The sequence below is a fragment of the Butyrivibrio fibrisolvens genome (genome assembly GCF_023206215.1).
In the GTDB taxonomy this organism is placed as follows: domain Bacteria; phylum Bacillota; class Clostridia; order Lachnospirales; family Lachnospiraceae; genus Butyrivibrio; species Butyrivibrio fibrisolvens_C.
Genome location: NZ_CP065800.1, coordinates 1,729,088 through 1,844,430, shown reverse-complemented (window position 1 = coordinate 1,844,430; position 115,343 = coordinate 1,729,088). Strand labels below are relative to the sequence as shown.

Below are 115,343 nucleotides of genomic sequence, written 5' to 3'. Positions count from 1 at the left end.
GCAGAAATTCCTCTTGTTACAAAAAGTGCTGTGAACATGGAAATAACTATACCAAGTGCAAGAGTTATAGCGAAACCTCTTACTGTACCTGTTCCACGAAGTCCAAGAACTCCGGCAGCAATAAGTGTTGTAATATTTCCATCAAGGATAGCTGAAAGAGCCTTGGAATATCCGGCTTTCATTGCCTTATCTACAGCGCTGCCGTTAGCAATTTCTTCTCTGATACGAGCAAATACAAGAACGTTAGCATCAACCGCCATACCGATTGAAAGAATGATACCTGCAATACCAGGAAGAGTAAGTGTTATATCAAATGCTGAAAGAAGTATTACCATGAAGCAGCAGTAAAAACCAAGAGCCATTGATGCTGCTACACCAAGGATCCTGAAGATGATGATCATAAACAGAACGATGAGAGCAAGACCAATGATAGCTGCAATCTTACTTGTATGAATAGCACTGGCACCAAGCTGAGCTCCTACGACATTAGCACGAAGTTCTGTAAGAGATACATCAAGTCCACCAATACGAATTGTAGATGCGAGGTTTTCTGCAGCTTCATATGAACTCATACCTGTGATTGAAGCCTTACCGTCTGATATAACAGCCTGCACTCTTGGAACACTAATAAATGCGCCATCATAGTAGATACCAATAGTCCATCCGTTAGCATAAGCTGCTTCTGTAGCTGTAGCGAACTTCTTAGCACCTTCAGATGTAAGTGTAAGCTCTACGATATACTCAGAACCTGTTCCAGAATTGTCAACACCGGCCTGTGCATCAGCAATATCTTCTCCTGAAAGAACGATATCTCCACTAGCTTGAAGAGACTCAACTGTTACACCATCAGAAAGCATATAGAATGCTGAGTATCCCATACCATAGGGATCATAATAGTTAGGAGTTCCCTGATCATTGTACTCACGAATGAAATACAGATTACCTGGTGTTGAAAGTGTTTCGAAAATCTCATCTGTAGCACCTGGAATCTCTACTGTGATACGATCAGAACCTTCTTTGTAAACAGAAGCTTCTGTAGTATTAAGTTCAGAAGCTACACGCTTTGAAAGCTTTGATACAGTATCATCCATCTCCTGAGTTGTAGGTGTTCCACCATTTTCACCGGCTACCTGGTAAGTAATGCTGACACCACCAGCTAGATCGAGACCGAAATTGATGTCGTGCATAGAGCCATCACGTGTTTCCCCAACTCCATGCCAGGCAACGTAGAACAATCCGACCAGTACAGCCAGTACAACAACTAATGGCAGTACTTGCTTTAACTTTTTCATTTTAATAACCTCCGTTAACCCACGTTTTTGGCATCTGCTTCTTCAGCAAGTGCCGCTTTTATCATAATCGCACATTCTATGCGCTTACGTTGAAGTTCACAACCTTCTTTATATACTGTGTTGATTTCTCCATTGAAATTATAGGCGTTAGCACTACATCCACCACTGCAATAGTATCTTGCAAAGCACTTCTGACACTCAGGTCTTGAGTATACGTTACTCTCTTTAAACTTCTGCTGAATATCAGTACGTTTGATTCCTTCAAAGACATTACCCATAATAAAATCTTCGTTACCTACGAACTGATGACAAGGATAGATGTCACCCCAAGGTGTAACGCCTACATATTCACAACCACTTCCACATCCTGAAAGACGCTTAGCTACGCAAGGTCCACCTGAAAGATCAATATTGAAGTGGAAGAAATTGAATCCTTTACCTTCTTTGCGATACTGAAGGTAAATCTTTGCAAGCTTATCATACTCTTCCTTAAGCTTTGGAAGATCTTCTTCTTTAATAGCATACCAATCTTCCGGCTTTGCAACTACAGGCTCCATTGAAATCTGCTTAAAGCCAAGATCTGCAAGATGCTTAACATCTTCAGAGAAATCAAGGTTGTTATGAGTAAATGTACCTCTAACGAAATATCTAAGCTGATGTCTGGACTCTGCAACTTTAAGATATTTAGGAACGATCACATCATACATTCCATGACCGGCAGCATTAGGTCTCATCTTGTCATTGACTTCCTTACGTCCATCAATCGAGAGAACTATATTACCCATCTCTTTGTTGCAATAATCAAGTATCTCCTGAGTAAGAAGAGTACCATTAGTCGTAATTGTGAATCTGAAATTCTTACCAGCTTCTTTTTCAATGCTACGGCCATACTCTACGATCTGTTTTACAACTTCCCAGTTCATAAGAGGCTCACCGCCAAAGAAATCAACCTCAAGGTTATGACGATTACCTGAATTCTTAACAAGGAAATCAAGTGCAGCCTTACCGACTTCAAATGTCATCATAGCCTTACGACCATGATATTCTCCCTCATCTGCAAAACAATATTTGCAACGAAGATTGCAATCATGCGCTATATTAAGGCATAAAGCTTTAATTACTGTATCGCGAGTCTTAAACTCTTCTACATAATTCTCATATATATCATCTGTATAAAGCTGTCCAGCCTGTCTTAATGAAAGGATCTCTTCTACAGCCTCTGCCACTTCGCTCTCAGGATATGTTGTACCCTTTATAATAATACTCTTGGATACTTCTTCAAGGAGCTCTTTACTAACTTCACCATTCTCTTCTTCATCAGGAATCTGAGCTGTACCAAACATTCCTTTGAGAATCTCTTCTACTGAAGGAATAAGATCATATACAATCTCATCAACTACATGAACACTGCCGCTGTTCACATCAAGAACGATGTTATAACCATTATTTTTAAATAAATGTACCATTAAATCTATAACTCTCTATCTACCAGTAAATAATATTAAAATTTAAAAACACAGAAAACAAGTATAGCAATATGCCTGTAATAAATTACTAGGAATATCGCTATACATGCTTACATAATCCCTTGAGATAATTGACGGATTACTGGGGTCCGATCATCCCCAAAAGGGAAACATCAGAATCTGAACCAATTGAATAGAAAAAAGGTTAGTTCTTAGCAAGCTGCTCACAGCTCTGATTACCAACTGTGCAAGATGTCTTACAAGCTGACTGACAAGATGTCTGGCATTCGCCGCATCCGCCCTTCTTCATAGACTCTTTAAGATTTCTTGTAGCAAGTGTCTTAACGTGCTTCATGGTATTTCCTCCCGATAAAATAAAATGAGATAATCTCATACGTTTAATAAGTATACCATAGTTTAGGTAGTGTGTAAAAAGGTTTTTGCCTATATTTATGCGCATTTGAGCAAAAAACATAGAATAGTAACAGACAAAAAAAAGCTCCATGCAATGCACAGAGCCTTGATCATTCCTTCAAAACCGAACACTGAATCTCCAAACTTTTCTTGACTTTTTTGGTTAAGTCCTCGACCTATTAGTACACATCAGCTGAGAATGTTACCACTCTTACACCTTGTGCCTATCAACCTCGTACTCTCCAAGGGGTCTTACCACTTGCGTGGGGATATCTCATCTTGAGGGGGCTTCACGCTTAGATGCCTTCAGCGTTTATCCCTGCCAGACTTGGCTACCCTGCCTTATGCGATTGCCTTCGCAGCAGATACACCAGCGGTCCGTCCATCCCGGTCCTCTCGTACTAAGGACAGCTCCTCTCAGATATCCTACGCCCGCGCCGGATAGGGACCGAACTGTCTCACGACGTTCTGAACCCAGCTCGCGTACCACTTTAATGGGCGAACAGCCCAACCCTTGGGACCTGCTACAGCCCCAGGATGTGATGAGCCGACATCGAGGTGCCAAACCACTCCGTCGATGTGAACTCTTGGGAGTGATAAGCCTGTTATCCCCAGGGTAGCTTTTATCCGTTGAGCGATGGCAATCCCACGTTCTGCCACCGGATCACTAAGTCCTACTTTCGTACCTGTTCCACCCGTCGGTGTCACAGTCAGGCTCCCTTATGCCTTTGCACTCTTCGGATGGTTTCCGTCCATCCTGAAGGAACCTTTGAGCGCCTCCGATACTCTTTCGGAGGCGACCGCCCCAGTCAAACTCCCCGCCAGACATTGTCCCCGGACCGGTTTCACGGTCCATGGTTAGAAATCCAGTACGGTAAGGGTGGTATCCCAACAGCGGCTCCTTTGCAACTGACGCCACAATCTCTTAGCCTCCCACCTATCCTGTACATACAATACCGGATCCCAGTATCAAGCTGGAGTAAAGCTCCATGGGGTCTTTCCGTCCTGGCGCGGGTAGCCAGCATCTTCACTGGCACTTCAATTTCACCGGATGCATTGCCGAGACAGTACTCAAATCATTACGCCTTTCGTGCGGGTCGGAACTTACCCGACAAGGAATTTCGCTACCTTAGGACCGTTATAGTTACGGCCGCCGTTTACTGGGGCTTAAATTCAAAGCTTCGATTGCTCTAACCTCTCCTCTTAACCTTCCAGCACCGGGCAGGCGTCAGCCCATATACTTCACCTTTCGGTTTCGCATAGACCTGTGTTTTTGCTAAACAGTTGCTTGAGCCTCTTCTCTGCGGCCCTCATATACTCATACATGAGGGCTACCCTTATCCCGAAGTTACGGGTACATTTTGCCGAGTTCCTTAGCAATGCTTCTTCCGTCGGCCTTAGGATTCTCTCCTCATCCACCTGTGTCGGTTTACGGTACGGGCAGATATCACACTATAGCGGCTTTTCTCGACAGGTCCTCCGGACACTTCACTACTTTATTTCGCTCCACGTCACACAGCTCGATCCTGAAAGGGGTTTTCTCCCTTTCCTCTTGCCATGCTTGCCCCGGGCTGCTCTCCCGGGCTGTCCTTATCACCTGTGTCCCCACAGTTCTGATGATATCTGGTGCAGGAATATCAACCTGCTGTCCATCGGCTACGCCTTTCGGCCTCGTCTTAGGTCCCGACTTCCCCAGGGCAGATCAGCTTTACCCTGGAATCCTTGGATATTCGGCCTGAGGGATTCTCACCCTCATCTCGCTACTCATTCCGGCATTCTCTCTTCATAACGCTCCGCTGCTCCTTATCGGTACAGTTTCTACGCTCTTATGAATGCTCCCCTACCGATCACTTATACCCGTAGATACAAGCAATCCCTAGGCTTCGGTGTCGTGTTTTAGCCCCGGTAATTTTCGGCGCAGGACCTCTCGGCTAGTGAGCTATTACGCACTCTTTGAATGGGTGGCTGCTTCTGAGCCAACATCCTAGCTGTCTATGAAATCCCACATCCTTTTCCACTTAACACGTACTTTGGGACCTTAGCCGTAGATCTGGGCTGTTTCCCTTTTGACTGCCCAACTTATCTCGTGCAGTCTGACTCCTGTGCTAAACCTGACTGGCATTCGCAGTTTGATAATCTTTGGTAAGCGGTGAAGCCCCCGCGGATATTCAGTGCTCTACCTCCAACAGGCACGCTACAAGGCTAGCCCTAAAGCTATTTCGGGGAGAACCAGCTATCTCCGAGTTCGATTGGAATTTCTCCCCTATCCACAGCTCATCGCCACCCTTTTCAACGGATGTGCGTTCGGACCTCCACAGCCTTTTACGGCCGCTTCATCCTGTCCATGGATAGATCACCCGGTTTCGGGTCTATGTATACTGACTATTCGCACTATTCACACTTGGTTTCCCTTCGGCTTACGTGTCTTAAACACTTAACCTTGCCGGTATACATAACTCGCCGGACCGTTCTACAAAAAGTACGCGATCACTCGTATATAGAGCTTTCGCAGCTTGCAGGCACAGGGTTTCAGGTTCTCTTTCACTCCCCTCCCGGGGTCCTTTTCACCTTTCCCTCACGGTACTATGCGCTATCGGTCACTAAGTAGTATTTAGCCTTACGGGGTGGTCCCCGCTCTTTCAGACAAGGTTTCACGTGTCTCGTCCTACTCTGGATTCTGCCTCGTCTCTTCCACTTTCACATACACGGCTTTCACGTTCTCTGGCAGGTCTTTCCAGGACCTTTCTGTTAGCAGATTTGAATCGATCATGCAGTCCGAACCCCGGAAAGCAAGCTCTCCGGTTTGGGCTCTTCCGCGTTCGCTCGCCGCTACTTACGGAATCACTTTTGTTTTCTCTTCCTCCGGCTACTTAGATGTTTCAGTTCACCGGGTTCCCGGCCTTAACCTATGGATTCAGTTAAGGTCAACCAGGGTCTCCCTGGTTAGGTTGCCCCATTCAGATATCTGCGGATCTTGAAGTATTTGCCTCTCCCCGCAGCTTTTCGCAGCTTATCACGTCTTTCATCGGCTCTTAGTGCCAAGGCATCCGCCCTGCGCCCTACATAACTTAACCTGTTATGCAGGAATCAGTCCTGATCTTTCGATCATCTGGATTCTCTTCTTATCTTTCTCACAGCGATATGAGTAAGATAAGGCCCATTTCTTTTGAAATGGTCTTGATGAATTTCTTCATCATTTTTGATGTCTTGATTTTTGGTTTGGACATAGAACATATCTTTGATCTTTTGGATCTTGATATAATCTATATTTCAGTATTCGGTTTTCAAGGAACGAAATGAGATAATAATTATCTCAAGTGGGATTAAGTGGACTCGAACCACCGACCTCACGCTTATCAGGCGTGCGCTCTAACCAGCTGAGCTATAATCCCATAAATCTGGCAACCACCTATCCTCCCATACCGTCACCAGTATAGTACTTTCGGCCGCTTTAGTCTTAACCGTCGTGTTCGAGATGGGAACGGGTGTTTCCCCAAAGCGCATCATCACCAGAAATATTTTGTTTTAAAGGTTCATGCCTTTAACAACTAAACAGTAATGCAACTCCTTACTTCTTCCTTCTTTATTTTCCTTAGAAAGGAGGTGATCCAGCCGCAGGTTCTCCTACGGCTACCTTGTTACGACTTCACCCCAGTTATCCGACCTGCCTTAGGCAGCTCCCTCCTTACGGTTAGGCCACTGACTTTGGGCATTTCCGACTCCCATGGTGTGACGGGCGGTGTGTACAAGACCCGGGAACGTATTCACCGCAGCATTCTGATCTGCGATTACTAGCGATTCCAGCTTCGTGCAGGCGGGTTGCAGCCTACAGTCCGAACTGGGTCGTTATTTTTGGGATTTGCTCACCTTCGCAGGGTTGCATCCCTTTGTTACGACATTGTAGCACGTGTGTGGCCCAGATCATAAGGGGCATGATGATTTGACGTCATCCCCACCTTCCTCCAGGTTATCCCTGGCAGTCTCCATAGAGTGCCCATCTTACTGCTGGCTACTATGGACAAGGGTTGCGCTCGTTGCGGGACTTGACCCAACATCTCACGACACGAGCTGACGACAACCATGCACCACCTGTCTCAGATGTCCCGAAGGTCTTATGGCATTACCCATAATTCATCTGGATCTCAAGATCTGGTAAGGTTCTTCGCGTTGCTTCGAATTAAACCACATGCTCCACCGCTTGTGCGGGTCCCCGTCAATTCCTTTGAGTTTCATTCTTGCGAACGTACTCCCCAGGTGGAATACTTATTGCGTTAGCGCCGGCACTGAAAGACTATGTCTCCCAACACCTAGTATTCATCGTTTACTGCGTGGACTACCAGGGTATCTAATCCTGTTTGCTCCCCACGCCTTCGAGCCTCAACGTCAGTTGCTGTCCAGTAAGCCGCCTTCGCCACTGATGTTCTTCCTGATATCTACGCATTTCACTACTACACCAGGAATTCCGCTTACCTCTCCAGTACTCTAGTCTACCAGTTTCCAAAGCAAGCCCACGGTTGAGCCGTGGGGTTTCACTTCAGACTTGATACACCGTCTACGCTCCCTTTACACCCAGTAAATCCGGATAACGCTTGCCCCCTACGTATTACCGCGGCTGCTGGCACGTAGTTAGCCGGGGCTTCTTACTCAGGTACCGTCATCCCCTCTTACGAGGTCTTTCTTCCCTGCTGATAGAGCTTTACATACCGAAATACTTCTTCACTCACGCGGCGTCGCTGCATCAGGCTTTCGCCCATTGTGCAATATCCCCCACTGCTGCCTCCCGTAGGAGTTTGGGCCGTGTCTCAGTCCCAATGTGGCCGTCCGCCCTCTCAGGCCGGCTACTGATCGTCGCCTTGGTGGGCCGTTACCTCACCAACTAGCTAATCAGACGCGGGTCCATCTCATACCTATAAATATTTTCACACTAGATCATGCGATCCTGTGCGCTTATGCGGTGTTATCAGTCGTTTCCAACTGCTATCCCCCTGTATGAGGCAGGTTACCCACGCGTTACTCACCCGTCCGCCACTAAGTTTAACAAGAATCTGCCGAAGCTTCATCAGCGCTAAACTCCGTTCGACTTGCATGTGTTAGGCACGCCGCCAGCGTTCATCCTGAGCCAGGATCGAACTCTCACTTTAAAATGCGACAAAGATCATAAATGATCTTCTTACGCTTGGAATCACTTCGTGATTCCGAGTTCGCCGGTTCAGACTTATGCTGACTTAATCAGAATAATTCTGCTCCACTGTTATTTCTAACAGCTTGATGGTGGCTAAACCATCAAAAATTTACTTTTGGTTTTTGTTCTTCTAAACATTCTGTCCTTCTTTAAAAAGAAGAACTGGAATTTTCAGGGTTGCATTACTGTTAAGTTGTCAAAGTGCTTTCAAAAGCTCTTGCCTTCTGGCTTTCAAGCTTTTGTGTCTTAGCTTTTGCTCGCCGCAACGTGTTATATTTTAACTCGCTGCTTTAATCTTGTCAAGAACTTTTTTTCTTAGAGAAGCTTTTTATCTACTGACTTTAAAGCTCTTTTGTCTTGGCTTTCGTTCGCCGCAACGTGTTATATCTTAACTCGCTGCTATTAGATTGTCAAGAAGTTTTTGAATATTTTTTGCTATCAGTTCAGCTTTATAAGTGGTCTCCCGACCCTCAGAAAAAACTGTTTTCTTGCGACAGCGAATTTGATTATAGGATGTTATTGCCACAATGTCAAACACTTTTTGGATAAATCGTAATTATATTTATATTTACGGCTTATCCCGATAACTTTTCAATAAAACTGCATCCTTAAGGCGTAATCTATAATAACAGACACAAAAAAAGCTCCGTGCTATGCACAGAGCCTTGATCATTCCTTCAAAACCGAACACTGAATCTCCAAACTTTTCTTGACTTTTTTGGTTAAGTCCTCGACCTATTAGTACACATCAGCTGAGAATGTTACCACTCTTACACCTTGTGCCTATCAACCTCGTACTCTCCAAGGGGTCTTACCACTTGCGTGGGGATATCTCATCTTGAGGGGGGCTTCACGCTTAGATGCCTTCAGCGTTTATCCCTGCCAGACTTGGCTACCCTGCCTTATGCGATTGCCTTCGCAGCAGATACACCAGCGGTCCGTCCATCCCGGTCCTCTCGTACTAAGGACAGCTCCTCTCAGATATCCTACGCCCGCGCCGGATAGGGACCGAACTGTCTCACGACGTTCTGAACCCAGCTCGCGTACCACTTTAATGGGCGAACAGCCCAACCCTTGGGACCTGCTACAGCCCCAGGATGTGATGAGCCGACATCGAGGTGCCAAACCACTCCGTCGATGTGAACTCTTGGGAGTGATAAGCCTGTTATCCCCAGGGTAGCTTTTATCCGTTGAGCGATGGCAATCCCACGTTCTGCCACCGGATCACTAAGTCCTACTTTCGTACCTGTTCCACCCGTCGGTGTCACAGTCAGGCTCCCTTATGCCTTTGCACTCTTCGGATGGTTTCCGTCCATCCTGAAGGAACCTTTGAGCGCCTCCGATACTCTTTCGGAGGCGACCGCCCCAGTCAAACTCCCCGCCAGACATTGTCCCCGGACCGGTTTCACGGTCCATGGTTAGAAATCCAGTACGGTAAGGGTGGTATCCCAACAGCGGCTCCTTTGCAGCTGACGCCACAATCTCTTAGCCTCCCACCTATCCTGTACATACAATACCGGATCCCAGTATCAAGCTGGAGTAAAGCTCCATGGGGTCTTTCCGTCCTGGCGCGGGTAGCCAGCATCTTCACTGGCACTTCAATTTCACCGGATGCATTGCCGAGACAGTACTCAAATCATTACGCCTTTCGTGCGGGTCGGAACTTACCCGACAAGGAATTTCGCTACCTTAGGACCGTTATAGTTACGGCCGCCGTTTACTGGGGCTTAAATTCAAAGCTTCGATTGCTCTAACCTCTCCTCTTAACCTTCCAGCACCGGGCAGGCGTCAGCCCATATACTTCACCTTTCGGTTTCGCATAGACCTGTGTTTTTGCTAAACAGTTGCTTGAGCCTCTTCTCTGCGGCCCTCATATACTCATACATGAGGGCTACCCTTATCCCGAAGTTACGGGTACATTTTGCCGAGTTCCTTAGCAATGCTTCTTCCGTCGGCCTTAGGATTCTCTCCTCATCCACCTGTGTCGGTTTACGGTACGGGCAGATATCACACTATAGCGGCTTTTCTCGACAGGTCCTCCGGACACTTCACTACTTTATTTCGCTCCACGTCACACAGCTCGATCCTGAAAGGGGTTTTCTCCCTTTCCTCTTGCCATGCTTGCCCCGGGCTGCTCTCCCGGGCTGTCCTTATCACCTGTGTCCCCACAGTTCTGATGATATCTGGTGCAGGAATATCAACCTGCTGTCCATCGGCTACGCCTTTCGGCCTCGTCTTAGGTCCCGACTTCCCCAGGGCAGATCAGCTTTACCCTGGAATCCTTGGATATTCGGCCTGAGGGATTCTCACCCTCATCTCGCTACTCATTCCGGCATTCTCTCTTCATAACGCTCCGCTGCTCCTTATCGGTACAGTTTCTACGCTCTTATGAATGCTCCCCTACCGATCACTTATACCCGTAGATACAAGCAATCCCTAGGCTTCGGTGTCGTGTTTTAGCCCCGGTAATTTTCGGCGCAGGACCTCTCGGCTAGTGAGCTATTACGCACTCTTTGAATGGGTGGCTGCTTCTGAGCCAACATCCTAGCTGTCTATGAAATCCCACATCCTTTTCCACTTAACACGTACTTTGGGACCTTAGCCGTAGATCTGGGCTGTTTCCCTTTTGACTGCCCAACTTATCTCGTGCAGTCTGACTCCTGTGCTAAACCTGACTGGCATTCGCAGTTTGATAATCTTTGGTAAGCGGTGAAGCCCCGCGGATATTCAGTGCTCTACCTCCAACAGGCACGCTACAAGGCTAGCCCTAAAGCTATTTCGGGGAGAACCAGCTATCTCCGAGTTCGATTGGAATTTCTCCCCTATCCACAGCTCATCGCCACCCTTTTCAACGGATGTGCGTTCGGACCTCCACAGCCTTTTACGGCCGCTTCATCCTGTCCATGGATAGATCACCCGGTTTCGGGTCTATGTATACTGACTATTCGCACTATTCACACTTGGTTTCCCTTCGGCTTACGTGTCTTAAACACTTAACCTTGCCGGTATACATAACTCGCCGGACCGTTCTACAAAAAGTACGCGATCACTCGTATATAGAGCTTTCGCAGCTTGCAGGCACAGGGTTTCAGGTTCTCTTTCACTCCCCTCCCGGGGTCCTTTTCACCTTTCCCTCACGGTACTATGCGCTATCGGTCACTAAGTAGTATTTAGCCTTACGGGGTGGTCCCCGCTCTTTCAGACAAGGTTTCACGTGTCTCGTCCTACTCTGGATTCTGCCTCGTCTCTTCCACTTTCACATACACGGCTTTCACGTTCTCTGGCAGGTCTTTCCAGGACCTTTCTGTTAGCAGATTTGAATCGATCATGCAGTCCGAACCCCGGAAAGCAAGCTCTCCGGTTTGGGCTCTTCCGCGTTCGCTCGCCGCTACTTACGGAATCACTTTTGTTTTCTCTTCCTCCGGCTACTTAGATGTTTCAGTTCACCGGGTTCCCGGCCTTAACCTATGGATTCAGTTAAGGTCAACCAGGGTCTCCCTGGTTAGGTTGCCCCATTCAGATATCTGCGGATCTTGAAGTATTTGCCTCTCCCCGCAGCTTTTCGCAGCTTATCACGTCTTTCATCGGCTCTTAGTGCCAAGGCATCCGCCCTGCGCCCTACATAACTTAACCTGTTATGCAGGAATCAGTCCTGATCTTTCGATCATCTGGATTCTCTTCTTATCTTTCTCACAGCGATATGAGTAAGATAAGGCCCATTTCTTTTGAAATGGTCTTGATGAATTTCTTCATCATTTTTTGATGTCTTGATTTTGGTTTGGACATAGAACATATCTTTGATCTTTTGGATCTTGATATAATCTATATTTCAGTATTCGGTTTTCAAGGAACAATTACCTTATTCATGATCTTCGATCACGATCTAAGTCTGACTGTTTGAACAGTCATCAGAAATCGGAAGACTTTTGTTTTCTGATCTCTCATCATCATTCAAACTTTTTTTATAAATCTGGCAGCCACCTATCCTCCCATACCGTCACCAGTATAGTACTTTCGGCCGCTTAGGTCTTAACCGTCGTGTTCGAGATGGGAACGGGTGTTTCCCCCAAGCGCATCGCCACCAGAAATGTTTTGTTGTTAATGTTCAGTGCTTTGATATCTTACTCTGCAGTCTTTTGTCTGTCAAGCTCGATTTCTCAAAGACTTTTCTTTGTTTTTTAGTTAAAAATAACCTTAACAACTAAACAGTAATGCAACTCCCTACTTCTTCCTTCTTTATTTTCCTTAGAAAGGAGGTGATCCAGCCGCAGGTTCTCCTACGGCTACCTTGTTACGACTTCACCCCAGTTATCCGACCTGCCTTAGGCAGCTCCTCCTCCTACGGTTAGGCCACTGACTTTGGGCATTTCCGACTCCCATGGTGTGACGGGCGGTGTGTACAAGACCCGGGAACGTATTCACCGCAGCATTCTGATCTGCGATTACTAGCGATTCCAGCTTCGTGCAGGCGGGTTGCAGCCTACAGTCCGAACTGGGTCGTTATTTTTGGGATTTGCTCACCTTCGCAGGGTCGCTTCCCTTTGTTACGACATTGTAGCACGTGTGTGGCCCAGATCATAAGGGGCATGATGATTTGACGTCATCCCCACCTTCCTCCAGGTTATCCCTGGCAGTCTCCATAGAGTGCCCATCTTACTGCTGGCTACTATGGACAAGGGTTGCGCTCGTTGCGGGACTTGACCCAACATCTCACGACACGAGCTGACGACAACCATGCACCACCTGTCTCAGATGTCCCGAAGGTCTTATGGCATTACCCATAATTCATCTGGATCTCAAGATCTGGTAAGGTTCTTCGCGTTGCTTCGAATTAAACCACATGCTCCACCGCTTGTGCGGGTCCCCGTCAATTCCTTTGAGTTTCATTCTTGCGAACGTACTCCCCAGGTGGAATACTTATTGCGTTAGCGCCGGCACTGAAAGACTATGTCTCCCAACACCTAGTATTCATCGTTTACTGCGTGGACTACCAGGGTATCTAATCCTGTTTGCTCCCCACGCCTTCGAGCCTCAACGTCAGTTGCTGTCCAGTAAGCCGCCTTCGCCACTGATGTTCTTCCTGATATCTACGCATTTCACTACTACACCAGGAATTCCGCTTACCTCTCCAGTACTCTAGTCTACCAGTTTCCAAAGCAAGCCCACGGTTGAGCCGTGGGGTTTCACTTCAGACTTGATACACCGTCTACGCTCCCTTTACACCCAGTAAATCCGGATAACGCTTGCCCCCTACGTATTACCGCGGCTGCTGGCACGTAGTTAGCCGGGGCTTCTTACTCAGGTACCGTCATCCCTCTCTTACGAGGTCTTTCTTCCCTGCTGATAGAGCTTTACATACCGAAATACTTCTTCACTCACGCGGCGTCGCTGCATCAGGCTTTCGCCCATTGTGCAATATCCCCCACTGCTGCCTCCCGTAGGAGTTTGGGCCGTGTCTCAGTCCCAATGTGGCCGTCCGCCCTCTCAGGCCGGCTACTGATCGTCGCCTTGGTGGGCCGTTACCTCACCAACTAGCTAATCAGACGCGGGTCCATCTCATACCTATAAATATTTTCACACTAGATCATGCGATCCTGTGCGCTTATGCGGTGTTATCAGTCGTTTCCAACTGCTATCCCCCTGTATGAGGCAGGTTACCCACGCGTTACTCACCCGTCCGCCACTAAGTTTAACAAGAATCTGCCGAAGCTTCATCAGCGCTAAACTCCGTTCGACTTGCATGTGTTAGGCACGCCGCCAGCGTTCATCCTGAGCCAGGATCGAACTCTCACTTTTAAAATGCGACAAAGATCATAAATGATCTTCTTACGCTTGGAATCACTTTGTGATTCCGAGTTCGCCGGTTCAGACTTATGCTGACTTAATCAGAATAATTCTGCTCCACTGTTATTTCTAACAGCTTGATGGTGGCTAAACCATCAAAAATTTACTTTTGGTTTTTGTTCTTCTGAACATTCTGTCCTTCTTTAAAAGAAGAACTGGAATTTTCAGGGTTGCATTACTGTTAAGTTGTCAAAGTGCTTTCAAAAGCTCTTGCCTTAAGGCTTTTAAGCTTTTGTGTCTTGGCTTTCGTTCGCCGCAACGTGTTATATCTTAACTCGCTGCTTTGTAATTGTCAAGAACTTTTTTATAATCTTTTTTACTATCCTTGCAGCTATATAAGCGGTCTCCCGACCCTCAGGGAAAGCTGCTGTTTGCGACAGCGAAATTGATTATATGTCTTTACAGCCCCGATGTCAAACATTTTTTGAATAAATCGTTATTTATTTTTTTGACTACGTTTGATTAGATATTTCTGCACCTTTTTGCTTTTAGCTATTTAAAATCCCATCTTATCCCCCTACACTTCTTTGAGCTACGTTTTACAAACAGGAAATTCGAGTAATTTGTTATTTGTTCTATATTTTATGTTAAAATAAAAATGCATTTCCAACAATATCAAGTTCTCTAAAATGCCAAAAGATCACTATAGGGGATGAGTACTTTATAATTACTCACACTTCCCACTTGGACGAACCAACATCCTCAAAGCCTTTACGGAGGGTGGCAGTATATATATCATTGTCACACTTTTTAATCATTTTATAGAATTCATGAGCGTGATAGATGGAGATTTTTATTATGGGGTCCACGAGACTGTCTCGAAGCGAGTTTGGATGCCAGAATAAAAAAATACAGGTATCATGCTTTGTTACTTTAACAGGGTATTTACAATCTAATGCAACAGTCTATTTTTTCATAAGGAGGATCAATTAATGAATAAAGCTGAAATTGTAGAAATAAAGAAGCAGTTTGCGCCTGACAGATGTACTATCGATCGCATCTGCGGATGTTATGTAGATCATGAGAAAAACAAGCTCATGGTTGATAAGAGAGCTTTTGGCTCCATTCCGGAAGAAGAGATGTATAAATATCTCGATATCTTCAAACACACTCTTACCGGTACTATAGGTAAGAATCTTATCCCGCTTGAGTTTCCTATGGATCAGGAAGAGGAAGGTGGTACTCAGAATTTCCTTCTTGCTCTTCGCGATACTCATCTTGAGGACGATTCTCTTGTAGACGAATTCTATGACAGGGTTATAGCTAATTATGTAAATGCTGAAAACTATTACATAATCCTTGTTCATGCCATGTATGATATTCCCGGCGTAACAAGTGACCATATAGAAAATGATGACGCTTCTACTGATGTATACGATTATATACTGTGCAGTATCTGTCCAGTTAAGCTCTCTAAGGCTGGTCTTGGATATAATGAGACAGATAATCGCATAGAAGATAGATTCAGAGACTGGGTTGTAGATGCGCCTTCTAAAGGCATGCTGTTCCCGGCTTTTATAGACAGGAACACAGACATTCACAACATGCTTTACTTTACCAAGAAGCCTGAAGATTTGCAGCCCGAATTCATTACCGCACTTTTTGGCGGAAGGCCGCCTATGTCAGCACCTGATCAGAAGGATACATTTACTGCCATTATAACTGATACTATTGGCGAAGAAGGAAGTTATGACACTATAAAGACTCTTCATGAGAATCTTGAACAGATGATAGAGGATCATGCAGAAGACCAGACTCCTCTTACTATTGGTAAAGAAGATCTTAGAAGCCTTCTTCAGGATGCTGGTGTTCCTGAACAGAATATGGAAAGATTCAACAAAAATTACGAAAACTGCGTCGGTGAAAATGAAGACTATCCTCTTCTTGCAAGTAACATTGCTAATGACAAGAAATTCAGAATTGAAACTCCTGATGTAGAAATAAAGGTCAATCCGGAAAGAACAGATCTTGTAGAAACCAGGATCATTGATGGAAGACAGTGCATTGTAATTAAGGTTGATGACCACGTCGAAGTTAATGGAATAAATGTCAGAACAATATTCAATGATTGACTTTAAATACAAGACTATATTTTGACTTGTAAAAAATACACCTCATCTTGTAGCTGCACATTTTTAGCCAGCATAAAGATGAGGTGTATTTTGTCATGAGAAAAGTTCAAATCACAAATTTGTTCAAATTGCATTGTTTTAGATAATTATGTTTGGAGTCATGAAAAAATCCGAATCACAAATTCTCATTATCCTTGCTGTCGGATTCTTTGGAATTGTCTTCATCAGATTCATTATCCTTGTCAGCCTGAATCTGTCTAAGTTCAGGAGGCAGGGTCATAAGTACTTTCATGATCCTGTGTTGACGGATTCCTCTTACTGCCAGCGTGATGCCATTATCAAGCTTTACTACTTCGCGGTTATATGGAAGTCTGTCCAGCTGTCCTATCATAAGTCCGCCTATAGAATCATAATCTTCGCTCTCAAATTCTGTATTAAGGGCATTGTTGATATCATCAAGTTTCATAGCACCTTCGATTAGGTACTTGCCATCTCCAAGGTCTCTTATCTGAAGCGCCTCGTCCTGATCATATTCGTCTCTTATTTCACCTACTATCTCTTCAAGAAGGTCTTCAAGCGTGATCATTCCTACTGTTGTTCCGTATTCGGATAGCACAAAGGCCACATTATATGCCTTGGCGCGCATTTCTTCCATAAGATCTGCTGTCTTCTTGAATTCATAGGTATAATATGCTTTTCTTAGATAGTTTTTAACATGAAAATTCTCTTTATCTTTGACAAAGAAAATATCCTTGATATTGATAAGCCCTATAACATTGTCCTGATTATCTTCATATACCGGGATCCTCGTGTACATATCTTTATGAAAGACCGCCCTGACCTCATCGTAGTCTGCGTCTGCTGAAACGCAGGACATATCTATTCTTGGAATCATGACATCCTTGGCTACTGTATCGCCAAAATCAAACACGTTAATTATCATCTCTTTTTCTTCAGATTCTATGACTCCGTCTTCATGACTGGCATCAACGTAGGTTCTCAGTTCCTTCTCGGTAATGGACTTACGTGCATCTCTGTCTATATGCAGAGCATTAAGCACAATTCCGGAGAGTGCATCAACTATGACTACAAGTGGAGTGAATATGACCATCAGAAAATTGATGATATATGCATACCTAAGACAGGTTTTCTGAGACTGGGCAGTTGCTGCTGATTTAGGGGTGATTTCTCCAAATATAAGAATAAGCACTGTAAGGATTCCTGTGCCTACTCCTACCATAGCACTTCCAAAGAGTTTTGTTATTATCACGGTCATAAGTGCTGATGCAGAGAGGTTAACGATATTATTGCCAAGAAGGATCGTTGAGAGGAATTTCTGATAATGATCCAGTATATAAAGAACCACTCCTGCTCTTTTGGCTCTTGCATCCTTATCATCCGTAAGTGATTTGATCGCTATTTTGTTAACTGTAGAAAAAGCAGATTCTGCTCCTGAGAAAAAAGAAGACAATACTAGTAATATCAAAAGTATAATAAGCTGTATTACAGATCCCTTGGTTAACTGCATATAAAATATGCCTCCTAAAATAATCATATATGGGTTTTCAGCTTCAGTATATTTTTATACAATAAAAAATATGAAAGCTTACTATTCAAATATTAACAACTTTAAAGAAAGCACGCAAGGTATGAAGGATCTTGGTTTTGAAGAACGTTATGCCTCTTACCTTGAACGCATAAGTCCGGAAAGAAAAGAACATCTTTTATCTTTTAAGAATGAAGATGACAGATTAAGAAGCCTTGCCGGTTCTATTCTTCTAACTGATATCGTAAAAGAATTAAGGGATACTTTATCCGCTTCAGATCATTTATCTATAACAAACACTGCATCTAGGTCGGATGCTTCAAGCATATCAGGACTATCAGAAAAAAACATTTTCGATGATTGTACTAAGAAATATCCAGGCTTATTTAATATCACTTTTCCAATCAGTATAAAATGTGAAGACATCGGAAAGCCATATATTGCAGAAGCTCCGGATCTTAAGTTCTCTATATCCCATTCCGGTTCATATGCAGCCGTTGTAACTGCTACATCAGCGGAATGTAAGAGTATAGGAATAGATATTCAGACTAAAGACAGGAAAAGTGTTCTGGATATTGCAGATCGCTTCTATACCAGATTTGAAAACAATATCATTCAAAGTGCTGTTAGCAATTTGGAAAAAGAAAAACTTTTTTATGAGATCTGGTCTGCCAAAGAGGCTTTCATAAAATGCGACGGCAGGGGATTGTCATATGGTATCTCGAACTTCAATGCCGATATTACTAAAAATGTGATCACAGATCTTAATGGTAATGTTATAGCAACTTTAAAAAAACAGGCGTGCCCTGACGGATACGCCTGTTATGTGTGCTATTTTTAAAATTACGATTTCCATGGTGAAGACATTATGTATCATATGGAGTTCTTCAGAGGCGGTTTTAACCGCATAGTGAAGATATGGCTTGATCATGGATGCGACAAGTCTCCGGAAGAAATAGCGCAGATTATCAGTTCAGAGTATCAGGGCAGAAACTAAAGGATTTTTATGAAAAAAATATTACAGAGGCTTTTTATTCCTAAGCCATCCACCGCTATACTTATTTCTATCCCACTGTATGTATTAGTCGGAGCTGTGCTCGCAAAAGAAATCACAGGTCCGGTGGCATATTTTGCATACTTTCTTTCCAGCTACGCTCTTGTAATAACATGTATTGCTATCGCAAGACTTATCCCCTCATGGAAAAAAACTTTCCTTCACAGCAGATTTTATTTATGGCTGACATCACTTCCGATTATAGGAACCTGGATTACTAACGATGCTATTCGAATAAGGACAGTTCTTTACATTGGGACCTTTATCAACCTTTTGTATGTAATCCTTAAGATCACAACCGGAGCAATATATCACTCTGCATGGCTTATCCTTTTTGGCTTATACTACTTGTTCCTTGCCATCTTAAGATTGTTCATCATAAGAGCAGACAGAATATATACTGAAAGTAACGACCTTCGCGGAGAGTATAAAACTTATAGATTCTGTGGAATCCAGCTTCTTGTTCTAAACATATTTCTCTGCTTCATAACAGTGATGGCATCAAGACTTGAAGGCACAATTGATTATCCAGGTCTTCTGATATTTGGGATGGCCTTTTATTCTTTTTATGCAACAATCGCAACAGCTGTAAATGCTGTAAAATATCGAGGTCATACTCATCCAATGTTTACCGCAGCCAGGATTTCCAGCTTCACGGCAGCTCTTGTCTCCATGCTTTCTCTTGAGATTGCAATGACAGCCCGTTTTGGTGCAGAAGATATCAGTTTCAGAAAGCAGATGACCGCACTTACAGGCTTAGGAGTATGCTCTATTGTATTGATAATGGCAGTCTCTATGATCATAAAGTCAAGCACCTGGTTTAAACAAAACCACAACTGAACTCAACTAACCATACGCTCTACTATTTCTTTAGTCTCATCACTGAATCCATCAAGGTCCTTCATTGAGATAACCTCATAACCCACCAATGACGCCAGATGCACATAGAAATTTGATCTTCTGACATCCTGCAAAAGAACTCCTGGATTCTTCCTGTCTGCCTTAATCTTTTTTTCAAGCCCCCAGAACTTGTCAGATGCAAGCCCATCACCTTTGAGGAACTCAATGTAGTCTTTGATCAGCTTTTCCATGTAGTTCTCCTGCCAATCAGGAAGGTACTTTCTGAAAAGCTTCCAGTCTTTTTCATTTACGTCCATACTACTCAAACCTCTCAAACAAAATGTCTTCTATCCTGAATATCCACATTCAGGGTCATCCCACTCAACGCCGTACATAATCCAGGTTCCGTTTTCATTTCCCATTGCTCACCTCAAAGCTTACGCCATCCTCTTCTTAATCTCATCTATCAAAGTAATATCCGCCGGAAGCCATTTGACTGAATCAATGGTCTCTACATCAAGCCACTTAGCATCCTCAGCCTCTTTCAGCACAAGATCTCCTGATATCAAACTGCACCAATAACACCGCATGGATAGATGAAACTCCGGATAATCATGTTCAATTGTACTAATATACTCATCAACGCTGATCTCTGAATCAAGCTCTTCTCTAATTTCTCTTACTAAAGCATCTTCAGGGCTTTCTCCAGGTTCAACTTTTCCGCCCGGAAATTCCCACCAACCTTTATAATTCCCATAGCCTCTGGCTGTGGCAAAAACTCTTTTACCGTCTCTGATCAACGCAGCTACTACGTTTATTGTCTTTCTGGAAGTGTCCATAAATGCCTCTTTTTCCCAAATAATCACTCCTTCAATTTTATTTCAGTGCCGCACTAAGACTATTCGGAATCCCCCTAGGTCCTCGCACAGCATATATTCCATACTCCGATTTCAGCCTGTCAAAAGTGAACTTGTCAGGCTTATATCTCTTTTGCAGCTTTATCTTCATAAGTGCTGTGATCTTGAGATTCTTATCCTCATAGTCATAAGGGATATCTACCTCTGTGACTTTGCACTTATACAAAATTGCGGATACCGGTGAACCAACATACATAAAGACAGTATCGCCCTTTATAATTCCGGCACCCTGCTTCCAATCTATTTCATCAGTATTATCAAATGCATGCTCAATATCATAATACTTGGGATTAGCCGGAATAATCCATTCCTTAGGCTGTCTGAACTTCTGCTTTTTCTTTGCTGACGCAGTGATTTCATAACTTGCGTCAATCATTCGGCAAACTTCATCAAATGCCACTGTGCCATCAAGAACTATAGTAATCCAGTTGCCCTTGTTCATGTGGTAGCCAGGGTAATATCCTTCCTGCTGAAGCAAAACATCCCTGAGCATAAGATCATCTATTTTTACATCGATGATATCTATCTCATCGCATCCCATCGCACCTATCTTATCTGGGGTTACATTCATAATCGCTGCGTACCATTTACGATTATCATCATGACGGAACACAGCAAATCTTGGGTATCTCTTCCAAAGATATTCTGGCTCAGTACCATATTCTTTCTTTAAATACTTTGCTATTTTATCCCTCATTTTCCGCCTCATTTTTAAACTACGTAATGCTGCCTGCTGCCAAAGTCTTCTTTCTTAAGTTCAGAATCCAACAGATCAAATACCTCCGGAACAACCTTTATAAGCGCTATTGGCTGCGGAAGATTTCTCATAGCTGCTTCCGGAATCTTTTTATATTCCATGACCTTTTAGTACTCTTCACTGAAAGGCTCCACAAGGCCTGCCATTCCTTCAATCTGTAGGCTCTTTAGATTGCCGAATCCGTTGTATGGTTCATAGATTGCCATTCCCACATGCTTGTTTTTCTTAAGTCCACGGAACTTTAATCCACCTTCGGAGAAAAAATAGAAACAGTTATCCACGAAGTTGTATTCTATCGGTGTGCATCTTGTATGTCCTTCAGAAGCTGTTGCCAAAGTACATGTGTTATGTCCCTCAATAAAGGCTGTAATTTTCGCAAGTACCTGCTGCCTCGGCATCTTCGGAGAATGCTTGTCCTTATTGATCCAATAGCTAGCAGCCGCATTATAATCAAACTTGAAGCTGTCATGTAAGACTGTAGCTTCCATACGTTTTTTAAACTTAATCTTCTTACTGCGATACTGTGCCCTGATTTCCTTCTCGGGAATCCATATCTGAGCTTCATCTATCTTTGCAAAAACAGGTTCCAAAGCCTCATCATCTGTAATGTTCTCTGCAACCTGCTTCTTATATGCGTTATATAGCCACTGAGATATATGTGACTTCTGTCTTTGTTTTAAATCGCTGTAACGCTTGTTAGCTTGTACAAGCTTGCCGTTTACTTCTATGTGTTTACTCATCTTTTATCTCTTTTCAATTTCTAAGGTTACATCCTCATTTCCAAGAAGGTCTGTTAATTCTTTTTCTGAAAGATTTATTTTTCCAAGCCTTGTATATGACCAAGAATTAGATCCATAGAAAACAACAATCTGATTTCCTGAATCTAAAACTATATCGCCAGCAGCCAGGTTAACGCTGCAATATATGATAAACCGACCGATCGTTGTATGCTCCCTTCCGTGAAAAAACAGGTATGACAAGGCCAGAGCGATCAGGACAACAGACAGGGTAAACAGGAAAGAGTACATATCTTGCTTATAATAGATCCCCCCGCGCCCCGTATGTATTTCGGATACCATAGTCTATCAGCGGTAAAATGTATGTGATAGCAAATGCCTTGCCACATCCGCTTCAATGAGGCGTGTATTATTATGTGTGTTCAACTCTGTGTTCATACATTATCCTCTTCCAATTCCATTAAAATTATCCCGTTCCATCTCCAACACCCTTGTTGCATTTAACCGGTTTTTACTCTTCCATACTCTGATCATCAATTCTCCTGTATATCCCGGCAAGAACCGCGCCGGAGATGTTATGCCAAACCGAGAAGATTGCACCCGGAACTGTCGCCATGGGCATTTGCGGAAAAGCACTTGATGCCAGCGAAGTGGCAAGGCCTGAATTCTGCATTCCTATCTCTATAGAAACTGCTTTCTTTCTGGGCATGTCCATCCTAAACAGGATTCCGATAAGAAATCCGCACAGATATCCCAACAGATTATGCAGGATCACGATCATAAAGATCGTCAATCCAGTGGACAGGATCTTTTCACTATTATGTGATACAACCGCTGCAACGATCAGACATATTGCCGTTACTGATACCGTGGGCAGTGCGAAAACAATCTTCTGAGTATATTTCCCAAAGAGTTTATTGATCAGCAGCCCCAATCCGACAGGTATCAGAACAACCTGGATTATCGAAATGAACATCGACTTTACATCCACATTAACAGATGTTTTCAAGTACAGATATGTCAACAGAGGCGTCAATACAGGGGCCAACAGAGTGTTTATGCTCGTCATTCCCACAGAAAGAGCAGTATCCCCTTTTGACAGGTATGTTATGACATTGCTTGATGTTCCTCCCGGACAGGTCCCGACAAGAACCACACCTACAAGCAGCTCATCACTTAGCCCAAAGGCTTTACCAAGCGCAAAAGCAAGAAGCGGCATGACGACAAACTGTGCAAGGCATCCGATAATAACATCCCTTGGTCTTGAAAAAACAACGGCAAAATCAGATGTTTTCATCGTCAATCCCATTCCGAACATAACGATCATCAGAAGATAATTGATCCATTTTGTCTGTATCCACAAACAGGTACCGGGCATAAATAATGCCAGTGCCGCGATGATCAAAACTATCCACGCCATATATTTTCCGACAAAATCACTTATTCTCTTCATATTTTACCCCGCCACCAAAAAGATATAACTACGCTATCATAACAATATCACAAGTCAATATTGTAATGCATAATAACATGATTTTTTTCATTACTATTCTTAGACATTTCTAGCTTTATTTCCTTGTTTAGGAGACCTTATGGGTAGCAGTCATCCGTGGGATGCCATGCTTGCGACTCCGAGCTCTGCGAGGGAACCCACGACCTTCAGATTAGTTATAATCTCTCAAAGCATCAAGTCCAAGCAACAATGCTTTCTCATGGGACCCTGTACCAAATGACCTGGCATCATACTCATGCACATTAGCCAATGAATCAGCAGTGAACAGGAACTGTCCAAACTTCGCTCCACGTTTCCTACAGCATGCTACAAGGGCTGCACATTCCATTTCCACCACAGAACAGCCTTTCTTCTGCTGTCTGCTTTATGTAGTCCAGCATGGTAACAGCATCTTTTTCCTCCGCTGATCTTAGGACAAGTGTTCTTCCATCATTAAAATTCATACTTGATTCAATGAAAGGCCATCTACCATGAGCGTGAACAACACTGAAAACAGCAAAATAATAAGAGCAGCATTACTGCTAGAGCAGCTACACTGATATCAGTACTTGCTGTACCAGTTACACTGCTTGCAGGGCTACTCTTATCTAATCGTAAGAAGAAATAGATCTAATTCCTCTTATAACCTCTATCTTGACATAAAGCCAAACAAGTTATTATCTTACCATTTTTTTAGGAACAAACTCTATTTTTAAAGTACTGTCCATAGCTTCAGCAAGGCGTTTAAGAAGCGCAATACTAGGATTTCTTGTACCCTTCTCCAATCTGCTTATGTCCGCTTGACTTATACCGCTCTTCTCTGACAATTCCAACTGAGTCATACCCGCATGGATTCTTGCATCAAGTATCGCTCTTGCAATATCCATTTCTGGCTGAAGTGCCTCATATTCTTTTTTAAACTCAGGATCCTGCATAAGTTCATTTGTTAATTCCTGAAGATCACTCATATGTTCCTGCCTCCTTCCTACTATGGTAGTCGATTCTTCTCTGCTTAGCTAAATCAATTTCACCTCTAGGTGTTTTCTGTTGTTTTTTAACAAAACCATTAGTTGCAATTATGATTTGCCCCTTATCAAAGAAATACAATATCCTGACTATGTTATTACCTTCTCCACTTCGTAATTCAAATATTCCATCCTCTAGCTCTTTAGAAAGAGGTTCCCTAGCAAGATTGCCATACTCCTCAAGCAAGTGAAGATTAGCCACAACCTTGGCCTTCATCTTTACATCCAAAGTCCTAATAAATAATCCAACAGGCTTACTGCCGTCTATGTCTCTATAAAAATTTATTTGAAAATTTGACACATTGCCTCCCTCACTTTATGCTATATATAACATATTTTATTCTTTTCGTCAAGAACGTTAGCATAGTACATGTGGAACCGCAAAGCCACAAAATAACTAATTTTCCGCTGCGTTCACCATGTAAGAATCGTGCCCCATTATCCCCGCCATCCTCTATATTCTTTTAATGTACCTTTTACCATCATCAACATCTTTTCTGCCAATTTGCCGTTCTCTTTAACCTGAGGTATTAGCGGCTTGTCCAATTTATAATGAAGATATAGGATCTCAGTGATCCCCATCAATAATTCATCACCGCTTCTGCCAGGCATTTGAGGGAGCACTTTTCTTATTTGCTCTGATATTTCCATTACAATGTCCTGCCATACAGAAAACCACTGCTCACTCTCGAGAAGATTAAACTCCCCCATCCACTCTCTGGGAGTATGAATTTCATCCATTCCTCCACAAGTTGTAGGCTGCAGGATATAAAAAATCTTAGCTTTCTTTGCTTCGCGTGAAGCACCTCTCCCGAGAGGATACAAAGCACAAACTGTTGGTTTATTGCTATGGATCTTACATCGATTATCATCCATTAAAAAAGGACATTTACCATTATCTTCCCGCATTTTTAACGAAACCAATGGCATTTTGCTTGTATTTCCCAAATAGAGATTTCCATACTCCTGAAGCACTTCCGGCAACGGTTTATTCAACGCCTTTGCCATGCGGCAAAGGTCAAACGGTGAGAGCAAAATATCAACACGATTCTTACAACATTCTCCACATTGATCACAATGGAAATGAAATTCCTGATCTTTGCCAATAGGATGCTTCATTAGCTCTTCAATCATTTTCTGTCTATCATTCATGAATAATTCCTCTTTCTTTATTGTTACCATCAATGATAGGTAATAATTGAATTGCTGTCATTCGACTCGTGGTTGATAATCGTTACCTACTCCTCATTTTCCTTGCCACAAGTTTTTCTCTTGTTTTTGTCAAAAATGATAGTCAAAAGCAGCAACTATATAATAAACATCTCCATCCTTACAACGACGCATTAACTGCTCAGGGCTCTCAAAATCCCCATAATCACTGTAGAATTGCAAAGCACATGTATCATCCATTACACACTGCAGCTTATATAGCAAATAATGGATATCTCTGTCTTCACTATCCAAAAGTTTTTCCAATGTAAGAGTATTGCTGAATTCTTTTAAAGCCTTGCGATATCTTTTATAAACGCCTTTCATGAATTTTTCACGATTTTTAATGGTCATCTTGTACTGCACAAAGTTGTCTTCAGGATAATCCTCATACTCCGTTTTCATGATCTCTGTCTGAAAAAATTCGGAGTAATATCCAGAAAAATAGTCCCTTGCTTCATACTCAAGATTCGTTACACCACAATAATCATATCCCCGGCGCTCTATCTGACTCACTGAAAAATAGTCATCGTCAATGACATCGTTTTCCGAAATTGGATTATCATTCAAAACAAAAATTGTAGAATGCATTATTTGTTCCCCTTATCTCTGATTCGCAATTCTAGCCAGTTCTCGCTTAAATGCATCGTAATTCCGACTGTCCTTAGGACTGCAATAAACAGCAAATTCTATATTTTTTAACATATACAGATAGTCATTAATCACATTTGCTGCAGCTCTGGCAACAATCTCCGGTTTATTCTGAAATGCTCCACATCCAAATGCCCCCAATATAACTACTTCATCAGCATTAGCCACGGCAACATCCAGTATTCTCTTGAGCCTCTTTTCATGAAGTTCAAACAGCTCTCTATCTGATATTTTTGCCTTTCTATTTCCATCGTTCTTGTTATATGGATTACTTGGATTGTCCCGTAGATTAGGAGCAGCACAGGTAATAACGTCAACTTCATACCACTGCGTTTCTGGCATAACAACAGGAGCCGCTGTGTCTGTTTTAAACACTACAACTCCCGGAGTATATATAATGTCATCATTGTGAATTGGATCAGCTACATTCCTGTGAGGAGCATAAAATCCATTCCACATCTCCTTGACATTAAGCATGCTGTACAAAGTCGAGCATCTGCACAGACATTCTTCCTGGGCTGTAGATCCCTTAACCACTCCACCGCCCGGATTTGTTGCTGACGCAAAATTATGAACAGCAACTTTCATACCTTTGTATGCACTTGCAGCCTCAAATGTCTTTTTCTTTGAGACTACTATCTTAGCTGATTCATCATACTTATCTTTCTCAGTTGCAAATAATGAATCTCCCTCCAGAATAAGCTTCTGATTCTCAGATGCCTGTTTTATAGACTCCCTTAGCCGAACGTTCTCTCTGCACATCTTTTCTGTATCTTGGAATATTGCTACATTATCATTTCGTCCCATTTAAACCTTCCTCTCATCTTCTTATTTACTTATCTCAGGATACTCCACAATCAGTTTTTCAACATTTGCCGGTGCAAGCACTGCCATGATATCAGTGATATCCTTATCGTTACCGATTGCCCTGAACCCAGCCCAGGCATATGGTGAATCCTTTATGGTCATTGCTACTGCTTTCCTGTCATGGTCGTATTCTTCATAAAGGCGCCTGGAATAGAGCATCATGTCTTCTGTTTTATGCTTTATCTCAGCAAACTGCCAGTCATAATACTTTATGATATGCGCATTAGCCGGGAAGTCTTTTGCCAATTTTGAAAGATCCTCTCCATTGCAGAAAAGCTCTGACATTCTCTTTGCTGTGAACACTTTGTTCGTGGATATTCTATGAATAGCGACGTATGACGGGGATTTTATCTTGACCCTGTTATGCTTCCCATCAACCACAACAAAGCCCTCATCCTCTATCTCGTCGCCCTTATTTAGCGCAAGAGCAGCATCAAGACACTCATTCATAGATTTTAGTACAAAGCTCCTGGGTCTCCTAAATTGCAGAAGCTCTGTATCCAACTCTTCACCGGTCTTGTTATTCCTTGCTGCAAGAAAGAATAAAAAAGTCACATCATATCTGATGACAACCTGAGTAAATGGAGATACCAATTCAAAAACGTATGTGTAATCCTTATTCAGCTTATCAAATGGTATCTCCGCTATATTCTCTGCCTTGTTAATGATATCTGCATAACTCAGATCCTTATATCCCGGAACAGGAGCATTTCCTGCATCGCAAGTGGAGCTTGTTGCAAATCTCCATGCACCTTTGTACCAGAAAAGCTTTATCATAGAGCCATCTATTTTTTCCAGCACTCTGGCGCTATTCCAGTCGATATCTGCAGCATACTGTTCCTGTACATTAAAAAACTTATCAAACGGCCAGCAGACCACAGAAAGTTGAACCACATCGATCATGATTCCTCTTGCTTCACATACCAGTGGATCTGAGAAATCAGCTTCTGCCATATACTTAAAGCATGCCAGATCACCATTACGGCTTATCCTAATGAGCCTTGCATTCAGCTTTTCTTCCCAGCTATCTGTATTATTTTCTATAAACTCTAATATCTTCGATTTCATTGCTGTGTCTCTTTACTAATCCACTTCTTTTCTTTCTTCTCCACTGCATGGTTAATCGTGATCCTGTGTATACTGTCGATATCATGCTGCCTCCCGTCTATAATCACTCATCATTTTTCATTAGATACTTGTTGTTTATCACTTTCATTGATAAAGGCCCGCTAAGTGTATAAGAGTGAACAGGCGTAACAGGCCTTATTACTATTCCCTCTCTTATTGTCCCATTGTATCCAACACCTTCTGCCCTTGCTAATAGAGCCGCCTCATCAGGATACTTTGCTAAGAGATCATCGCCTTCCTCTTCCACCGGAACCATCTGACATCCGACATATCTGCAGATTTCCTTAAGTGTTGCCAGGTCAGTTCTCTTATCATCAGCTCTTGCCGTAAATACAAACCACTCTGGCTTCTTAAGTCTAAGTCTGTTCTTCTGTATTCCTTCCCCGCACCATTCTCCCTGGAGAACCAGAGAGCTCAGTCCATGTTCCTCTGCATATGCCTTCATCTTTTCTGGAATACCTGCTGTTTTTACATGCTCAACAAACGCTGACTTTCCGTCATCCTTATAAGTGAAGTTATGGCCGGTAAAAGAAATTTCTCCGTCCCTTACACCTATGGAATGACTTGAACCATCCATCTTGGTTGTTATGTAATAAGGTAGCCCCTTAAACTCATTAAGCAGCTCCGGCGCTGACTGTATCCTTGTCTCATCAGTCTTAGGTATATATCCGGGCCGATCACCTATCATGGTTCCTCCTGATCCCGCCCTTTCTGGCATTTCCCACTCGCGAACTCCAAGGATTTCCGTCACATCCATTCCTTCTTCAAGACTCATCCCCTGAAGCTTTGAGAGCTTATCAATCCCAAGGCATAATCCCTGGGATATCTCTCCCCTGAACTTCATAGTCTTTAATCTGAATCCTTCACCCATAAAATCATTACTTCTGTAGGAACTCTTTCTCAGGAATTCAAACTCATCACATACAGGGAGAAAGGAATCTATCTCGAAATAGACCACCAGATCTCCCACATGAAATTCTCCCTTTCCTCCGACACACTTCCATCCAAGAACCTGAACAAGTTCAAGTCTGTCTGCATCGGGTATTGGAAAGACTTCCTTTATCTTCTGTATTGATGCTAATTTTCTCATTTTTCTTCTCATCCTCCTCAAGTAAATTTCCGAATAAAGCTGCCATATTCATCACCTAACGGCAGCTCGTAATCTACATGTATTCTTTTACGTGTTGTCATCTTTGTTTCACCAGTAAGCGGATTAAAACCTTCTTTTCCATACTCTTCTATCCACATGCCTACGCCTCGTTTCTGCCATGAGGGCAAATTATCATAGTTGATTCCTCTGCTGAATAGCAGTTCATTTTTATAAGCAACGCCTTTTCCTTTCAGCTCTGACGTAGCTTTATGAACTGATACTCCCTCCTTTCGGAGCATCCAGTAACAATGTGAATTAAGAGCGTTTCTGTTAGCATCTTCCTGACGCCATCTGAAGTAATCCTCAACTCTCTCCGCATTTGGAAGAGGCACCATTCTACAGTCAAATGTTGCCGCCATCCCAAGTTCAAGCGAAAAGACTGCGCTTGCTTCAGCAGCAAGTGTTGAATTATACTTGCGCACTTTTCTGCCGAATGCATCTTCATCTGCCGCAAACAATAATGAAATCTCATCGCTTTCTGTATAGGCGTATACCACTCTGAATCCGCAATCCATGAGAGTTTTTGTTGTTTTCACCATCATATCTCTAAACTTTTCATCAAATGGTGCTTCAAAATGACAGACTTCCTTAGTAAGTCTTGTAAAGCCTCTGCCATCAAGCCTTGCCACCATATAAATATCTGGAAGCAATACCTGATCTAAGGACTGCTCGTAAACACGCATCTTTTTGTCCATCTCATCAAAACGCATTTCTCTCATCTCTCCCTGCTATACTTATTTTCCCAAATCTTGTAAATCCGACTGTTACGGCGACGCCCGATAGGTGGACACCATCTGATTTTCACACCACCTCCGGATTAATGTGACGGCGCACAATCCATTTAATTAAATGATATCCCAATACATACTGACTGTCAGTTAACTCGTGGTTGATAAAACATGAAGCTGAAACCTGCAAGTTTTCTATAGCTTAGTCGCGGGAGCAGGGTCGCAGGCATCCATTCGCTTGCCAGTCTTGTGCATCAAAAAAGGACCTACCCACTTTCACGGATAGATCCTAAAACCCTGATTATTATTCCAATGTGCCTGGTATCAGTCTAACATAGGACTTTATAATCTATCCTTCTATTTCTTTCTATACCTGTTTTGCTGCGTGATGTCGCCAAATCGAGCGCACGAGTACTAAGCATATCGATCGTGCAATCATATGCTCTGGTTTCTATGGCTGTTAAATTTGTAAACATCATATTTCTCATTGAAAGCTTAAAACCTTGCCTTTCGTAGTATTTCTGTTTTAATCCAATTAACAAAAAAGGAAGTGACCGCATATTTATGTTGATGATTGCATCAAAATAAATAGGACAGGCACTTCCTATTTATTTTGATTAGCACCTGTATAATGACTTGTAAAGCACTTTTTTCTAAATCAGCAAAAATAATTATGCTTCTTCAAACTTCCGGGTTGCAGTATCCACAATATACAGCTTCTGGTTACCATACGGATCCCCATTTGAGTATGTTGAAAAAAGATCCAGCGTCAGTACTCCTCCTAGATCAAGTGGTTCCTCTACAGGTGTATGTCCCACAACCTGATAAAAGAGATCATCCCTGAACATTCGGTAGAAATCAGCCTGAGGTCTTGCCCAGATTGGTGAATTATCCCTCCACAGTTCCTGCTTACCCATACGGTTAATCCTTGCAAGGATATCCTCTATCTCTTTTATATGATATCCACACGTCTGAAAGACAAAACTTTCCGTAAGACCGGCATGACTGAATAGCACATCATCAATTTTATGGACAAATCTATAACGTTCATCAAGAACACGTTCCAGTCTGGTAATGCCTTCAATAGCAGTTATCCTTGCCTGGACAGAATATCCCGATTCCATGGCATCCCAAAGATAAGATACATCGTGATTACCATAGCACCACAATGACTGATCATGCTCTTTGCCAAATTCAGCAGCCCTGTCCAAAGTCTCGTTATATGCGTCTAAATCATTTTCCTTTCCCCAATCATCTACCAGATCTCCAAGAATCACGATGTCATCGTAGCTGTTCTCATCAACTCTATCAGCCATATCAAAAATCCATGGCTTTAAATGTACATCAGGAATCACAAGTACTCTGCTCATTTCAAAAAATCTCCAATTATTCCATCTGTTTCAGTGCTTCACTAATATCAAGACTCTCATCTTTTCTCAATCAGTACTTCCCATTTCTTTACGGCTACAGGAACTAAAAGTTTATCAACACTTACACCCAAGAGACCGCTGAGAACATAAAGGTTTTCAATCACGAAAAATGATCCTTTATGGCGCCATTTATTAACCGCCTGTGGAGTAATACCCAATTTATCAGCGATAGTCTTATCTTTTAACCCCTTTGCTTTAATAAGATCACACACCCTTTTCTTTGTAGCTTCAAGATCAAGACCCTTTACCCTGTCAGGTTCTTCCCAACATGCTGTGTAATCCAATAGTCCCAGTCTCTGCCGAAATCTATTCATTTCAATGATTTCCATTATTTTTTCATATTCTTCATCCATAAATATTTTCCCTCTATGTCTACTCTGAATGTAATCTTTTCATCAATCCCAAAGTTCCCAAAACCATTCTTTAAACATATCAATAGCTCTGTCCTTGCACTCGTCTCTATATTGGTCAAGTTTCCTACTTTCTTCAAAATATCGGTCTTCTATCTCTTTATATTCCGGCACATACCATGTAATCAATAAACCTATTCCTTTTCTCATATATATTGTATTGTAGATTAATTCCATTGTATATAAACCCGTGGTTGATAAATTAGAAAATCGCTCTATCAAAATGATTAAATAATAGTCCCAGAAACGGGTAACAGGCATCTGGGGGATGCCATGCTTGCGACTCCGAGCTCTGCGAGGGATCCCATAACCTTCCGCGTATGAAGCGGATGCTCTACCTCCCACGCTATCCTGGAATAGCGGACACAGAGGGTTGCTAGATGTCCGGGGGACATCTGCTTAGCAACGACCGGAGCGGAGCGTAGATCGAACCCACAACCTCCCGGTTAACAGCTGGGCGCTCTGCCGATTGAGCTATGTGTCCAAAACTACGGTAGCAGGACTCGAACCTGCAACACCCTGAGTCAGAGTCAGGTGCTCTACCAATTGAGCTATACCGCAATAATGCTGTTAGTGGGGCTCGAACCCACGACCTTCAGATTAAGAGTCTGCTGCTCTTCCAACTGAGCTACAACAGCTTAGTGCTCCCCACGGGGGTTGAACCCGCATCTCTCGGCTTAAAAGGCCGGTGCATATCCGCTCTGCCAAGGAAGCATAATTGGCCCGGGTGGGGGCGAACCACCTCGCAGGGATTTTCAGTCCCCAGCTCTACCAGTTGAGCTACAAGCCCTAAGAGACATAGGTGGGATTCGAACCCAGATATCCGTGAGGAATGTCGGTTTTCAAGACCGATGCTGTACCAACCACGCCAACTCTGCATATTTTTAGGCAAAAGAAAAACCGCTTGCCTTGTCATCTAAGGTAAGCGGTACGCAAACATGTTTATCTATAAGCTTCCAATCCGATCTCTATACAATCCGGCTCTTTGCCAAAACAACATTTTCTCGCATTTGCCTATCCTTAAATGAGCGCATGAAATTAAACATCCACTCTGATTTGCTCTGGAGTGATGATTCATAACTTTCGCTATAGAGGCAATAATTGCGATTCATTGTTGTCATGTCTCTGTCTTTTCCTTTCCGGGAGCTTTATCTGCTCCGCTTATCTCTTTCTACATCGTATAATAACACCGGCAACTTTAGTTGTCATTATATTTGTAGTATAAAATAATCAACCCCCAAAGCGATATTCCTTTTCTTCCTTCTCATTTGGAGTTAGTCCAAAAGCCTCTATTATCTTATCAGCAACCTGCTCAGGTGAAAGATTTGTATTGTCAACCTTAAGATGGTTTGTAAACCACACCTCACCCTCATACGAATTTAGCCTGTGATTCTTATTGTCATCTAGAAGATTAGTTCTGCTCCATTCCACATTCTTCTTCGAAGCTTTTTTCTCCATTCTATATGGAGTCTCGTTGCGAGCAAGCCTGGTCTCAAGATCCGCACTGAGCTCCACAAAGTAGAAGTCCCCACCGCTCTTTGTAAATAAGTCATGAAGACTTGTAAGATAATCTCTTTCCTCCTGCAATTCAAATGCTGTAACGTATGTAAAGATAAGGTCAACATCATACTTTACAGCCAATTCGAATACCTTTTCACGAAAGAAAGCGTTGAATTCCTTCTGCGCAGGCGTCGCAAACCCGAATATCTTGTCAGAAATCTCGATACTGTCATGATTGATCATCAGATTGTATTTCAATTTATCCCTAAGGCTCTCTGCCACCACCATCTTGCCAACAGCCTGAGGGCCGCACACTACTATAAGATTTGCCATTCATACCACCACCCTTAGTTATAATCTCTCAAAACATCAAGTCCAAGCAACAATGCTTTCTCATGGGACCCTGTACCAAATGACCTGGCATCATACTCATGCACATTAGCCAATGAATCAGCAGTGAACAGGAACTGTCCAAACTTCGCTCCACGTTTCCTGCAGCATGCTGCAAGGGCTGCACATTCCATTTCCACCACAGAACAGCCTTCCTCAAGGCGGTATCTCACCATATCCTTGGTCTCTCTGAAAAAGCCATCTGTTGTCCAGGTTGTACAGGTTACAAACGGAAGATCATGTTTATTAAATGAGCTTTCGATAGCTGCTATCGGTTCCTGATCAAGTTCAATATATCTGGATGCTGGAAGATAGTGATATGAAGTACCTTCAGCTCTCAACGCCTTTACCGGAACAATAAAAGCATCCTCCGGAAGATCCGCAAGAACTCCGCAAGAACCAACTGCAATTTTCATAGTGTTCTCCTCCTGAATGTAAAAAAATAGACCTTATCAAAACTATTTTAGCTTGATAAGGTCTAAATATTCTTGTTCAATGAATCAAACAGTTTACAGATTCATCATATAGAACGCCTCATCTCGCATGGTAATCTAAGCCCCTGAATATTTTCCACGAACACATAATTGACCACCATTCTATTGACGAGACGTGTATTTGTCATATAACTGGCATTCCTCCAAGATTATTAGTTGTAAGTATAGACATAGCCCTGTTAGCTGTCAATAACTTTTTGCCCCTCTTTAAATCTCTTTATCACTTCAGCTTTGCGCCATCCTTAAAAGCATTGCCCACCTTTTCTCCAACTCCGTAATATCCATTACCAAATGGATCAAAGCTTATAGGCTTAAGTTTGGTGATATCAACCGCTCCATCTGTCACTACACTTTCATCTGCAGAGACATTTACGATTTCTCCAATCAGAATGCCATCCTCAAAGCTCTTTACCTTACACTCAAGAGCAACAGGAAGTTCATCAATCAAAGGTGCATCAACAAACTCACTCTTTGTTGCGTGGAATCCGGCCTTTTCAAACTTATCAGGTACTTTTCTTCCTGATTCTATCCCAACATAATCGCAGGGAATCACCTGGTCTTCAGTAGCAAGACTTACTGTGAAAGCACCTCTCTTTGCGAGATTGTCAGTAGTCTTGTGTTCAGACAGGCTGATTGAAATCTCTTTAAAGTCAGTGGTTATACCCCAGGCTGCGTTCATAGCATTCGGTACTCCATTCTCATCATATGTTGCAATGATAAGAACTGGCTGCGGGTACATAAGTGGTTTTGCTCCAAAATTAACTCTGCTCATCTGTTTCCTCCTTTAGCACAAACACTGTTACTCGTCTTCTTCCCATCCCTTGCACACATCGCACCAGCCCTCGGCTCCTGTAACAGCTTCAAGCTCTGAAGGTGTAACTTTAACAGAAGTAAACTCATTACCTCCTGCAGGGTGGACATATTCAAATCTCTTCATGGATACATCCAGCCAGATAGGGATGTCATCAGCCACAGCAAAAGGACATACTCCACCTGGCTGGAATCCCGTGATACTCTCTACCTGATCTCTGGGTATCATGTGTGGCTTAGTGTGAAATAGTGATTTGAACTTAGAACTGTTAACCTTACCATCGCCTGCCATTACCACAATTACAGGCTTTTCATCTACCACAAAAGACAATGTCTTTGCAATCTCCGGTTTGGTGCAACCTATCTGCTGTGCAGCATGTTCAACTGTATCAATCGTCTCTGCATGCTCAGTAAGCCTATCACCAAGATTATTGGAGACAAGAAACTCTTTTACCCTTTCATTAATCATGTCTGCTTACTCCCCGATCATTTAAGAAGCTTGGAAAATTCCAAAGCCTTCCCTACATCACCGTCAACCTTAAGTTTGCCGATAGTAAAAGCTGCTATAGGATCTAACTTTCCACTGATTAGCTTATTAAAATCATCGGACTTGATTGATATAGCGCAGTTCCTGTCATGGTAATCGTAAGGCTCTATATTGATCTTGTGGTCCTTAACTTCAACGTAGAACACTCCGGGATCCTGATCTGTCAGATTCACCTGAACGGCAAGAAAATCCACATTTGAAACATCGGCATTTTCTGCTAGCTTTCTAAGTTTAGTAACTACTGTATCACGCTTCATATTCGTCCTCCTCACAAGATGTATCGGTCTCTGTTACCATTATATAGTTAGTAGCGCTTACTCTGCGTATGTATTTACCTATGGCTGATGATAGCCTGGGGTTATATCAGAATTATCACCTAATACACTTCCATATCCTTGCGTTTATTCACAGTTTGGTTTGCCGCATTTATCGAATTCTTCAAGGAAGAGTACATACCCTCAGCGATTTCCATTTCTGCAAACTCTTTGCAGACTAATCCCGCCATGTCAGAAAGAATTTCGGCATCTGAAAAAACAATGAAGTGGGTAGTCTGATTATTTCCACCGCTAGGCGCATATCTGCCTGCCTCAATCACTTTTTCTACAAGCGCTCTTTCCGGCATTTCTCCGGAATATCTTCTGGTACTTCTACTTCATGCCCTTCACAGAAAGCCCTGACCTTCTCGCTGTAGTTATTTCCACCATTGTATTTGCAGTTCTCACCTAAAAGGCATGCGCTAACAGCTATGACCATTACACTTTTCCATCCTTCTATGCTTTTCTTCGATTCTTTCTATATGTCTCAATTTCTTCCGCTATTGTGTTATAGTCTCTCTCAAACAATTTCTCATATGCCTGCTTCCACAGGATTTCACCGGGAACTTTTTCAATGAGCTTTTCCTGAACGAACAGCTTGCTCTTTTCTCTATATTTGGGAAGATCATTTCTCTCTAAAAGATGATTTAACTCAGTCCTCCACAGGATGGAGATTTTTCTCTTATCCTTGACCCTGGGATTTACCTCTGCTTGTCTCATCACATAAAAGTCAGGCGCACCGCTCTCGTCAGCTTCAACAGTGATAATTCCCCACCAGTCAGGTACATGCTCCTTTACATGAGCTGCGTGTGATGAACCAACAACAATAATGTTACGATCATAATACCAGTTATAGTTCTTGACTTGTTTCTCAAGCCTGGCATATGTATCAGCATCACTTTTGATCTCTATGCCGTACAGAAAATCCGGTGTAATCATGACGACGTCTGCCCTGGCACTGCCGGTTCTTTTCTCCTCAAGAATCCTCACTTTTCCAAATGAGTCTTCCAGAAAATCAAACAATGGTTCCCGAATATCCTTATCATAAAAAATATCCTTACTCATCTATAGTCCTTGAAGCAAAGTATCAAGAAGATCATCTACAACCTGCTTGTCTGCCTTGGTTGCAGGCTCCGACTTCTGTTGTAAAAAGAACTGATCTCTAACTATCTGCTTTACCATGTTTAAACCTCAATCTTATCCTTTGTTTTTGACCTTGTTTTTATCTTTGGCCCTAACCACTTCAACGGTGGAAAAGAGCTTTATCAGCGTCATCCTTCGCCACTTTTTGTATCTATTTTAATCAATGCAGAATAATTCAAGCAACATCTTTCTCATTCCTTTTATGTCTAAGGGCTTTTCTTCAGTCTCATATGTAAAAATCAGGTTTTCTCCCGGATAGATTCCACTAGCTCTGTACAAATCCATCTTTTCCATGGCATCCATTCTGTACCCCGCATCTCCCATCCTCCCAAAATGCTCAAAATAGATTTCTTGTTTGGTCTTTAAATTCAGTAGCATGAAATCTGGGTATCTTATTTCTCCGTTTGCCATTTGGACAGGATATTCATATCGATATGGTATTCCAAACTCGTATAGAGTATCTGCGATAATAGCTTCAGATTTAGATCTGACCTTCTCTCCTCTTCGAGTATCAAATATTTTCTTTTCTGGCTTGTATGGATTTGGTTTGAATGTCTTAGACTGCCATCCTTTGGCAATTAGATCACTAGTAGAGATGTATGGTATTACAAACTTTTTTCTCTCAGTAGATAATAAGCGGTTTATAAATGATTTCAATAGATGTTACATTCAAGAATACGGGTGCCGCAAATCGGCGCCCGAAAAATTACATATAAATATCAGGACAATTTGAAACTATCCCGTCTCAAATCTGTATAAATACTGGTCCTATTACTCATTAACACCCTTAAGAGACGGGAATAGAAGTACATCCATGTACTTCTGGGCATTCCCCTATTACGTCCTGTAACGTCGGGAATAGAAGTACATCTTTGTACTTCTGGACATTCCCTTTTTACGTCCTGTAATGTCGGGAATAGAAGTACATCTTTGTACTTTTATTTTTTAGTTAAGAGGATTCTTATAGAATTCCTTAAAGTTATTGTAACCTTGCTCTTCAAGGGCCTGCTTCTGGAATTTCTTATTCTTGTTCATGCGAACCACAAGTATCTGCTCACCATTCTTACGAGCTTCCTGAGCCTGTCCAAGAATATCTGAAAGCATCTGTCCGCTAATACCCTTCTCGATAAGGTATGCTGTCTTATCTGCAACGCCCGGAACCTTGAATCCCTCATCCATCATGATCATTATGATTCTCTCAAATCCAATTGAGAATCCGCATGCAGGAGTCTCCTGACCCAGGAACTTGCCTACCATCTTGTCGTAACGACCACCGCCACCGCAGCTTCCTCCATACTGAGGCATTGCGATCTCAAAAATAGTTCCTGTATAATAGCTCATTCCTCTTACAAGAGTAGGATCAAATACTATTTCAAACTCTGCTGCCTTATTGGCATCTACGCTTGAGATTATCTCTTCAAGATTAAGCTTTGCATCTGCTTCAAGGAAATCTCCTAGTGTTTCAGCAAGGAATTTAAGTCCTTCGATACCCTTGTTAACTTCAAGTCCCTTGAAAAGACCAAGATACTTATCTACAGATTCTTTAGAATATCCGTTTTCGATAAGTTCAGCTTCTACGCCTTCAAGGCCAATCTTGTCCATCTTATCAACTGTAATAAATACAGAATCATATGACTCTTCTGAGAATCCGGCATATGCTGCCATATCCTTAAGAATCCTTCTATCATTGATACGGATCTGGAATCCTTTAAAGCCAAGCTTGCCAAGAGTAGATGTTGTAGCAAGGATAAGCTCTATCTCTGCGAGGTTAGAAGGCTCACCAAGGATATCTATATCACACTGCATGAACTGACGATATCTTCCCTTCTGAGGACGGTCAGCTCTCCATACATATCCCATCTGCAGTGCCTTAAAAGGAGATGGAAGTTCATTGGCATGATTAGCATAAAAACGTACAAGCGGTACAGTAAGGTCATATCTAAGTCCTGAATCTGTGAGATCATTCTCCTCTTTAGCTTCAGCAAGGCGAAGCTTCTCGCCTCTTTTCATGATCTTGAATATAAGCTTTTCGTTATCTCCGCCCTGTTTGGAATTAAGATTTGCAAGTGACTCAACGCAAGGTGTATCTATACTTGTAAAACCATATCTTGCATATGTCTCCTTGATCACTCCAATTACATAGTCGCGCAGCTGCATCTCTGCAGGAAGCACGTCCTTCATTCCTGTTACGGGCTTTTTAATAAGAGCCATGAATATTTCCTCTTCTTTCTATCTGTTGATTATTATAGACTTTAATTTTCTATCAGTCGCAAATTATAACATATTCCTTTAGTCTAGTAAAGCAGGCAAGCATTTTGCGTCTCGACTTGATCTGCAAGTAAATCTGTTATATCTCTTAATCCAGTACGTTTATTGTCCTGTCTGGATCTGGGAGTAAATCTCTTCTACATCTGAAAGCAGTACACTTACTGTCTCGCCTTGATCTGTTGCTCCTGTGAGCATACCAATATAGTGACCATATGCATCAAAGGTTGGACCTCCGCTCATGCCTGCGTCTGCACTACATCTGCAGTAGAGCATATCCTGAAGGAGCGCAGAAACATAGACTGATGGTTCCATAATGTATCCAGCATAAGATGTATCAGCAATCATACCAGTCGTATTGCCTGATACAAGGTCCTGGCGCATTATCTCTTTGGAATGGATTACAAACATGGGTTCTTCTGCAGATAATACAGTTGTCTGACTATCATAGGGAACTACACATCGAAGCTGTTTTAGCTCATCTTCATCCATACAGGATGAATCAACAGACAAAAAGGCACAGTCTGCATCATCATCAAATGCTTCCACTGTAAATTCCGATATCACGCCGTTATAAAAAACTACATATCCAAGAGCATTTTTAGTAACTACCTGAGATATAACATGATAATTGGTAGCTACTAAAATAGTATTTTCATCATATTCCCATATGCATCCGCTTCCAAAACTTCCGTATATCGAAGGATCTGTTATGGAAGGATCAACTACCTGAGAATTAGAATCCAAAGTATAATAATCTGCATTACCAGTATGCGAGGTATTAAAATCTGTATCACTAGTATAAGAGGCATCAGAATATACACTGCCTGAAAGATCTGTATATATATGGATCTGAACCATTGTTTGCTTAGCATTTTCAAAAGAGGCGCCAAGATCAGGTTCATCGAGAATAGTCATAGGAGTTCCTTTATTTTTGGAAAAGCCTATGAATTCTTTGAAATCATCAAATTGTAGTGTGATTATTGCCACAAATACAAATATCCCCAGCAGAAATACTGACAGGGATATCTTTTTGGCTTGTTGTGATATATTTTTGCTCATATTTTTTTAGAAGAGCAGACCTGTAAGCCGGGTTATGTCTAGGATGATCATCTATCTAGAACGCCTGTTGCCAGACGCTTCAAGCGACCCACCTGAAAGCGGACCGGGCCGGCCCATAGCTTTCTATTCGGTCTTGCTTCGGATAGGGTTTACATGGCTACGGATGTTACCACCCGCACGGTAGTCTCTTACACTGCCTTTCCACCCTTACCAACAAAAGTTGGCGGTATATCTCTGTTGCACTATCCCGGGAGTCACCTCCGCCGGACGTTATCCGGTATCCTGCCCTTTGAAGCCCGGACTTTCCTCACCTGCACCCTTTCGGGTATTGCAGCCGCGATCATCTAGTCTGCTCAGATATTTAATTTACGCCTTTAGTTGTAAAGTTGTCAAGATAATATATAGCATTCAGATTCAAAATCTTGAATCTAACCAGCAATCTTTTTATATTAACTTTTTATATCATCTTTTATATTAACTTTTATATCATCTTGTTTGAATCAAACATTAAATATGCTTCCGCCTACAAATTCCCTGACAATTGAATTGTGAGGAAGTTCTGTAGAGTCAATACCTATAAAGTAGTCAAGGAACTTAAGAAGTCTTTTGGCTTCATAATATTCCGGATCATCTTTGGTGATAGAGAAAAGAAGCGGTTCAGCCTGATTCTTAAGAACTGCAAGCTCATATATCTGGGCTGAATTGAACATCTCATCAGCACTTTCCTGGAACGGGAAGATATTCCTCTCCTCACCTCTTCTTACAGACGGCCACATAGATATTGTCTTCTTGCCTGATGCACCTCTGGTTCTGGCATCGCGAACCATACGTCTTATGAGTCTTGCATCTGTGGTAGAGATACGATTATGTGCATCAACATTAAGAGTTGTAAGCGAACTTACATAAATCTTGTATTTACTGTCTTTGGGAAGTGAATAGCTCATTTCTTCATTAAGTCCATGTATTCCCTCAATTACAAAGATATCGTCTTCGCCAAGTTTCATTGGATTGCCGGTATATTCACGCTTACCTGTAAGGAAGTTAAATACAGGAAGGTCCACTTCTTCACCGTTAAGAAGCTTGGTCATATCTTCGTTGAACTGCTCTATATCCATAGCTCCAAGGCATTCAAAATCGTAATTGCCATCTTCATCTCGCGGCGTATCCTCACGATTTTTAAAATAATTATCAAGTGATATCTGATGAGGCACAAGGCCGTGTGTACGAAGCTGTATAGCAAGTCTGTGCGAGAAGCTTGTCTTACCGGAAGAACTGGGTCCTGCGATCATGACAAACTTAACATGAGGAGATGAATAGATATTCTCTGCTATCTTACCAATACGGTGCTCCTGAAGAGCTTCCTGAACGAGAATAAGATCACTGAGTCTTCCGGAACATATGGCGTTATTGAGATCACCTACATTCTCTATTCCCATCATATGGCCCCAGTTACTAGACAGAATCATCTGCTCAAAAACTTTCTCTCTGGGATCAAAAGTTCTGATCTCATTGGGGCTTGATGCCGGAGGAAGAACAAGCAATACTCCTGCATGGTATTTCTGAACTTTGAAATATTCTACATAGGATGTATTAGGAAGCATATATCCATAGAAATAATCGCAGAATCCGTCCATTCGATAAACATTGATCTCGCTGGCTCTGCGATATTTAAAAAGATTGACCTTGTCAATCATTCCTTGTTTACTAAATATCTCCATAGCGTCGTCAATAGGATATGTCTTCTTGGTGATAGGAAGAGCCTGATCACGCATTTCTTCCATGCGGGCCTGCAACTTTTTGACAAAATCACCACTGACATTTTCAATTTCCTTGTCCTTGTTCTTAAATGTGCAGTAATATCCGTATCCTATTGTAAACTCGACTTTTGTACGTACATTTGGATTAACATCATGTGCTGCCTTGATGAGCATCATAATAGCTGTTCTTCCATATGTCTTGTGTCCTATACTGTCATCCATCGTAACAAAAGAAAGGACTCCATCATTTTCAACTTTCTTAAAGAGTTCACGGATCTTGCCATTAAATATCACTAGTCCTATACGATTAGTAAAGCGAACCTGATACTCCTTAGCTATTTCTTCGAAAGTAGTTCCTTTCGCGTATTCTTTTCTCTCACCCTGAATCACTAATGTAGGCATAATCAATACCTCCTTAATAATTAATGCATAAGATCAAATATCCTGATATGGCGGCTTGTACTCAGCACACATTACTTCAAGTCCGGGAAGTTCTCTGTGCAAAAAGTCCCTCATGTAAGGTATAAATATTTTCTCAAGTCCGTAATGACTTGCATCTATAACAGGCAGTCCGCATGCCACTGCATCGATTCCGTCGTGGTGACCTATATCTCCTGTTATGAGCACATCAACTTTCTTGTCTATAGCATTCTGGATTACGTCAGATCCTGAACCCGGACATATGGCAACTCTTTTTATTTTCTTGGCCGGATCGCCGTACATACGAACATTCCCTATATGGAAACACTCCTTAACATAACGGGCACATTCTATAAGCGACATCTTTGAAGGAAGATCGCCAATCCGACCTATTCCCTCTCTCGACAGATCATCTTCATAAGTGACGTCAAGCACTTCTCTATGTTCAAGCTTCATCTCATCTGCTGCCGCATCTGCCATCCCCATAACATCAAAATTAGTATGCATGGCATAATAACTGATATCATAGCGTATAAGTCTTAATATCCTACGACCTATAAAATCACTGTCGCTGACATTTTTGATTCCTTTAAAAATAAGCGGATGATGTGTAAGGAGCATATCTGCATCTACCCGTACTGCTTCATCAACGATCTCATCTGTTGCATCCAGCGCTATAAAAATTCTCTGGACTTCTTTTTCTCTGCGACCTGCAAGAAGTCCTACATTATCCCAGTCTGATGCAAAGGAAACCGGAGACAACTGTTCTAAATGTTCTATAATGTCGCGACACTGCATTTTCTTTCCCCCTGTCAAAAAAGATGGAGCGCCATTTTGATATCCGCTTGTTCTAAAGATACCTGGTCAAAGCGTCCCTGGTGAGACTTCCCAGCATCTTTTATCTTACTTAAAATTGTATCACAGACTTCATTGCCATGCACAAGAAAGCTCTTAAAATCCGCCTTCCCAGATAATAATATGCATGGTCCAAAACGGTCACATAATCTTACGAGTTGAGAATCTGTAACTATAATATTCTTATCTTTTAAGCGCTTTCTGGTTTCAAAAATAGCATCTTTGTAAGAATCAGGAAGCATTGATATCTTGATATCTGTATCTACACCTGTGTCTGTATCTATACTTGTGTCTGTCATATTATCACGATAAGTTTTATTACAATACTTATCCTTATTATCCTGTTCCTCAAGGTATATAACATGGGCTTTGATCACAGGATAATACTTGCCATCTTCTAAGAGAAAATCTTCTTTTTGTATCTCGTATCCATTTTCTCTTAAAAAGATACGGAAGTTCATTATCTCAGACTGAGGCTCAAGTATAAGAGTTTTAAGGCCGAATCTGCGCGGCGGATTACTTTCAAGGATCTTTCTCATAAGAGGACCTCCCATACCTGCACAGATCATTGTATCAGCTTCACCTTCCTTAAGCTTCTCAAGACCATCTGAAAGCCTTGTTTCTATCATGTCATTAAGACCATACTCTTCTACATGAAGAGTTGCTCTTTCAAGCGGTCCCTTTCGTACATCCATGGCAATGGCATGTTCTATACGATGACTTAGTGCAAGATAAATAGGGACAAATCCATGATCTGTCCCTACATCCGCTATTTTACTTCCTTCCGGCACCATATCTGCTACTGTTTTGAGCCTGTTTGAAACAGGCGGAAGACTATTTTTATCTAATTCTTTTTTATTCATATATCTTTTTACTCAATCCTAAATGTACGTTCATCCTCGTCTACAGGTATATCTCTTTGCTCTATGCGATCAATACTGATATACCTTCCGCGTCCAATCTGATCTAGAAAAAGATCGATCTGCTCTTTGTCACCTTGAAGCTGGGCTTTGACTGAACCGTCCCATTCATTGTGAACAAAGCCTGTAATCCCTAAGCTATTGGCTATATGATAAGCAGTATAACGAAAACCAACGCCTTGAACGCCGCCATAAAATACCATTTCTTTTCTGATCATGTAATCAAATCCCCTTATCAATAGGGTAATAATATACTGTTGTAAAAGCAAATAATTGTATCAATATATCATAGGTATACTTATGCTACCTATAAGATCTTTATTTGATCAAATCTTTGGAATCAAGAACAATAGTAAATGGGCCATCATTGGTAAGGCTTACTTTCATATCTGCTCCAAATACACCTTTTTCGACAACAGGTACTTTCTCTTTACATTTACTAATTATATATTCATATAGATCGTTAGCAAGCTCGGGTCCGGCAGCATCGGTAAATCCCGGGCGATTACCATGTCTGCAATCTGCATAGAGAGTAAACTGCGATATTAGAAGGAGCTGTCCATCTACTTTGTCTAGAGACAGATTGGTCTTACCGTTTTCATCTGCAAAAATTCTAAGACCTAGCATCTTCTTAACCATTACATCAGCAATTTCTTTAGTATCTTCATGTCCTATTCCTATGAGGACCATAAAGCCTTTGCCTATTTTCCCTTTAACTTCACCATCAACTGTAACCTGTGAATCAGTAACTACCTGTATTACAAAACGCATTTTTAACCTCATGTCGCGAGCAAAACAAGTGATTAATAGTTCAAATTGGTGGAGCTCGCGGCACCAATTTGGGTTTGAAAACAAATCATTTTCAAGCCTTACTTCGCTATTGTATTATGGATTATTGCCCCCTTCAGCTTCTATCTCTTTAATGATACATTCGTTTCCTTTTAAAAGCCAGGTTTCGCCGCTATGGCAGTAGGGACATTCTCTTCCGTATTTTACTGTTTCATATTCTTTTTTACAAGAGTTGCACCAGGTGACTGCCGGTATCTGTTCCAGTTTAAGAGTAGAGTCTTTGAGTACCGGATGTCGACCTTTGAAATAATCCCAGCATTCAACAAAATAATCTGTCATTATTCCTGACACTTCGCCTATCTGCAATGTTACTGAGCCTATCTTGGTGAGGTTATTCTCTATTGCTGTTTCATCAAGCGTTTTGGCAAGATGAGTAACAATTCCCATTTCATGCATATACTAATTCCTCGTGAAATGTATTTTTCTTTTTATAATTCAAATGTCTCTACGAATCCGTAGAGACATTTGGATTTTAGGTCATATTATAATCCGGATGTCAAAATTCTCTTCTGACACCATATGACGTAGTCTTTATTTTCTTGAAGTCTTTATTATTTGTATTCTTTTATTATTTTGTATTCTTATCGCCAGAGAAAAGAATCTTGAAGTTACGCTTTAACGCATACTTTGCAACAGGTCCTATCTTATCTTCACACCTTATCATATTGGTGCACCCCGGAAGATCTCTAGTAAGGTGGATAGCATCAAATTCACATCTTGTAGTGCAAAGTCCGCATCCGATACAGCGGTTTAGATCTACTGTTGTAGCACCACATCCAAGGCATCTCTTACTCTCTGCAATGATCTGCTGCTGTGTCAGAGGTTCTCTAAGATCATGATAGGTTCCTTTTGCATCACCTGCTTTTACTCCGGCAACCTGGCGAGGGGTATTATCATAACTTGCAACACTGATATCATCCTTATCAAGTTCGATAAACTCTCTCTTATCACGTGCGATAGTAAGTGACTGTCCCTTATGAACGAACCTATGCATGGACTCACAGGCTTTTTTGCCATCAGCAATTGCATCTATAGCAAAGCGAGCGCCGTGTCCTATGTCTCCTCCAACGAAGATATCCGGTTCGCCTGTCTGGAATGTAAGGCTGTCATGAACAGCTGTGCCGCCGCGGCCAAGTTCAACTTTGGTTCCTTCTAAAAGTGAGCCCCACTCAGCAGACTGTCCGATTGCCTGAAGTACATTGCTGCAAGATATTGTGATTGTATCATTTTCATCATATGAAGGATTGAATCTTCCATCTGAATCTTTGACACTGGTGCAGCGTTTGAACACGATTCCTGTTACAACAGTCTGTCCATCAACTTCCTTGGTGAGAATCTCTTTTGGTCCCCATCCATTCTTGACTTCAATTCCTTCTGCCTTCGCTTCTTCTACTTCATCAGCTGCTGCCGGCATCTCTTTTTCTGATTCGAGGCAGAGCATTGTAACTTTACCATCTGTACTTCTTGCAGCAGTTCTTGCTACGTCTACAGCAACGTTACCACCGCCAACTACTACAACATCTCCGTTTAGCTTTACAGTATCTGAATTTCCATCCTTAGAAAGTCCAAGTGCAACTCTCTTAAGGAATGATACGCCGGATTCTACGCCTTCTGCGTCTTCTCCGGCAACTCCAGCCTTTCGGCCACCCTGGAGACCTATAGCAATATAGAATGCCTTATAGCCTTCTTCTCTAAGCTGACTTATAGTCTTATCTTTACCGACTTCTACGCCGAATCTGAACTCTACGCCCATCTTCTCGAGAACTTCTATCTCTGCTTTTAACACACTTTTTTCCAGACGGAAATTAGGGATTCCATTCATGAGCATACCGCCTGCTCTGTCTTCTTTTTCGAAAACAGTAACATCATATCCTCTGGTACGCAGATAATATGCACATGTCATGCCGGCAGGGCCAGCTCCAATAACTGCCATCTTGTAATCAGCGCCCCACATACCGCCATCATCTTTTTCACAGATAGGGATGTATCTTTCTGATTCGTTAAGCTCTTTTGCTGCGATGAACTTCTTGATCTCATCTATTGCTACAGGCTTATCTATAGTGCCTCTCGTACATGCATCTTCACATCTTCTGTTGCAGATAGCTCCGCATACTGCAGGGAATGGATTGTCCTGCTTGATGAGTTTAAGGGCATCCATATATCTGCCTTCGCCTGCCATCTTGACGTATCCCTGAACAGCAAGATGAGCAGGGCAGTTAGCCTTACATGGAGCTGTACCTGTATCGTAACAGTTGATCTTAGCATCCTCTCTATAGTTTACGTTCCAGTTATCAGCTGTCCATTTTGTATTATCAGGTAAAAGAGTAAGTGGATACTCTACCTTAGATCCGTCCTTCTTGCAAAGCTTCTGTCCCAGCTTAGCTGCGCCTACCGGGCAGACTTCTACGCACTTACCGCAGGCAACACACTTATCTGTCTCTACATGCGCACGATATGCGCTTCTAGACATATTAGGTGTATTATAAAGCTGAGATGTACGGAGGGCATTGCAGACACCGGGAGCGCAGTTGCAGATGCCTACTATCTTATCTTCTCCGTCAATATTGGTTGTCTGATGTACGAAACCGTGACGTTCTCCTCTTTCTAATACTTCAAGAGCTTCTTCGTATGTTATATAGCGAGCTGTACCTCTATCTACGAGGAATTCTGCCATATCACCTACTCCGATACAGAATTCACCGTTGACTTCACCGCTTCCTTCGCCTCGCATCTCCTGCTGCTTACGACATGTACACTGGCTGACTGAATACTTGTCATATTTCTTGAGCCAATGTGACAGGTGTTCTACAGAAACTGACTGTGACTGGGTCTGGATAGCTTTCTCTACAGGGATGACATGCATTCCGACTCCGGCTCCGCCCATAGGGATATTGGGAGTCATGCCTTCAAGAGGCATCTGTGTCATAAGGTTGAAAAATGATGCAATCCTTGGATGCTCATCTGTGAGTTTATCCTGCATCATCATAAATTCTGCAGATCCCGGTACGAATATCGGAACATCATACTGCTTGGTATGCTCGGGGTTCTCTCTGTTCATTTCAAGAACACCGATCCATGTAAGATGATCTATCATCTTCTGAGTATCTTCAAGTGACATGTTATTCATCTTGGCAAGCTGTTCAGGCTTGTAATTAACACGTGTCTTCTTGAAACTAAGAAGAAATTTAGCTTCTTCTTTAGTGAGCACATCATCAAGTGCCCAATACTCAGGATCATCAACACCAAGCGAATGAGTAAGCTTAACAGCATAACGATCTGTTATCATCTCACCAAGTTTTTTGATAACCTTCTCCTTCTCAGGATCCTTAGCCTTGTAAGAAGGATCCTGCACGAAATCCCTCTCATTAGTCATACGATTCTTCTGTTCTTTCATCTCTTACCTAACCTTTACCCTTTTTTATAAAAACATTATCAGGACCTTGCCATCCTGAATTTTTTTATTCTTTCCAAAGTGCCATCTGACTTAAAAGAAAGTCTTCAAAGTCATCCATTCCTTCACCTGTCTTTGCCGAAACAGGGAATATGGCAATATCCGAGTTAAGACGCTTTACCCTTTCAATACACTTTTCAAGATCAAAGTCAAAATAATCTTTGGTATCCATCTTGGTTATAACAAGCGCATCGCTTTTTTCGAACATGAGTGGATATTTAAGAGGCTTATCATCACCTTCCGGAATGCTGAGTATCATGATATTCCTGCCAGCTCCTGTATCAAATTCTGCAGGGCATATAAGATTGCCTACATTCTCAAGGAAAATAAGATCAAGATCATCACATCCCATAGCATCCATGGCACGTCTTGTCATTCCTGCATCCATATGACACATTCCATCTGTGTGAGCCTGAATACTTCTTGCTCCAAGGTTTTCTATCTTTAATGCATCTACATCAGAAGCTATGTCTGCCTCCATAACTCCTATCTTCTTTTCTTTACCAAGATCTTTGATGATTCTTGACAAAAGAGTTGTCTTGCCTGATCCGGGTGATGACATCAGATTTATAAGAAGGGTTCCTTTTGCCTTAAGTTCCATTCTCATAGCATCTGCATCTGCATCATTAGATGCTGTGACCGAAGCATTGAGTTCAATTGTCTTCATATTATTCCTCCATTACGAGTCTTTGTGTAAGTCCGGTAATCCGAATATCAGATTCGAATTTGCCATCAGGGCTATTTGGGCTCGTATCAAATAGTCGTGTAAAAAATTGTCATATCGATACAATTTTTCACACTATCTGCTCCTCTCAATCTGCTGTGTAAGCCAGTTTATCCATTCATCAAATCCGTCGCCTTTAAGAGATGAGACTTCTATTATCTCAATATCGGGGTTAAGAGCTTTAACCCTTTTCTTACAAGCATCAAAATCAAAATCAAACACAGGAGCTACATCTATCTTACCAATGAGCATACAGTCGCTTACGCTGAACATAAGAGGGTACTTAAGCGGCTTATCATCACCTTCCGGAACGCTCAGTATCATAACGCGCTTATTGGCTCCAACATCAAATTCTGCCGGGCAGACCAGATTGCCGACATTTTCAAGAAATACTACATCGACATCATCAAGTCCAAGTCCCTCAAGGCCTCTTCTTGTCATATCTGCATCCATATGGCAGCTTCCGCCTGTATGGAGCTGTATAACCTTGGCTCCTGCCAACGATACAGTTTTAGCATCTACATCGCTGTCAACATCAGCCTCCATGACACCTATCCTGTATTTATCTTTAAGTGCATTTATAGTACGTACAAGTGTTGTAGTTTTCCCAGCGCCTGGAGATGCCATAAGATTTACAAGAAATATCTTATGTTCATCCAGGAGTTTTCTGACTTTGGCTGCTTCTGCATCATTGTCAGCAATAACCCGTTCTTTAGTTTCCAAAATCTCAAATGTTCTGTCGCTCATTGCTGTATCCTTTCCTGACAAAGTTATAACACACTCGAAAACTTATTTTACATAGTTAGTTTCCTTTTTTCAATTAGCATTTCATTCAAAAATAACCTCGAAGACTTGTGCAGTTATCCCTTTTTTATCGATCAGCGTTTGAAGTACAGATACATGGTCATTTTTGCATCAAACTAGTCCTTAGAAAATTGGATTATTAAATATATTATTTTATAATGATAATGTGCACACGAAGTTTATTATGATGATTCTAACTTTTGAAAGTTGCATATTCATTAAAATAACAATATGTCCGAAAAAAATCTATATGGGCATTTAGTATTTCTTTAAATATTTAACCTCACATATATTTTTGAATTAAGGAGGAATTAACGTGTTAATTGCATCCTATAGTTTCGGTTCTAAAGAAAATATGATAGGTGATACATCTTTTTATGACAAATCAAAGGGATATGGTTTTGTTGATCTAAGTTCTCCTATAGGCAATACCGCATCTGAAAGGTCTTTGTATGCAGGTGGTTGGAATCTCAGAAAATCCTATAAGACGCCCTGGGATGATATTGTTACTGCTACAGATAATGGAGTTTATATTAATCATTCAAGAGATGTGATAATCTTTAAGTCATTAGTTCCTGATTTCGGGACCTACAAAATAACTCTTAATGTAAACGCTGATAAAGGCGATATCAAAGATATGCGAATATTCGCCGGACGTAGAAATCTCATTGCTTCCGAAATAGATGTGCCACTTGGCGGATCGTATTCAAGATCTTTCTATGTTAATGTCACTCCTTATATACCTGCACTAACGAGTGTGCCTTGTATGGAGAAAGCTGTCTATATAAGCATTACTGGTAAAAATGCGGGAATTTCCAAGTTAGATATAGTTCAAGATCAGGTACCCGTACTGTATGTTGCAGGGGACTCGACCCTTACAGATCAGAACGCTCCTGCGCCTTACTATCCATACGGAAGCGGAGGCGGATGGGCTCAGAATATAGCTCAGTATTTCGAAAATATAAGTGTATGTAATTATGCTCACTCAGGCCTTACTACTAACTGTTTCAGAGATGACGGACATTGGGATATCCTTACGAAGTCAATTCGTGAAGGGGATATATTCATGCTCCAATTCGGACATAATGATCAAAAGCGCCGCAATCTCACTGCATTTGGTGGGTATATCAATAATCTAAGATGGTATGTCAAAAAAATACGTGAGTTTGGAGCTTATCCAATCATATGCTCTCCAATAAGCCGTATTCCTTTCACTGATGAAGAAACAGGCAAAAAATGTTCTCTTTTAAAAACTTATGCTCTTGCTGCAAGGCAGGCCAGTGAAGAACTCAATGTTCCATTCATAGATCTTCATACACTGACTTTCAATAAATGGATCGAACTTGATGACAGGGCTAATGATTATTTTATGGATCAAACTCATACCAACGATTATGGCGCATCTCTTATAGCTGAGATCGTTGCTGACGAGATCAGAAATAATAACATAGAGCCTTTGTGTAATTTCATATCTCCTGCAGATCCGACTCCATTTACACCCGATCTTGATATCAAGGAGCTTCCAAAAGAACCTGAAGAAAGCAGCATCTTTGATATAAATATCCCTTACGTTGATATAGAGGGTATCCCACAGTACGGGCGCATAGCTACAGCTTTCAAAGGCGGTCTTCTTGATCCTTGCATCATGTATCTTCATCCTATGCAGACTATGCCAAGAGCTCAGGTTCTGATGGTCCTTTTTAAGGCTCTTCGAATTGAAGGAAGACGTCCATATCATGGAAGATATATAGATATAGGAAGATACGAGTGGGATTCATCTTTTGTTGAAACCTGTGTTCAGGAGAATCTTATCGATGAGAATACTACTCCTAACGATATGTTCAGGCCTGATGATCCACTTACTTATGCAGAATTTGCCAGTCTGTGCGAGCGCGGCATGGAAAAGGAAGTCTTGAAAAGGCCTGACCTCGGACTTTCTGAGTGCCTTCACAGGGCTGTTGCTGATGGTATAGTTCCTCCTGAAGCTGTATATATCGATCCTTCAAGTTTTGATTCAAGTGATATTACAGACGGAGGATGTCCCATAACAAGAGCAGATGTATATGCTGGTCTTTGCAGGGTAATGGAAATAATGAATACTATAGGAACTAAACTTCCTTCAGATACTGAGATGCACCCTGTCGGATAGAGCATTCTTTGAAGCAGTCCTGCCATTAACATTTCTATAAATAACAAAAAGCCTTCGAATATCTTAAACATGTATTCGAAGGCTTTTTATAACTATTTTAAATAACTATTTTTAAACAACTTCAATTCAGATAAGGAGCGAGCTTTTTGCCTACATACGAAATAGCAGGACCTAATAATAATGCCATTATAACTATTCCTATGTTTGGAACTGCGCCAAGAAGATATCCGATAATGATTGCCAGAAAATCATAGCCCATTCGTACATACTTGAACGGAATATTCTTCAAAAGTCTATCATGAACTATTATAGGAAAAGCATCATATGGTGCTACTCCCATGTCGGTATTCATGTAAATCGCTACGCTTATAACAAAGCTTACGATCGCTACTGCAAATATGACTCCTCTATATGGAAATGTTGTAAAAAACTCTTTTGGTAAGATTTTTGACCAAAGCCATCTGCAAATATCAGCAACATAACCTATCAATACCATATTCGCAATCGTGCCAGGTCCAATCTGTCTTATGTCATATTTAATTACGATCAAAAGTAAAACTGCATTTAATAAAAGCTGCCAGGTGCCAAAAAGTATCCCAAATTTTCTGGATATTGCAACATTCATAAATGTACAAGGATCTGTACCAAGATTAACCTCGATAAGAAAAGATAGGAAAAAGCCCATACACAGAACACCAATCAGCATAAGCGCCAATTTCTTGACAAATGCCTGTTGGTGTGTGTATGCATAAATCTTTTGTCTCATCAGTCGAGATAATCCTTAAGCTTACGGCTTCTGCTGGGATGACGCAGTTTACGAAGTGCTTTTGCTTCAATCTGACGGATACGTTCACGAGTAACGTTGAACTCTTTACCTACTTCTTCAAGAGTTCTGGCTCTTCCGTCATCAAGACCGAATCTGAGTCTTAATACTTTCTGCTCACGCTCTGTAAGTGTTCCAAGGACTTCAACAAGCTGCTCTTTAAGAAGAGTAAATGCTGCTGCATCAGCAGGAACCGGAACATTATCATCCTGAATGAAATCTCCAAGATGCGAATCTTCCTCTTCACCTATAGGAGTTTCAAGAGATACAGGCTCCTGAGAGATCTTAAGGATCTCACGAACTCTTTCTACAGGCATATTCATCTCTTTTGCAATCTCTTCCGGAAGAGGCTCACGGCCAAGTTCCTGAAGAAGCTGTCTGCTGATACGAATAAGCTTATTGATAGTCTCAACCATATGAACAGGAATACGAATAGTTCTGGCCTGATCTGCTATGGCTCTTGTTATAGCCTGACGAATCCACCATGTAGCATATGTTGAGAACTTGAATCCCTTACGGAAATCAAACTTCTCTACAGCCTTGATAAGACCAAGGTTACCTTCCTGAATAAGATCCAGGAAGAGCATTCCACGGCCAACATATCTTTTTGCTATAGATACAACAAGACGAAGGTTGGCTTCTGCAAGCTTATTCTTGGCATCATTACCAAGTTCAATAAGCTCTTTGAGTTCTTCATCTGTCTTGCCTTCTATAAGTTCTTTTTCGTCATCTTTAAGATCCAGAGAACTACGGTCCTGAGCTTTGAGAACTCTCTCTGCCAGCATACCATTCTCCATATCCTGAGCAAGAACTATCTCCTGATCAGCATTAAGGAGCGGTACTTTACCGATTTCCTTAAGATACATACGTACAGGATCTTCTATACTTACGCCATCAGGAACTGAGAGATCGATATTCTCCATATCGACTTCTTCTTCATCATCAAGATCGATATCTTCATCATCAACAGGGATATCATCTACATCCTCTGACATACGAAGAACATCTATTCCTGATTTTTCAAGTACTTCAAGTACACTATCAAGCTGATCTTCGTTAAGATTAAGCTCTGAGAGCTGATCGCTGATCTCATCATATTCAAGTACGTTCTTTTTCTTCTTGGCAAGAGCAAGAAGTTCTTTAAGCTTAACCTTGAATCTTTCCTGAGCATCTTCATCCATTTCGCCTGATGACTGATTATCTTTTTCTAATGTATCGGCTTTTGCTTTAGGAGTCTTGTCAGTTTTTGGTGCTTTGGGCGCTTTTGCAGCCTTGACAGGTTTAACTTCCTTTTCCTGTGCCTTTGCAGTCTTTACTTCTTTATCTTCTACTTTATCAGCAGTCTTATCTGCCGCTTTCTTTGTTGTAGCTTTAAGCTTTGTTGTCTTGCTGGTTGTTTTTGTTTCCTTGATTTCTTTTTCTTCCTTTGTTGCTTTTGTCTGACTCACTTTGCTTTTTACTTCCTTCTTCCCTGTTTTTGTTGTTTCTGCCTTTTCGCTCACTTTCTTTACAGACTTATCCTTAGCCTTGGGTGAAGCTTCTTTGGCACTTTGTGTCTTACCTTTGTCTGTCTTTGATACTGCCTTTGATTTTTCTGTCTTCTTGTCATCACTTAGCGTCTTCTTACTGGTACTCATTTTTTCCTCCCTTGGGGCAAATATGCACCTTCTAAAAAAACCGTATCGTGTGATCTTCAGTCAAGTCCAATGCGACTATGCGCCAGCTCTTCCAGCTTCTTTTTGCTGTCCACTATTGTTTTAAGCGCGTTTGCATCTCCCAGCTGTATCTCACTTTTTTTCTTTTCATAAGACATTCTGCGGATATCATAAATGATATCGTGCAAAGCTTTTTCTTTTTCCTCTCTGGTCTCAATTCGGACCAGATTGGTATTGAAGATTTCCGATACCCTCGACTGCTGCTCTTCATCATCAGGAAAAAGAGAGAGAATGGATGCAGCCAAAAATCTTCCTGCGTCAAGGCCTTCGTACATCTTCTCCGCGACTTTACGATAAAGTTCATCGGTAAAGTCATCCGGACTTATATATTTTTTGACTATTTTATAAATATCAGGTTCATCAGCAATCCATGTAAGCAGTAAGCGTTGAGGTCTAAGGATATTATCCTTGGGATCCCTCCTTCTTTGATTCTGATAAGCCTTAATATCCTTTCCTGACTGCTTCGAAGTTATGCCTTCAGAAGCTATCGAAACAACGAGATTTTTTAGATCTCCAATCGGAATTGCAAGTTTGGCTGCCGTCGCCTGAATATAGTTTTCTCTTTCGAGGCTTTCACTAAATTCGCACAAACGCCTTGCGACAGCTCTGTAATACGCAGTTTTGCCGGCAGGATCTGTCATATCATAGTCCCTTTGCATTATCCGTATCTCAAAGAAAAATGTGTTTTCCGCATTTCGAAGTCTTTTTTCAAAGGCTTCCTGTCCTTCGTTTTTGATAAATTCATCTGGATCTTTATAAGGCTCAAGGTTAAGAGCTTTTCCACGAAGTCCTGCTTCTTTGAGTATCTGTATTGCTCTAAGCTCGGCTTTAACTCCCGGGCCGTCACTATCATACGACAAGATAACTTCCTGTGTATACCTTTTTATAAGCTGGGCCTGTTCTGCTGTAAATGCAGTTCCAAGCGAAGCTACCGCCTGAGTAAATCCCGCCTGATGCATAGCTATTACATCCATATACCCTTCACATAATATGAAGTTACCGGCTTTTGAATTCTTGGCAAAAGACAAACCGTATAGATTTCTTCTTTTGTTAAAAATAGGCGTGTCATTGGTATTAACATATTTGGGTTTGGCATCTCCTAATACTCGTCCGCCAAATCCTATAACTCTGTTATTTATATCAAAAATAGGAAACATGACTCTGTTCCAGAACACATCATGCGTTCCTCTTTTTTCATCATGTGAGGCAAGCCCTGCAAGGATCATTATCTCATCAGAATAGCCTTTTTTCCTAAGATAATTAACAAGATTACCTGCTCCCACAGGAGAATAGCCAAGTCCAAACTTCTGCATGGTCTCGTTTGATAATTTCCTTTTCTGGAAATAATCAAGTCCTGTCTTACCGCCGGTTCCACGAAGCTCATAAAAATAATACTTGGCAGCCTCTTTATTGATATCATATAATAGCTGCCTTTGGGATCTTTCTTTTCTGGCTTCTTCAGTATCATCTGCTGCCGAAAGCGCAACTCCGGACCTGTCTGCCAGTTCCTTGACTGCTTCCGGAAATGTCAGACTGTTATAGCGCTGCAGGAAGCTAAAAACATCTCCTCCGACGCCACATCCAAAACAATGATACATCTGTTTGCTCTGGGAAACCGAAAAAGAAGGTGATTTCTCGTTATGAAAGGGGCATAGCCCCATATAATTCGATCCTTTTTTTTCAAGATGGACGTATTGTCCTATTACATCTACTATATCGTTACGTGAGCGGATTTCTTCAATCAACTCGGGTGTGAACTGCATTATTAACCTCATGCCGCGAGTGACTAATGGTTCGATATTGGTGGAGCTCGCGACACCAATTCGCGGATCCTATAGCAATTAGATTATTATATTACTATCGTCTCCCTATGTCCTCTAATAAACTGACCACGATTTAGGAATGAATAATTCTTCATAGCGCGCTATAGCAAAACGATCTGTCATAGAGCTGACATAATCGCAGGTGACTTTCTCAATAGGTTCACCTTTGTCCAAAAGATTCTTCAAATATCCCGGGAATCTGTCTTCGTGGTGTAAGTAATAATCATATAATGTTTTGACAAGATCAACCGCCTTGCCCTCTTCCCCTTTGGCAACAGGGTTGGTATATACTCTTGCAAACATGAACTTTCGCAGCTCCAGCATTGCATTGTAGACTTCGTCCGACATTCTGATGTCGTCCTTGTCAGTACTGTTCTCAACAATATCATGGATAAAGGTATCAAGCCATTCTCCGTTGGTCTTGCCTACAATCTTGCTGATCTGTTCCGGAACATCATCAGGGCTTAATATACCGCCTCTTATCGCATCATCCATATCATGATGAATATAAGCTATTTTGTCAGAAAGCCTTACAACTCTGCCTTCCAAAGTTGCAGGTGTAAGTTCCATCTCATGATTTATAATACCGTCTCTTACTTCCCAGGTAAGATTAAGTCCTTTACCTTCTTTTTCAAGCATTGTAACAAGCCTAAGGCTCTGTTCATTGTGCCTGAAACCGTATGGGCTAACAGCATTAAGAGCTCTTTCACCGGCATGACCAAAGGGCGTATGTCCAAGATCATGTCCCAGAGCTATTGCTTCACACAGATCTTCATTCAGTCTAAGTGCTCTTGCAAGTGTTCTGGCATTCTGAGCAACTTCAAGAGTATGTGTCATCCTGGTCCTGTAATGATCTCCATCAGGTGTCAGGAAGACCTGTGTTTTATCTTTTAATCTTCTGAAGGATTTGGAATAGAGGATCCTGTCTCTGTCCCTTTGAAAACATGGCCTTATGTCACAAAGTTCCTCATCCCTCTCGCGGCCTTTGGAATCTCTGCTAAGAACCGCATATTTACTCAGTGTCTCAGCTTCCCGCTTTTCAAGATTTTCACGTATTTTCAAATAAACTCCATTCCGTGGGGTCAGTCAAGAATACTATGATCTAAGCTCCACTCATCAATACGCTGCATATATTGATCATTAAACCATGAAACCGCCTGATCAAATCCATCTTCACTGAATTCAAACTCACATGTTGTCATTTTGGATGGATCTGTCTGACCATATGCAAATGGTTCAGGCCATACAGTTGCAACTAGCTTTGCTTCACCTCTTTGATCAACCGGGATAAAGATAACATTGACAAGAGGATCTCTTGCTAGTCTGTACCTCATTCCCTTGTAACTTCCAAAAAAGGCTTCACCATAATTGTAATGGTTGAAATTGAAGAAAGTGTGTTTTTGTATAGGTCTTACATCCTGAATATTGTCATCCATTATCCATTCATCCTTAGATGTCTTTTTAGTTTATAGTTCGAATCTTCCGGTATCCTTATGGTTGACAACATAATAAGCTTTATTGTCCTCAGGCTTGATATATACCTGTACTTCTTGTATATCGGTAAGCTTATGTCCATTGGCAACATAATTCTCTCTTGCTTTTTCAAGAATATCGGTTGTACGAACTTCCGTATTTTTATACTGGATATAAACTTCGTCCTTCTCATTTTTCTTCATGACCTGACGAGTTATATCATCGCTGACAAATTTTGCAGCTCTCCTGGCCTTTTCAGAACCTTCTTTTATGCTTTTGGCTGCTGGCTCTGCTGCCTTTCTGGCTTTCTTGATGTAGGGATCAGCCTTCTTTTTTGTATCATCAATAAAAGGCTGTGCTTTGGATTTTATGTTCTCTACATATGGCTCGGCATTCTTGCGGGCATTCTCAATGACCGGTATTGTTGCGTCTTTGATGTCATCAAGTACCGGTTTAGCCTGCTGTGAAAGGTCCTGAGCCACTTCCGTCAAGGAGTCTTTAATCTTTTTGATCTTGTCGCCTGTCTTATTCTCTGCCATAATCTCGCTCCTTTAAAACAAAATTCCGCCCTTATAAAACATACTGCAACAGATTAAGTATACCACATAATGTCAAACTCTTTGACTAGTATTTTATTATGATCATTATATTTTTTTAATTAAAAAGGTTTTGATCGGATACAACTACTTTACCTGTAAATTCACATCTGACAGTGACACGGCTAGAACCGCCTATAGTGCAGGTAAATACTGTAAGATCCCAGTCTCCCTGGTCCATAATATCAACTCCGTACGAATCTATTATCTCTGTATATGTAACTGTATAATAAAAGCTAAGTCCATTAACATCTGTTATTATGACTGTATCGCCGCTCACAAGGTTTTTAAGTCTTCCAAAGTGCCTGTCATAGTTGTGTCCGGCTACTATAAGGTTGTTCTCATAAACAGAACCTTTATAACGGCACGGAGATATTTTGGCATTTTGGGATGACCAGTCGCGCTGTATTGGAAGACTTATATCCAATGCAGGTATAGAAACTATTCCGATAAAACTATTTCCATCTACATCTATAGCAGGCATCTCACCTTCTTTGGGAATAGCAATTCCATCATCATGATCAGGAATCTGCTGCTCAACAAGAGTCATATAAGAATCTGCAAGGTCACCTGCATTTCTGCTTTCTATATAATTTCTAACAACAAAAGCCATTGCACCTATTATGCATATAAATCCAACAGCCATCATTACTTTTCCTTTAGTCATTTTCATAAACAACTCCGTTTCCTTGCCTTTATAAAGCTCTGAAAATTCCTAAAAAACAGCGAGAAGAAAGCATCCCCGCTCCTTCCCGCTTTTAATTGTAATTCTTTTGTGCATAAAAACAATTGTTCTTATACGCTCTTTTTGTCACTAATAAATCCTACTGTAAAAAATCCTATCCCAATAAGCGCTAAAGCAAATACCGGCCACCAGATCTGACCTGTCTGAGGAAGTCTTGTTGCTCCAAGCACTTCAGGTGTGTCATCTTCTGTAATTGCAAGTCTGACTGCTCCCAGAACCTCTTCAACAGGATTGTCAGGTGTCTTGGGATTCTCCGGCTCAGAGGGGGTTGTTGGCGGCGTATCATTACCGGTATTGGTCATCGTAAAGACATTGCCGTTCTGAGAATATGATACTGTATAACCTGCAGGCACAGTCTCTGATATAGTAAAGCTATGTCCTTCCTTGTATGTCCAGAAATAGTGCCAGTTATTAGATGCTGAAAGTGTAACTGTCTGATATAAGTCTCCATCAAGATAGATCCCTACTTCAATTGACTCTGGGCGCTCCGTGCCATTATCAACCCAGTTTTTGTAAATATTATATTGGACTTCCTTAGGATTTAAATAATATTCACACTTGGCAGATACATCTACAATATACTCATCTCCATTATCATATACCCATGTATCTGTTTCCGGATCGATCGTAGGAATAGTGGCGAAAAATGGTGTAAAAGTGTATGTGCAGTTTTGAGACTTATCTTCAAGCGTATCTCCAACCACCAGATATACACCAAGATCAAGTCCACTTATTACAGCTGTCCCATCAGAGTCAGATATGCCATTTGCATCCGCACTTATACTATTGGTATAAATATATGTCTTAATTGGTCCAAGAAGTATATTCCATTCATCTGCAGATGAAATCTTATTGACAGAAATAGCGCTAACTTCTGCAATATCTGCATATGGCGATTCCCATGCAAACGCACCGGCTTCATTCACAGAAGCTATGCGATATAGATGAACGTTAACGCCACTTATTGGCATAGGGTTACTCACATTATCTTCTGTTATATCGCACTTATAGGATAACCTAATGGTCCCTTTCTTGGAGGTATCTATCCTGTTCCTTGCCTGTGATGTACTTCCCAGACATGCAAATATGGAGCTCATAATGAGAATTGTCATTATAATCCCGATTATTCTTTTGATAGCTTTGAACTTCTTCTCCATATTACTCCTTAAATCACTTACCTTTATTAAAATGTTTAGATGTCCTTATCATAAATACAATAAATATTACCAAAAGAATTGGCACTGCTATAAAGATAGCAACAGTAAGCGTACTGTACATAGTAGCATCAGCTGTGATAATAAGCCTTTCTTCCTGATTATAATCTACTCTTTTGCCTCTTACCAAAAGTCGATGTGTGTTGACACCATAAGGTGTACATGTAACCAAGGTAACATAATCTTCACCGTCATATATATACAGACTTTCTGTCTCATTTGGAAGGACTATATTGATCGAGTCCACCTCATAAGCAAAAACCTGATCCATAATATGTAAAAGAAACGTATCTCCTTCTATCATCTGATCAAGATTGGTAAGCAGCTCTGCAGACGGAAGTCCTCTGTGACCGGATAGTACTGTATGAGTTGACGCTGTCCCTGTTGGGAAAGACGTCCCCGGAAGATGTCCAATTCCTACTGAAAGTACAGACTCTTCTACTCCATGATAGATCGGAAGGTTAACACCTATGTTCTCTATCTCAAGATAACCTATAATACCCGTTCCTGTAGGATCAAGGATCGTATTATATTCTTCCATCTCTTCATCTGTAAGATTAAAATCCATCACACCATTTGCAAGCTTTTCGTTATAAAGAATAGCTGCCTGCCAAAATGATGAATAGTCTTCGGGTGTCATAGAGTCCAAAGCAGTATTATAGTCTGCTATAGCCTTGGACTGTTTTAGCCCGTTCAAATAATTACTGACAGATGGATACAAAAAAATGCATAAGCCGACAATAAGAACTGCAGCGAAAAATACTGTAGATAAATTCTTTTTTATATAACTTTTCATTCGCTACCTCTTTTGCCAAAACTCTCCACCATCCTTTGACAGATGGCGGAGAAAGCGGTCATATACCGCTACAAATCATATCTTAGTATATCTTCGCTATAGGCGAATCAATAATACAATGCATACAATAAGTTTTAGGATTAAACTGCTGCTTTTCTCTTAACGATGAATGCAGCTACTGCCATAAGGATAAGTGCGCCGCCTACAAGATAGAACATTGTTGTACCAACGCCACCTGTAGAAGGAAGGTAAGCACCTGTTGTATTTACTACGAAAAGAGTATTCTTATCAACAGAAACATTACCAATCTTAGCTGCATTATCTTCGCCATATGTAGCTGAAATAGTTCCAACTGCTGTGTTATTAGTAGAATCTACAGTTCCTGAAATAGAAATCTTAATATCATCTGTAAGCATGTTGTAGCCAGCCTTGGCCTGTGTCTCACGAAGATAATAAACTCCTGTATCAAGACCATTTATCTTAATCTTACCTTTTGAAGATGTAACAATATCGTCAGTTACATTATCGGCATTCTGGTCAGCTGCTAAAGTGTAAACACCATCTTTATAAAACACTTTTAATACAGTCTTTCCATCTGCTGCAAGAAGATTGAAGTGTGTATCATCAAGTGCTGTACCGTTCTCATCCTGCTTTATGATATTGATGTCATAAGTATATGTGTATGTACGATCATGCGCTGTTGTACCGTCATTACCATATGATACATATGTATCATTGAGCTGGCCTTTGTTGACCTGCGCACCCTGAGTGATCTGAGCTGAATAAACTACAGTTACGAAAACAGTATTTGTAAGATTTTCTGTATAAGATGTATCAAAAGATACTGTGAATCCGTTTCCATCTGTATTTACAGATGCTTTAGCTTTTACTGCGTCTGTTACATCGCTTCCAGTAGCATCTTCTGCATAGTAAACTACTGCAGATTTTTCTTTATAGCTAAGAGTAGCATCCATAGTATCATGAAGTACTACATTGGTTGTCTTGGGAAGAAGTGTTACCTTTGTTTTGAATGTAACTGTATCGCCAATCTGACCGTCATTCCATTCTCCCCAGCCATTGGACTCGTCAATGCTGAAAGTTTCTGCTGCTTTGGAGTTCTCCTGAACTTCTTTCTCAGGAGCAGGTGTTGTCACGTTCTTTTCTTCAACTGATACAGAAGGTGATGTAAGACCTGTACTATTAACTGCACCAAGTGAAGAATCGATTACATAATAACCATATGGAAGGTTTGAGATAGTAACTGTCTTCTCCTGTGCTACTGCCTGTCTTGCAGTAAGGTTAGTATGAGAAGCAATATACTTGATACTTCCTGTCTGAATAGCAGAAGCGAACGCTACATCATTAGCTTTTGTAACTCCTGTTACATAGTACTCACCATCATAATTAGTAATATATGAACTAAGTCCGTACTCATTACTTGTAAAAAAATCTACCCACTCCGCTGTAACTTTATATGTACCATGAGTATCTGTGAACTGTGCTGTACCATTAGTATCTGTGGACTCTGCTGCATTATTAAGTGTTTCGTCTACAGCTGTATACTCAAGTACTTCATAGGCTGTATAAGTCTCACCTTTTGTTGCTCCTGTTACTGTAATGCTTCCGGCATTTTCCTGAGCATTAGCTGTGATAGATCCTGCTGCAGTTACGCCAAGAAGCGCTGCTGTGAGGATTCCTGTTAATAGTGCCTTGAATCTCTTCATTTCTTTCTCCTTTTCCCTGTTCCCCTGGCCTTCTCCAAAAAAGTAAGACTTAACCCGGTGTCAGATAAATGTGATTAAATTTTGTTTTGTAACCAGCTTATATTTCATAAATCGTGCCTTTTGGCACGATATTATGCCATAGTGTAGCATTTTGACCATCTTACAAATACTCATATTTATGATAATATTTGTATTTTCGCGTAAATGCTATGATTCTATTGCATCGCATTGTATTTCAAAATTCTTTATTATGATCTGCTCTTTTTAGTTCTTTTCAAAATAAAGAATACAATTGCTGCAAGTACTAAAAGTCCACCTATGATCCTGAATATAATCGTTCCGATACCTCCTGTAGAAGGAAGTGTGTTATTAACAAGCGACTTATTGGTAATAGTCAGCTGACCATAATCATAGGTGCTGCCGTTAATATTCATTGCATATTCAGGGCTTCCCTCTACAGTTGTCGTATTGCCATTACCATCAACATAAGAATATGTAATGCTGTAGAGTGAATTGTATGCATCATCTTCAGCCACTCTGTAAAGATAAGCATTGCCGCTTGCATCAAAAGCAGGCAGATCCTCAAATGTATAACTCCATTCATTTGCACTGGTCAGCTGCAGCGTTTGTACAAAAGTCCATTCATTTTCATCCTGAGTCTTTCTGTACAAACTAAGATCAAGATAAGTATGGCTCTTTGAATCATCTTCGCCAGATGATGACAGCCAGGTCTTTTTGACTGTAAGCTGAGCAAGCTTATCATTAACAATATTCACAGTAGAAAGGCCGCTTGTAAAAGCTACTGTATTGCCTTCTACAGGTGTCATGTTTTCCGGTGTCATAACAAAATAGCTTACTTTATAACCTAAAGGCGCTCCATCTATCTTGTCGCCTTCATTCGAGGTTAACTCGACGATAGTATATAAGCTTCCAGGGACAAGATTAGAAATGATCTCGTCTCCATTAGCATCTTCACCGGATTTATATCCTGTGATAACTACATAACCGCCAACCTGAACGATGTTACGATCCTTGGTTTTTTCATACTTTGTTACATTGCCGTTTGCATCTACGCTGTAACCGTAAACCTTTAAAGCTTTGCCCTCAGAATCATATACGCGGAAAGAGAATTCTGTTCCATTTGCTATGGTTCCTTCTACTGCAGCGCTCTTAACAACCTTGATGGCTGCATAGCTGTTTACAAATACCACTCCATTTTGGTTATATGAAGAGTCATAAGTGGTAATGTAAGGGTTGCTGACAGGATTAGCTGTGTTAAGTCCCGAATTAAGTCTTACAGAGCTTGCCGCAACTTTTTGTCCTGATTCATCTGTATAAACAACATCAGCTCCTAGATAGAAGAAGTCCTCCGTTTTGGTTAAAGATACATTATCTTTATCACCGCTACTAAAAGCGCCTGCTTCTCTACCATCCGGATAGTTGACCCAGGTAGAATACGTCTTTTGGAAAGTTGTATACTGCTTGGATACTACTACTGTTGCATAATACACACTGGTATCATATATAACTCCGTTAGCACCAGTCATCTCTTCAGTGATCTTATATGTATATGTTCCTTCATATACATAGCTGATACTTCCAAAAGATGCCTTGGCAGTATATGAACCATCTTCGTTCGTATGTTTTGCACTACTGTTTATAGACAAAGTATATGTATTGTCATCATTTAATACTGCTGATATACCATCACCTGTAACAGTATCTGCCTTGGGCATAGGAACCGCTACGCCGGATACCAAGGTTCCATCAGAAAGAACAGTATCAGTAGCGCTTATACCTTCAAGCTTAAATGAGAAGGTCATGTCATCTTCCCATATACCGCCGTTAAAGTTCTTAGTAACCTCCAAAGGTGCAACAGGTGTTGAATAATAGTTACATACCTGAACGGTCTGAGTTTTTGAATAGCAACTACTTACACTAACAGTCTGTCCTACATTTGACAGATTGTTCTGATTGCCGCTGCTGACATCTACTGAGAATACTTTTCTCAGGTTCTCTCCACCTGTTCCGTAGTTATTATTGCCTTCATTAGCATCAGTGGTTACAGCATATTTTGTAACTCTGCTAAGGCCGGAATCAGTAATCGCATAATAATAATTGCCTACAGCGTTGTAACCAAGTGTAAGTCCGTCAGCTACTTCATCTACAACATAAGTTCCTACAGGAAGTTTAGAAACAGTCCACTGGGCGCTGTTATTATAAGTTACATCATAGCTTCTGCCTGTAAGATTGCCGTATTTGTCATATTCAACCGCTCTACCTGCTATAGTTCTACCATCAGATTTGTATGTTAATTCCGTCTGACCTGTTACAAATCCGGTAAATACTATATATGAACTATCTGCTGTATTGGTTATTCTGAATGTGACTTGTTTTAACAGAGCAGTTTTGGTCTTATCTCTTACAAAATCAGAACCAAAATCATTAACTACCATCTTATGGATACGAAGGTATCCGAAATCTTCAACAGACGGAAGATCATGATTGTGATAATGCCACTCATTGCAGGAAGTGATACAGTTCGAAACTACAACTCCGGCGTTAACACCACCTGTCACAACAGCTGAATCAGGAGCTATAAATGTACCGCAGGTATTGGTTATAGTAACATTGCTGGCATTCACAACGTTAAATATAACTGCAGTTGTAAGCCAGTCATATGATTTGTCTGTGTTTCCAACATATGAAGAGCTTACTGTTCCGTTAAGTTCATACGTTCCTATGGACAGATCAGAAGATGTACAGTTAAGAATCAGGTGTTGACCTTCGTTAAGGTATATATATAACTTCTCGTGATCTATATGAATATTATTGCCTGTATAAGTAAGAACATATGTTCCATTTGGGACGCCTCGGAGATCGATTGTTGTTCCGCCCTTATCTCTGTGACTTGCTTCAAATGCACCACCTATGCCTTCATACTTAGCATAATAATCATCAATACTGTTTATGACAGTAGGAACACTGATTCCGGAGTTCTTAACAATATTTGTTCCACTAGTATTAGTAAATTTGATCCGTCCATTACTATATTTGGATGTAGCTCCGCTTCCAAGATAGATGTTAGCAGGAGCTGTATGGAAGTTAACTGTAGTAATATTGTCTTCAAAATCACCAAAGTAGTTATTGCCACCTGCATTACTATAATTAACTGATGCTCCGACATCATTGCCTGTTGTCTTAACATATCCTGCCATTACGTTGGTTTCTGTATCGCCTGACCAGGAATATGTATTGGCTACAACACCATAATCATATGCAGCATTGAGCGATTTCTGATAGTCAAAGTCATCCACATACTGGTAGTTGTAATAATAAAGAATGCTGTTATTAAAAGATAAAGCATATACAGAAAAGCTTTCTGCCAAAAACTCAATCTTTTCATTGGACAAGGCATCACTACCTGCTTCTACCGCACTGGCTGTTATCTCTTCTATAGTAATGTCAGATGAAGTAGCTGATTGAGAAGCTTCTAATGTAGTAGCTGCAGTATCCTTAACCTCTTCAGAAAGGATCATATGTGATATTTCTACATCTTCCTGAGAAGAAACGCCTATATCTGAAAGCTGCTTATTTTTAAACTCTATTGTGATCTTTACAGATCCTTCTGTAGGCTCATATTCAACTTCAGTTTCATTACCTTCATCATCCTTCTCAGATACTATGAAAGCAATATCATAAAGAAGAGTATTGTCTTGTGTATGCTTTACTGATTCTTCTGATTCATCAGTTCCTTCTGATAAGCCAGATCCTTCCTCAGGCTGATCAGAATCTTTTGAACTCTCATTATCAGCAGCATTAAGAGCTTCTATATATGCATCAAAGGCTTCTCCCTCTGTGATCCTGGTAGCACGAAGCTCAGCATTTTCAGGAATAGCATTAGCATTTTGTAAAACGGCTGTAACTACTACATCATCATCGTCATATGTAAACTTGTATGTATCAGAATCATCTGAAGCATATTCAAACTTTACAACTGTATCTTTGGTTATATCTATATACGATTCACCATCTATAGTATATGAATATGTATATACTCCGTCATTTTCATCCAAAAGAGTTCTTTTAATACTTGTGACGATGTTTCCATCAATTGTTGCACGTACATATGTATATTCAGAACTATACTTTTTGTATGTGCTATATGTTTTTAACACCTTACGAACCTTAGCTACAGGTGCATTATCTACATCATCAAGGACAAGTACATCGTCTGTAAAAGCCGGAAGATCCATATCTGTAAATGAAGAATCTATCTCTTCTCCAAACTCATCTACAACAGATGCTCTTACATCTACAGCTACTCCTTTGGTCTTATATGTAATAATAAGTTCTGCATCAGATGTTATCTTGATCCAGTCAGTATTATCTTTAGAATAGTAGTAGTTATATCTGCTACCTTCAGAAGAATCTGATTCTAAGTGATCAGAGCTAGGATCCGTATCCGCATCATCAGCTTTATATTCCTGCCTTCTAATGGACTGAATCTGTTCTCCATCAAAAGAATTAGCTACATATTCATAATAGGTGGTATTGCCATCTTCATTAGTAATAGAAACATTACCAAACAAAGAAGAATCAATACTCACTTCTGAATCTGAGTCAAAAGAAATATCATCTATATCAATATCTAAGTAGTCACCACCAAGGGCATTACCATCTTCATCAACTACCAAAACAGCGATATTAACCGGAACATAATCATCTTCATCATCTTCATCATTTTGAATATCTGATGATGTATAAGCTGATGCTGCACTTGCTGATTCATCATCGTTAAGATCAGTAAGTTCAGAAGCTTCTATAGCTGACTCATCTGATTCATGCTCATCAGACTCTTCATCAGAAGTATTCTGTTCATCTGTATTATCAGCAGCCCTTGTATCATCTGATGATCCGTCATCTTCCTGCTCATCAGAAACAGATTCGGTGTCAGAACCTTCGCCGCTATTATTAACAATAGTCTCAGTCTGATGGTCACTATTATCAGACCCATTGCCATCTGATCCTTCAAGTATCATTCCAACTTCATCAGCGCCATCCTGTGTTGTAGCTGAAGCATCCTGATTTAATGAGTATATTGTTGTAAGACCTACAAGCATCGCAAGTACTATAACAATAGAAATCCATCTCTTATAGCGATTTCTTTTGCTCAAATACTCTCTTATGCGATTTTCACCTTTTTTCTGCATCCCTGTTTCCTCTTAACTTAACTTCCCTATAAAGCCTGTATTTTGGCGCACAAAAAAACACACCTACTAATAAAATCCTGTCAATAGTCAGTTATTAGTAATAATTCCAAATTCGCCAAATGGATAAATTCTGAATAGAACGTGACCGATTAGCTGTTCTTTTGAGATGCATCCCACTACATCTGAACGGCTATCTATAGACACACTTCTGTTATCCCCCAATACAAAGTATCTACTTTCCGGCACCTGGTATGGAAATTCAATATCTGTTGGTTCAAGGCTCTTTTCTGTAAGATATGGCTCATCCAAAACCACACCATTTACAGTGACATTGCCTTCACTATCTATATTGATCCAGTCACCTGGTGACCCTATTACCCTTTTGATCAACACTTTGTTGTTATAATAAAAAGCAACTAACTGTCCCGGCTCAAACGTATCTGTTTTAAAAGCTATTACAATCTGCCCTGTAGATAACGTCGGATACATTGATTCTCCGGATATCTTTTGAACTTTTACAAAAAAGCTGGCAATAAGAACAGAAAACGCAGCAACAGCCACAAGTATTCCTATTGTTTTAGCAAATGTAGTCTTATACTCCTGCTTACGCATTTCGTGATCAAGGGCATCTTTAAGCTGCTGTGTCGTCGGCTTGATGTTTTTAAGTTCATTATCTTTAGTATTAGTATTTTTGCTACTCACCGATATAATCCATCCCTGTATATATCAAAACATGTATGTTACATAAGATTAGCTTTTTATGTCTTATTGCATTTACCCGATTTACAATATTCAAAATAGTTAGGCAAAAGCTCAAGCCTTATTACTATTTTGTACTAAACCTGCCACAAGCTCAGGATGTTTGTAGACATACTCAGCTTTTTTTAAAAGCTCTAAGCACTTTCGTCTTGTATCCTCTTCCATGACCTTGCATTTGTCACTCGACTTCTTCTCCTGAAGTTCGATTCGACTTCTGGCCGCTTTCATGTCATTTTGAAGATCCTCATATTCAGCTTCTATCTGTTTTTTGATAAGTTCTACATACATATCAGCGGATTCTTGAGCAGATTCCATTACATTGCCAAGTCTCACTGCTGCATCTGCAAGCGTACCCGAGTTATTTATCTTATGAAGCGCCATATCAACTTCATCTTTCATAGCAGCCTTCTCACGCTCAAGTCTTGCTTTAAGCCCTTCAATATCCTTATCGAATTTAGCCTGCTGCTGTGCTTTCTGCTCTGCAAACTTCTGACGCATTTCATTTCTTTCTTCATCAAATTTATGCATCATTTCTTCTCTTTCATCTGCTGCCTGTTGAAGGATAACTTCTTTTTCCTTATTAAACTGTTCCTGAAGTTCTTTTTCATGGGCAATTGCAGCCTCAGCTTCTTCAGAGAACTTAAGCATCATTTCGAGAAGCTGAGCTCTACTTAGCTTCTTAAGATCCAGTTCTGCCATAATCAACCTCATGTTTCAAACGCTATAAAGCGTATAAGACAGACAAATTCATCACATTTTTGATGTTTTTTGTAAATACATATAAACTCACTGATAGATTATCATAATATCGTTTCTATATATTGGCAATATTGATATTAAACAAATCAAATACGTAATTTCGTTATTTTATTGATAAAAACATTATGCTGTAGAAACCATTGATGTCGGCGGCGTTTCCGATCTTGATGTTAAAAAAGACTTTCTCGCAAAAACTAATCCTACGCCATGTAAAAAGTACTAATATAAAGCTTCCTAAATTATACCACACGCTCCGAAAGTTTTTATAATAATTACCATCATAAAAACATGATTTTTTGAAATGAAAGTCGGTCATTTTGTTTTAGATAGGCTTAAAAAGAAGCTTTTAGCGCCTGGCCTTTAGAAAAAGTTCATTGTAGATATTAACGAAAATTCATTAAGTAAAGCTTTTAATGCACCTTACAATAATGAACAAAAAAGAGCATCGATTTATAATCAATACTCTTTAGTGCGGGAAAAGGGACTTGAACCCTCACGACCTAAGCGGTCACAAGATCCTTAGTCTTGCTCGTCTGCCAATTCCGACATTCCCGCAAACCCTTATTTAACTATATCGCTTGCCTTATAAGTAAGGCAGTGCAGGAAAAGGGACTTGAACCCTCATGATATTGCTATCACATGGACCTGAACCATGCGCGTCTGCCATTCCGCCATTCCTGCATATAGCATGTGCACTACGCTGTAGTCCCTCGCGCTCTGCACGCGACATGTATTATATTATCCTCTAGAGAGATTTATGTCAACACTTATTTTTTATTTTTTCAAAAAACTTACTCAAACTTATTCTAAACACAATTCAGATCCAAGCCTTCAGAAAATATACATTTTTGAATCAAAGATTCAAAAATGTATATGATTGTGCTTTTATGTAGTCACTATATTTTATGGATAACGCAAAAGAGCACCAGTCATCCGACTGATGCTCTTCGTGCGGGAAAAGGGACTTGAACCCTCACGACCTAAGCGGTCACAAGATCCTTAGTCTTGCTCGTCTGCCAATTCCGACATTCCCGCAAACCTTATAATTTGTCGCCATACTCGCTGCACGCGACTGTTATATGATATCCTTTTGATCATTTAATGTCAACACCTATTTGCATTTTTTCCAAAAAATCGTTTTATCGATCGCGCATTAACATTATTATATAGAAGATACAGTCTTCATGATAACTCTGTTAAAATCCTCTTGTTAAAACTGTTGTTCTTCTGAATCTCCAGGTCATAGTCACAATCTGTATCTATACTTACTTCGCCGCATATATCTATGCCCAATACTTTTTTTGACCCTACGAGTCGTTTTATAATCTCTAAAAGAGTATCTGCCAGCATAGTTCCCTGGTCCCAATTGGTCTTTAACTGATCCGGAGACAATACATCTTTGTCAACAGAAATATATACAGGAAGGTCATGCGATAACCCGTCCATAATTCTGTTCATAGTGTTATCAAAGTTTTTAGTACCATCTCCAACGTTAATATTGTCATAGTCAAGACTTTTGTAAACATCATTTTCTATTCCGCATACGCTATCGCAGATTGACACCAATGTCACTTTTTTTCTTACGGCATCATCTATTTCATCAAATAGCTCTTTATTAATTCCGACAGCTATGACGTTTCTGACATTTACGTTAGTTTCAATTACTTTTTTGACCCAGCTACCGCAAGAAAGGATATCGCCAAACATGGAAGGCTTCATATCAGGATGATTATCAAAATATATAAGATCAAAGGGTTCTTCAATCATTGAAGTAAAGATATGTGACATATAATGATAATTGCCATTATCTATAAAATGAATACCTCGAAGAGGAACTTTCTCACCTTCTATGATATTTCTGATCGTTCTCTCTCCATCATCGTCGCAAAAGCAATCTGTTCCGCTTATGTCCTTGCATTCAATAAAGCGAGGATTATCTATATTTCTATAGAAATCCTCGCTTTCATATACACCTGTAAAATTAAAAATCGCTACATCATCAAATTTATTCATAATCAGATCCTTGATGCTTGGTTATATATACTGCGATACTACATCTTAACAAAAAGCTTCATTATAGTCAGCTCTCGGCTTCCAGTTCAGCCAGATGAGAAATAGCATCTTTTGCTATAATGCGCTCTGCAGTCTCAGCAAGATGCAGTTCTTCCGGTGAATTAACGCTAAGAGCACTTGCGTACTCGATACCGGCTTTTCGAAGTTCATATACAACAGCCTCGCTGTCAGTCTGAAGTCCCATCATAAGATAGTATCTGTCATCCGCCTTATAGAGCGCAGAATCCACTATCGGCATAGCCGATGCGATCTTTGAAAATCTTATCACCTTATCAAGATTATCGAATTCGCCCATATAGCGCTGATATTCAAGCGCAGGCTTAGATATGACATTAACTTCCTGTATCTTCTCAAGAGCACTGATAAGTTCCTGACCTTCTTTGCTCTCTTCAAGATACATACGACCTACCATATTATTCATTCCTTCGACAAGTTTATTTAGTGCATCACTTTTATCCTTGCCTTTTTCAGCTTTGACTGCATCTATCTTGTCCTGTGTGAGATAATCCAGAATTCCCTGAGCAATACTGCGAAGGCGGTCTGCAGAACTTTGTATATCATCATTGTCCATCTTAACCGCATATATACGTACACTTCCATCAGCCATCAGATTCCTGCTCATCATCATAACTTCATTCTCAGGATCATATGACAGCTGCTGCCCAACTTCCTGATTGAGCTGCGTCATAAATGGAATACTCTTTTCTTCTCCATGTAAAAGAGCTTCAGGTGTAAGTCCGATCTCATGAAGTTCCTGAGCAGCAATACTGCACTGCACAGTCTTTTCACTTATTTTTATAATTACCATCCTGCCTCACTCCTCTCAATTAAGTATATTATATATCAAAAATTAGCACTGTCCAGCTGAGAGTGCTAAAACTTTTATAAAATAAATTTGTAATTTTTAAAAATTAGGTGTTGCCTTTTCAAAAACCCTGTTATATAATAGCACTTGTGCCGGGGTGTAGCGCAGTTGGCTAGCGCGCTACTTTAGGGAAGTAGAGGTCGCAAGTTCAAGTCTTGTCACTCCGACTATGATAAGAAATCGCACTGATGATTTGATCATCAGTGCGATTTCTTTTTTTGAACAAAAGCAGAATTCACATCTAATCCTTACTTATATCTCTTATTGTATGACCTTTGTAATATTTTAGAATCTTTTTATGTTCCATCCATGTTATTGCAATGCATATGATCATCACATATGCTATGATTTAAATTACGATATTCACTACAAATACGCATATTCTTGGAGGATATATGTCCACCTCACTTAATATAGGAATACTGGCACATGTTGATGCCGGTAAGACAACTTTATCAGAAGCATTATTATATGAAGCAGGTGCTGTTAGATCTATCGGACGAGTTGATCATGGTGACGCCTTTTTAGACACCTTTGATCTGGAAAAAGAACGAGGAATCACCATTTTCTCAAAGCAGGCAAGACTGGAAGCTTTTGATCGTAAGATCACTTTAATGGACACTCCCGGGCATATTGACTTCTCTCCCGAGACAGAGAGAACTCTTCAGGTCCTAGATGCAGCAATTCTGGTTATAAGCGCAGCTGATGGTGTAGGAGCTCATGTAAGGACACTTTGGTCATTGCTTGAGCATTATAATGTTCCAACTTTTATTTTTGTAAACAAGATGGATCAGCCGGGAAGTGATATGGATGAAATCTCCGCCTTGCTAAGCCAAAGTCTTGGAAGAAGCATTGTAAACATGACTCTCGGAGTCAACGATCCTATGGTATGTGAAAGTATAGCAGTCTGCGATGATAACCTTCTAGGCAGCTACCTTAACGGTACCCCTATTAAGGAAAGTGACATAATAAACCTGATATCCAAAAGGCTTCTATTTCCTTGTTACTATGGAAGTGCTTTAAAAGGTGAAGGCGTCAGGGCTTTCCTTGAAAATCTGTGTAGATATGCCCCTACCCCCTCATATCCTGATGATTTTGGAGCAAGAGTCTATAAGATTTCCAGAGACAGTGACGGAACCAGATTATCTTTTCTCAAAATAACAGGAGGAAGTATATCAATACGAGATACTTTTGGAGAAGAAAAGATATCACAGATAAGGCTGTACTCCGGAAGTAAATACGAACAGGTGCAAAGTGCCGAGGCAGGGACAATCTGTGCAATAGCAGGGTTATCCGGCACAAGAGCAGGCGACGGTCTTGGCTTTGAAGCATCAAACCACGAAGAGCTGCTAGAACCTATATTAAATTGTAGGATCCTGCTGCCTGATGATGAAGATCCCTACAAAGTCTGGCAGAACCTCCTCATCCTTCAGGAAGAAGAACCTATGCTCAGCGTATCAAGGACTGAAGAAAACGGCGATATATACGTACGAGTTATGGGACAGGTTCAGATGGAGATCATAAAAAGACTCATGATGGACCGCTTTAAAATGAGCATAGATTTCGGCCAGGGACGTATCATATACAAAGAGACTATTGCTAATACAGTCGAAGGCGTAGGGCACTTCGAGCCTCTAAGACACTATGCAGAGGTTCATCTAATGCTAGAGCCCTCTGCCCCTGGATCCGGTCTTAGTTTCGAAGCAAACTGCCCTACTGATATCCTGGCTCGCAACTGGCAAAGACTCGTCCTGACCCATCTTGAGGAGAAAAAACACAAAGGTGTTCTCACAGGTTCCGAGATCACAGATATGAAGATAACTCTCATATCAGGCAAGGCTCATCTAAAACACACTGAGGGCGGAGACTTTAGAAAAGCGACTTACAGAGCTGTACGACAAGGACTTATGATGGCGAACTCTGTACTACTTGAGCCTGTGTACAGATATGAACTTATAGTTCCTTCTGAAAATGTAGGACGAGCCATGACTGATCTGTCACAAAGAAATGCCACAGTAAATTCACCTGAGATAGAGAATGGCAAAACTGTCCTTAGAGGTACAATCCCCGCTGCATGCCTTGGAAACTATGCAGAAGATGTAAGAAGCTACACAAGCGGCGAAGGGTCTATATCCTGCGTACTAAAAGGCTATGCCCCGTGCCATAACGCAGAAGAAGTCATAGCCAAAAGCAACTACGATCCGGAGCTTGATACCCACAATCCTTGCAGCTCCGTCTTCTGTTCTCACGGAGTAGGCACTGTCATCCCATGGAATGATGTCAGAAAATATATGCATGTAGATACAGGGTGGAGGCCTGAAGGAGACAATACTCCTATTCCCAGCAACATCGCTATGGAGTATGACATTGAAAACATTACTGCATTCAAAGCTCGCACTTCCAATGAGGCAGTTGTTGATAACAGGTCCTTTTCTGAGAAAGAGCGTGATTACAGGGCAGGTCAGGATGAACTCATGGCTATCTTCGAAAAGACCTACGGCCCAATTAAAGACCGCCGTACCAATAACGATGATGACAGGCCACGCACCTACGGAGTTCCTGATGACAAACCCAAAGGGATATCTGATCCCAAGTATGATGAAAAAAGAGATGCCAAAGCCCAGAAAAAAGCAAATGGTCAGAAAGAATACCTTCTTATAGACGGTTACAACGTACTATTTGCTTCAAGCGATCTAAAATCTCTCGCAGAAAGAGATATAAATGCTGCAAGAGACAAGCTTATGGATATAGTATCTAATTTCCAAGGGTACAGACGAGAGAACATAATCCTAGTATTCGATGCCTACAAGGTTCATGGAGGATCAGAAAAAGTCCTTAAATACCATAACCTTGATGTAATATATACCAAAGAAGCAGAAACCGCAGACCAATATATAGAAAGAACCTCACATGAGCTTTCGAAAAACTATAAAGTTACAGTTGCAACATCTGACGGAATCGAACAGGTTATCATATTAGGAGCTGGCGGTATCCGTATGCCTGCAAAAGAGTTCTGGGACGAGGTAAAAAATACAGAAGATCAGATAAGACAGCAACATATAGAGACACTAGACAATAAGCTACATAACTATGTTCTTAAAGATATAGACCTTAATAGTACAGATTCATAAGTTCATACATTTTTGAATCAAAGATTCAAAAATGTATATACTTTCTATCTGAATACAAATCAAATAATCCCCCCATACATGACATACAGATGAGTATTACGATATCGAAACTCATCAAATATCATGTATAGGGGGATTTTATCACTTAATATGCTTTCTTTAACATATATATCAGTCTTTATACTCTTCAAGTTTCTCATTAAGAGCTGCGCAGATCTCATCACCATCGATTCCGTGTACTGCACATGCCTCTCCAAGAGATTCCATCTGAGATGCTGGACAGAAAATACATTCCATGCCGCAGTCCATAAGGAACTGTGCTGTAGAAGGATGCTTAGCTATGATCTCGCCTACAAGCATATCTGTTGTAATAAGATCAGCACCTTCCTTTTTATCTTCAGAAGATTCATCGCTCATAGCTTTGGCAGCTGCCTCTGCTCCGGCCTTCTCTGCTTCTTCATTAACAGGAGCATTAGCAAGCTCCTCGTCACTACCAAATAAAATATCTCTTAAACTCATATTAATAAAGCCTCCGTATAATCAATAACTACATCAAGTTGAATTCTACATTATGAAATATAATAAAGCAAGCATATAAAAGGCTTATATCATATTAATTTTCTATAAACATCTGCAATTATATTGCGTACTATTATTGTATCCATCCTTAACTATCATTCTATTTTCTAAAAATCCATTATGAATGAACCAGTATACCAATCGCATGGATACTAAAACTAAATCTTATTACAAAATCATCATACAGATTCAATGATATACAGCCTGCTGTCACCCGTCCTAAGGATTCCTGTCTTATCGCCGTCCTGATCAAAACCGGTACTTCCAAACTTGGGGCGAAGCCTTACGCCTACTCTGTTAAGCAGTGCACCAGGAGCTGTCATATCTTCTCTTTCATTCTGAACTTTGACAACAGAGTTAGCTATATTATGTATAATACCATCCTGTTTAATATGTATCGGAGTAAACATATTGATAAGACTACCCATAGTCTTAAGGTCGATATCTACATATCTGTTAGTGATATGGTATGTCTTGCTATCATCAAGTCCGCAAGTTCTAAGAGTCACAACATCTCTGTTAGGTCTGCTTTCTCTCTGAAGCATAAATGCTATGGCCTTTTTGCCATCATCCGATACTGTAATACACCTTCCATCATCTAATCTGTAATAATGCCCGAATTGAAGGGTATGTCTGTATTTTTTGTAAAAGTCTATCTGATCTTTGATTTCTTTTTTGTCAGAAGCAGTAATATCACACAGATTAAGCTCGTATCCAAAGCATCCAAATGAGGCTACGTCAAATCTGGTCTCAAGAGGTACTGTGTTAAGAGTCTGGTGATTTGGAGTTGCAGATACATGCGCGCCTACTGTCGATTGAGGATATCCATAGCTATAACCTCTCTGGATATCTGCTCTGCATATAGCATCCGTATCATCAGATCCCCATATCTGAGGAAAATAACACAGAATTCCCAGATCAAACCTGTTACCACCTGCAGAACATCCTTCAAACAATATATCAGGGAAAGAATCTGTCAATTCCTTCATAATGCGATATAAGCCAATGTAATAGCGGTGCATAAATTCATCCTGCCTGTCTGCAGGAAGTTCTTTAGAATAGCAGTCAGAGAATATACGATTCATATCCCATTTTACATAAGAGATATCACCCGACCCAAAGACCTTCTTCATAGACTCGATAACATAATCCTGAACATCAGTTCTTGTAAGATCCAGATTCATCTGATTACGACCCTTGGAATGAGCATGTCCCGGAACCTGAACAGCCCAGTCAGGATGCGCTCTGTAAAGGTCACTGTCTTCATTGACCATCTCAGGCTCTACCCATATACCAAACATAAGCCCAAGATCATTTATTTTCTTGGAAAGACCACTTATGCCGCCCGGCAATTTGTCTTTATTTTCATACCAGTCGCCAAGTGAACTTTTATCATCATCACGCTTGCCAAACCATCCATCATCCATTACAAAAAGCTCTATTCCAAGTCCTGCAGCTTCCTTAGCCAGTTTTAAAAGACTTGACTCTGTAAATCTGAAATAAGATGCTTCCCAGCTATTGATAAGGATCGGTCTGTTCTTATCTCTCCATTTTCCTCTTACTATATGCTTTCTGACAAAATCATGCATGTGGCGGCTCATTCCATTGGCACCATTCATATCAAAAGTCATAATACTTTCAGGAGTTTCAAATCTCTCACCTTTATCAAGCGTCCATCCAAAAGTCGCCGGAGATATACCACTTATAAAACGGCTCTTATCATATCCATTGGATGAAAGAGCCTCATAATGATTACCACTGTAAATAAGGTTAAAGCCATAGCAATAACCGCTATCTTCGGTAGTATCTTTATGGGAGATCATGACAAATGGATTGGACCTGCTTCCGGATTCGCCTGCAGCCATCTCCTCTGATACACATCTTCCGCCATCGCAGACACTGTCTGTTCTATGCATTTCATCAGCCCATCTTCCATGGAAAGATGTAAACACAAGCCCATTTTCATGAAAATCAATCTGGTTACTCATGATACGGTCTATGTGAATCTTCTCATTTGCAGATACTATGACTGCTCGTCTTGTGATAACATCACATTCAGGATATACACTGTATATAACTTCAAGGCAAGTTCCATACTCTTTGTCTTTATATGTAACAACAAGCTGCTGAGCATAGTCTTCTGATGAGCCGACGCTAGTCTTAACACTATCATCATATGATCCCGGAAGAGAGGAAGGAGCTTGTATATCATTAGTAATAGAAGCCTTCTCAAATGTAAAATCTGAAGTTTTAGAACCATTCTCATGTGTTACAAGAATAAATGGATCTCTTATATCTCCTTTACCAAAAGAGCTTATCTCGAGAGGAAGATCTTCAAGCGCGATCCCCGGAAAATCATCACTATATGAGATCATATTCCCGCCTACAGCAGGATGCTTTTCGCTAAGGCTATAACAGATATTGTTAAGACATATAGACGCAGCTTCACTTTCTGAGCCATCTCCAAAGGAGGAAGCTTTTAGAAATTCCTCATATTGCGTTTCCGATATCACTGAAGCACCGTAATGAAGATGCTCCGGATGTCCGGATTTTAAAATATTAAAAAGATACGATGTATGCAAAGTCTGAAGCAAAAAACATCCATTTCTCTCAATGATCATAGCAAGTCACCACTCCCAATATATAATGTTCTGTTCCCCTGATTAAGCTCTAATGCCATCCATAAGAATATCTATCATGTTATTAAGTGCATTCTGGTATTCCATATTAAATTTGATAAGAACATCAGAACTAAGGAACTTCTCTACAGTTGCTTCGAATATCACTTTAAGAGTAGGAATAGAAATAGGTCTGATACTGCCCTCTTCGATACCTTGTTCTATTAGAGCTATAGTCTCTTCCCAGTCGCTTTCAAGTCTATCGTTAATCTTGGAATAAACTTTTGGATACTTGTCTTTAAGCTGGAACATCAGACGGAAATCCACATTCTGATAACTATCAGGAAGAGCAATAAGTATCTTGCTAACCTTTTGAGCAGTAGTAAGACTATTATCATTCAAGATAGCATGCTCACTCTCTTTAATAGAATTAAATACATAGTCAACCATGCTATCGAGCATCTCTTCCTTATCATGATAGATCTTATATATGGTCTTCTTGCTCATATGCAATTCTTTGGCAATGTCATCCATAGTAAACTTAAGGCCTTTAGCCTTGTATTCAACTATTACAGTCTCCAGTATCTTCTTCTGTGTCTCATCCATAACTCATCTCCGATAAAAAATATTCTTTATACGTTTCCATATGCTTGCACCAAATAAACATTTTTAACATTTGGAAACTTAATCATTTTCCTTGGTTTCCATTTTATCATTCATTATCGTAAAATGGAATATAAAAAAGTAGCCAAAATTTTCAAAAAATTTTGGCTACTAATATAACATCGCAAAAGTTAAAACTATTTCTATCACTTTTATAGTATACTGTCTCTTTCAAGATCTTTTTCAAATCAAAAGCCAGTACATCCAAACTATGATAAAAACACTTATAATAAACACTATGATCAGATCAATTACTTAAGGACTTCGCACAGATATTCAAATGTTCTGGCTGCAGAAGCTACAGAAAGTTTCTCTGATGTAGTATGAACACCTTCCATATCAGGTCCTATAGAGATACAGTCAAGTCCCTCAAGCTTCTGACCAAAAAGTCCACATTCTACACCTGCGTGAAGAGCTTCTATCCTAGGCTCACGGCCGTAAATCTTCTTAAACACATCTATCATATGCTCGCGAAGCTTAGAATCTGACTTAAATGGCCATCCCGGATAGGATGATGTGATCTTGGCCTTGGCTCCAAATGCCTCTGTAATGTATACAAGTCTGTCAAGAAGAGCATCCTTGCTGCTATCTACGCTACTTCTAACAGCATACTCAAGTGTCACTTCGTTATCAGAACTTACAATAACTCCAAGATTAAGAGATGTCTCTACAAGTCCCGGAACAGATGCGCTCATAGCCTGGATACCATTTGGTAAGGATAATATGAGCTTGTATACATTCTTCATTGAAGCGTTATCAAGACAGTCAAAAGTACATTTTTCTCTTGCTGTTACCGTAAACTTAACATCAGGATCCTTGATTTCAAGTTCACTCTTAACGATAGCTTCAAGGTCCTTTACTGCCTTTAAAGCAGCTTCTTTACTTGTATCTTCAGGCACTACTATAGTTGCCTTTGCATTAACCGGAATTGCATTATCAGCTACTCCGCCATTTATCGAAACAAGTGAAATATCGTTTTTGTCAGAAACTGCAGCAAGAATTCTTCCAAGGAGAATATTAGCATTACCATGTTCTTTGATTATCTCTGTACCTGAATGTCCACCAAGAAGGCCTGACACTTCGATATCATATAGCATACCGCTTCTGCTAACCTTAGATACAGGAAGAGTTGCATAAAATCTTGCTCCGCCTGCACAAGATGTAAGAAGTACACCCTCTGTCTCAGAATCGATATTGATAAGCTTTCTGCCCTTTAATGGAGACAGATCTATCGCAAATGCGCCGTCCATTCCAGTCTCTTCATTGGTTGTTATAACAACTTCAAGCCTAGGATGAGGAATTGTCTTAGAATCAAGAAGTGCAAGACAATAAGCAACAGCAATACCGTCATCACCACCAAGAGATGTACCCTCAGCCCAGATCTTATCACCATCTGTAACAGGCTTTAAAGGCTGAGTAGCCATATCAATATCATAATCAGCATCATGAACAGCTACCATGTCCATATGCCCCTGAAGGATGATCGGCTCCCTGTCTTCATATCCTTCACTAGCTTCACCGAATATGATAACATTTCTGGTCTCATCCTGTATGTACTCAAGATTCCTATCCTTGGCAAACTTCACAAGATAGTCACTGATCATCTGAACATTATTTGATCCATGAGGGATCTGTGTTATCTCCTCAAAAAAATGAAATACTGACTTTGGCTCTAAATTATCTAAAACGCCCATTATCAAGTCCTCCTGTTAATACAGATTTATTTAGTATCAGTAAAAGATCTACGCCTCTAGTGTACTGACTCGTTCATATTTAATCAAATATGAGCCAGTCAGCATACTAGATGTAAATACTAATACTTAAATCAGATGTATATTCTATCACATATCAAAGCAATCAAAAAGACCCACGTCACACCTAAAGTGATCAGTGGATCTTTATAAATTCATGTTAAACTCACGAATTCTGTATATTAAGCGATCTGCTTCTTAGCAACTTCTGTAAGAGTCTTGAAGCCTTCTGCATCATTAACTGCCATCTCAGCAAGCATCTTGCGGTTGATTTCAACACCAGCAAGCTTGAGGCCATGCATAAGAGTGCTGTAGCTCATTCCGTTAAGTCTAGCAGCAGCGTTGATACGAACGATCCAAAGTGATCTCATATCTCTCTTCTTCTGCTTACGACCTGCGAATGCGCTTGTAAGAGCTCTCATTACAGACTGCTTTGCGATTCTATACTGCTTGGAACGAGCTCCTCTGTAGCCCTTTGCAAGCTTTAATACTCTATTGTGTTTCTTCTTGGCATTTAATGCGCCTTTTACTCTTGCCATTGTAATTTCCTCCTAAATAATCTAAAAAACTACGAACTGTCTTACTAAAAATTAAAGGTAAGGCAGGATCTTCTTCATTGTCTTAACAGATGTAGCATCTACAAGAGCTGGCTGACGAAGATTTCTCTTTCTCTTTGTAGACTTCTTAGTCAGAATGTGACGCTTGTATGCCTTGTTTCTCATAAGCTTGCCTGTGCCTGTTACTTTGAAGCGCTTGGCAGCTGCTCTGCTTGTTTTCATTTTGTGCTGCATAATAAAAATCCTCCTATTTCTTACGGTATCTGCATGTACTTTTTTATTTCTTCTCAGCTAAGAACATAACCATGCTTCTGCCTTCTGCTTTAGGCTGCTTCTCAACTACTGCGCAGTCTTCGAGCTCCTTGGCAAAATCAATCAGAACATGAACGCTCGCTCCCATATGAGCCATTTCACGACCTCTAAAACGCATAGTTACCTTGACCCTATTGCCTTTTTCAAGGAATTTCCTTGCAGCATTGATCTTAGTATTAAGATCGTTTGTATCGATATTGGGAGAAATACGAATCTCTTTAATCTCAACAGTCTTCTGTTTCTTACGCGCTTCTTTAGCTTTGCGAAGCTGTTCATACTTGTACTTGCCGTAGTCAACTACTCGGCAAACAGGGGGTTTTGCATTTGGTGCGATCTTGACAAGATCAACTCCTGCTTCCTCTGCGACTTTGCGTGCATCCTGGATTGACATAACTCCAAGCTGCTCACCACTTAGTCCTATCACACGAACTTCCTTGTCTCTGATCTGTTCGTTAATAAATAAGTCGTTAATGGTTATTACCTCCGATTAAAATAAAAAAGTGGACACGCGAGACGCATCCACTTATAATCAAACCGTACAGACAAAAGAGTCTGTCTGAAGTTATAAACACCTGAAGCATATGCCGCAGGGTGAGAGTGGATACTCTGCTTTGTTTTCAAACATTAGTAGATTATCACGATAGTAACCCTTTGTCAATAGTTTCAGTTCAAAAAGGCAAAATAAAAAATGATCAAAAACAACAATTTAAAAAATAATATCAGCAATACAAACTTTGATGTCAATCTTGAATACTATAAGATATTCTATCATGTGGCCAAAAACGGCGGGATAACCGCTGCCGCCAAAGAGCTTAGCATGTCACAACCTGCTGTAAGTCAGCAGATATCAGGTCTTGAAAAGCAGCTGGGCGTATCTTTATTTAAAAGAAGCGGACGAGGCATCGCTCTTACATCAGAAGGAAGCCTCCTATATAAATATGTAGAAAAAGGCTACAAAGAAATACTTCAGGGTGAAAAACGCCTATCTCAGCTTCTGCATTTGGAAGCAGGAGAAGTCAGAGTCGGAGCAAGCGATATGACTCTTCGCTTTTTCCTTCTGCCATACCTTGAGAAATTCCATCAGCTATATCCCGGTATCAAAGTCACCGTAACCAATGGACCTACTCCCGAAACCCTCAAATACCTCGAAGATGACCGAATAGATTTTGGCGTTGTATCATCTCCGTTTCCTGAATATATAAATAAAGAAAACATCACTTATATAGATGTTCGCGAAATTCAGGACTGTTTCGTAGCAGGAAGATCTTTTATCCAATATAAAAATCATATGATAGATCTTCAAGAGCTTGAAAATCTGCCGCTTATAACTCTTGAAGGCCAGACGTCAAGCGGCAGATATGTAACTGAATTCTTAAAAAAGAACAATATAACCATACATCCTGAGTTCGAACTAGCCACCAGTGATATGATCGTTCAATTTGCAGAGAGATCTCTTGGCGTTGGCATGGTTGTCAGGGATTTTGCAAAAGAAGATCTGGACAACGGAAAACTCTTCGAACTAAGATTCAAGCAGCGAATCCCTCCAAGACACCTGCGACTTGTGACTGACACCAAACGTCCTCAGTCCCTTGCATCTGCAAAGCTGCTGGAACTGATCAAAGCCAAGGATTAAATGCGCTTTATTCCAAGCTTTTTAAGCTCATCCATCATCTGCTCGATACTTTGGAAATGGATACCCTTTATCCCTGATCTGATGGCTCCGATGACATTTTTCTCTGTATCATCTATAAATACGCACTTATCAGGGGTGAGGTCGTAGCGTTTTATGATCAGTTCGTAGATATCGCTATCAGGCTTGATCACATGGTCCTTATAACTTAAGATACCGCCGTCAACATAGTCCAAAAAAGCCATCTCTACCTTGTTGGTATCTACTGCATTCTTGGAAAAATTAGACAGAACAAGCACTCTGTAATGTGCTTTCTTGAGCCCTTCGATAAGAGGAATTGATGTACTTCTAAGCTTAACTATGCCCTTGAAATCATCAAAGCCCATATGTATATACTCGGAAAGTTCAGGACTCTGTTCACAGAGCTTATCAATAATCTCTTCATGGCTCATGATGCCACGGTCAAACTCGTTCCAGATATCAGTTCTTACGGTTGCATCGCCAACCTTCTCAATAAGATCTTCAGGAATTCCCTTATCTGCAAGCATCTGCCTCCAGGAGAAGTCTACAAGAACATTGCCTATATCGAAGATGATCGTATCAATATAGCTTGAAGGCTTTCTCGGAACTGCATTGCCATACTTGTCATGATCCTGATCGGAAGTCATAGCATCAAGAGAAGCTATTGTATGTCTTCCTGTAAAAAGACCTATCACCCATATCATAAGCCATATAAGTATCGTAATACCTACTGTTCCGCCTACAGCTGTTATAAACAGTTCAAAAGAATTGGCAGGAAAGATAAATGCCAATATAAACAGGGCTATATACATCCCCACAAGAAGTACAATACCAATTATTGCGGCTATTCTCTTAGCCGTCCACTTATTTGCTGAATTATTATCGCTCAAAGTAAATCCTCCTAACTAAATTCATAAGATCGTCTATACCACAATATGACATATGCCTTTTAAAGTCAAAGAAGCTTTATAAAAATATCGCAGCCACGATCTTTGATCAATAGCTGCGATATACTCAGTCAACATTTTTCTGAAAAATCTTTTTTCTAAAATAACTTTTTTAAAATATCTTTATTTCTAAAATAGATTTATTTCTAATAATTCTTTTTCTAAAATATCATTTCTTAAGAGGGCTCTCTCTGTAGATAATATCCTCACGAGCAGGACCATTAGAAACCATTGTGATCGGGAATCCAATCTGCTGTTCGATGAAGTTAACGTAATTCTTGGCATTCTCTGGAAGCTCGTCAAAGTTCCTTATTCCGCGGATATCGCACTTCCATCCCGGAAGAGTTACATATACAGGCTTAGCCTTCTTAAGCTCTCTTGTTACAGGGAACTCTGTAGTCTCCTTGCCATCAATCTCGTATGCTACACATACCTTGATCTCATCAAGATATCCAAGATCATCAAGTACTGTAAAGGCTACATCTGTAGCGCCCTGAAGTCTGCATCCGTACTTACTTGCAACACAGTCATACCAGCCCATACGTCTGGGTCTTCCTGTTGTAGCACCGTACTCTCCGCCGTCTCCACCGTGATTACGCATAAGGTCAGCTTCTTCTCCGAAGATCTCTGATACGAACTCACCAGCTCCTACTGCAGAGCTGTATGCCTTGGTTACAGCTACAATCTCTTTGATCTCGTAAGGAGCGATTCCTGCTCCAAGTGCGCCATAAGCTGCAAGTGTGTGTGAAGAAGTAACCATAGGATAGATGCCGTGATCAGGATCCTTCATAGTACCAAGCTGTCCCTCAAGAAGGACTGTCTTGTTCTCTTTAAGAGCCTTATCGAGATACTCAGAAACATTGCCAATATAAGGACGAACCTGCTCTCTCCAGTCTACGATCGTATTAAAAAGCTCTTCCTGGTTAATAGGATCTGTATGATACAGGTGTACTAAAAGTGTATCTTTAATAGAAGCGATATTAGCTATCTTCTCCTTGATAGTCTCATCATCCTGGAAGAACTCATTGATCTGCCAGCCAATCTTAGCAAACTTATCTGAATAGAAAGGTGCAATACCGGACTTGGTAGAACCAAAGCTCTTACCTGCAAGACGAGCCTCTTCAAGTGTATCGAACAGAATGTGATATGGCATCATAACCTGAACTCTGTCAGAGATCATGATCTGTGGCATCGGAACACCCTTTTCAGTAACTTCCTTAAGTTCTCTCATAAACTTAGGAATATCGAAAGCCATACCATTACCAATAATATTCATAATATTCGGATGGAATACTCCGGACGGCATTGTATGAAGAGCAAATTTACCATACTCATTTACAATAGTGTGACCTGCATTGGCACCACCCTGAAAACGGATAACAACATCTGCGTTATCTGCCATCATATCTGTAATCTTTCCCTTGCCTTCGTCGCCCCAATTGGCTCCTACAACTGCCTTAACCATAATTATTATCCTCCTGAAATTGTTATCTCCAAATAACAAATAGATTTTAGTGACATAAGACATGAACCTGTCACCGTGATTACTATAAAACATTTTTGTTCATAAGTAAAATCAATATTTTTTTATGTTACGCATAAGCCACGCTTATATATTTTGAAAATTGTCAATATCGAGCAAAATTTAGCCAAAATTAGCATTATATTAGATTGCAAGCGCCATATTTTTATATTAAAATATAGTTGTTTGAAATATTTTAGTAATTTGTAAATCATTATGGTAAAGATGACAGATCTCATCATCTTATTCTTAAGGTCAAATGTGTTTTCTTCAAACACAAACGTCATCATATGTATTGATCATAAGCAGATAAATTGAATTACTGTATAGGGGGTATCATGTTACATATCAAATCTCTTTCAGAAGGACTGGACCTGTTCAAAGCACTCGGATCAGATATCAGAGTGGAGATCGTTAAGATTCTTTTGGACAATAACGGAATGAATATGAACGAGCTTGCATCTCGTCTCAATATCACCAACGGTGCTCTTACAAGCCATATCAAAAAGCTTGAAGAATGCGGAGTTGTCACAGTATCATCTGAAACCTCAGGACACGGCAATCAAAAAATATGCTCAGTACATCTTGATAAAATACTAATCGACCTTCAAGATGAAGCCAAGGATGAAAACGTATATACTACTTCGATAAAAGTTGGTCTTTTTTCAGACTATGAAGTATATCCTACCTGTGGTATAGCATCCGGATCACAGCTCATAGGCCAGGTTGATGATACAAGATACTTCTCTCATCCAGACAGGTATCATGCTGATATTCTATGGTTTACTAAAGGTCATGTAGACTATGTGATTCCTAATTTCATTCCTTTTTCACAAAAAATTGATGAGATCTGCATCTCAGCAGAGCTTTCATCAGAAGCACCTGGTGTCAACAACGTATGGCCATCTGATATTTACTTTTATCTAAACGATGTAAGCCTTGGCTACTGGACATCACCGGGAGACTTCGGAGATGTCAAAGGAATCTTCACCCCTGACTGGTGGTTCCCTAACTGGAATCAGTATGGTCTTCTAAAGATGCTGGTAATAAACCATAAGGGCACCTTCATTGATGGTCTTCAGATATCTGACGTTACCATCGACCGATTCAATCTTACAAGTAAGAGCAACATCAAATTCCGCATGGAAGTTCCTGATACAGCTGAGCATGTTGGCGGTCTAACTATCTTTGGTAAGTCATTTGGCAATTACAATCAGGATATCGAAGTCAGAATGAGCTACAGTCCTATAGACTCTGAATAAATAAAAAACCTTCCCCAAAACTAAAAGGGAAGGTTTTTTATTTATATACTGATCAAACTAAAGTTTACGTCTTCCAATACTCTTTCTGACCTTACCAAAAATATAAACCACACCACATATTGCAGCAAATCCTGCAGATACGTAGAGCATGACGTCAATATTAAAATGAAGGTATGAAAGGCTTACAAAGCTTATAATAAGGAGCATGAGCATCATCCAGCCAAAGGCTATTGCTACCACAAAGACGAATCCCAGTATACCTTTTAAAAGGTTCAGAGGATTAAACTCATCTTCCTTGGCACGCCTATAAGCGGCTTCTTCAGAGTCTGTTTTAAGGATGTTTATCGCTTTTTGTTCGCTTAAAGCGTTTTTACTATTTCTATATTTCTTTTTCATTAATCTACCATCCTAGATCCCCATACCGTAATCTGTGAATCCTTGCCAAGAGCAGTAAATGTCATAGTCTCTACGCTGCTGCCTTCTATATTCATAGAAACAGTAACTCCGCTATATGTATCGCCGTTAAATGAAAGCTCAATATAAGGAGTGCCATCTTCAAGACTCCAGGTGCCTTCAAAAGCGCCTGTGATACTGCCGTCTTCATTAAGAGTGATAGTCTTTGGCGCATTGTAGTCAAGATTCTTGTAGTCTACATCAAGATCATGAACTATAACTTCGTAGTCGCCGGCTACTTCAGATATCTCATAGCCATCTTCCTTCAATGTCTCTCCATCAGTAGCATAAGGAGCTGCCACAAGCCATCCTTCCTTATTGACAAAAAGCTGATGGATCTTGACATAATGGCCTTCTGATCCGTTTGTAGTCCTTGTGTGGAATACAATATAAGCCTTGCCGTCATCATCTACAAAAGCTGAGTTATGTCCCTGAGCGACCTGACCTATAGACATGGTCTTCCACTTATATCCTCCGAAGAGTCTGACACCTATACCTGTATTATAGTTAAAAGAATATGTATCATAGTAAGGCGTATTTCCAAGTTCGTCAACATAGTCTCCATCAGGCTTAGTAGATCTAAACACCCTTATATTATAGCCGCCTGCAGCTTCAAGATTACCATATGAAATAAAAAGATAGTAATAGTCACCTATATGCTGTATATAGGATCCCTCTCCCGAAACATAGGCTCCGCCTGCTACTAAAGTTCCAAAATATGCATCGCTGTGAGCCTTGGTCTCATAACTTACATTGTAGTCTCTAAGGCCTGTCTCTTCATCAAGTTCCAGCATAAAGATACCGCCTGACCAGGAACCATAACTCATCCAAAGCTTGCCATCCTGATCATAGAATACACATGGGTCTATACAATTAGGATACATATCCCCCCATTTCTTGTTGTCAACGCCGTATGTAACATAGCGCTCAGGAATAGTATCCGTACCAAGAACAGTTCCTGCATCTGTCTGACTGAACGTATCTTCGTTAAATCCGCCATATACAACAGATCCTGCATATTCATAAGGGCCGTAAACACTATCTCCTGTAAGAAGGACTATATTGGACTTCCAGTTGTCTCCATTAGCAGACAGATAGATACAGTACTTGCCCATTGTTTCATTATAGATGATATCAGGAGCCCAGAGATATCCGAACCAGTCACCGTTTTCATCATCATTCCACTCTCTTATCTTTTCTATAGTTTCATCAGAAAGAGATGCTCTAAAATCTGCAGTCCTATTCTCCCAGTCAAAAAGATCATCTGATGATGCACTGGTAATATGAGTTCCTACAATATAGTACTTACCATCTTCATCCTTGAATATAGACGGATCATGCACTGATACAGTACTTGCTGTTTTCTTATCTTGGTTATCAAACTCTCTTACAACTTCTGTCATCTTCAAATTCAGAACGCAGCGAACCGTTGCTTCCTCTCCTTTATAAGTGATCATTACATAAGGCCTTAGAGATACATCAGTAGATGCCGATGCCAGATTAGGTGACACACTCTGACCCTCTCCTCCAATCAAAGTCCCTTCTATGGTATAACTCTCTCCGGCTCTTAACATTGGAATTTCATCAGGCATAGAATCTTCTGACGCAGCCACAAGATTATCAGAATTGGTATACTGGAATTTCTTACCTGATATCGTATAGTCCTTAGTATCATTACTAACTACTAGCGTATAATGAACCTCTTCTCCATCTTCATACGAAAGCTTATCTGTAGAAAGAGTTACACTTACACCGTCTTTAGACTCATAGTAAGTATTACCATTAAGCCCCTGCACCTTGTCACCAGCAACATCTCCCTGCCCCGAAGATGCCTCTCCAGCGCCGTTAACATCCAAAGACGATTCTCCCCCGCCGCTGCACCCATTAACTGCCATCATCACAAGAAGCGAAAGCGCAGCAAACGTCCTGCGAATCTTTCGAAATCCACCCGCCTTTGCACCCTTGGTCGCACAATGATCATTATCCGAAACATTACTAATATCATTAAAACTTTTACCATCGCTATACATAATCCAACTCCATTAGTCTTATATTTGCATCATTTCTACATCTCGCCTAATATCTTAAATCCACACTTTCTAATAAATACAAATCCATTCCTTATATACTCATTAGAAACCAACATCTTTCAGCCACTTCATTCTAATAGTACATTACTAAAACCACTTGGGGATACTGGTCTGTCCAAGTGGTTTTAGTAATGTACTATTCCGGGTGCAAATAGCACCCGGAATAAAATAACAGAAGGAGGAACTATTTATTTAGTTTCTACAGACATAATGTCTATGTAGCACTCTTCACATGTAAGGAGCATGTACATAGGATCGCCTGCAGCACATGTTGTAGTCCAGCTAGTCTTATTAGTGAACTTGTTGCCATTTCTGTCAACGATGACAGCATCTACTACCATAGAAGTACCATCTCTTGTGATAGTAAGAGTTACATCAGCATCTTTCATAGCATCAAGCCATGTAGCCCAGTCATCACCCCAGCTTGTCTCATAGGTTACATCTCCACCGTCAATATCTACGTCCCAGCCATAAGCATCAGCACGAATAGCTGCATACTCAACATGATCAGCAGAGCCAACGCCTTCATCAGGATTAGGATTCTGATGAGCCTCTGTCTCTTCGTTAGTAAATACCATTACGTAGTTGTCCCAGTTGTTGACACCATCAGAATAGTTCTTGAAGTTAACAGTAGTTGTAGTACCATCAGCAATCTCGATAGGTGTTGACCAGTCTGTCCACCATGCATTTGTAAGATCTGTAGAACCTACAGAGTCTATAGCATCAGGATCTGCCACAACACTTATAGCATCCTCGATTGAGAGGATATCGATATAGCAAGCCTCGCCTGTAATTGCGAAGAAGCAGTCATCATCAGCTGTAATATCAGCAGGGAATGTAACCTGGCAGGTATTAGCTGATCCAAGATAGTCAGTCTGAACAGCATTAACAGTAAGTTCAGAACCGCTTCTTGAGATTGTAAGCTCAACATCAGCTTCCGTCATAACCTGCTGAAGCCATGTGCCCCAGTTGCCCCAGCTGTAGTTAAAGAGCGCAGAATCAATATCTCCGTCAGGAGTCCATCCAAATGCATCGGCTCTTACACATGCATATTCCTTGTGATCAGCTGATCCGGACTCATTAGGATCCTCGTGAGCAGGTGTCTTTTCGTTAGTAAAAAGAACTGTATAGTTATCATAGTTATTAACGCCATCTGACCAGTTCTTAAGCTTTACAACTTTGGTCTCACCATCCTTAAGCTCTGTAAACTCTGACCAGTCACTCCACCATGCATTAGAAAAATCTGTAGCACCAACGCTATCAATAGCACTTTCATCTACTTTAAGAGTCACTTCATGAGTTGGAGCATCATATGTGGAAGTAGCATCTCCGGCCTCATACAAAGCTTTGATCTGACCTGCGTCAAGTACATAGTCATATACATAGATCTCATCGAATGCACCCTTCATGATAGCATCCCAGTAGTTGATACCAAGAAGGAAATCAAAGTTATCAGACTCAGCCATAGTACCGCTTACAACATATGTAGGTCTTACATTGCCATCTGAATCATAGCCAACAAGCTCTTCTCCGTTAAAATAAAGATGTGCAACAATAAGTGTTCCATCCTCAGAAAGCTCAGAAGGATCAACTGTAAGAGTTATGTTGTTCCACTCGCCTACATGAGTATTGGCTTCATCCGGATACCAGTTAGGCCACTTGGCATCATCAAGCTGATCATAAGCCCATACGCAAGGGAATGCGCTTCCGTCAGGATTCCAGTCTGCCCATGTGAAGTTAACATAGTGCTGACCACCTGTAGCATCTCCGTGAATATCAGGACCATACTGAAGAGTTGGCATATAGTTAGCTGATCTTTCTGAATATACCCAGAAGGAAACAGAATACGTATCACCTACGCCGTTAACATCAAGCTTTGCTCCCTTACTTCCATCAACATAAAGGGCATTGCCACTTACACCGTTAACATAATTAACTGCATCATCTGTAGTCTGAACGATAGGTGTTGCCGCAGTATCCTGAATAGCTGCATGTACTCTCTCATCTTCTTCATCGAAAGAAAAATAGTACTTGTAGTCATCAGGAATCTCAGTAGCCGCTGCGCTCTCTGTAGCCTGTTCTTCCTTGTTTTCTTCCTTTGCAGTTTCCTGACTAGATGCTTCCTGTGCTGATGAATCAGCCTGACTTGCTGTATCACTTCCAGAAGTTCCGCAGCCTGCAAGAAGAGATGATGTCATGAATACACCCATCATGACACTTAAAACTTTCTTCTTCATAAAACCCTCCTTATAATATGAAAAATATAATTAAAGCCTTATTACCTGACATGTGGCACAGATTCTATCCATGAATCATCTCCATGGATCATATCCATGCCTCATGTCTTAAACTACCCCGTTTTTACTGAGCAAAAGAATCGACAACCGCCTGATATGCAGCAAGATCTTCTTCAGACAGGACATCATATCCGCTTGGTCCAAAGTAAGAGATCATAGCTTCTGCATGATAATAGTTGGCCTGACGTGTAGCTTCATCAGCGTAGTCAGCAGCCTTAGCTGTGCCTGCATCAACAAGATCATGTATACCGATTGAATTAAAATACTGATCGCAGAAGTTCCAGTATCCTGCAATGCTGTACCAGCCATAAGCAACAGGCCTTGTGATTGATGCAAAATAGTCATCCCAGTAATCAACACTTCCGTCTTCACTTGTAACTGTCGGGAACAGTGCTCTGTATCTGGTCCATACGCCCTCATCAAGTGTCATAGGAACAGGCATATTGGCATGCTTAAGTGCAACACCTGATTCATTAGTGATAGACTCATCTTCATAGATATCAAGACGAGCGTTCCAGCCATCAACGCCAAATGTCATGAATTTAAGAAGAAGGTATGCTTCATAAGGATGTTCGCAGGATGTTGATACGCCGCCCATGTACATATTGGCGATAACATTGTGTTCCTTCTCATCAACAACATTAGGAGTTACATAAGGAACGATATCAAGTCCGTAATAGTCCTGATATGACTGACCATCAATCTCTGTATTCCAAAGATTCTGATATGACCAGAAACCTTCTGAGAATACTGCTACATGTCCTGTTGCACCAAACCATGTGGACCAGTCACCGGACCAGTCTTCCATAGCCTGAGTATTCTGCTGAGGAGCTACATATCCTCCAAGTTTAAGATCTGAAAACTGCTGCTCACCTGTAGCCCAGTATGAGAGATCAAAGTCTGTTCCATCAAAACCAAATTCTCCCTTAAGTGCTCTTTCTTCAGGGGAGCAGGCTGCGATACCATAAAGTGAATCAAGTCTGTTGTAGTAGCCAAGGCCGTAATACTTCATACCTGTTCTGTCATCTACTGTTGCATCCTTGATAAGCTGGATCATCTCATCCCATGTCCAGTCTGTACGAGGCATCTCAAGATTCAGTTTGTTGATAACATTCCTATCAATGAAAATAGCACTTGGCTGATACCATGCAGGTACCGCATACCTTACATCTGTATCGAACATACCTATACCATATTCATTAATAGTTGGCATAAGGTTGGCTGTCTCAGGATCATTGTTGTAATAATCTGTAATATCAGCCCAGTACATATTGGCAAGAGCTGTATCAGAGTCTGTACCTACAAATACATCCGGGAACTGACCTGCTGCAGCTGCTGCAGATAGGTCTGTTGACATATCACTGATGACCTTGGTCTCTACAGTGATATTAGGATATTTCTCCATAAACTTCTCAGCCAGAATGTTAATAGTAGTCTCATCTTCATAGTGCCAGTAAGTAAGAGTTATATTATCAGTAGTAACTCCATCCTCCCCGGAACCCTGCGCTGTCTGACCGGAACCTGTATCTGCATTTGTTGAAGATCCACAGGCAGCTGTGCCAACCACCATTGCTGCGGCCAGTATGCTCGCAGCAGCTTTACTTAAATTCTTTTTCATATATTCCCTCCTTTATTATCGTATCTGATGCCATACCCAATATTAGATCATTCCTAAGACCGGGAAGGCTAATACACATTTTGTGCTGACTAATTCCATAAAAATTATCACTACTAACCAATTGATCTATCACCTGGTAAGGAGTCATTAAAGTCTTGATCAAAGATCATTCACCCGTAATACCCGCTCTATCGATACTCTCTACAAACTGCTTCTGTAATATCAGATACATGATAAGAAGCGGGATGATAGAAAGTGATGTTGCTGCCATACGAACCGACTCATTAAGGCTCGTTGCTGTTGATCCTACTGTAGCTTTAGAAGCAAAGGATGAATCGAAATTCTTGAGCTGAACTACAAGATTGGTCCATATGCTGTTACCTGAAAGTCCCTGAACATACAGCTCAGTAAGATATGATTCATTCCAGTACCATACAAAAGAAAATAAGACTACTGTAACGATAGCAGGAACAGCTGACGGAACCGCTATTCTGAAAAACCTCTTAAAATGACCCGCGCCGTCTATAGCCGCTGCCTCCATTAAAACCTTGGGAACCTGCCTGAAAAACTGATAAAATATCAGGATAAAAATAGGAGCATTAAGTCCGTTACCAAATAGCGCCGGAAGTGCAAAAGTCCATATAGTTCCAAGTATTCCCATATCGTTGTACAGAACATAGGTAGGGATCATGGTAACCTGCTTGGGAAGGATATAAGAGAATATAAGTATCGCCATCATGATCTTCTTGCCCTTAAATTCATATCTTGCAAACCCATATCCAACCATCATATCAATAAGGATATTGCAGACAGTGGGAATCCCAGCTATAAGTATTCCCTTAAAAAAGGAAGCCACAAAATCAAGCGATGCTCCTGCGTCTACATAATTTCTAAGATATAAATGACTAGGAATCCATTTGACCGATGTATCCAAAAGATCATTTTGATCCATAAAGCTGGTACTTATCATATAGAAGATAGGATACAGATATACAAAACCTATGCAGATAAGAAGTCCATATATGGCGATCATCTTGCCGGCTCCCTGCTTTTCTCTTGTTCCAAACATGAATCTGTGAAGCTTTTCTTTGGTAAAATAGCTCCTTAGATCTTTTTTAGTAATCGCCTGAGCCGTCATATGTTGTGAATTTTCCTTTTCTTTGGATTTTTTCCATCCTTGCTGCATTTCTTCTGCCCCTCCTTTCTATACGTTTTGCTTCTCTTTCTTCTTTCTTGAGCTGCTTTTGGTGTTTCTTCACAAGTCTGTCATAGTGATCTTTCTTAGATCCTAATAGCAGGAAGAAAAGAAGTGTTATAAGAGTAATAACCACTGCATACATCCAGGCCATTGCTGATGCATATCCATAACCCTTTTCCTTGGTTCCTGAGAACATAGCATCTTTGATCATGGTAATAAGTTCGTTTTGTTCATTGCCCGAAAGGAATATTACGGAGTATACCGAACATAACAAAATCATAGGTTTGATAGTAGGAAGAGTTATCTTCCAAAAACACTCCCATTCAGAGCCTCCGTCAATCTTGGCAGCTTCATACATGGAAGGATCGACCTTCTGAAGTGCTGACAGGAAAATAAGAATCTGAACGCCTGAATACCACAAAGTCATGATCATATTGGAGAAGATCTCTCCTATTCCCTCTGCTGCCGATGCTGGAAGGACAGTCTCCATAGCCGATACGATAGCCTGTGTATCCATAGCAGGGATACTGGATGCTCCCTCGCTTACCAGAAGGTTCATAACAGGTCCCGATACTATAATGACCGGAAGGAAGAATATAAGTCTGAAGAACCCTCTTGCAACTATCTTGCCATTTAACATGATCGCAATCATAAGTGCGAATACTACTATGATCGGAACTTCTATGAGAGTCTGCCATATGTATGTCACAAGCTGCTGCGGAAATTCAGGATTCTCAAGCCATATCTGAGTAAAGTTACCTGTTCCCAAAAATGTGAACTTCATTCCGTTTGGCGTGATCCTAATGTTGTACCACATATAGTAAAAAGACTGTGCCAGCGGAATAAGAAGAAATGCCAGAACTCCCACAAGCCATGGTGCCACGAACAGATATCCCATTCTGGCTTCTCTTGATTCAAGCTTTCCAAGTTTTATCCTGGGCTTTTTTTCTTTTTTCCCAAAAATCTTCATTTACTCTGCTACCTCGTAAGACATAGTGTCAATCGTAATACCATCTACAGTCTGCGCTGTGTCGCCGTAGTTAATATAGATCACTACACCGTTAGAATATGTAACCTTAGTTATGTTGTTATCAAGAAGCTCGTGCCTTACTATAACAGCATCCTGCGTCTTGTCATGAAGCGCTTTGAACTCTGTATTGTAGCTTACGATAGTATCCTTATATGAACTGTATTCAGAAGAATAAATATCGCTGGAGTTAGTATTTATAAGCTCTGATGAACTCTCCTTAGTGATATAGAAGGAAGGGAATGAACCCGACTCAACCATCTTTAGGAAAAATTCCTTCTTGTTAGCTTCAAAGTTCATGTACTGCGCATATACAGGTATGATTCCTGTTAGTACTATAGAAAGGAAAGGAACTTCCACATCTTCAAGAATGTAGCTTGAAGAGTAAAGCGGCATATCAAGAAAAGCTCTTGTATCTGACCAGTAAGAAGCAATAGGTGTTTCAAGTACAAGCTCCGCTGAATCATACATAGTATCAAGAGTAGACTTATAAGATGCTGCCGTATCAAATCTTGTATACTTATTGCCGCTATAGGTGTAGGTATACATCGTGTTGGTAATACCTGCTATTGCAAGATTATCAACACCGTTTTTGGTATACCCTGATAAGACATCATTCAGAACATCGCCTGTCCTTGAAGGAGTTACATATAGGAAGGTATCGTATACATCTTTGTAAGTCTCGTACTCATAACGCCTTTTATTGACCTTCTTGACTACGTTAAATGTTGCATTCTGCTCATCAGGATTGATCAAAAGAGCATCATCGTAAAGGTATATCTTAATGCCTTTTTCCTCTGACTCTTTGATAAGAGCTGTAAGATCCTTGGTTCCTCCTATCTTGCTGTCAGCCTTGTACTTAGTGATAGGAAGATCATACAAGCCTCCTGCCTGCCAACCCTTGTAAACTGACATAAGCGTTGTAACACCGCTACTTTCAAGATCTTCATAGATATCCCTGATATCATCTGTAGTTGTCATAACTACAGCACTGGTGCCAATAAGCCATGACTCTCTCTCTGTTCCAAGGAAATCAATCCTTGTGTTATAGGACACATCCTGCTTGCTGATAAGTCCGTTATCAAGGAGATATTGTCTGTAGCTTGTAGCCATACCACTATAGTTTGCATCCTCTCCTGAGAGGAACTTGAACCTTATCTGAAGATCAGAATGGCTTCTGTCTGCTTCATATACATGAAGTGAACCTGAAGTAGAATTGTTGCTGGTAGGCTGCGTGTAGAGCTTTCTTAAGATAAATCTTGCATAGGACCTGTTATAATCAATACTCACACCATTGGGCATAACATTGATATCAGCTCTCTGCGCGCCATCTTCGACTATTCCAAGAAAAGCTATCTGATCATCTGTATGAGCTATTCCAAATACCGGAGCCAGGATCTGCTGAGGATCTGTTATAGTGTTATATCTGTCAAGAAGGAGGGTATTAACTTCCGATTCATCAAATCCAACATCCTCTCCATATATAAGAGCCGAATATCCGCTTGAAAATCTTCCCTCTTTGTCATCAAGATAAACAAGTGCACCGTTACCATCAGGGATGAACATATATCCTTCTTTGTCATCAAGGTAGGAACTTCCCATGTACTGGTACATAGATACAGTTCCTATATAATAGGAATCTCCATCTTCTTTGATGGAATCTTCTGCAATCCTTGCTGTAAGTCCCTCATCTGTAAGAGATACTGTAAGTGTCAAGCCAAGCTTATAAGTATTCCAGTAAAGAGTTGCCGTAAAGCCTGTATCTGTATATGTGATCTTCTTGTCCACATCATCATTGACAAGATCTGCCTGCTTGGTATCATCATTGGCACTTATCAAAGTCATGACAACTGCAGATCGCATAGCTCCGATCCATGTGGCATTGCACTTTTGATCATCATAAGTTGGATAGCTTTCAAGCCTTGCCCCTGTTGTCTTATCTTCTATGATGATAGAAAGATCCTCTTCACTTACGTACAGATTATATCCTGAGCTTGATGCTACATATTTATGGCCGTCAAGTTCATCTTGCGCATATACAACGCTGATATTCTCTCCTCCCAGCATATACTCATATCGCTGAGCATAGGAGGCTGCGCCAAGCGCCAGTGCAATTGATAAGGCTGCGCACGTACCTTTTTTTATAAATCCCAAAATCTTATTATCAGCCGCCAATGCGATACACCACCTCTCCTACAAGTGACTGCAGGAAGTCGAATACCTGCGACCACAGTACATAGATAATAAATGCAAGAAGACATACTATAAGTATTGTAAAAACAGTAAGTCCTATGATCTTAAAGGTCTCGCCAACTGTATAGTTGTTGATCTCTCTGATCGCTATGAATATAAGAACCAGGATCCAACAGACCATACAGAACCTGCCAAAGCTTACAAAAAACTCTTCGTTGTATGTAACAACGTGGCTTAAAGCGAAGATAAAAGGCATGAAGACCAAAAACGGTGATGCTGAATAAATAAAGGAACAGTATATAGCCTTGAACTTACCTTCACCGTCATTGATGGTACACATAAGATAATTGCATCCTACTATAAGAAACAGTCCCACGAGGATTATGATGATATCCGATGCAACATCGAACTGTCCCTCTCTTACTGTCTTGAACATGAATCCGCAGAAATACTTGTTAATGATATAGAACACGATCATAAGAGCAAGAAGTATATTAGAAGCAAGTACCGACACCTTGTTCTGACGCTTGATACCATAATTGCCATCAATTGGATGCCTCATGTAAAAGAAAATATATCGAAGCTGTGCTACAAGCTTTTGATTCTTTATCTTCTGTACAAAAGCTTTTGGTTTACTTAAAATATTCTTTTTATTGTCAAGGTATTTAACGATCTTATTAAGAACTATCAGTACAAGGATTATGACGATAACTGTTGACAGATTCTTCTTAAGCCATATATTTCTTATCTCCCAGAAAGAATCTGAGTACAGGTCATTATCTATAGAGAGCTTGGCGTATTTGAGTGCTCCCTCATAATCTCCTTCTTTGTAAAGAGCCTTGCCCATTGCCATATTGGCATAGTCGAAGAGATTGTTCATCATAAGAACCTGTGACAGAGGCTCTTTACTCTCTTCATACCTTCCTTTTGAAAAAAGATATAAAGCTTCATGAAGATAATCAGTAAACTCTGTAGGTTCATAGACCTGAATCTGCGCCTTGTCAGAATCAAGGACATAGATCTTGTCATCGCTTCCTATCTGGATAGCTTCGGCTTTGGTAGAAAGGCCTATCCTCTGCTGACCATCATCCTTACCTCCAAACATGAAAAGCAGCTGACCTTCATTGTTGTACTCATATATAAAGCCCTGCTGCGACACTACAAAGAAGTTATCGTGATTACCAACGGCTATAGCTGCAGGAACCGTATCGCTCTTGCCAGGATCTGTTATCATGTTTACGCCTGCTATATTAAGGCGTTTTAAGGTATCATCACCTTCACCTCTTGTGACAGTATAGATAATACCCTTTTCATCGATTGCCATGTTATCGGGAGTTGCAGGTATATTACCAACCATCTTGGCACGCTGAGCATCCGTAAGAAGCGCTCTCCATACGATAGTCCAGACAGATGCGCTTGTTGCATTGGTTCCGAAATATCCAAGGAAAGTTCCGTTATCAACAGGACTGATCTCAACTATACCATTAGTATTAGATTCGCAGACGATATACATAGTACCTGATGAATTAACCACTATCTTAAGTGGAAGAAAGTCAAGAGCATCGCCGTACATGGCAACTTGCGGTCTTGTATAGGTATGGATCAGTTCTCCGTTTTCATCAAATACGAATATGGACTTGGCATCTCTGTCTGCAACATAGGTAATATGCTTGTCAGTAACATATATGCCCTTAGGTCCTACCAGAACCCCTTCTCCGAAAGTAGTCACAAGATTGCCATCAGCATCACCAACTACTACTCTCTTATTACCGCTATCAAGAACATACATAGTTCCGTCATCAAGAAGAGTAAAATCTGTAGGAGTCATAAGAGATTCATCACCTATCTTGGTGATAGTCTTATACGGAAGATATGCTGTCTGCGTCTCTGTTACAGAATTGTATCCATCTACCGTATAAGTCTTATAGGGAGCGTCAGCATGGGCCGTTAATACATCTGCATTCCAGATAAGGCTGATCCCTATAAGCGCTATCCCTATCGATCTTTTCAGGATATTTTTAAAACTGCTTTTATTTTGCCTTTTTTCAGATATCTTTTTCACTTTCACGTCCTCTTTATGTTTTACTTAATACCGGATGTTGCCATTGTGTTCATGACGCTGTTCTGAAGGATACAGAAGAGGATCAGATTAGGCAAAAACATTATAAGAGATGCTGCAGCTGCAATACCCTGACCAGCTACAGTGTTGGTAGTAGTTGCGCTTGTAAGTGTATTCATATAAAATGCCAGCGACTTAAGTGAATCATCATTGATATAGTAGTTGGCATATTCGATATTGGTCCAAACCTGCTGGAATACAAGGATTGCTGCTGTTGCTATAGCCGGTTTTATAAGCGGGATGATGATGCTTGTATATATCCTCCACTCAGAAGCTCCGTCAAGATATGCAGCTTCTATAAGAGAATCCGGCACCTGATCCACGAACCCTTTTACCAGGAACAGAGCTACGGGAACAGCTATAAGCGGAAGTATCTCTGCCAGATATGTATCTATGAGTCCAAGTTTATTAACGATAAGGTATCTTGGGATCATAACAGCTACAGCCACAAACATAAGAGCTATCTGGTTGATCTGCATCATCATTGTTCTTCCCTTAAACTTAAGCTTGGACAGGGCATATGCAGCCATTGTAGAAAAAAGAAGTGAGGCAAGAACTGATACGATTGTTATAAACACGCTGTTAAAGACATATTTGCTAAGCGGAATACTTGCACTTCTGGAAGCTTTGGCAAGCTTGGCAAAATTATCAAGCGTTGGATTAGTTGTAATAAACTTTGGCGGGAATGCGAACAACTCTTCCATAGGCTTAAAAGCATGGAATATGATGAATATGATCGGAAGTCCCGTCAAAAGGATCATTGGAAGGATCATTATATAGATCTTGATCTGACCTTTTTCGAATTTGTCCGGATTGGTCCGGTGTCCTCTATAAGCAGCCATTTTATAACCTCATGTCGCGAGTGACTAATGGTTCGATATTGGCGGAGCTCGCAGCGCCAATAGTATTTTCTTAGTATATTTTTAATCTAAATAGTATTTACTCATCTGCGCTTCCGAATAATCTGTTAAAGAATACCGAGAAGGCCTGAACTATCAAAAGAAGTACTACAGATACTGCCGCAGCATAACCCATCTCGTATCTGATAAATCCATAGTCTTCTATGTGGTTTACGATAAGCTGAGCTCCATATCCGGGAGTAGGATTACCTGCAAGCATGGTGGATATCGTACCGTTCTGGAAGGCTCCAACTATCTGCATAACTGCTGCAAAGAGCATCTGAGGCTTCATAGAAGGGATTGTCACATATATCATCTCCTGGAATCTATTCTTGACACCATCTATGGCTGCTGCCTCATAGAGACTTTCATCAACATTCAAAAGACCTGCAAGAATTGACAGAAAGCCTATACCCATGCTGGACCAAAGGCCTATTATTATAACTATAGGAAGAAGGTACTGCGCGCTTGAAAGCCAGATGATAGGCTCATCTATAGCACCTATATCCATAAGCCATGAATTGATATAACCTGTCTGATCACCTGTGAACATGATCTTCCACAAAACAGCCATTGCTACACCTGTAGTCATACTGGGTGAATACAGTATCAGTGCAAATACTGTCCTTGGCCCTTTAGTCAGATTTGAAAGCGCCCATGCCAGAAGAAATGCAAGAGCATATCCTCCAAGGCCTACTATCAGAGCATATTTAACAGTGTTTGGAAGGACGTATTTCATAAATACATCATCAGCTGTTATCAGATTGATATAATTCAGAAAACCAACAACTTTGGGAGTCTGGATCGTATTAAAGTTTGTAAACGAAAGACCTATCGCTGTGACAACAGGTGCAAGTATGAAAATTATAAAAAGGATTGCATAAGGACCTGTAAACAGATAACCTGCTCTGTTTGAATGTGATCTGGCCCCTACCTTGGCTTTTGGCAAAAACATTTCTTTGTTTCCCCTTTTTCTGATAGAAATAACTACTTATCGCTCCATAATCTCTCTTACTTTGGAAATAGAAGGAGTTATGTACTCTTCAAGTACGTTGCCATCCGCATCTATATATCCGAATTCTTCGAGCTTCCTTCTAGTCTCTCTGTCAACAGATTTGACTGTTTCATCTATTTCAGATCTTACAGACTCACCGTTAACTACTACATCATTAAAAGCATTGGACAACTCTCGTTCCATCATGTAGCTTCCAAGAAGCCTTGGAGCTTCAAGGATATACTGAGCCTGCTCTAAGATCACATCCTTGTCATCTGTCGGATATGGAAGAAGCGTAAAAGCTTCAAGATTGGCTGTCGGCCAGATATACTCATCTCCGTATAGGATCTGGAGCCTTTGACCAAACTCTGCCTGAACCTGCGCGCTGGACCACCAATCCATAAACTCCCAGGCCTTTTGTTCTCTTTCCTCATCAGATGCAAACATAACTGTGCTCTCTGCTCCGCCCGACATATATCTGACAACTTCACCTGTGCTATCGTCAGTGATGCCCGGCACAAGAGCTATCTCCCATGAATTAGCTATCTCAGGAGCAGCATTCAATATAAGGTTGTAAGAGTTAAAGTCAGCTATACCAATTGGAAGGTCACCGTTTCTAAAATGCTGATAGAAATTAGGAACATCCACAGGAAGATCATATAAAGTGAAAAGCTCTGTAAGCTGTGTGAAGCCCTCAACCGATGTCTCAGAATCAAGCTCTATATCAAGAGCTGTATCTCCATATAGTGATCCGTCATTTTGGAATATAAGAGGTGTAGTTCCATGAAAGTTCCTCATAGCCAGCATCGCTGCTGTAGGATAATATACGTTAAGTCCTCTCATCTGAAGATCCGGCAGCATAGCTATAAGATCATCTATAGTATCAGGTGCCGAAAGTCCCAGTTTTTCCAAAACATCTGTTCTATAGAACATTACATAGAAATTCATAGTCTCCGGAAGTGAATAAAGTCCGTCTCCTACTACCGAGGGAACCAATAGACCGTCAGAATACCTTCCAAATACTTCCTTGTAATTATCAAACTGAGTCAAGTCTACCAAAGCTCCTCTTATAGCAAGATCAAAAGGTATCGAATAGTTGATACCTGTAGCTATATCCGGAGTATCACCTGATGCGTTGGACAAAATAAGCTTCTGCGCATCAGTCATGATGGAGAGATCGACTTCTATCCCTGTTGAAGCAGTGAACTCTTCATCTATCATCTTCTGCATGATCTCTACATACTGTCTGGGGCGGTTGACCCATACCTGTATATGAGACTCATCTGTATTACTTGCAGAGTAGCTCTGTCCAAAGAATGAATAGAAAAACCTCTCTGCACTCATCAAAAGTCCTTCAAAAAAGTTAAGGCCAGAAGGAAGCTTTGCATCATTTTGATATAGATATATCCTGTCTATCGCTATATCATTGTCATTCATGATGTCAACGAAGTTAGCTATCTGTGTATTTATAGAGTTAACACTTGTAGATAGTTCATCTACCCTGTACACAAGCTCGTCAGGTTCATCTGCAAGACTCTGGAGCTGATCAGCTGCGATCAGAAGATATGAAAAAGCTGCAACATCTTCAGGATCATCTGTCCCTACATAAACTGTAGCTTCAGAAGCGATAGCATTAAGGTCATCAACCCAGCCTTGAAGCCTTTCCTGAAGATCAGGAATATATCTTGTAAGTTTGAGGTCACGATATTTATCCTTATTGGTACCTGCAACCTTGGTAACTTCAAGCGACAGATCACTTATCTGTGACATGATCCTGTCAACTTCTTCAAGGGCGTATCTTATATTGTCTGCACTTATGGTAAGTGATATGGTATGATCTCCCTCTTCAAGATATACGCTAAGCGCATTACCATCAGAATCTGTGAATGCTTTGGTGGTAAATTTTGTTGACTTAGTAAGCCAGTAAGACTGAAATGCTGTATTGGGAATCTCATCATCAATCCTGATATCAAGAAATACAGGAAAGTCATTTTTTTCAGACTGTCTGTAATTCATAGCAAGATTGTAATAACCGGCCTTATCTACGTTGAAACTGTATGTGATAGTCTGACCGGCTGTATTGAATGAATCCTCATCTACCAGATTGAGTACTTTCTGCTTAGCAGAAATAGGACTGATAGATGTATCAAATTCATAAGAAGAATGTATAGAAGAATCATTACGATAAGTAAAGTCTTCACCTTCTATAGTGATAAGGCCCTCGCCCTCTGCTGCCTTTGATCCTGTATATTCAGGAATCCTGACAGGTGCTTTTAAAGTGATATCTCCAAGGAGCATAGTGCCTTCCTTAACAGATATACCAAAAGTATGTTCACCTTTTGTAAGCTCTACAAGAAGCGGGCTTGAATATCTGTAACTGGAATCACCCAGCTCTTTGTGTTCCCATCTGACAAGCTTTTGAGGAAGTGCTACGATCTCATTGCCATAACGGTCGATGCTGGTAGTATCTTCTGATACCCAGATAGTCTCAAGAGTTATGCTCCTAGCCTCATAGAAAGGATAACTTCCATCAGCAGTAAACGCGATCTCAAGAGGCAGGATCGATTCATCATAAGACAGATAATCAAAACCTATCTCATAAAGTGCATCCTCAGGAACATCTACAGTTACTTCAATGTAATCAGAATGTGATACATCAGCGACGCTTCCATCTGTATAATCATGACTGTCAGTAGTAAGATATGAAGAATACTCTGTGCCAAGGATATCTTCCATCCTATAAGCGATGTCTTCACCTTCATACTCAGATGACGTATAACCTTTACTTATAGTCGTATAATTAGTGGATAGACGCTCTATATCTTCATCTGTATCAGAAGATGCTTCACCGCCTTCCGATTCGCTACCCAGTTCTGCATCCTCGGCATCTGATACCACGGACGCAGCATCAGAAGCATCCACTTCAGTAGCGTTTACAGATAAGGCATATGTCTGCCCCATAAAAGATATCAATACTACAAAAGCAGTTAAAAGACCAGATGTCTTTTTGATGTTACTTTTAGAACTTCCCCTTAATAATGCCATTTTTTAACCTCATGTCGCGAGCAAATAAAGAACAGTTTTTACAATTTTCTAAAGTTTAGATTTTTATTAAATAATTCAGTTTTATAACTATATCAAGCTTACATCTCAGTTTTAGATTTTTCAATACAATTTCACTTTTATCTATATAGAAAACAAAGCCTTATTTTTGTGCAATTTTAGTGCTTGAAATCTATGTTTTTTTGTAAAAAAAATCTAAGTTCATGCAAACAGGTCGATTTAGGAAGTATCCTCCCTTAGACCTGCTTACATGTGTTTTTTACTTTTTTAGCCTGATAATGTTTAATGACCAGGGTTTTAGAGATATATCAAGACAATCCCCATTAACGCTAAGATCATATGTCCTTGGAAGTATTGTCTCAGGTACATTCACATTAGGAACATCCTCCTGGCCTTTATCAGCTTCCAGTACTATCACCTGTGCCTTGAGATACTTACAGATACTGCCATCTTCACAGGGACCGCTTCCTCCATGATCGAATGCTATATGCACGTCCCTAACTGTATCCGCAGGATTGACAAGCTTTAGATAGATATTCTCTGCATCTTTAGTTGCTGATGCAAATATATCCTTGTTATAACTTTCCAGCTTGTAGGCAATATCTCCAAGGACAGTGCCCACACCTTTACTGCCTGCTATCTCATATGAAGCCGTGATAGTTCTTCCATCATCGCCGCCATAATTAACTCTTACGACCACTTCGCATCCGGCTCCTACTATCTCCATATGACAAGCTCTAAGATTGCCTGCATATACACTTGATGAATAATCCCCAAGAGTATATCCCTCTATGCCATCCTTGTAGACTTTGAGGCCTGTACCATTGCCTGCATCTCCTACGCAGTACTTCATAAGACTCATTCTCGTAGGATCAAAGTCTCCGGGAGCTACTACAAGGCCGCATCCAACCTCTATTACAGCCATATCGTCAAGTTTTACTGCTCTTAATTCTATGCTGTAATCACTTAGATCCTCAGTATTTAAGCCAGTCTCAGCATCTGTAAAAACGAGATATTCAGTATCAGTACTTCCATCAAGTACAAGACCTTCGGGATATTCTTTGTGATAATAAACAGTTCCATCTATATTAGAAGTAACATTTATATTCAAAAACTTTACTCTTCCATTAGAAGCTGATATACAGAAACCTCCATGTGGCTTTAGTTCTGACATGTTACTTCCTGATAGCTTTTTTTCATCAAGTTTTAAAAGCTCTGTTCCAAGATTGGTCATGAAGAGTTTTTGCACAAAATATGTTGGAGTTCTATATACTCTCGTCTTGTCAAACCAGATGCAATCAGGAGTCCATCTATAAGTACCATCATTTGATATCTGATTAAAAAGAGGAGCCGTTGATGCCATCCTCACAACATCACTGTTTCTCTCATATCCAACCATTGTAGCCGCTTCTGCTATGGCGCCCTTAAGGGTATTCTTATCAACAGATGCATACTCGCCTACAAAGACTTTGGGAGACTTTGCTTCATCTATAACCTTGTGCCCGTTTTCATCAAGTTTGTAGGCTCTTTGGTAATAGTTGTATCTATCAACATTTTCAAGAAGGTACTCATTGGACCTGTAATAATGCTCATCGACGATGGTATCAAGGTAGTCGCCCTTATACTTGTACCAGTCAATCTTCTCTTCAAAAGACTTCTCACCATCTGTAAACATATATGAAGATACGCCCTTATGCCTGCCGCACAAAAACTGCCATCCTATCTTGTAGGCATCATCATCAGCCTGTGCTCCTGCAGTAGATACTATTGTCATGGGATATCCAGGATAATACTCATCCAGATGTTCTTTTATCTTATGGTAAAAAATTTCGAAGTTAGCAAAAAACTCATCGCCCCAGTTCTCATTACCAACGCCAAGATAGTGAAGGCCAAATGGCTGTTCATGGCCCATCTTTTTCCTAATATCTGCCCATTTATTGTTTTCAAAGTCAGTACTTATAGCAAAATCAATAAGATCTGTAAAATTAGCTATATACTTATCTCTAAGCTTGCCACCTGCAGGATTTACATAATCGCTTCTGGCCTGACACAAAACTCCGCAGGCCATAACAGGAAGAGGCTCAGCGCCTAAGTCTTCTGCCATTTGGAAATATTCCATATAGCCAAGTCCCATGGTCATGTTGTAACCCCAGACATTGACATTCTCTTTTCTTATGGCAATATCTCCAATAGAATCCTTCCAGTCATAGACATTGTCCCAGGTGTATGAGCCCTCTGATATACAACCTCCCGGGAATCTTATAAATGAAGGATGCATATCTGCAAGGCTCTTCATGATATCCCGTCTTAAGCGGTAATTGGGATTGCCATTAAAGTTATCATGAGCACTTACTGAGTCAGGCTCCGCTGCAGCTCCCCATACATTCTCAGGAACAAGAGATACCATATCTACGCAGCAGCCCTTGCTGATCCTTAATACAAGCTGTCCCATGAATGTGGGACTCTTCGATGTAGTATCAGCAATACCTTTATATGATATTTGTATCTTTCTGGTATATTTATCCCAAGTTCCTCCTGCCGGGATATCTATAATTACAGCCGTAGATACATCTCTTCCCTTATCATCCTGAAGTACCACTTCTATGGCTGCACTATTCTCAGACTTGGCATATATAGAGAACTGATATATGCCTTTATCTTCAAATGCCATCGCATGCTCATGATTCTCGCTGCAATAGCCTCTGTTGATAATAGCGGCATCTTCTAACGCCCTAATATAATGCGGATTATTATCATTGCTATATCCAAGGAAGCTGCTAACACCGCCTTTATCCAAAACTTCTACCTTATCAGTATCTCCAAACCAGTATTCAAGTGGTTTATAAGTTCTTCCACCTGACAGGCCGTTCTCAGTACTTGATGCATTATAGTTATTGAACGCAAAATTCTCGAAGCTTCTGTTTTGGACAAGTTCTGCATAGATTCCACCATCTGCACTGTGATTGATATCTTCAAAGAACAGACCGAACAAGGTTCTGCTTATATCAAGCACCTTTTCATCTGTATGAACTACAAATTCATACGGAGCTGTACCTCTTGGAACAGCCACAGATCTAAAGCTTCTTGATATTCTCTCATCCCCTCTTGATAAAACAGCTGTAACATCAAGTCTTACAGGCTTATCTATAGACTTAAGATTTCCACAATCATCTATGATCCCTTGTGGCTTAATATCCCATCTTACTGATACCTTGTCCTGCATCAAAGATGGCTGGAGACTTATATGATCTGTTATCATATCTGCCGGTTTTTTCAAGAACTTATCTATTGCTATATCCAGAATCTTCTGGTCACTTAGCCTCTGGCACAGAAGATCTATAACCTCTTCCTGAGATAAGGACTTATTGTAGATCCTAAGATCAGATATGGCGCCTTCATAATATGGATCAACTTCAAATTGGGATCTTCCAATATAGTTATGATCAAGCCTTCCTTCTGAAAGCATATCCATAAAACTTCTAAACTTCTTATAATTGCCACTTGATGTCTGACTTATGATCCCGTCTGCCGTAAGCTCACCATTAACATATAGCCTTGGACCAGCACTTGAAGCTGTTCCGTTTTGTGTCGGAGTAATACTCATAACGACATGAGTCCACTCACCACTTGGTGCCTGTTTTCCTGCATCAGCAGGAAGATCAGAATCCGCATAGCATATGCCTCTAAGAGATCTGGTGAGGAACAGATACGGTCCCTTGTCGCTATGCCCGAAATCAAACACTCTCTCCCATCCGGCAGCCTTGCCACCAGGTTTTATCCATGCTGATATCGATAGACCTGTCATATCATCGGCTTTAGATAGAAGATCTTGTGGAAGTTCTAAATATGACGAGCCCTTCCCTTCTCCTCCTTGGAATACTGCTCCCATAAATCCACATACCTTGCTAATATACGGTACATTATCCCCGCACAGCTTTGCATGCTGACCATGTCCGGAAGCATCCTTGCCGGGATCATCTGCATCGTCAAATGGATACCAGGCTATCAGATTGCTATATTCTTCCTCTTTCATATGCTTATATATACCTTTGTCCATACTTTCTCCCATAAAGATCAGATTGTGTTGTCAAAAGAAAATACAGGTGCTCCGTCATCACCCCACTTTATAGGCATCAGCATAGCGTGGCGATTGGGATTGTACAAAGGATCTCCTGTTATTTCAGATTCTGTGCGGGCATGATATACCATGATATCGTTGCCATCTTCATCTACTGTGAATGAGTTATGACCAGGGCCATATATCCCCCTTGACGCATCAGACTTAAGGACAGGATATCTGGACTTATCCCAGGATCTTGGATCCAGAAGGTCACTATCTTCATCAGCTGTAAGCATACCTATGCAATAGGCTGTTCCTGTCTCACTTGATGAAAATGTCAGGAACAATCGTCCATTTCTCTTGATAACAGCAGGTCCCTCATCAACCCAGAATCCCACTCTCTCCCAGTCATAATCAGGTGTTGTCAGAAGCACCTGAACAGTCTTAAGTGTGTATGGATTCTCAAGCTGTGCTATATACAGATTCGATATCTGCTTGCCAACTCCAACCTTCTCAGCCCAGACATAGTACCAGCTTCCTTTGTTCTCAAAAACAGTTCCATCAAGGGAAAATGCCTTAAATGAGAACTCATCATCCTTGGCAGCTCTTGGTATACCTTTCTCTACCCACTTGTCATTAATAGGATCCGGCCCCTGACATTCAAGAACATAGGGTCGAAGATGCCATTTATCCTCAGCATCGCCTGCTCCAAAGTAGATGTACCACTTGCCCATGACATAATGAAGTTCAGGTGCCCAGATATGATCACCCATAGGTCCGCTCTCATGCTTAGTCCAAATAGTAACTTCATCGGCGTCTTTTAGACCTTGCAATGTTCTCGATCTTCGGAGTGCAATCCTGTCATATGTAGGAATTGAAGCTGTGAAATAGTACCAACCATCATCTCCCTTGATCACATAAGGATCTGCCCTTTGAAGTATCCAGGGTTCATTAAATTTAAGTTCTGTCTCTTTCATGCTCATGCTCCTTACTATTACAATAGTTTTCGACTATTTTTGGGGTTGTGTAGACGATGCAGTATCACCAAAAAGTTTTAGTTAAATCTAATCTGTATTATTGATTGTTTTGAAAAAGAGATTAGTATTTTGTACTTCTTAAGTGTTTCTTCAATATTTGCTTGTGAAGCTCAGCGAATTGTACTTTTGGTCTCAAAGCTTTTGTGTAGCATAAATTACTTTACTATTTTCTAAATTATATTTACCCAAACCGTTTTTGGCAAGCCCTTTTTCATGAGTTTGCTCTAAAAATCACTCTATTTTTACATTTTTATCAATTATCACCAAATTACTTTAGCAAAAACTGTAACTATTTTATTCATGCATTTCAATTTAAAGTCAAAAAAAGGCCAGCCATTTCACTATCTAGTGAAACGCTGACCTTCTTTGCCGGCAAAGACAAAACTAAAAACCAAAGCTTACCACTTTTTTGGAGAGATACCAATCCGTCCAAGCGGTAAGCTTTATCTATTAAATATTATATTCAAAATTGGTAATAGCAATAATATCATTTTTTCCGCGAGGCCTATATGTACCTCCGGAAGCTTCACGCCATCAAACGTTGATTTCTGCCGTGAGGCCGAGTTCATCCTTATTGGCATCAAGGATAGGTGTAACTACCTCTGCAAGGAACTTCTCAACCTGATGAGCGCTGCAACCCACGTACTTGGAAGGATCCATGGATTTCTGAAGATCCTCAAGTGACATATGGAATGCAGGATCGGCAGCGATAAGTTCAAGGAGGTTATTGTCCTTACCTTCAACTTTGACATTCTTGCCGGCTTCCATAGAAAGCTCTCTGATCCTCTCATGAAGCTCCTGGCGGTCTCCACCTGCCTTAACAGCATCCATCATGATATTCTCAGTAGCCATGAATGGAAGCTCTGACATAAGGCGCTTCTCAATAACCTTAGGATATACCACAAGGCCGTCTACAACGTTGAGACACAGATCCAGGATACCGTCTGTTGCAAGGAATCCCTCAGGAACAGAAAGTCTCTTATTGGCAGAATCGTCAAGTGTACGCTCAAACCACTGAGATACCTCTGTGATTGCAGGGTTAAGAGTATCTACCATGACATATCTTGCAAGAGAGCAGATACGCTCTGATCTCATAGGATTGCGCTTATAAGCCATAGCTGATGATCCGATCTGACTCTTCTCGAAAGGCTCTTCTACTTCCTTAAGGTGCTGAAGAAGTCTTATATCCTGTGCCATCTTAGTAGCAGACTCAGCGATACCTGCAAGGACGTTCACAACCTTGACATCGATCTTACGTGTATAGGTCTGACCTGAAACTGATACCCACTTATCAAAGCCCATCTTCTCAGCGATCATGGGATCAAGCTTATCAACTTTAGAAAGGTCTCCTTCAAAAAGTTCAAGGAAAGATGCCTGTGTACCTGTAGTACCTTTGCATCCAAGGAGTCTCATATTATCGAGAACATAATCAAGATCTTCAAGATCATATGTAAAGTCCTGAAGCCACAGACAAGCTCTCTTACCTACTGTAGTAGGCTGAGCAGGCTGGAAATGTGTGAATCCAAGTGTAGGAAGGCTCTTATATTTATCAGCGAACTTAGACAGTTCTGCAATCACATTAACAAGCTTCTTACGAACAAGCTTTAAGCCTTCTGTCATTATGATAATGTCAGTGTTGTCACCAACGTAGCATGATGTAGCGCCAAGGTGGATTATAGGTTTAGCCTTAGGGCACTGAACACCAAAAGCATATACATGGCTCATAACATCATGACGAACTTCTTTCTCACGAGCCTTGGCAACATCATAATTGATGTCATCCACATGCTCTTTCATCTCATCTATCTGTTCCTGAGTAATACCAAGTCCCAGTTCTTTCTCTGTTTCTGCAAGTGCGATCCAGAGCCTTCTCCAGGTTCTGAACTTCTTATCCTGTGAAAAAATATACTGCATCTGAGGGCTTGCATAACGCTCAGATAATGGACTGGAATAACGATCCGTACTCATAACATCCTCCTGACCTTTGCTATAGATATACAAACTGATTCTATTTGGCATATGCTTAAGACTAGTGCACTTTCTTTGTCACATCCTAATGCAATCGCCTTTACATTTATAGCAAATCTCAAAGAGATAATCAAGCATTTTTGAACAGTTGTTCAAATTTTTATTTATCCAAAGGCTTCCCACTTGTAAAATGTACACCGCCCATTACGGATCAACTTGCAATGGGCGGTGTACATTTTCCTACAGCTCCACTCCCTGGAATCTTGCTACCTGGTCAAGGATTTCGCTAGCATAGCGCGGATAGGTACGCGCCAGATCTTCTATCTCTTTCCTGGCTCCGCCTATGACCATCTCTCTGTTATAATCCATACGTTTTCTAAGGGACTGTCGTTGAACGATAAGATTATGGCGCACCTCCACTTCCTCATTATGATTAATGAGTGCCTCAGGCTGGTGAAGCCATATTTCAGGTGTGCGTATCTGAGAATTCCTAAGAGCACGAAGGAGCTCTCTTTGGTCATCAGCAAGTTCTTTTTCCGCTTCTTCAAACTGAATGCGCTGAGCTCTTTCTTCATGATACCTCTCTATCATGGACTGAAGCTGAGAACTTGATTCGACACCATATTTTAGATACATATAATCAAGGAGATTAAGGTTATTAACATATCTTACCTTAACTGTATTCTGAAGCTGTATGAGCCTTGCCTTGGCAGCTCTTACAGCCTTCCTTTCCTGCATGCAGGATCCGTGCCTCATATATAGGCCTACTATGGATAGGGCAGCCACTAGTATTACCAGCATATATGCAAGTGTCACATCAAGTCTCATAACCGTCTGTAACGATACAAGAACTATCAAGATAACCAAAAGTGCCACTACTGTAAATATAGAAAGATTTCTATTAGTATTAAGCGCTTTATCCGCCTCTATCTTCCTAAGGTCATAGGCCTGACGCTCATTATCAAGCCTGATAAGGTCTTTCCTTATCTTCCTGTGATAATCCTCAGACTCTTTCATCTTCTTTATTATCTCATCTTCCTGACCCTGGAGCTTTTCTACATGCTCGTATTCTTTGTCAGTCATCTTGCCCTGACGTTTTAGATATTTCTGGCGCTGCTCTTCATTATCATAGATCTTTTTGGCATAATCGTTGATAATGGCACGCTCTTCTTTGGGAAGCTCATTTATAAGCTCCATATCATGAAGATAACCGGTTACTGTCCTATACTCATATTGAAGTGCTTCTATCTGACGAGTACCTTCTTCCATCTGTGTCAGACAGCTTTGAACATAGCCTCTTCTCGAAGCGGCATCATCGATATTGACGCCTTCTCTAGAATAGACTACCTTCTCCCAATCTCCTACATGATGCCTTTCACGACCTTGGCTTTTGGAAGGCTTCTCATCATCAGATTCTTCAAAGTCACCTTCATTATCTGCAAAGCCGGATAGTTCAAGGTCTTCATCATCTTTTTTTCTTCGAAACAAGTCCAGGATTCCCATAATTCAACCTCATATCGCGAGTGAAACGAGTGACTAATGGTTCGATATTGGTGTCGCTCGCGACACCAATTCGGGTTTGAAAGCGTTCCACTTTCAAACTTGTACTCATTCCTTTCCCAAAGAAAAGATAAACTTCAGCTACACATACCTCTATATTCTTCTTTCATATTTCTTATTATTTCATTCATCCCGTCTTTATAAGCAGTCAGATTACCTTCTGCTTTGTACACAGACAATGTAGCAAGCTGATGCTTGTCTTCGCCTGCATCATATATAAGTCCTGCATCGCTCATCTTCTTTTCAAGTTCCATCGAAAGAAGATATGCATCCTTATTGTCGGCCATATAATCAATATACTGCTTCTCTGTCATGCATATTCTTACAGCATACATATAGGACATTAGTGCACTCTTGGTATGAGCTATATCATATTCTTTCCTGAAGCGCTCTGCGGCCTCCATAAAGTAGAACTTTCTGGCAAGGATAACGCCCTGATTGTGATATACAACAGCAAGTTCATTAAGAGCACCATCCGGAAGACTGTCTTCAAGATATCTGTACTCTTCTTCTGCACTTGAGAGCTTGCCC

Annotated in this window: 90 protein-coding genes, 11 tRNA genes, 6 rRNA genes, 1 other RNA gene and 3 pseudogenes (2 of these 111 running past the window's edge); 9 read left to right on the top strand and 102 right to left on the bottom strand. The window is 40.8% G+C overall.

The window, feature by feature from the left end; translation table 11 throughout:
* From secD to I7804_RS07565, 10 genes are all read right to left on the bottom strand, one after another.
* Positions 1-1,292: the 5' portion of a protein translocase subunit SecD gene (gene secD, locus I7804_RS07610; protein ID WP_248405762.1), read on the bottom strand. Its footprint begins 985 nt before the window's first position; only the first 1,292 of its 2,277 coding nucleotides appear in the window; it begins with the start codon at positions 1,290-1,292; its stop codon lies off the left edge, out of view.
* Positions 1,293-1,306: 14 nt separating this feature from the next.
* The gene (gene scfB / locus I7804_RS07605) at positions 1,307-2,758 is read right to left on the bottom strand and encodes a thioether cross-link-forming SCIFF peptide maturase (protein ID WP_027204311.1); all 1,452 of its coding nucleotides are present in this window, start codon (positions 2,756-2,758) and stop codon (positions 1,307-1,309) included.
* Positions 2,759-2,963: 205 nt separating this feature from the next.
* Complete coding sequence (gene scfA, locus I7804_RS07600) at positions 2,964-3,113, bottom strand: six-cysteine ranthipeptide SCIFF (RefSeq protein WP_022755440.1); 150 nt, start codon at positions 3,111-3,113, stop codon at positions 2,964-2,966.
* A 218-nt stretch (positions 3,114-3,331) separates the two neighbouring features.
* Positions 3,332-6,246, bottom strand: a 23S ribosomal RNA gene (locus I7804_RS07595).
* Between the two features lie 244 nt (positions 6,247-6,490).
* Positions 6,491-6,564 (bottom strand) — tRNA-Ile (locus tag I7804_RS07590).
* Positions 6,565-6,568: 4 nt separating this feature from the next.
* Positions 6,569-6,686: ribosomal RNA gene (gene rrf, locus I7804_RS07585) — 5S ribosomal RNA — on the bottom strand.
* An 82-nt stretch (positions 6,687-6,768) separates the two neighbouring features.
* Positions 6,769-8,313 (bottom strand): 16S ribosomal RNA (locus I7804_RS07580).
* Positions 8,314-9,072: 759 nt separating this feature from the next.
* Positions 9,073-11,987, bottom strand: a 23S ribosomal RNA gene (locus I7804_RS07575).
* Positions 11,988-12,322: 335 nt separating this feature from the next.
* Positions 12,323-12,440 (bottom strand): 5S ribosomal RNA (gene rrf / locus I7804_RS07570).
* Between the two features lie 163 nt (positions 12,441-12,603).
* A 16S ribosomal RNA gene (locus I7804_RS07565) occupies positions 12,604-14,150 on the bottom strand.
* Together the 16S, 23S and 5S rRNA genes with 1 tRNA gene alongside form the textbook arrangement of a ribosomal RNA operon.
* A 980-nt stretch (positions 14,151-15,130) precedes the next feature.
* Here I7804_RS07565 and I7804_RS07560 point away from each other — a divergent pair.
* Positions 15,131-16,270 (top strand): DUF4317 domain-containing protein, encoded by a 1,140-nt coding sequence (locus tag I7804_RS07560; RefSeq protein WP_248405760.1) that lies wholly within the window; start codon positions 15,131-15,133, stop codon positions 16,268-16,270.
* 175 nt (positions 16,271-16,445) lie between these two features.
* Here I7804_RS07560 and I7804_RS07555 read toward each other — a convergent pair whose 3' ends face one another.
* Positions 16,446-17,798 (bottom strand): HlyC/CorC family transporter, encoded by a 1,353-nt coding sequence (locus I7804_RS07555; protein WP_248405759.1) that lies wholly within the window; start codon positions 17,796-17,798, stop codon positions 16,446-16,448.
* Between the two features lie 70 nt (positions 17,799-17,868).
* Here I7804_RS07555 and I7804_RS07550 point away from each other — a divergent pair, with 70 nt between their 5' ends.
* From I7804_RS07550 to I7804_RS07540, 3 genes and pseudogenes are all read left to right on the top strand, one after another.
* Positions 17,869-18,657: a 4'-phosphopantetheinyl transferase family protein gene (locus tag I7804_RS07550; protein WP_248405757.1), complete on the top strand. Its 789-nt coding sequence runs from the start codon at positions 17,869-17,871 to the stop codon at positions 18,655-18,657.
* Between the two features lie 18 nt (positions 18,658-18,675).
* Positions 18,676-18,813, top strand: a pseudogene (locus I7804_RS07545) (TetR-like C-terminal domain-containing protein); the annotation flags it as partial.
* Positions 18,814-18,822: 9 nt separating this feature from the next.
* Positions 18,823-19,710 carry a hypothetical protein gene (locus I7804_RS07540; RefSeq protein WP_248405753.1) on the top strand — a complete coding sequence of 296 codons (888 nt, stop codon included), beginning with the start codon at positions 18,823-18,825 and terminating at the stop codon, positions 19,708-19,710.
* A 2-nt stretch (positions 19,711-19,712) separates the two neighbouring features.
* Here the strand turns inward: I7804_RS07540 and I7804_RS07535 are convergent, their stop codons facing one another.
* From I7804_RS07535 to hypB (I7804_RS07300), 48 genes and pseudogenes are all read right to left on the bottom strand, one after another.
* Positions 19,713-20,027: a multidrug transporter gene (locus I7804_RS07535; RefSeq protein ID WP_248405745.1), complete on the bottom strand. Its 315-nt coding sequence runs from the start codon at positions 20,025-20,027 to the stop codon at positions 19,713-19,715.
* A gap of 120 nt (positions 20,028-20,147) precedes the next feature.
* A complete protein-coding gene (locus tag I7804_RS07530; protein WP_035789802.1) occupies positions 20,148-20,549 on the bottom strand; it encodes a (deoxy)nucleoside triphosphate pyrophosphohydrolase in 402 nt (133 codons plus the stop codon).
* 37 nt (positions 20,550-20,586) lie between these two features.
* Positions 20,587-21,324, bottom strand: coding sequence for an MmcQ/YjbR family DNA-binding protein (locus I7804_RS07525; protein ID WP_248405744.1), 738 nt, complete (start codon positions 21,322-21,324; stop codon positions 20,587-20,589).
* Between the two features lie 14 nt (positions 21,325-21,338).
* Complete coding sequence (locus tag I7804_RS07520) at positions 21,339-21,485, bottom strand: hypothetical protein (RefSeq protein WP_248405742.1); 147 nt, start codon at positions 21,483-21,485, stop codon at positions 21,339-21,341.
* A gap of 6 nt (positions 21,486-21,491) precedes the next feature.
* Positions 21,492-22,124 (bottom strand): pyridoxamine 5'-phosphate oxidase family protein, encoded by a 633-nt coding sequence (locus I7804_RS07515; RefSeq protein WP_248405740.1) that lies wholly within the window; start codon positions 22,122-22,124, stop codon positions 21,492-21,494.
* 3 nt (positions 22,125-22,127) lie between these two features.
* Positions 22,128-22,463 (bottom strand): cyclophilin-like fold protein, encoded by a 336-nt coding sequence (locus I7804_RS07510; protein ID WP_248405739.1) that lies wholly within the window; start codon positions 22,461-22,463, stop codon positions 22,128-22,130.
* A gap of 169 nt (positions 22,464-22,632) precedes the next feature.
* A complete protein-coding gene (locus I7804_RS07505) occupies positions 22,633-23,574 on the bottom strand; it encodes a bile acid:sodium symporter family protein (RefSeq protein ID WP_248405737.1) in 942 nt (313 codons plus the stop codon).
* Between the two features lie 211 nt (positions 23,575-23,785).
* Positions 23,786-23,962: a hypothetical protein gene (locus I7804_RS07500; RefSeq protein WP_248405735.1), complete on the bottom strand. Its 177-nt coding sequence runs from the start codon at positions 23,960-23,962 to the stop codon at positions 23,786-23,788.
* Positions 23,931-24,077, bottom strand: coding sequence for a hypothetical protein (locus I7804_RS07495; protein WP_248405733.1), 147 nt, complete (start codon positions 24,075-24,077; stop codon positions 23,931-23,933). Before I7804_RS07495 ends, I7804_RS07500 begins: the two co-directional genes overlap by 32 nt.
* A 213-nt stretch (positions 24,078-24,290) precedes the next feature.
* Positions 24,291-24,581 (bottom strand): helix-turn-helix domain-containing protein, encoded by a 291-nt coding sequence (locus I7804_RS07490; protein ID WP_248405732.1) that lies wholly within the window; start codon positions 24,579-24,581, stop codon positions 24,291-24,293.
* The gene (locus I7804_RS07485; protein ID WP_080655971.1) at positions 24,574-24,939 is read right to left on the bottom strand and encodes a type II toxin-antitoxin system RelE/ParE family toxin; all 366 of its coding nucleotides are present in this window, start codon (positions 24,937-24,939) and stop codon (positions 24,574-24,576) included. The genes I7804_RS07490 and I7804_RS07485 overlap by 8 nt, the downstream gene beginning before the upstream one ends.
* 137 nt (positions 24,940-25,076) lie before the next feature.
* Positions 25,077-25,790, bottom strand: a complete 714-nt coding sequence (locus I7804_RS07480; RefSeq protein ID WP_248405731.1) for a YkgJ family cysteine cluster protein — start codon at positions 25,788-25,790, stop codon at positions 25,077-25,079.
* Between the two features lie 129 nt (positions 25,791-25,919).
* Positions 25,920-26,438, bottom strand: coding sequence for a hypothetical protein (locus tag I7804_RS07475; protein WP_027203758.1), 519 nt, complete (start codon positions 26,436-26,438; stop codon positions 25,920-25,922).
* Between the two features lie 12 nt (positions 26,439-26,450).
* Complete coding sequence (locus I7804_RS07470) at positions 26,451-27,305, bottom strand: TIGR02452 family protein (protein ID WP_027203757.1); 855 nt, start codon at positions 27,303-27,305, stop codon at positions 26,451-26,453.
* A gap of 21 nt (positions 27,306-27,326) precedes the next feature.
* Entirely contained in the window at positions 27,327-28,433 is a 1,107-nt protein-coding gene (locus I7804_RS07465; protein WP_248405730.1) for a T4 RnlA family RNA ligase, read from the bottom strand.
* A gap of 103 nt (positions 28,434-28,536) precedes the next feature.
* Complete coding sequence (locus tag I7804_RS07460) at positions 28,537-29,583, bottom strand: RNA ligase (ATP) (protein ID WP_248405729.1); 1,047 nt, start codon at positions 29,581-29,583, stop codon at positions 28,537-28,539.
* Between the two features lie 17 nt (positions 29,584-29,600).
* The gene (locus I7804_RS07455) at positions 29,601-30,362 is read right to left on the bottom strand and encodes a tRNA(His) guanylyltransferase Thg1 family protein (protein WP_248405728.1); all 762 of its coding nucleotides are present in this window, start codon (positions 30,360-30,362) and stop codon (positions 29,601-29,603) included.
* Between the two features lie 680 nt (positions 30,363-31,042).
* Positions 31,043-31,741, bottom strand: coding sequence for a metallophosphoesterase (locus I7804_RS07450; protein WP_248405727.1), 699 nt, complete (start codon positions 31,739-31,741; stop codon positions 31,043-31,045).
* 56 nt (positions 31,742-31,797) lie between these two features.
* Positions 31,798-32,154, bottom strand: a complete 357-nt coding sequence (locus I7804_RS07445) for a helix-turn-helix domain-containing protein (RefSeq protein ID WP_248405725.1) — start codon at positions 32,152-32,154, stop codon at positions 31,798-31,800.
* 42 nt (positions 32,155-32,196) lie between these two features.
* Complete coding sequence (locus I7804_RS07440) at positions 32,197-32,388, bottom strand: hypothetical protein (protein WP_248405723.1); 192 nt, start codon at positions 32,386-32,388, stop codon at positions 32,197-32,199.
* Positions 32,389-32,571: 183 nt separating this feature from the next.
* Positions 32,572-32,695, bottom strand: a tRNA-Asn gene (locus tag I7804_RS07435).
* A 4-nt stretch (positions 32,696-32,699) separates the two neighbouring features.
* Positions 32,700-32,772, bottom strand: a tRNA-Gln gene (locus I7804_RS07430).
* A gap of 4 nt (positions 32,773-32,776) precedes the next feature.
* Positions 32,777-32,849, bottom strand: a tRNA-Lys gene (locus I7804_RS07425).
* Between the two features lie 4 nt (positions 32,850-32,853).
* A tRNA-Lys gene (locus I7804_RS07420) sits at positions 32,854-32,925 on the bottom strand.
* Positions 32,926-32,930: 5 nt separating this feature from the next.
* A tRNA-Phe gene (locus I7804_RS07415) sits at positions 32,931-33,001 on the bottom strand.
* Positions 33,002-33,005: 4 nt separating this feature from the next.
* Positions 33,006-33,081, bottom strand: a tRNA-OTHER gene (locus tag I7804_RS07410).
* 360 nt (positions 33,082-33,441) lie between these two features.
* Entirely contained in the window at positions 33,442-34,044 is a 603-nt protein-coding gene (locus I7804_RS07405; RefSeq protein ID WP_110074067.1) for an AAA family ATPase, read from the bottom strand.
* 14 nt (positions 34,045-34,058) lie between these two features.
* Positions 34,059-34,517, bottom strand: coding sequence for a nucleoside phosphorylase (locus I7804_RS07400; protein ID WP_248405721.1), 459 nt, complete (start codon positions 34,515-34,517; stop codon positions 34,059-34,061).
* A 298-nt stretch (positions 34,518-34,815) separates the two neighbouring features.
* Positions 34,816-35,367: a flavin reductase family protein gene (locus I7804_RS07395; RefSeq protein WP_022753611.1), complete on the bottom strand. Its 552-nt coding sequence runs from the start codon at positions 35,365-35,367 to the stop codon at positions 34,816-34,818.
* A 27-nt stretch (positions 35,368-35,394) separates the two neighbouring features.
* Entirely contained in the window at positions 35,395-35,874 is a 480-nt protein-coding gene (locus I7804_RS07390) for a YbaK/EbsC family protein (protein ID WP_248405719.1), read from the bottom strand.
* 17 nt (positions 35,875-35,891) lie between these two features.
* On the bottom strand, positions 35,892-36,209 hold the full coding sequence (locus I7804_RS07385) for an SCP2 sterol-binding domain-containing protein (RefSeq protein ID WP_248405717.1): 318 nt from the start codon (positions 36,207-36,209) through the stop codon (positions 35,892-35,894).
* Positions 36,210-36,328: 119 nt separating this feature from the next.
* Complete coding sequence (locus I7804_RS07380; RefSeq protein ID WP_248405716.1) at positions 36,329-36,574, bottom strand: nitroreductase family protein; 246 nt, start codon at positions 36,572-36,574, stop codon at positions 36,329-36,331.
* A gap of 26 nt (positions 36,575-36,600) precedes the next feature.
* Positions 36,601-36,705, bottom strand: a pseudogene (locus I7804_RS19270) (DUF523 domain-containing protein); the annotation flags it as partial.
* Positions 36,706-36,722: 17 nt separating this feature from the next.
* Complete coding sequence (locus I7804_RS07370; RefSeq protein ID WP_248405950.1) at positions 36,723-37,319, bottom strand: sce7726 family protein; 597 nt, start codon at positions 37,317-37,319, stop codon at positions 36,723-36,725.
* Positions 37,320-37,346: 27 nt separating this feature from the next.
* Positions 37,347-37,448, bottom strand: a pseudogene (locus I7804_RS19265) (peptide deformylase); the annotation flags it as partial.
* 117 nt (positions 37,449-37,565) lie between these two features.
* Entirely contained in the window at positions 37,566-38,066 is a 501-nt protein-coding gene (locus tag I7804_RS07360; RefSeq protein WP_248405714.1) for a hypothetical protein, read from the bottom strand.
* Between the two features lie 288 nt (positions 38,067-38,354).
* The gene (gene hisS / locus I7804_RS07355; RefSeq protein WP_022753615.1) at positions 38,355-39,620 is read right to left on the bottom strand and encodes a histidine--tRNA ligase; all 1,266 of its coding nucleotides are present in this window, start codon (positions 39,618-39,620) and stop codon (positions 38,355-38,357) included.
* Positions 39,621-39,779: 159 nt separating this feature from the next.
* Positions 39,780-40,736, bottom strand: a complete 957-nt coding sequence (locus I7804_RS07350) for a S1 family peptidase (protein ID WP_248405712.1) — start codon at positions 40,734-40,736, stop codon at positions 39,780-39,782.
* Between the two features lie 7 nt (positions 40,737-40,743).
* An RNA gene (gene rnpB, locus I7804_RS07345) (RNase P RNA component class A) lies at positions 40,744-41,092 on the bottom strand.
* A 144-nt stretch (positions 41,093-41,236) separates the two neighbouring features.
* Positions 41,237-42,895 (bottom strand): nucleoside kinase, encoded by a 1,659-nt coding sequence (locus I7804_RS07340; protein ID WP_248405711.1) that lies wholly within the window; start codon positions 42,893-42,895, stop codon positions 41,237-41,239.
* A 33-nt stretch (positions 42,896-42,928) separates the two neighbouring features.
* Complete coding sequence (locus tag I7804_RS07335) at positions 42,929-43,711, bottom strand: Nif3-like dinuclear metal center hexameric protein (protein ID WP_022753618.1); 783 nt, start codon at positions 43,709-43,711, stop codon at positions 42,929-42,931.
* Positions 43,712-43,725: 14 nt separating this feature from the next.
* Positions 43,726-44,631, bottom strand: a complete 906-nt coding sequence (locus I7804_RS07330; RefSeq protein WP_248405709.1) for a class I SAM-dependent methyltransferase — start codon at positions 44,629-44,631, stop codon at positions 43,726-43,728.
* 8 nt (positions 44,632-44,639) lie between these two features.
* Positions 44,640-44,906 carry an acylphosphatase gene (locus I7804_RS07325; RefSeq protein WP_027216787.1) on the bottom strand — a complete coding sequence of 89 codons (267 nt, stop codon included), beginning with the start codon at positions 44,904-44,906 and terminating at the stop codon, positions 44,640-44,642.
* Between the two features lie 100 nt (positions 44,907-45,006).
* Positions 45,007-45,459: a D-aminoacyl-tRNA deacylase gene (gene dtd, locus I7804_RS07320; protein ID WP_022753621.1), complete on the bottom strand. Its 453-nt coding sequence runs from the start codon at positions 45,457-45,459 to the stop codon at positions 45,007-45,009.
* A gap of 114 nt (positions 45,460-45,573) precedes the next feature.
* Positions 45,574-45,924: a hydrogenase maturation nickel metallochaperone HypA gene (locus I7804_RS07315; protein WP_331477871.1), complete on the bottom strand. Its 351-nt coding sequence runs from the start codon at positions 45,922-45,924 to the stop codon at positions 45,574-45,576.
* Positions 45,925-46,105: 181 nt separating this feature from the next.
* On the bottom strand, positions 46,106-48,910 hold the full coding sequence (locus tag I7804_RS07310; protein WP_248405949.1) for an FAD-dependent oxidoreductase: 2,805 nt from the start codon (positions 48,908-48,910) through the stop codon (positions 46,106-46,108).
* A gap of 85 nt (positions 48,911-48,995) precedes the next feature.
* Positions 48,996-49,655 carry a hydrogenase nickel incorporation protein HypB gene (gene hypB, locus I7804_RS07305; RefSeq protein WP_022753624.1) on the bottom strand — a complete coding sequence of 220 codons (660 nt, stop codon included), beginning with the start codon at positions 49,653-49,655 and terminating at the stop codon, positions 48,996-48,998.
* Between the two features lie 132 nt (positions 49,656-49,787).
* Positions 49,788-50,459 (bottom strand): hydrogenase nickel incorporation protein HypB, encoded by a 672-nt coding sequence (gene hypB, locus I7804_RS07300; protein WP_027206580.1) that lies wholly within the window; start codon positions 50,457-50,459, stop codon positions 49,788-49,790.
* Between the two features lie 373 nt (positions 50,460-50,832).
* Between hypB (I7804_RS07300) and I7804_RS07295 the strand changes: the two genes are divergently transcribed.
* Entirely contained in the window at positions 50,833-52,665 is a 1,833-nt protein-coding gene (locus tag I7804_RS07295) for a GDSL-type esterase/lipase family protein (RefSeq protein ID WP_027206579.1), read from the top strand.
* 121 nt (positions 52,666-52,786) lie between these two features.
* Here the strand turns inward: I7804_RS07295 and I7804_RS07290 are convergent, their stop codons facing one another.
* From I7804_RS07290 to I7804_RS07205, 18 genes are all read right to left on the bottom strand, one after another.
* Complete coding sequence (locus tag I7804_RS07290) at positions 52,787-53,431, bottom strand: YczE/YyaS/YitT family protein (protein WP_022753627.1); 645 nt, start codon at positions 53,429-53,431, stop codon at positions 52,787-52,789.
* Complete coding sequence (gene rpoD, locus I7804_RS07285; RefSeq protein WP_027203743.1) at positions 53,431-54,669, bottom strand: RNA polymerase sigma factor RpoD; 1,239 nt, start codon at positions 54,667-54,669, stop codon at positions 53,431-53,433. The genes I7804_RS07290 and rpoD overlap by 1 nt, the downstream gene beginning before the upstream one ends.
* A gap of 512 nt (positions 54,670-55,181) precedes the next feature.
* Complete coding sequence (gene dnaG, locus I7804_RS07280; RefSeq protein WP_248405708.1) at positions 55,182-56,978, bottom strand: DNA primase; 1,797 nt, start codon at positions 56,976-56,978, stop codon at positions 55,182-55,184.
* A gap of 102 nt (positions 56,979-57,080) precedes the next feature.
* Positions 57,081-58,088 (bottom strand): deoxyguanosinetriphosphate triphosphohydrolase, encoded by a 1,008-nt coding sequence (locus tag I7804_RS07275; protein WP_248405707.1) that lies wholly within the window; start codon positions 58,086-58,088, stop codon positions 57,081-57,083.
* Positions 58,089-58,108: 20 nt separating this feature from the next.
* Positions 58,109-58,462, bottom strand: a complete 354-nt coding sequence (locus tag I7804_RS07270; RefSeq protein WP_022757241.1) for a hypothetical protein — start codon at positions 58,460-58,462, stop codon at positions 58,109-58,111.
* Positions 58,463-58,492: 30 nt separating this feature from the next.
* Positions 58,493-59,038 (bottom strand): DUF6465 family protein, encoded by a 546-nt coding sequence (locus I7804_RS07265; protein ID WP_022753632.1) that lies wholly within the window; start codon positions 59,036-59,038, stop codon positions 58,493-58,495.
* Positions 59,039-59,153: 115 nt separating this feature from the next.
* Entirely contained in the window at positions 59,154-59,768 is a 615-nt protein-coding gene (locus I7804_RS07260) for a sortase (RefSeq protein ID WP_248405706.1), read from the bottom strand.
* 122 nt (positions 59,769-59,890) lie between these two features.
* A complete protein-coding gene (locus tag I7804_RS07255) occupies positions 59,891-60,997 on the bottom strand; it encodes a Cna B-type domain-containing protein (RefSeq protein ID WP_248405704.1) in 1,107 nt (368 codons plus the stop codon).
* A gap of 13 nt (positions 60,998-61,010) precedes the next feature.
* Positions 61,011-61,850, bottom strand: a complete 840-nt coding sequence (locus I7804_RS07250; protein ID WP_177173919.1) for a class C sortase — start codon at positions 61,848-61,850, stop codon at positions 61,011-61,013.
* Positions 61,851-61,990: 140 nt separating this feature from the next.
* Entirely contained in the window at positions 61,991-63,574 is a 1,584-nt protein-coding gene (locus tag I7804_RS07245; RefSeq protein WP_248405703.1) for a SpaA isopeptide-forming pilin-related protein, read from the bottom strand.
* 248 nt (positions 63,575-63,822) lie between these two features.
* Positions 63,823-68,787 (bottom strand): Cna B-type domain-containing protein, encoded by a 4,965-nt coding sequence (locus I7804_RS07240; RefSeq protein WP_248405702.1) that lies wholly within the window; start codon positions 68,785-68,787, stop codon positions 63,823-63,825.
* 87 nt (positions 68,788-68,874) lie between these two features.
* Entirely contained in the window at positions 68,875-69,489 is a 615-nt protein-coding gene (gene lepB, locus I7804_RS07235) for a signal peptidase I (protein WP_022757236.1), read from the bottom strand.
* A gap of 111 nt (positions 69,490-69,600) precedes the next feature.
* Entirely contained in the window at positions 69,601-70,257 is a 657-nt protein-coding gene (locus I7804_RS07230; RefSeq protein WP_248405701.1) for a gp58-like family protein, read from the bottom strand.
* Positions 70,258-70,775: 518 nt separating this feature from the next.
* A tRNA-Leu gene (locus I7804_RS07225) sits at positions 70,776-70,860 on the bottom strand.
* Positions 70,861-70,903: 43 nt separating this feature from the next.
* Positions 70,904-70,986, bottom strand: a tRNA-Leu gene (locus tag I7804_RS07220).
* Positions 70,987-71,255: 269 nt separating this feature from the next.
* Positions 71,256-71,340 (bottom strand) — tRNA-Leu (locus I7804_RS07215).
* Positions 71,341-71,487: 147 nt separating this feature from the next.
* Positions 71,488-72,318: an arginase family protein gene (locus I7804_RS07210; protein ID WP_248405700.1), complete on the bottom strand. Its 831-nt coding sequence runs from the start codon at positions 72,316-72,318 to the stop codon at positions 71,488-71,490.
* A gap of 67 nt (positions 72,319-72,385) precedes the next feature.
* A complete protein-coding gene (locus I7804_RS07205) occupies positions 72,386-73,186 on the bottom strand; it encodes an adaptor protein MecA (protein ID WP_248405699.1) in 801 nt (266 codons plus the stop codon).
* Positions 73,187-73,336: 150 nt separating this feature from the next.
* On the opposite strand from I7804_RS07205, the gene I7804_RS07200 reads away from it, so the two are divergent.
* Both I7804_RS07200 and I7804_RS07195 read left to right on the top strand, forming a co-directional pair.
* A tRNA-Pro gene (locus I7804_RS07200) sits at positions 73,337-73,410 on the top strand.
* 228 nt (positions 73,411-73,638) lie between these two features.
* Complete coding sequence (locus I7804_RS07195; RefSeq protein WP_248405698.1) at positions 73,639-76,374, top strand: NYN domain-containing protein; 2,736 nt, start codon at positions 73,639-73,641, stop codon at positions 76,372-76,374.
* Positions 76,375-76,545: 171 nt separating this feature from the next.
* On the opposite strand, the gene I7804_RS07190 is transcribed toward I7804_RS07195, so the two are convergent.
* The 7 genes from I7804_RS07190 to infC form a co-directional block, all read right to left on the bottom strand.
* Positions 76,546-76,893, bottom strand: a complete 348-nt coding sequence (locus I7804_RS07190; protein ID WP_022757232.1) for a DUF1858 domain-containing protein — start codon at positions 76,891-76,893, stop codon at positions 76,546-76,548.
* A gap of 239 nt (positions 76,894-77,132) precedes the next feature.
* Positions 77,133-79,574 (bottom strand): alpha-galactosidase, encoded by a 2,442-nt coding sequence (locus tag I7804_RS07185; RefSeq protein WP_248405697.1) that lies wholly within the window; start codon positions 79,572-79,574, stop codon positions 77,133-77,135.
* Between the two features lie 42 nt (positions 79,575-79,616).
* Positions 79,617-80,177 carry a TetR/AcrR family transcriptional regulator gene (locus I7804_RS07180; RefSeq protein WP_027218413.1) on the bottom strand — a complete coding sequence of 187 codons (561 nt, stop codon included), beginning with the start codon at positions 80,175-80,177 and terminating at the stop codon, positions 79,617-79,619.
* A gap of 308 nt (positions 80,178-80,485) precedes the next feature.
* Positions 80,486-81,928 carry an aminoacyl-histidine dipeptidase gene (locus I7804_RS07175; RefSeq protein ID WP_248405695.1) on the bottom strand — a complete coding sequence of 481 codons (1,443 nt, stop codon included), beginning with the start codon at positions 81,926-81,928 and terminating at the stop codon, positions 80,486-80,488.
* A 239-nt stretch (positions 81,929-82,167) separates the two neighbouring features.
* Positions 82,168-82,524 carry a 50S ribosomal protein L20 gene (rplT, locus tag I7804_RS07170; protein ID WP_022753648.1) on the bottom strand — a complete coding sequence of 119 codons (357 nt, stop codon included), beginning with the start codon at positions 82,522-82,524 and terminating at the stop codon, positions 82,168-82,170.
* Positions 82,525-82,575: 51 nt separating this feature from the next.
* Positions 82,576-82,776, bottom strand: a complete 201-nt coding sequence (rpmI, locus tag I7804_RS07165; protein ID WP_022753649.1) for a 50S ribosomal protein L35 — start codon at positions 82,774-82,776, stop codon at positions 82,576-82,578.
* 43 nt (positions 82,777-82,819) lie between these two features.
* Complete coding sequence (infC, locus tag I7804_RS07160; RefSeq protein WP_027203732.1) at positions 82,820-83,332, bottom strand: translation initiation factor IF-3; 513 nt, start codon at positions 83,330-83,332, stop codon at positions 82,820-82,822.
* A 210-nt stretch (positions 83,333-83,542) separates the two neighbouring features.
* Here infC and I7804_RS07155 point away from each other — a divergent pair, with 210 nt between their 5' ends.
* A complete protein-coding gene (locus tag I7804_RS07155) occupies positions 83,543-84,487 on the top strand; it encodes a LysR family transcriptional regulator (protein ID WP_248405693.1) in 945 nt (314 codons plus the stop codon).
* On the opposite strand, the gene I7804_RS07150 is transcribed toward I7804_RS07155, so the two are convergent.
* Together I7804_RS07150 and I7804_RS07145 are read right to left on the bottom strand one after the other, a co-directional pair.
* On the bottom strand, positions 84,484-85,395 hold the full coding sequence (locus tag I7804_RS07150; protein ID WP_110074083.1) for an HAD family hydrolase: 912 nt from the start codon (positions 85,393-85,395) through the stop codon (positions 84,484-84,486). The two genes, I7804_RS07155 and I7804_RS07150, sit on opposite strands and share 4 nt — an antisense overlap.
* Positions 85,396-85,621: 226 nt before the next feature.
* Positions 85,622-86,917 (bottom strand): adenylosuccinate synthase, encoded by a 1,296-nt coding sequence (locus tag I7804_RS07145; protein WP_092041834.1) that lies wholly within the window; start codon positions 86,915-86,917, stop codon positions 85,622-85,624.
* Between the two features lie 395 nt (positions 86,918-87,312).
* Here I7804_RS07145 and I7804_RS07140 point away from each other — a divergent pair, with 395 nt between their 5' ends.
* Complete coding sequence (locus I7804_RS07140; protein WP_027216902.1) at positions 87,313-88,236, top strand: ArsR/SmtB family transcription factor; 924 nt, start codon at positions 87,313-87,315, stop codon at positions 88,234-88,236.
* 57 nt (positions 88,237-88,293) lie between these two features.
* On the opposite strand, the gene I7804_RS07135 is transcribed toward I7804_RS07140, so the two are convergent.
* From I7804_RS07135 to I7804_RS07060, 16 genes are all read right to left on the bottom strand, one after another.
* On the bottom strand, positions 88,294-88,632 hold the full coding sequence (locus I7804_RS07135) for a hypothetical protein (protein WP_248405692.1): 339 nt from the start codon (positions 88,630-88,632) through the stop codon (positions 88,294-88,296).
* Positions 88,632-90,719: a glycoside hydrolase family 43 protein gene (locus tag I7804_RS07130; protein ID WP_248405690.1), complete on the bottom strand. Its 2,088-nt coding sequence runs from the start codon at positions 90,717-90,719 to the stop codon at positions 88,632-88,634. Before I7804_RS07130 ends, I7804_RS07135 begins: the two co-directional genes overlap by 1 nt.
* Positions 90,720-90,967: 248 nt before the next feature.
* The gene (locus I7804_RS07125; protein WP_248405688.1) at positions 90,968-93,016 is read right to left on the bottom strand and encodes a LamG domain-containing protein; all 2,049 of its coding nucleotides are present in this window, start codon (positions 93,014-93,016) and stop codon (positions 90,968-90,970) included.
* Positions 93,017-93,140: 124 nt separating this feature from the next.
* The gene (locus I7804_RS07120) at positions 93,141-94,694 is read right to left on the bottom strand and encodes an ABC transporter substrate-binding protein (protein ID WP_248405686.1); all 1,554 of its coding nucleotides are present in this window, start codon (positions 94,692-94,694) and stop codon (positions 93,141-93,143) included.
* Between the two features lie 166 nt (positions 94,695-94,860).
* Entirely contained in the window at positions 94,861-95,880 is a 1,020-nt protein-coding gene (locus tag I7804_RS07115; RefSeq protein ID WP_248405684.1) for a carbohydrate ABC transporter permease, read from the bottom strand.
* Complete coding sequence (locus I7804_RS07110) at positions 95,810-96,862, bottom strand: carbohydrate ABC transporter permease (RefSeq protein ID WP_248405682.1); 1,053 nt, start codon at positions 96,860-96,862, stop codon at positions 95,810-95,812. Before I7804_RS07110 ends, I7804_RS07115 begins: the two co-directional genes overlap by 71 nt.
* Entirely contained in the window at positions 96,863-99,094 is a 2,232-nt protein-coding gene (locus I7804_RS07105; protein WP_248405680.1) for a DUF5696 domain-containing protein, read from the bottom strand.
* Entirely contained in the window at positions 99,084-101,174 is a 2,091-nt protein-coding gene (locus tag I7804_RS07100) for a YIP1 family protein (RefSeq protein ID WP_248405678.1), read from the bottom strand. The genes I7804_RS07105 and I7804_RS07100 overlap by 11 nt, the downstream gene beginning before the upstream one ends.
* Before the next feature lie 20 nt (positions 101,175-101,194).
* Entirely contained in the window at positions 101,195-102,073 is an 879-nt protein-coding gene (locus I7804_RS07095) for a carbohydrate ABC transporter permease (protein ID WP_027206556.1), read from the bottom strand.
* 97 nt (positions 102,074-102,170) lie between these two features.
* Positions 102,171-103,085, bottom strand: a complete 915-nt coding sequence (locus I7804_RS07090; RefSeq protein ID WP_074755523.1) for a carbohydrate ABC transporter permease — start codon at positions 103,083-103,085, stop codon at positions 102,171-102,173.
* A gap of 36 nt (positions 103,086-103,121) precedes the next feature.
* Positions 103,122-106,169 carry an extracellular solute-binding protein gene (locus I7804_RS07085; protein WP_248405677.1) on the bottom strand — a complete coding sequence of 1,016 codons (3,048 nt, stop codon included), beginning with the start codon at positions 106,167-106,169 and terminating at the stop codon, positions 103,122-103,124.
* Between the two features lie 277 nt (positions 106,170-106,446).
* Entirely contained in the window at positions 106,447-110,244 is a 3,798-nt protein-coding gene (locus I7804_RS07080; RefSeq protein ID WP_248405675.1) for an alpha-L-arabinofuranosidase C-terminal domain-containing protein, read from the bottom strand.
* Positions 110,245-110,261: 17 nt separating this feature from the next.
* On the bottom strand, positions 110,262-111,224 hold the full coding sequence (locus I7804_RS07075; RefSeq protein WP_027206553.1) for a family 43 glycosylhydrolase: 963 nt from the start codon (positions 111,222-111,224) through the stop codon (positions 110,262-110,264).
* A 594-nt stretch (positions 111,225-111,818) separates the two neighbouring features.
* Positions 111,819-113,252, bottom strand: a complete 1,434-nt coding sequence (gene purB / locus I7804_RS07070; protein ID WP_022753656.1) for an adenylosuccinate lyase — start codon at positions 113,250-113,252, stop codon at positions 111,819-111,821.
* A gap of 240 nt (positions 113,253-113,492) precedes the next feature.
* The gene (locus I7804_RS07065; protein ID WP_248405673.1) at positions 113,493-114,755 is read right to left on the bottom strand and encodes a hypothetical protein; all 1,263 of its coding nucleotides are present in this window, start codon (positions 114,753-114,755) and stop codon (positions 113,493-113,495) included.
* A gap of 134 nt (positions 114,756-114,889) precedes the next feature.
* On the bottom strand, positions 114,890-115,343 hold the 3' portion of the coding sequence (locus tag I7804_RS07060) for a hypothetical protein (RefSeq protein ID WP_022753658.1). 377 nt of this gene lie beyond the right edge of the window; the window shows 454 of its 831 coding nt (coding positions 378-831); the start codon falls outside the window, past its right edge; it ends in the stop codon at positions 114,890-114,892.

Bases quoted from the DNA above. Each gene is read 5' to 3' on its own strand.
- scfB (WP_027204311.1), bottom strand. From the start codon at position 2,758: ATGGTACATTTATTTAAAAATAATGGTTATAACATCGTTCTTGATGTG.
- scfA (WP_022755440.1), bottom strand. From the start codon at position 3,113: ATGAAGCACGTTAAGACACTTGCTACAAGAAATCTTAAAGAGTCTATG.
- I7804_RS07560 (WP_248405760.1), top strand. From the start codon at position 15,131: ATGAATAAAGCTGAAATTGTAGAAATAAAGAAGCAGTTTGCGCCTGAC.
- I7804_RS07555 (WP_248405759.1), bottom strand. From the start codon at position 17,798: ATGCAGTTAACCAAGGGATCTGTAATACAGCTTATTATACTTTTGATA.
- I7804_RS07550 (WP_248405757.1), top strand. From the start codon at position 17,869: ATGAAAGCTTACTATTCAAATATTAACAACTTTAAAGAAAGCACGCAA.
- I7804_RS07540 (WP_248405753.1), top strand. From the start codon at position 18,823: ATGAAAAAAATATTACAGAGGCTTTTTATTCCTAAGCCATCCACCGCT.
- I7804_RS07535 (WP_248405745.1), bottom strand. From the start codon at position 20,027: ATGGACGTAAATGAAAAAGACTGGAAGCTTTTCAGAAAGTACCTTCCT.
- I7804_RS07530 (WP_035789802.1), bottom strand. From the start codon at position 20,549: ATGGACACTTCCAGAAAGACAATAAACGTAGTAGCTGCGTTGATCAGA.
- I7804_RS07525 (WP_248405744.1), bottom strand. From the start codon at position 21,324: ATGAGGGATAAAATAGCAAAGTATTTAAAGAAAGAATATGGTACTGAG.
- I7804_RS07520 (WP_248405742.1), bottom strand. From the start codon at position 21,485: ATGGAATATAAAAAGATTCCGGAAGCAGCTATGAGAAATCTTCCGCAG.
- I7804_RS07515 (WP_248405740.1), bottom strand. From the start codon at position 22,124: ATGAGTAAACACATAGAAGTAAACGGCAAGCTTGTACAAGCTAACAAG.
- I7804_RS07510 (WP_248405739.1), bottom strand. From the start codon at position 22,463: ATGGTATCCGAAATACATACGGGGCGCGGGGGGATCTATTATAAGCAA.
- I7804_RS07505 (WP_248405737.1), bottom strand. From the start codon at position 23,574: ATGAAGAGAATAAGTGATTTTGTCGGAAAATATATGGCGTGGATAGTT.
- I7804_RS07500 (WP_248405735.1), bottom strand. From the start codon at position 23,962: ATGGAATGTGCAGCCCTTGTAGCATGCTGTAGGAAACGTGGAGCGAAG.
- I7804_RS07495 (WP_248405733.1), bottom strand. From the start codon at position 24,077: ATGAATTTTAATGATGGAAGAACACTTGTCCTAAGATCAGCGGAGGAA.
- I7804_RS07490 (WP_248405732.1), bottom strand. From the start codon at position 24,581: ATGAGTGATCTTCAGGAATTAACAAATGAACTTATGCAGGATCCTGAG.
- I7804_RS07480 (WP_248405731.1), bottom strand. From the start codon at position 25,790: ATGAATGATAGACAGAAAATGATTGAAGAGCTAATGAAGCATCCTATT.
- I7804_RS07475 (WP_027203758.1), bottom strand. From the start codon at position 26,438: ATGCATTCTACAATTTTTGTTTTGAATGATAATCCAATTTCGGAAAAC.
- I7804_RS07470 (WP_027203757.1), bottom strand. From the start codon at position 27,305: ATGGGACGAAATGATAATGTAGCAATATTCCAAGATACAGAAAAGATG.
- I7804_RS07465 (WP_248405730.1), bottom strand. From the start codon at position 28,433: ATGAAATCGAAGATATTAGAGTTTATAGAAAATAATACAGATAGCTGG.
- I7804_RS07460 (WP_248405729.1), bottom strand. From the start codon at position 29,583: ATGAGAAAATTAGCATCAATACAGAAGATAAAGGAAGTCTTTCCAATA.
- I7804_RS07455 (WP_248405728.1), bottom strand. From the start codon at position 30,362: ATGAGAGAAATGCGTTTTGATGAGATGGACAAAAAGATGCGTGTTTAC.
- I7804_RS07450 (WP_248405727.1), bottom strand. From the start codon at position 31,741: ATGAGCAGAGTACTTGTGATTCCTGATGTACATTTAAAGCCATGGATT.
- I7804_RS07445 (WP_248405725.1), bottom strand. From the start codon at position 32,154: ATGGATGAAGAATATGAAAAAATAATGGAAATCATTGAAATGAATAGA.
- I7804_RS07440 (WP_248405723.1), bottom strand. From the start codon at position 32,388: ATGGAATTAATCTACAATACAATATATATGAGAAAAGGAATAGGTTTA.
- I7804_RS07405 (WP_110074067.1), bottom strand. From the start codon at position 34,044: ATGGCAAATCTTATAGTAGTGTGCGGCCCTCAGGCTGTTGGCAAGATG.
- I7804_RS07400 (WP_248405721.1), bottom strand. From the start codon at position 34,517: ATGAAAATTGCAGTTGGTTCTTGCGGAGTTCTTGCGGATCTTCCGGAG.
- I7804_RS07395 (WP_022753611.1), bottom strand. From the start codon at position 35,367: ATGAGCAGAGTTAATTTTGGAGCAAAACCACTTATGTACCCGCAGCCA.
- I7804_RS07390 (WP_248405719.1), bottom strand. From the start codon at position 35,874: ATGATTAATGAAAGGGTAAAAGAGTTTCTTGTCTCCAATAATCTTGGT.
- I7804_RS07385 (WP_248405717.1), bottom strand. From the start codon at position 36,209: ATGAAGCGTGATACAGTAGTTACTAAACTTAGAAAGCTAGCAGAAAAT.
- I7804_RS07380 (WP_248405716.1), bottom strand. From the start codon at position 36,574: ATGCCGGAAAGAGCGCTTGTAGAAAAAGTGATTGAGGCAGGCAGATAT.
- hisS (WP_022753615.1), bottom strand. From the start codon at position 39,620: ATGGCTCTTATTAAAAAGCCCGTAACAGGAATGAAGGACGTGCTTCCT.
- I7804_RS07350 (WP_248405712.1), bottom strand. From the start codon at position 40,736: ATGAGCAAAAATATATCACAACAAGCCAAAAAGATATCCCTGTCAGTA.
- I7804_RS07340 (WP_248405711.1), bottom strand. From the start codon at position 42,895: ATGCCTACATTAGTGATTCAGGGTGAGAGAAAAGAATACGCGAAAGGA.
- I7804_RS07335 (WP_022753618.1), bottom strand. From the start codon at position 43,711: ATGCAGTGTCGCGACATTATAGAACATTTAGAACAGTTGTCTCCGGTT.
- I7804_RS07330 (WP_248405709.1), bottom strand. From the start codon at position 44,631: ATGAATAAAAAAGAATTAGATAAAAATAGTCTTCCGCCTGTTTCAAAC.
- I7804_RS07325 (WP_027216787.1), bottom strand. From the start codon at position 44,906: ATGATCAGAAAAGAAATGGTATTTTATGGCGGCGTTCAAGGCGTTGGT.
- dtd (WP_022753621.1), bottom strand. From the start codon at position 45,459: ATGCGTTTTGTAATACAGGTAGTTACTGATTCACAGGTTACAGTTGAT.
- I7804_RS07315 (WP_331477871.1), bottom strand. From the start codon at position 45,924: ATGGGAATTGTTACTCATCTTGCCAAAACGCTTGATGAAACAGCAATA.
- I7804_RS07310 (WP_248405949.1), bottom strand. From the start codon at position 48,910: ATGACTAATGAGAGGGATTTCGTGCAGGATCCTTCTTACAAGGCTAAG.
- hypB (WP_022753624.1), bottom strand. From the start codon at position 49,655: ATGAAGACAATTGAACTCAATGCTTCGGTCACAGCATCTAATGATGCA.
- hypB (WP_027206580.1), bottom strand. From the start codon at position 50,459: ATGAGCGACAGAACATTTGAGATTTTGGAAACTAAAGAACGGGTTATT.
- I7804_RS07290 (WP_022753627.1), bottom strand. From the start codon at position 53,431: ATGAGACAAAAGATTTATGCATACACACACCAACAGGCATTTGTCAAG.
- rpoD (WP_027203743.1), bottom strand. From the start codon at position 54,669: ATGGATGAAGATGCTCAGGAAAGATTCAAGGTTAAGCTTAAAGAACTT.
- dnaG (WP_248405708.1), bottom strand. From the start codon at position 56,978: ATGAGGTTAATAATGCAGTTCACACCCGAGTTGATTGAAGAAATCCGC.
- I7804_RS07270 (WP_022757241.1), bottom strand. From the start codon at position 58,462: ATGGATGACAATATTCAGGATGTAAGACCTATACAAAAACACACTTTC.
- I7804_RS07265 (WP_022753632.1), bottom strand. From the start codon at position 59,038: ATGGCAGAGAATAAGACAGGCGACAAGATCAAAAAGATTAAAGACTCC.
- I7804_RS07260 (WP_248405706.1), bottom strand. From the start codon at position 59,768: ATGAAAATGACTAAAGGAAAAGTAATGATGGCTGTTGGATTTATATGC.
- I7804_RS07255 (WP_248405704.1), bottom strand. From the start codon at position 60,997: ATGGAGAAGAAGTTCAAAGCTATCAAAAGAATAATCGGGATTATAATG.
- I7804_RS07250 (WP_177173919.1), bottom strand. From the start codon at position 61,850: ATGAAAAGTTATATAAAAAAGAATTTATCTACAGTATTTTTCGCTGCA.
- I7804_RS07245 (WP_248405703.1), bottom strand. From the start codon at position 63,574: ATGAAGAGATTCAAGGCACTATTAACAGGAATCCTCACAGCAGCGCTT.
- I7804_RS07240 (WP_248405702.1), bottom strand. From the start codon at position 68,787: ATGCAGAAAAAAGGTGAAAATCGCATAAGAGAGTATTTGAGCAAAAGA.
- I7804_RS07230 (WP_248405701.1), bottom strand. From the start codon at position 70,257: ATGAGGTTGATTATGGCAGAACTGGATCTTAAGAAGCTAAGTAGAGCT.
- I7804_RS07210 (WP_248405700.1), bottom strand. From the start codon at position 72,318: ATGAATAAATTTGATGATGTAGCGATTTTTAATTTTACAGGTGTATAT.
- I7804_RS07205 (WP_248405699.1), bottom strand. From the start codon at position 73,186: ATGGTAATTATAAAAATAAGTGAAAAGACTGTGCAGTGCAGTATTGCT.
- I7804_RS07195 (WP_248405698.1), top strand. From the start codon at position 73,639: ATGTCCACCTCACTTAATATAGGAATACTGGCACATGTTGATGCCGGT.
- I7804_RS07190 (WP_022757232.1), bottom strand. From the start codon at position 76,893: ATGAGTTTAAGAGATATTTTATTTGGTAGTGACGAGGAGCTTGCTAAT.
- I7804_RS07185 (WP_248405697.1), bottom strand. From the start codon at position 79,574: ATGATCATTGAGAGAAATGGATGTTTTTTGCTTCAGACTTTGCATACA.
- I7804_RS07180 (WP_027218413.1), bottom strand. From the start codon at position 80,177: ATGGATGAGACACAGAAGAAGATACTGGAGACTGTAATAGTTGAATAC.
- I7804_RS07175 (WP_248405695.1), bottom strand. From the start codon at position 81,928: ATGGGCGTTTTAGATAATTTAGAGCCAAAGTCAGTATTTCATTTTTTT.
- rplT (WP_022753648.1), bottom strand. From the start codon at position 82,524: ATGGCAAGAGTAAAAGGCGCATTAAATGCCAAGAAGAAACACAATAGA.
- rpmI (WP_022753649.1), bottom strand. From the start codon at position 82,776: ATGCAGCACAAAATGAAAACAAGCAGAGCAGCTGCCAAGCGCTTCAAA.
- I7804_RS07155 (WP_248405693.1), top strand. From the start codon at position 83,543: ATGATCAAAAACAACAATTTAAAAAATAATATCAGCAATACAAACTTT.
- I7804_RS07145 (WP_092041834.1), bottom strand. From the start codon at position 86,917: ATGGTTAAGGCAGTTGTAGGAGCCAATTGGGGCGACGAAGGCAAGGGA.
- I7804_RS07140 (WP_027216902.1), top strand. From the start codon at position 87,313: ATGTTACATATCAAATCTCTTTCAGAAGGACTGGACCTGTTCAAAGCA.
- I7804_RS07135 (WP_248405692.1), bottom strand. From the start codon at position 88,632: ATGAAAAAGAAATATAGAAATAGTAAAAACGCTTTAAGCGAACAAAAA.
- I7804_RS07130 (WP_248405690.1), bottom strand. From the start codon at position 90,719: ATGTATAGCGATGGTAAAAGTTTTAATGATATTAGTAATGTTTCGGAT.
- I7804_RS07125 (WP_248405688.1), bottom strand. From the start codon at position 93,016: ATGAAGAAGAAAGTTTTAAGTGTCATGATGGGTGTATTCATGACATCA.
- I7804_RS07120 (WP_248405686.1), bottom strand. From the start codon at position 94,694: ATGAAAAAGAATTTAAGTAAAGCTGCTGCGAGCATACTGGCCGCAGCA.
- I7804_RS07115 (WP_248405684.1), bottom strand. From the start codon at position 95,880: ATGCAGCAAGGATGGAAAAAATCCAAAGAAAAGGAAAATTCACAACAT.
- I7804_RS07110 (WP_248405682.1), bottom strand. From the start codon at position 96,862: ATGAAGATTTTTGGGAAAAAAGAAAAAAAGCCCAGGATAAAACTTGGA.
- I7804_RS07095 (WP_027206556.1), bottom strand. From the start codon at position 102,073: ATGGCTGCTTATAGAGGACACCGGACCAATCCGGACAAATTCGAAAAA.
- I7804_RS07090 (WP_074755523.1), bottom strand. From the start codon at position 103,085: ATGTTTTTGCCAAAAGCCAAGGTAGGGGCCAGATCACATTCAAACAGA.
- I7804_RS07085 (WP_248405677.1), bottom strand. From the start codon at position 106,169: ATGGCATTATTAAGGGGAAGTTCTAAAAGTAACATCAAAAAGACATCT.
- I7804_RS07080 (WP_248405675.1), bottom strand. From the start codon at position 110,244: ATGGACAAAGGTATATATAAGCATATGAAAGAGGAAGAATATAGCAAT.
- I7804_RS07075 (WP_027206553.1), bottom strand. From the start codon at position 111,224: ATGAAAGAGACAGAACTTAAATTTAATGAACCCTGGATACTTCAAAGG.
- purB (WP_022753656.1), bottom strand. From the start codon at position 113,252: ATGAGTACGGATCGTTATTCCAGTCCATTATCTGAGCGTTATGCAAGC.
- I7804_RS07065 (WP_248405673.1), bottom strand. From the start codon at position 114,755: ATGGGAATCCTGGACTTGTTTCGAAGAAAAAAAGATGATGAAGACCTT.